The sequence below is a fragment of the Flavobacterium sp. N2270 genome, from assembly GCF_025947225.1.
Lineage (GTDB): Bacteria > Bacteroidota > Bacteroidia > Flavobacteriales > Flavobacteriaceae > Flavobacterium.
The window spans coordinates 1,614,799-1,730,141 of record NZ_CP110005.1 but is presented as its reverse complement, the minus strand read 5'-3'; the positions used below and the strand labels follow the sequence as shown (position 1 = coordinate 1,730,141).

The following is a 115,343-nucleotide window of genomic DNA, read 5'->3' as shown; positions in this document are numbered from 1 at the left end:
TTTCCATTCGTTGTTCATTTCTTGGTAATCGTTATTTCCGGCAAGGAAAACATAATTAATCGCATTCGTATTTAAACTAGAAATATTACAAGCAATAATAGCACCTTTTGAAGCTCCAATTACTGTTATATTTTTTGCTTCAACACCGCTTTTTATAAGTTCATCAATTTGTTTGGAAACTTTAATAGCATAAAGCTTATAATCTACATTACTATTTCTAATTTCAGCGTGAACAATTCCATTTTCAACTTTTAAAGCAGCAATAATACTATCTAATTCGTATTTGCCAAATTGTTCACTAACGGCATTTTTACCTTGCTGTTCAATAATTCTTCCATGTAAATAAAAGATGTGCTTTGTAGGCAATTGAGCATTACAACTACTGAAAGTAATTGCAACTAAAAAGAATATGTAAAGTTTTAATTTCATTCGACTAATTATGCTGTTCACTAAAAACGGAAAGTAACATATCTCCATCAACCATAAGGTTTGGAGAATTTTCCATCAATTTTAAAACACGCTTCATAGCATAAGGGTTTAATCCCATGTTAATACCAATTTCATTAATTTTAATTTGTTCTCTTTCGTGTAAAACACCATCACAATACATCAACAAAGCCAAACGATAAAACTGACAAATTCTATGAAATTCATCTTTAATCACTACTTTTTCGGTTTTCTTTTCATATAATTTCAAAAGTGTTTCTTTATCTATTTCAAGTTCATGAGCTACCATTTCAATAAAATCATATTCACGATCATGCAATTCTCCATCTACTAATGCAAAACCAATCATTTCTTGTAATAAGCCTATTTTTTCCTGATAACTGTCCATATAAATGCTATTCTTTTTTTGTAAAAATAATAATTCTGAATTTAATTGAATATCTTTGAAGCATATTTATTAGACAAATGACAAATAACGATATTTTTAAGAAATTAAGAGTTGCATTACAGCTTCGTGACGACCAAATTGTAGAAATTTTAGAATTGGTAGATTTTAGAGTTTCTAAAGGCGAATTGGGTAACATATTCAGAAAAGAAGATCACAAAGATTATATGGAATGTGGCGACCAATTGTTGCGCAATTTCTTAAACGGTTTAGTTATTCATTTAAGAGGAACAAAGGAAAATCCTAAAAACCCAACTGAAGTTATTAAAAGTCATAAACCAAAAGTTGCTACATCTGATTTTAAAGCTAAAAAGCCAGAATTCAAGTCAGATAAAAAAGCACCAACTTCTGGAGATAAAAAACCGTTTGAAAAAAAGAAAAACTTTAAAAATACACCTAAGAAAATTCAGGTGGTTGAAAAAGTAAAGTTTAAAAATGGTAAACCAAACCAAAAAGACAGCTAGGAATTAAAACACATAGTAACATAGCTTTGTTTTACTAAAAAAAGTGAAACGTCTTTATCAAAAAGCAAAAACCTATGTGTCTATATGGTTGAAAAAACATTCAAAAAGAGTTAATTATTAATACATTCAAATTTCGTATTTTTGATAAAATTTAAATAAATGCAATTTAAACATCCAGAAATTTTATACTTCCTTTTTCTGTTGGTGATTCCAATTTTAGTGCATTTATTTCAATTCCGCCGTTTTAAAAAAGAGTACTTTACGAATGTAAAACTGCTTAAAGAAATCCAAATCCAAACCCGTAAAAGTAAAAGCATCAAAAAATGGTTGCTCTTGGCTACGCGTTTGTTATTATTAGCGGCAATAATCTTTGCATTTGCACAACCTTTTTTCACCGCTAAAGATGCTGAAAATAAAGAAAATGAGTTGGTTGTTTTATTAGACAATTCGTTTTCTATGCAAGCAAAAGGAGCAAAAGGAGAACTTTTAAAACGAAGTATTCAAGAACTTTTAGAAAGCTTTCCAGAAAATCAAACCTTTTCGTTACTTACAAACACGGAAGTTTTTTGGGATACCGATATAAAATCCATACAAAAAGAACTGCAACAATTAGACTACGCTTCTACTTCATTTGAATTGGACGCATTAATCAATCAAGTGGAATTAAAAAAGCCAAACGTTTCTAAAGATTACATGATTATTTCAGATGGAATTTCAGTTACTTCTGAAAAAATCAACACGATTTCCGAAAATAATGAAATTTATTGGTTGCAACCAAAAGCAGAAAAATCAGTTAACATAAGTATTGAAAAGGCGACAATTACTGAAGTTTCCGATGCTTTTTACACTTTAGAAGTTGTATTGAAAGCTTTTGGAACTGTTGAAAATGAAACTCCACTTACTTTATATGATAACGATAAAGCAATTGCCAAAACACAAGTCACGTTTGAGAAAAGCGAACAAAAAATAAAATTGTCTATTCCTAAAAAGGAAATGGCCGGAAGAATTGTAATTCAAGACAACAGTTTGCAATTTGACAACGAATTTTTCTTTACCATTCAATCGCCCAAAAAGACAAATGTTGCGATTATTGGCGAAGCTTCTAAAAACAAATTCCTACATCGCATTTATACCAATGAAGATTTTGTAACGTATGAAACTACTTTAGAACTGTTGGATTTTAATCGTTTAGAAAACCAACAAACCATCGTTCTAAATGAAGTAAAAGAAATTTCACAAGCTTTACAAACCAACTTGGTTTCGTTTTATGAAAAAGGCGGAAACGTAATTGTGATTCCTTCTACTGAAAGTAATTTAGAAAGCTTGAATGGTTTATCGAAGAAAATTGGAAACGTAACTTTTTCAAATCCATCAAAAACAGAAAAACAAATCACGAAGATTAGTTTTAATCATCCTGTTTACAAGAATGTTTTCGAAAAGAATGTTACTAATTTTCAATATCCAAAGGTAAATTCAAACTTCATAGTTTCTAAAAATAGTTCACCTATATTACAATTTGAAGATGCTGAAATTTTTTTAACTTCGGTAACTAATAAATTAGGAACAGTTTACTTTTTTGCTTCAGCTATAAATAAAACCAATTCTAATTTTCAAAATTCGCCTTTAATCGTTCCTACGTTTTTCAATATGACAATAGGTAACGATACCAAAGATAAGTTGGCTTTTACCATAAGTGAAAATGAAACTAAAATTATTGAAGCTGATTTGGAAAAAGACGAAGTGGTTTCTTTTTCTAATGAAAGTAACAGTTTTATTCCATTGCAACAAATTTTAAGTAATAAAGTAAAGTTGACATTTGGCGATTATCCTGAACAAGCAGGAAATTATAATGTAAAACAAAAGGACAAATTGATTACCTCGATAAGTTTCAATTTTCCAAGAAATGAAAGCGATGTAACTTTGCAAAGCACACTAAATAATGATAATTTTGCCAAAATAAATTCTGTGGATGAAGTTTTGAATGATTTACACACAAAACGAACAGATACGGTTTTATGGAAATGGTTTATTATAGCAACACTACTACTTTTATTGATTGAACTACTAATCCAAAAATTTGTAAAATGACAAATATTGTTTTAAAAAACGCCACAATTATTGACCCAAAAAGTGCTTTTCACAAACAAACGGTCGATATTAAAATTCAAGATGGAAAAATCATTGAAATAGGTAAAAACCTAACTTCTGATGCTGATTTTATCGAAATTGTGGAAGATGATTTACATATATCTCAAGGTTGGATGGACAGCTCGGTTTCTTTTGGAGAACCAGGTTTTGAAGACAGAGAAACTATAGCAAACGGATTAAAAGTAGCGGCAAAAAGCGGATTTACTGCGGTAGCTTTACAACCAAATAGTTTTCCTGTAATTGACAACCAATCGCAAATACGATTTGTTATGGATAAAGCTAAAAACAACGCAACCGATTTGTATCCAATTGGAGCTCTGACAGTAGGAAGCGAAGGAAATGATTTGGCGGAATTATTTGACATGAAAAACGCAGGTGCAATTGCTTTTGGAGATTATAACAAAGCGATTCAAAATGCCAACATTCAAAAGATAGCCTTGCAATATGTACAAGATTTTGACGGATTGGTAATAAGTTACTGTTTAGATAATTCAATTAAAGGAAAAGGAATTGTACATGAAGGACCTGTTTCAACCAAATTAGGTTTAAAAGGAATTCCAACTTTAGCTGAAGAATTGCACATTGCCAGAAATTTATTTCTGTTAGAATATACTGGTGGAAAAATGCACATTGCTACCATTTCAACTATAAAATCGATTGAATTAATTAAAGAAGCGAAAGCCAAAGGATTACAGGTTACTTGTAGTGTAGCTGTGCATCAATTAATCTTAACAGATAATGAATTAGAAGGTTTTGATTCTCGTTATAAAGTAGCGCCACCTTTACGCGATGAAGCAACAAGAAAAGCTTTAATCAATGCTGTAATTGATGGAACGATAGATTGCATCACATCTGACCATAATCCGTTAGACATAGAACATAAAAAGTTAGAATTTGATTTAGCAAAAGATGGAACAGTTGGGCTTGAAAGTGCTTTTGGTGCTTTGCAAACCGTTCTTCCACTAGAAGTTATCATTGAAAAATTGACTTCAGTAAAATCGATATTTGGAATAGAAGAAAATACTATAAAAGTTGGTTCAACAGCTAATTTAAGTTTATTCAACATAAATGACAATTGGACTTTTACGAAAGAAAACATATTGTCAAAATCTAAAAATTCAGCATTTTTAGGTCAAACTATGAAAGGAAAAGCCTTAGGGATTTATAATAACAATACTTTAATTTTATAAGCATGCAAAATGATATTGAAAAAGGAAAAACGACTGCGATAGTTAGCTATTTTACAATTATTGGAAGTATTGTGGCCATTTTTATGAATCAAGAAGAAAAAAGAAGTGAATTTGCAAGTTTTCATATTCGACAAGCATTAGGCATTTTTTTAACTTTCTTTTTATTAGGTTATCCTATCGGATATTTTGATAGTTGGATGGTTTCTTCTGCATTTTGGGTATTTATTTTTATTCTTTGGATCTATGGCTTTTTAGGCGCTTTAAGTGGTGAAAAAAGAATGGTTCCTTTAGTTGGAGAATTTTACCAAAAAACATTTAAAAATTTATAAAAATAAAAAAATGAATCTTACTTACCTCGTTAGAGAACCAAAAATAAAACAAGAGAAAAATCCGTTATTACTATTATTACACGGCTATGGAAGTAACGAAGAAGATTTATTTTCTTTCGCAAGCGAATTACCAGATGAATATTATGTGGTTTCAGTAAGGGCTCCTTATGATTTACAACCTTACGGACATGCTTGGTATGCGATACATTTTGATGCAGATGAAAATAAATTTTCTGATGATGTACAAGCTATTGAGTCTAGAGAATTAATCATTCAATTTATTGATAAATTAATTGCTAAATACCCTATTGATGAAACACAAGTTAGTTTAATTGGCTTCAGTCAAGGTGCTATTTTAAGTTATGCCGCTGCTCTATCTTATCCTGAAAAAATTGCAAGAGTCGTTGCCTTAAGCGGCTATTTAAATGAAAAAATAATTACAGAAGATTTCAAATCTAAAGACCTTAGTAATTTAAAATTCTTCGTTTCTCACGGAACTGTAGATCAAGTAATACCAGTTGATTGGGCAAGAAAAGCAGAACCTTTTTTACAAAATTTAGGCTTAGAGGTTATGTATAAAGAATATCCTATTGGTCACGGTGTTGCTCCTCAGAATTTTTATGATTTTAAAAATTGGTTAGAAAATAATAATCTTTGAAAGAGATAATAAAAATATCCATAAAGTCTTCTTTATATAACCGAAAAAGAACATTAACTTTTCATCAAGATTATATTGAATTTGATGAGAATGATTTCAAATTTAATAAAGAAAATATATCTGGATTTAAATTTGGAGTGAAATGGATTAATGGATACTCTTTTACATTCGGAAGAATTTATTGTATTGACATAATAAATAATGAAGGAATTGTTATAAAAATCAGATTAAAGTCTATTTATAAAATAAATATAAAGTTATTAACTGAAAAATACTTTAAAATCATAAGTCTTTTAGAAGAATATTACTTTGATGATATCTCTAGAAAACATCTTGAAAATTTTTCAAATGAAATTCCATTTAAAATAAACGACATTGAATTCACTAAAGAAGGTATCAGTTTTAATAATAAATTTATTTTTTGGGAAGATTTACTAACAAAAAATTATACAAATTATTATTCACTAAGTTCAAAATCTAATTCTTCTGTATATGTTTTAACAGATTACATGAATGATTGGAATGGAGCCGTTCTTTATTCTGTCACAAGAATGATTTTAAAAAGTAAGGAATTATTATAAATAAAAAAAATCTCCATTTTTCAATGGAGATTTTCAAACTAAACAAACTAAACACCAATTATGACTTTGGCAAAACAACAGTATCCACTACATGGATAACTCCGTTTTTCTGGTTAACATCGGTAATTGTTATCATAGAACTAGTACCGTTTTCATCTGTTATATATAAATTTTTTCCTTTCATCCAAGCAGTAAGAGTTCCACCACTTACAGTTGTCATCATTGCTTTTCCTTTTCCCTTTTTAATAGCCATTAAAATATCACTTTTATTCATTTTTCCCGCAACTACATGATAGGTTAAAATGGTTTGCAGTGTTTTTAAATTTTCTGGTTTTAATAAAGTTTCAACTGTTCCTGCTGGTAATTTATCAAACGCGGCATTTGTTGGGGCAAAAACGGTAAATGGACCTTCAGACATTAACACATCAACTAAACCTGCAGTTTTTACAGCTGCTACAAGAGTAGTATGATCTTTAGAATTTACTGCATTTTCAACTATGTTTTTACTTGGATACATAGGTGCTCCTCCTACTTCAACAGTTTTTTCCATTTTTTGAGCCATAGCGGTAATTCCAAAAAATAAAGAAAAAGCTAAAAGAGCAACATTAATTTTGTTAATTGATTTCATAAATTTATTTTTAAGTTATATAGTCATTTACGAGAGAACTTTTCTTTTGGTTTTAAAAAAGGAATAAAAAATTTATATCAAGTAATATATTAAGGTCTTTCAATTTATATTTATTACTTTTGAGGTTCAAAAAATAATTATATTATGGCAAATATCACATTAGGAGGAAATCCAATACATACATCAGGAGAATTACCAAAAGTTGGTTCTAAATCACCTGATTTTTCTTTAATTCAAAACGATTTATCAACGGCTACTTTGTCAGATTTCTCTGGAAGTAAAGTGGTTTTAAATATTTTTCCAAGTATTGATACTGGAACTTGTGCTGCATCTGTTAGAAATTTCAACCAAAAAGCAGGTGAATTAGAAAATACTAAAGTATTATGTATTTCACGTGATTTACCTTTTGCTCAAAAACGTTTTTGTGGTGCTGAAGGATTAGAAAACGTAGTTAACTTATCTGATTTTAATACAGGAAAATTTGGAAAAGATTTTGGCTTAGAAATTACTGACGGACCTTTAGCTGGTTTACATTCTAGAGTAGTAATTGTTTTAGATGAAAATGGAATGGTAAAACATGCTGAGCAAGTTAATGAAATTGCAGACGAACCAAATTATGAAGCTGCTTTAAAAGCATTATAATAATATGAAATTTGAAAAAGATGAACGCTTTTTATCTGGAAGGATGAAAAGTTTTAAATATGCTATTCTTGGAGCTTATAAATTAGCAAACACTGAACATAGTGTCATTTCACAAATATCAATCGGTGTTCTTATAACAATTGCAGGTTTTTACTTTGGAATAACAAAAACTGAGTGGTTGTTTCAAACTTTAGCCATTGGTTTAGTTTTAAGCATTGAAGGATTAAACACTGCAGTAGAAAAAATAGCCGATTTTATTCATCCTGATTATCATGAAAGAATAGGTTTTATAAAAGACATTGCTGCTGGAGCTGTTTTCTTTGCTGCTATGACGGCAATAATTATTGCTGCTATAATTTATATTCCTTATTTATCATAAAATCCCTATTTTTGTAAATTAGTGTTTATTTCATGACCAAAAAAAGTAAAAAAGAAACTCAAAATAGCGATACTTCAAATAAAGAAAATCGTCTGCCAAAAAAGCTTTCACGACAACAAAAATTCACTATTGGAATTTTATTGTCACTTATTGCTTTGGCTTTACTTTTGTCATTTATATCGTTCTTTTTAACTGGACATAATGATCAGAGTCAAGTTCTTGAAGTTTTCAATAGAGAACGAAAGGTTGATAATTGGTTAGGGAAAATTGGAGCCTATTTATCGGATTTATTCATTTACAAAGGTTTTGGTGTAGCCTCATTTATATTTGTTAGAGTTTTATTTTTAGCTGGTGTATATTTAATTTTAGATCTTTCTTTATCTAAATTAAAGAAAACGCTTTTTTGGGATTTATATTTAATCATCATAATTTCAATTAGTTTTGGTTTTTTCTGGAGTTATTTACCCGAATTAGCAGGAACGATAGGCTTTGAAATGAATTTATTCATTCAAGATTATATAGGAAAAGCAGGAACAGCTTTATTGCTTATTTTTGGATTAGTACTCTTTTTAGTTTTTAAAATTAGAATCTCCCCAGACAAAATTAAAGAAGCATTTGAACGACCAAGTAAAGAATTAAAAGACGAAATTGATCAAAAAGACTTATTACAAGATGTAAGTTTTGAAGATAACTCTACTCCTTCTCCTGATATTGTTGCATCTACAGATATTACTACTGGCGATGACGATTTCATTATTAGAGAAGATGAAGAAGCTATTTCAAAAATTGAAATGAAACCAACGTCTTCATTTGAAATCAATAAAGAAGATTTAAAGCCAACAATATCTAACGCTTCTGAATTAAGTCTAGAGCCAAAATTAAAAGAGAAAATAGAAGAGGAAACTCAGCAAGAGATTGAACCTACTGATGATTTTGTGATTGAAAAAACTGAAGAAGAAGAATCCGTTACAGAAAATATTGCTGCACGATTAGTTCAAGATTTTGGAGAATTTGACCCAACTTTAGAACTTTCAAATTACAAATTCCCACCTATTGAATTATTAAAAGACTATTCAAATGGCGGAATTACAATTAATCAAGAAGAATTAGAAGACAATAAAAACCGAATTGTAAGTACATTAAAAAACTACAGTATTGGTATCACCCAAATCAAAGCAACTGTTGGTCCAACAGTTACTTTATATGAGATTGTACCTGATGCTGGAATTCGTATATCAAAAATTAAAAACCTTGAAGACGATATTGCATTATCACTTGCAGCATTAGGAATTCGTATTATTGCCCCAATTCCAGGGAAAGGAACGATTGGTATTGAAGTACCCAATAGTAATCCTACTATGGTTTCTATGAAAAGTGTTATTTCTTCACCAAAATTCCAACAAGCAGAAATGGAGTTACCTATTGCTATAGGGAAAACCATTTCAAACGAAACATTTGTAGTTGATTTAGCGAAAATGCCTCACCTTTTAATGGCTGGAGCAACCGGACAAGGTAAATCGGTTGGGTTAAATGCTATCTTAGCTTCACTTTTATACAAAAAACATCCAGCTGAAGTCAAATTTGTTTTAGTTGATCCAAAGAAAGTAGAATTAACACTTTTTAATAAAATTGAACGTCATTATTTGGCTAAACTACCCGATAATGAAGAAGCAATTATCACCGATAACACAAAGGTAATCAACACTTTAAATTCATTATGTATTGAAATGGATAACCGTTACTCTTTATTAAAAGATGCAATGGTTCGTAACATTAAAGAATACAATGAAAAGTTTAAAACACGAAAATTAAATCCAGAAAATGGACACCGTTTCTTACCCTATATTGTTTTAGTCGTTGATGAATTCGCCGATTTAATTATGACTGCAGGCAAAGAAGTAGAAACTCCTATTGCTCGTTTAGCTCAATTGGCTCGTGCAATTGGTATTCACTTAATTATTGCAACACAAAGACCATCTGTAAATGTAATTACAGGTATGATTAAAGCCAATTTTCCAGCCAGAATAGCATTTAGAGTAATGTCAAAAATAGATTCAAGAACTATTTTAGATGCTGGTGGAGCCGATCAATTAATTGGTCGTGGAGATATGCTGTATACTAATGGAAATGATATGGTTCGTGTACAATGTGCATTTATCGATACACCAGAAGTAGAAAAGGTTTGTGACTTTATTGGAGGACAAAAAGCTTATCCGGATGCTTATCTTTTACCAGAGTATGTTGGTGAGGAAAGTGGCACGACTCTTGATATTAATATTTCCGAAAGGGATACACTGTTTAGAGAAGCTGCAGAAGTTATAGTAACAGCTCAACAAGGTAGTGCTTCTTTAATACAAAGAAAACTAAAATTAGGTTACAACAGAGCGGGTCGAATTATTGATCAATTAGAAGCTGCCGGAATTGTAGGTGGTTTTGAAGGAAGTAAAGCTCGTTCTGTATTAATTCCTGATTTAGTTGCTCTTGAACAATTTTTAAATAACGAACAAAATAATAGTTAATCAAAATGAACAAATTTTTTAAAATATTCTTTCTTTTAATAGCGACTTTCTCATTACAAGCTCAAAATTCAGCTAAAGCTAAAAACTTGTTAGATGACGTTTCAGCAAAAATAAAAACATATAACAATATTGTAATCGATTTTAAGTATTCTTTGAATAACCCAAAAGAAAACATTAATCAAGAAAGTAAAGGAAATGTTGCCCTTAAAGGAAATTTATATAATTTAAACTTTATGGGAGTTACTAAAATATTTGATGGCAAGAAAGTTTACACTATAGTTCCTGAAGATGAAGAAATCACCATTTCTAAGTTTGATGATAGCGATGAAAATGCAGTAACACCATCTAAAATGTTAACATTCTTTCAATCTGGATACAAATATTCATGGGATATTTTACAAAATGTAAAAGGCAGAAAAATACAGTATGTAAAATTAATTCCTATAAGTTCTAAAGATCAGCGTAAAGAAATTCTTATTGGTATAGATGTACAAACAAAAAACATTTATAACCTTATTGAATTAGGTAAAAACGGTACTAAAACGACATTAACTGTTAATTCTTTTAAAACAAACCAACCTTTATCAAAAAATCATTTTACCTTTACACAATCAAAGTATCCTAATTACTACATCAACAGATTAGACTAAAAGGTGAAAATTTTAGATAAGTACATTTTAAAATCTTACATGATTACATTTACCACGGTATTTGTAATCCTTTTTTTTATCTTCATTTTACAAGGTATATGGCTTTTTATTGCTGATTTAGCTGGAAAAGATTTAGATTTTTTCACAATAATAAAATTCCTTTCTTTCTACGCTCCTACTATTGTTCCACTAGTATTACCACTTTCGGTATTATTAGCAGGAATTATGACTTTTGGAAGTTTTTCAGAAAACTATGAATTTGCCGCAATGAAATCGGCAGGAATTTCATTAAACAGAGCAATGAGAATGCTTTCATTAGCAATTGTATTGCTAAGTTTAGTTACTTTTGTCTTTGCAAATAATGTTATACCAAATGCTCAATATCGTTTTCTAAACCTAAGAAAAACAATTATTCAACAAAAACCTGCAATGGCAATTGCTGAAGGACAGTTTAATACTATAGGAAATATAAGTATAAAAGTTGATAAAAAATCAGGAGATAATGGAGAGTTACTTGATGGGGTAATAATGCATATTAAAAATACCAACTATGGGTTTGGTGCAAATACTGTAATTAAATCTAAAAAAGGAATTTTAGGAAGTACAGAAGATTCTAACTTACTACAACTTACATTACTAGATGGTAATTATTACGAAAACATACAGCCAAGCGATATTAATGATCGAAAAAAACAACCTTTTGCAAAAAGTAGTTTTAAAAAATACGTTATAAATATTGATTTATCTAAACTAAATAAGGTTGATGACAATCAAGAAATAACATCTGAAAAGATGTTAAACATTGGAGAGTTAAAATATTCTGTAGATTCACTTCAAAATCAATACAATAAAGAAATAGTTTCGTTTTCAGAAAATATTGTTACACGTAATGATAATATTTTTAACTCTAAAAAAAATCAAAATATTGCTGTAGTTGATAATAAATCTACAAAAGATATATTAAAAATATTATCATTAGAACAAGCAAAAAAAGTCTTAGAATTAGCCAAAAATAATACTATTAGCACAGAGTTTAGTATTAGTAATGGTAAAACGGATTTAGAATATAAAAAGAAAAATATTAATTCTCATTGGATTGTTATTCATGAAAAGTTCATAATGGCGTATTCATGTCTTTTAATGTTTTTTATTGGAGCACCACTTGGAGCAATCATCAGAAAAGGCGGATTAGGATTACCAATGGTATTAGCAATTGTAATTTTTATTTTATATCACTTTTTAAATCTATTCGGCAGAAAACTTGCTGAAGAAGACGCTTTACCGGTTATGTTAGGAGTTTGGCTTTCGTCAATTATTTTAACACCATTAGCAATTTTATTTACTTATAGAGCTACAAATGATATTGGAATAATGATTAATTTTGATTGGATTACAGATCCTTTCAAAAAAATAATTTCAAAGTTTAATAAACAAAACAACAAATTATAATGTCTAACAAGATAAAACTTAACACTATTGAAGAAGCCATAGAAGACATTCGACAAGGCAAAGTTATAATAGTAGTTGATGATGAAGATAGAGAAAATGAAGGCGATTTTTTAGCAGCTGCCGAAATGGTAACGCCAGAAATGATAAATTTCATGGCAACTCATGGTCGTGGACTTATATGTACTCCATTAACCGAATCTCGCTGTAAAGAATTAGATTTACATGCAATGGTGAGAAATAATACTGATCATATGGAAACTGCCTTTACTGTTTCTGTAGATTTAAGAGGAAACGGAGTTACAACCGGAATTTCTGCTGCAGATAGAGCAAAAACAGTTTTATCATTGGTAAACCCAGACACAAAACCTTTTGATTTAGCTCGTCCAGGTCATATTTTTCCACTTATTGCAAAACAAGGTGGTGTTTTAAGAAGAACAGGTCATACAGAAGCTGCAATTGATTTTGCTCGCTTAGCTGGTTTTAAATCAGCCGGAGTTATCGTTGAAATCATGAACGAAGATGGAACCATGGCTCGTTTACCTGAACTTGTTGAAGTTGCTAAAAAATTCGATTTAAAATTGGTCTCAATTGAAGATTTAGTTGCTTATAGAATGTTGCATGATAGTTTAATTCAAAAGAAGGAAGATTTTGAAATTGAAACACGTTTTGGAACTTTCCGCTTAAGAGCCTATTTACAAACTACAAATAAACAAGTACATTTAGCACTTACGAAAGGAACTTGGAACAGTGGAGATGCGGTTTTAACAAGAATTAACTCAACACAAGTAAACAATGATATATTAGGAACATTAACTAACGATGCTGATAAAAAGCTAGATGGAATGTTCAAAAAAATCAATGAAGAAGGTCAAGGCGCCGTTATATTCATTAATCAAGAAGTAAAATCATTAGAATTACTTTCTAGATTAACAGAATTAAAAGAGCTTCAAGAAAAAGGAATTGTAAAAGCGCCAAGTATTAAAATGGACAATAAAGATTTTGGCATTGGCGCCCAAATTTTACACGATATAGATATTTCAAAAATCAAATTACTTTCTAATCAAACAGAACACACAAAACGTGTTGGAATGATAGGTTACGGACTTGAAATAGTTGATTATGTAAATTACTAAATCAATTAAAAAACCACAATTTTACAGCTAAAGACGATACAGTAATTATTAAAAATAGTTTAATTACTTTATCGTCTTTTTTTACTGACCACCTACTCGCCACCCAAGCACCAGAAGCATTACCAATAGTCAATATAAAGGCTAAAGGATAATTTATTTTATTTTCGTAAGCAAAAACCAACACTGCTCCTACTGTATACATACAGACTACAAATACTTTTGTAACATTAGACTTTAAAAGAGTCAATCCGTTAACATAAGGAAGAATTAACAACATTAAAAAACCAATTCCGGCATTTATAAAACCACCATAAATTCCTAAGAAAAAGAAAATAACAATTGAAACTCCTAATGTTTTACCAGTAATTTTTTCAGTTAGGGTTGCCAAGTTAACTTTTGGCTTAACTATAATTATTAACAACACCATAAGCATAATTAATGCTAGTATTTTGTTGAATAGCTCACCATTTATATCAATGGCAAGTTTTGCGCCTATAAACGAACCTAAGAATGCTGATATTCCAAGATATAAACTAAATGGGTACATTGATTCTCCTTTGCTCTTAAACCCCTTTATAGCGGCAAATGTTTGAACTAAAATTGCAATTCTATTTGTACCATTTGCAACAGAAGCAGGTAATCCTAAAAAAATCAAAGTTGGCAAGGTCAATAAAGTTCCACCTCCAGCAACAGTATTTAAAAAACCAGCAATAAAACCGATCGGAATAAGTAATAGATATTCTAAAGGAAAGTCCATTTATTTAAAATAATTATATGACTGCAAAGATATTTAAATCTAGAAAAGAAAAAATATTTTAATAAGACAAAACCATATATTAACTGAAAGTCAAAACGTTATGAAAACAAATAAAAAAAAGTATAATTTTTTTATCATTTTTATTTTGTAAGTAAAAAAATCATCCTATATTTGCACTCGCAATACGGAAGTAAAGCGATAATTACTGGAGAAATGGCAGAGCGGTCGAATGCGGCAGTCTTGAAAACTGTTGACTGTAACAGGTCCGGGGGTTCGAATCCCTCTTTCTCCGCTGAAAAAATCCTAAACGGTATCAAAACCCTGTAAATCTTATGATTTACAGGGTTTTTGCTTTTGCAGACATACCAAATTATTCATTCAATCTTATTTAAATCGAGATAAAATCGAGACCCTAGAAAATTCAAAAATTAGGGTCTCGCTAAATTACCTCAACAACTGCAAACATTAGGTTCAAAGACATGTTCAATAACTCGTTCAGTCAGTAAACATCTTGTTTGATTTAAAGAAGAAATTTAAATTGAATAATAATTAATTGGTCACCACAATGAAAACAAAAATCACACTTCACTTTTATGCTAAAAGCACAAAAGCCAATTCAAACGGACTACTTCCAATTTATGTAAGACTAACAGTCGATGGTAAACGTTTAGAGTTTAGCACCAAAAAGTTTGTAGAAAAATCAAAATGGTCAAGCGAATTAGCTAAAATGAAAGGTACAACAGAAGAAGCTCGTTCAATCAATAGCTACCTTGATTTAATGAAATCTAAAGTATTAGATGCTCAAATGGAACTACTCCATCGTAATGAAACATTATCAATTGAAAACTTTAAAAATAAGTTGCTCGGAACCGAAGAACGTCAAAGAATGTTAGTTCCTATATTCCAAGACCATAACAACAAAATAAAAGAATTGGTAGGTAAAGAATATGCACCAGGAACATTAGAACGTTACAACACTTCTTTAAAACACACTATTGAGTTCATGCAATGGAAATATAATATTTCAGATATTGATATTACCAAGATTGATCACGCTTTTATAACCGATTATGAATTCTGGTTAAGAAGTGTTAGAAATTGTGCGAATAACACAGCTGTTAAATACATCAAGAACTTCAATAAAATTATCAAGATATGTTTGGCCAATGACTGGCTTGACAAGAACCCATTTGCAAACTATAAATCAAAAGTTAAAGAAGTTGAAAGAGTTTATTTATCTGAAGAGGAAGTTCAAGCTATAATTGAAAAAGAATTTAAAACAGAAAGACTTTCACTAGTTCGCGATATATTTCTTTTTAGCTGTTTTACTGGTCTTGCTTACATAGATGTCAAAAACTTAACAAAGTCGCATATAAGCTTCGGTATTGATGGTGAGAAATGGATATTTACACACAGACAGAAAACAGAAAGTGCTTCTAAAATTCCAATCTTACCAGTTACACAGATGATAATTGATAAATATGAAAACCATCCTCAAAGTAATAATCAAGAAAAATTACTTCCTATCCTATCCAATCAAAAAATGAATTCCTATTTAAAAGAAATTGCTGCTGTTTGTGAAATAGAAAAAGAATTAACCTTTCACATTGCCCGACATACATTTGCGACAACTGTAACGCTTACAAATGGAGTGCCAATTGAAAGTGTAAGTAAAATGCTTGGACATAAAAATTTAAGAACTACCCAACATTATGCAAAGGTTTTAGATAGAAAAGTAAGCGATGATATGAAAATTTTAAAAGATAAATTCACTGTTCTAAATAATAGCCAATTAAATAAAAATGTAATTTCTAGTTGAATATTAATCAAATATAAATAAATGATTTATGTTAAATAAATCTTAAATAAGGTTTAATAAATATATTTTCAATAAATTTGTTAACCAAATAGTTAAATCAGATAGTTAAACATTATGAATAATAAAGAATCAGAAAATACTGAAACTGAAATATTAAATGCAGCAAAGGAAGTTTTCCTACAGAAAGGAATGGCTGGAGCAAGAATGCAAGAAATTGCGGATAAAGCCAATATAAATAAGGCATTATTACATTATTATTATAGAAGCAAACAACTTTTATTCGAGGCAGTTTTTAAAAGTGCTTTTAAATTGTTAGCTCCTCAATTAAATAAAGTGTTGAATGACGACACCGATTTAATTGAAAAAATAAGAAAATTTACAGAGAATTATGTCGCATTTGTAATCAAACATCCTTATTTGCCAAATTTTGTAATACAAGAGTTAAGTAAAAATCCTGATTTTATACAAAAGCTTCGTGCAGAAAAAAACTTCCCTACAATTGATAAATTTAAAATTCAGGTTAATGAAGCGATAGATAAAGGCATTATTAAACCAATTGAAGCAGAACAATTGTTTATTAATATTATATCCTTAAATATTTTTCCATTTATAGGTGAACCTCTATTAATGGCACTTGTGAATATGGACAAAGAAAGCTACAAGAAATTATTAAAAAAACGTAAAACGGAAGTATCGGAGTTTATTATTAATTCAATAAAAATTTAAATTATGAAAAATAATTTAGTAACAATATTGCTTCTAATTTTAACTATTAGTTCTTATGCACAACAAAAACTAACGATTGAAGAATGTTATGCTTTGGCAGAAAAAAATTATCCCATTGCTAAACAAACAAATTTTTTACAACAAAAAACAACGTTTGAAATAGATGCTCTAAATAAAGCAAAATTACCTAAAATAGACATAAACGCACAGGCAACTTATCAATCAGATGTAATTGGATTACCTACTTCTTTACCTGGTGTAGAACCAATAAATAAAGACCAATATAGAGCCACTTTAGATGTAAATCAATTACTTTATAATGGAGGAATGATTAATGCAAACACCAAATTAAAAGAAGCTCAAATGCTTACACAGCAACAACTAGTTGCTGTTAATTTGTATCAACTTAAATCTCGTATCAATTATTCATACATGATGATTTTGTTATGGCAAGACCAAAGAGAATTATTATTAGCCAAACAAAGCACTATCCATTCAAAAATAAAAGAAGTAAAATCAGGTGTAAAAAATGGTGCTATGTTGCCTTCATCTGAACAAGTTTTAGAAGCTGAATTGTTAAAATTAGAACAGGCATTAACTGAAAATACATTTCAACGAATAAAAGAACTTCAAAATTTAGCCGGTTTAACTTCAATAACTATTAAAGAAAACTCTGTTTTAGAAAGACCTAGTTCTGCTTTAGAAAAAAACGGAATTCGACCTGAAATGAAATTTTTTGAATTGCAACAAGCTCAAATAGATGCTTCAAAAAATGTAGTTTCAAAATCAATTTTACCAAAATTAAACGCTTTTGGACAAGCAGGTTATGGAAATCCAGGTTTGAACATGCTTAATAATTCATTTGACGATTTTTATGTTGTAGGTTTAAAATTGAATTGGAATGTATTTGATTGGAATAAATCAAAATCGGAGAAACAAGCTTTAGATATTGCAAAAGAAATTGTTACAACTGAAAAAGAAACTTTTGAAACCAATAATCAAATGCAATTAAACGAATTACAATCTGAAATTTCTAAACTAGAAACCATTATTAAAACAGATTCTCAAATTATTCTGTTACGGGATAAAGTTGTTCAATCTTCCGATTCTCAAATGCGAAATGGTGTGATTACAACATCTGAATATGTTTCAGAATTAAATCAACTTTTTGATGCTAAAACCAATCAAAAAGTACATCAAACACAATTAGAATTGGCTAAAATAAATTATCAAACTATTAAAGGAACCCATTAAGATGAAAAAAAGTATTTTATATATTACAGTATTAGCGATATTTTCTTGTAACAAAGACAAAAATGAAGCAGATGCTTTTGGAAACTTTGAAGCTACAGAAATAACTATTTCATCTGAAGCAAACGGAAAAATCGAATTTCTAAAACTTGAAGAAGGAGATCTTTTACAAGAAAACGCTTTAGTTGGACAAATAGATACCACTCAATTGTATTTGAATAAACAACAATTATTGGCTTCAAAAAATACGATTTATTCTAAATCAACTAATGTTTTATCACAACGAAATGTGTTAAACGAACAATTAAAAACGACTTTAATTGAGCAAAAAAGAATTCAAAATATGTTTGCTGAAAGTGCTGCAACAAAACGTCAAGTAGATGAAGTAAACGGAAAAGTAAGTGTTTTAAAGCAACAAATGCAAAGTGTTGAAACCCAAAATGCACCAATTATTAACGAAGTTAAATCGATTGAAATTCAGATTGAAAAGATAAACGACCAATTAAAAAAATCAAAAATCTTCAATCCAATTTCTGGTACTGTTTTGGCCAAATATGCCGAACCAAACGAAATCACAGCTTTTGGTAAACCATTATATAAAATGGCAAATTTAAATGAAATGACACTGCGAGTTTATTTTAGTGAAACCCAATTAGCATCCATAAAAGTCGGGCAAGATGTAAACGTAACTATTGATGATAAAGATGGAACAAAACCCTATAAAGGAAAAATTTCATGGATTTCATCATCAGCAGAATTCACACCAAAAATCATTCAAACAAAAGAGGAAAGAGTCAATTTGGTGTATGCTGTAAAAATTATCGTAAAAAATGATGGTGCATTGAAAATTGGAATGCCAGCAGAAGTTAAATTTTAATAAAATTTAAAATAAATACTAACTTAAAACTAAAAATCATGAATGGTAAAAACAACATCGCAATTGGTTTTCTTACAATGGGCTTTTTTATGGCTTATGGATTTCTTTTAATTTATTTAAGAGATTTTGCTCCGGGTAAGGAAGAATGGGTAAATACATATAGTATTGGTAAACATTTTGAAACTAGATTAGCTCATGTACATGGCAATTTATTCGCATTTTTAAATATTGTAATTGGATATTTATTGCTTCATTTTCAAAACGAATTAAAAAATGTGAAAGCAATTTCTTGGTTGGCTTTAATAGGTTTACTTATGCCAATTGGAATATTATCTGAAGTATATTTAGGTTTTCCACCAATTTTTGTGCTATTAGGAGCTATTGCAATGACAGCATCAGTTGTATGGCTTGGTGTTTCTTTTTTAAAAATGAAACCTTCAATAAAATAAAATTAACTTATTAAAATAAAAAATAATGGAAAAATTTAATGCAATTGGTTTAGACCAAAAAAAAGTAGAAAACTTGGCGAAAAAGCTAAATATATTACTATCTAACTATTCAATCTTCTATCAAAATACAAGAGGATTTCATTGGAACATTCAAGGAGAGAAATTTTTTGAATTACATTTAAAATTTGAAGAACTTTATAATGATTTATTACTAAAAATCGATGAAATAGCCGAACGTATATTAACATTGGGCTATACTCCAGAACACAGTTATAATGAATACACTAAAACTTCCACTATAATTGAAAGCAATAAAGTTTCAGATGGTCATACAGCTGTAGCACAAATTCTTGAAAGCTTGAAAATAGTTATTGTAATGCAAAGAGCAATTCTTGAATTAGCAAGCGATGCAAACGATGAAGGTACAAATGCTTTAATGAGTGATTATATCCGTTTTCAAGAGAAACAAATTTGGATGTATTCATCGTTTTTAAACAAGTAAAAAAATGGAAAAGCACTATTATAATGTTGATGTAAATTGGAGCAGTGATCGTAAAGGAAATTTATGTTCTCCCGAAATAAATCAATTTAATGCAGTAAAAAAATGTATTGAAGTGGCTACTCCACCTGAATTTCAAAAAGGAATACCAGGTATTTGGACTCCAGAACACTTGTTTACTGCCGCAGTAAGCAGTTGTTTAATGACTACTTTTTTAGCAATTGCAGAAAACTCTAAACTTGAATTTAAAAATTTCAGTTGCAAGTCTAAAGGTGTTTTAGAACAAATAGAAGGTAAATTTCTAATAAGTGAAATAATCCTAGAACCAACAATTATTATTAATGATGAAAAAAATCGTGAAAGAGCTGAAAGAGTTATTCAAAAATCGGAAACTGCATGTTTAATTTCAAATTCAATAATTTCTAAAATTACTATGAATTCAATAATAAAAACAGAGTGATTATGAAAAAGTTAATTTCATATGGTATAGCATTTTTATTAGCTGCATTTGGACTTTTGACTTTGTTCTTGAGTGCTTCGGTTATTTTTGATTTATTTGGAATAAGAGCCAAAGAAGGTAATTACGTTTTATTCATTGTTTGGGCAAATTTCATTAGCAGTATAATTTATTTAATTGCTAGTTATGGTATATTAAAAAGTAAAAAGTGGGCAACTACTATTTTAGGAGTATCGGCACTAATTCTCATAAACGCATTCATAGTTTTTATTATTTATATATACGCTGATGGTATTCATGAAACTAAAACAATTGGTGCAATGATTTTTAGAATCATTATAACCCTATTTTTTATAGCATTAGCCTATTTTACAATTAACAAAAGTAAACAAATTAAAAAATTATGAACAAATTAAAAATTACATCAATCCTATTATCAACGTTCTTTCTTTTTTCTTGCAACGACAAAGCAAAAAATGAATCTGCTGAAACAAGTCAAGCTACTAAAACAGAAGTTCACGAACATTCAAATGACGAAACCATTCAACTAAATGATGGACAAAAATGGAAAGTAGATGTTGATATGATAGCTCATATTCGTACTATGGAAAATGACGTGACTTCATTTGACAAAGAAACACCTGAAAACTATCAATTATTAGCTGATAATTTGAAAAAAAATCTTGATTTATTAACATCAAATTGCACTATGAAAGGTCAAGCTCATGATGAATTACATAAATGGTTACTTCCTTATATCGAATTAGTTGATGATTTTTCAAAAGATAAATCAAATGAAAACCTGGCTAAAATTCAAGAATCATTTACAACCTTTAATCAATATTTCCAATGATATTAAAAAATCTTCACACCGAAAATACAGCAGTTCAAACACAGTTGTTGTTTGAATCAAATGATAAAAAAGTTGTTTCATTACAAATTGCTAAAGGCGAAACCTTAAAAGAACACGTTTCAAAAATACCTGCATTATTAGTTTGTATTTCTGGAAATGCCGTTTTTACTGATGAAAAAGGAACTGTAATTAATCTTAATTCCGGAGTTTATGTAATGATAGAAGTAAATATTAAACATGAAGTAAAAGCAATAGAAGAAAGTAATTTTCTGTTAATTAAATAGCTAATTACTAGTAACTAGTAACTAATCACTTTTAAAATAATGAGTATTTCTGTCCAAAACATATCAAAATCCTACAAATCAATCCAAGCCATTGATGACGTTTCCTTTGAAGTAAATGAAGGAGAATTATTTGGCCTTATTGGACCAGATGGAGCAGGAAAAACTACTATTTTCAGAATATTAACAACGCTTTTAATTGCCAATAAAGGTAACGCAAAAGTTTTAGAATATGATGTAGTTAAAGATTACAAAGCCATTCGAAATTCTGTGGGTTATATGCCAGGAAAGTTTTCACTGTACCAAGATTTAACAGTAGAAGAAAACCTAACCTTTTTTGCCACTATTTTCGGAACAACCATTGAAGAAAATTACGATTTAATCGAAGATATTTACGTTCAAATAGAACCGTTTAAAAAACGAAGAGCAGGAGCATTGTCTGGAGGAATGAAACAAAAACTAGCATTGTGTTGTGCTTTAATTCACGCACCAAAAGTTTTGTTTTTAGACGAACCCACAACTGGAGTTGATCCCGTTTCTCGTAAGGAATTTTGGCAAATGCTAAAACGATTACAGCAAAAAGGAATCACGATTTTAGTTTCAACACCTTACATGGACGAAGCTTCATTGTGTGATAGAATTGCTTTAATACAAAAAGGAAAAATCTTGAAAATCGATTCACCAAGCAACATCATTTCAAAATACGACAAAGTAATTTATGATATTCAATCTAAAAACACACACGGATTAATTCACGATTTAAAAAATTACCCAAGTCATTTTAGTGTTTATGCTTTTGGAGAATTTATTCATTATATAGATACAAATCAAAACTTTAATCCAAACGATTTACAGGATTATTTACAACAAAAAAATCACACTCAAATTATCATAAAACCTGCTCAAACGACAATTGAAGATGTGTTTATGGATTTATAATTATGAACGAAGAAAAAATCATACAAGTCGAAAACCTAACCAAAAAATTTGGAGATTTCACTGCTGTCAAAGGAATTACTTTTGATGTGTATAAAGGAGAAATTTTCGGTTTTCTTGGAGCAAACGGAGCAGGAAAAACTACCGCAATGAAAATGCTCATCGGAATTTCTAATCCAACTTCAGGAAAAGCAAATGTTGCTGGTTTTGATGTATTGTCACAATCAGAAATGGTTAAGAAAAGTATTGGTTATATGAGCCAGAAATTTTCAATGTACGATGACTTAACAATTAAAGAGAACATTACTTTTTTTGGAGGAATTTACGGTTTATCTAGAAAACAAATCAAACAAAAAATTACACAATTAGTTGAAGAGTTAGAACTTCAAGAGGTTATAAATAATTTAGTGGGTTCATTACCATTAGGTTGGAAACAGAAATTATCTTTTTCTGTTGCCTTGTTGCATGAACCTAAAATTGTTTTTCTAGACGAACCAACAGGTGGCGTTGATCCAATAACAAGAAGACAATTTTGGGAAATGATATATACACAAGCTTACAAAGGAACAACCATTTTTGTAACCACACATTACATGGATGAAGCCGAATATTGCGACCGTGTTTCCATTATGGTTGATGGTGCTATTGAAGCATTAGACTCTCCAAAAAAACTAAAAGAACAATTCCAAGTAGATTCAATGAATGATGTGTTTTTAAAATTAGCACGTAATATTGAGTAAGCTAATTACTATTAACTAGTTACTAATTACTATTATAAATGAAAAGATTCATCGGTTTTGTAAAAAAAGAATTCTATCACATTTTTCGTGATAAACGCTCCTTGTTTATTTTATTTGGAATGCCTATTGCTCAAATTTTATTGTTTGGTTTTGCAATTACAAATGAAATTAATAATGTAGAAATTGCAATTTTTGACCAATCAAATGATGTAGAAACACAAAAAATTATTAACAAAATAAAATCGTCTCCTTATTTTAATGTCGAAAATCAAATAAATAATGAAAGTGATATTGAAAAAGAATTTAAAAAAGGAAAAATTAAAGCGGTTTTAATTTTTGAACGTGATTTTAGTAAAAATTTGCAAACAAAAAATGTTGCAGTAGTACAAGCTATAACCGATGCTACAGAACCAAACGTAGCAAACACAATAGCAAATTATACATCTGCGATTATTCAAAATTATCAGTCACAAAAAAAACAACCTAAAACAAATTTAGTAAAAGTTGAAGTACAATCGAGAATGTTTTATAATCCAGAACTTAAAAGTGTTTTCAATTTTGTTCCCGGTGTTATGACTGTTATTTTAATGTTAGTGTCTGCAATGATGACTTCTATTTCTATTACACGAGAAAAAGAAATCGGTACAATGGAAATCCTTTTGGTTTCTCCAATAAAACCTTTTCAGGTAATTATTGGCAAAGTATTTCCTTATATTTTTCTATCAATCATTAATGCTATAATCATACTATTATTGGGCTTTTTTGTTTTCAAAATGCCAATAAATGGTAGCTTACTACTTTTATCTTTTGAAAGCATTTTATTCATTATATCTGCTCTTTCTTTAGGGATTTTAATTTCCACTATTTCAGATTCGCAACAAACGGCAATGATGCTATCCTTGATGGGGCTAATGCTACCTGTTATAATACTTTCTGGTTTTATTTTTCCAATAAATAGTATGCCTTTGCCAATGCAAATCATCAGTAATATTATTCCTGCTAAATGGTTCATTATTATTGTAAAAGCCATAATGCTTAAAGGTGTTGGTATTCAATATATTTGGAAAGAAACACTCATATTAATTGGAATGACAATACTATTTATAACAATAAGTATTAAAAAATATAAAATCAGATTAGAATAAAATTATTTTTTTAAATACACTTAATATTTTCTAAATGAAAACAATATTATTCATCATACAAAAAGAGTTCAAGCAGATTTTTAGAGATAAAAGTATGCTTCAGCTAATATTTATTTTACCTATTTTACAATTATTAATTTTGTCGAATGCTGCCACATTTGATGTTAAAAATATTGCTATCACTTTTGTTGATAATAATCAAAGTCGAGAATCTAGAGAGTTAATAAGTGCATTTGACGCTTCTACCTATTTTAATGTTACAGAATCTTATTTTTCAGAGAATAAAGCTATTGAAGAAATGCAAAAAGGTAAAACAGATATTATTGTAAACATTCCTGTAAACTTTAATCGAAATCTACAAAAAGATAAAAAAGGAAGTATTTCTGTTAACATTAATGCTATTGATGCTGCAACTGCTGGTGTAGAAAATGTGTATGTAACACAGATCGTTAGTGCTTATAATAAGAATATTCAAATACAATCTAAATATATTTCAGAAAACAAAGAAGTAGAACAAAATATAATGGTTATACCTTCTTTTTGGTATAACAATACCTTAAACTACAAAACCTTTATGGTTCCAGGCATATTAGTTTTGTTGGTAACCATGCTAACATTGTTTCTTTCGTCTATGAATATTGTTAGAGAAAAAGAGTTGGGTACATTAGAGCAAATAAACGTTACACCAATAAAAAAACATCAATTTATTATCGGAAAATTATTTCCGTTTTGGGTACTTGGATTAGTCATTTTGACTGTAGGTTTAATAATATCTAAAGTTGTTTTTAATGTTCCAATGCTAGGTAATATTTTATTAGTTTATGGCTTCACATCTATTTATTTACTTTTAATATTAGGGTTTGGTCTTTTTATATCTAATCACACAGAAACCCAACAACAAGCTATGTTTATTGCATGGTTTTTTATGGTAATCTTTATTTTAATGAGTGGTTTGTTTACGCCTATTGAAAGTATGCCAAAATGGGCTCAAAACTTTACTTTGTTAAACCCTATTCGTTATTATGTTGAGTTTATTAGAATGGTACTTTTAAAAGGTTCTGGTTTTGTTGAAGTACTAAATAATTTATTAATAATATTTGGATTTGCAGTAGTTGTAAATGGTTTGGCTGTTTGGAGTTATAAAAAAACAAATTAAAAATTTTAAGTGACTCTATTTGATAGTTTTAAAGTATAGAACCAAACCAAGATGATTTATTTGTATAAGGAAATATAACATAGATAATTTTTAAAATAATTTGCTAAATGCAGTAAAAAATAAAACATTATGAAAATTAAATTCATTGGAGGTGCAGGAACTGTAACGGGTTCAAAAACACTAATCGAAAGTAACGGAGTAACAATTCTTATAGATTGCGGTCTTTTTCAAGGCATAAAACCCTTACGTGAACTCAACTGGGAACCATTACCAGTTTTACCATCAACAATTGATTTTGTTCTACTTACACACGGTCATTTAGACCATTGCGGTTGGTTGCCTAGATTAGTTGATCAAGGTTTTAAAGGTAAGATTTACTGCACGAGTCCAACCAAAGACATCGCAAAACTTATTTTATTGGATAGTGCAAAAATTCAGGAAGAAGAAGCTAACAAAGCTAATGAAGGGCATTATTCAAAACACCAAATTGCAAAACCACTTTATACAGTAGAACAAGCCAAACAAGTTTTTCCTCTTTTTAGAGTAGTAAAAGTGAATGAAGTTGTCAATCTTGATGCTGAAATTGAGGCAGTTTTTACAAATGCAGGACATATCATTGGAGCTTGTACAATAGATTTAATGATTGAAAATAAAAAATTAGTTTTTTCTGGAGATATTGGTCGTGATGACGATGTACTTATGTATGCACCAACAAAACCGAAAAATGCCGATTATATTTTTCTTGAAAGCACTTATGGTAATAGAATTCATCCAGACACTGATACAAAATTTGAGCTAGAAACTTACATTAACAATACAGTCAACAAAGGCGGCACAATCATTATTCCAAGTTTTGCTGTCGAACGAGCTCAAACGGTAATGTATTTGCTTTGGCAACTTAAAAGTGAAGGTAAAATTCCAAATATTCCCTACATCATTGATACACCAATGGGAATAAGAATATTAGACGTTTTTGAAAATAACACAAAATGGCACAAACTCTCTCCAAACGAATGTGTTGAAATGTGTAAAATGTTTACCATGATTATCGATTATAAAGACACAATTGAAGCTATTTATGATAAACAACCTAAAGTAGTCATTGCTGCTAGCGGAATGGTTACAGGTGGTCGAGTATTAAGCTATTTAGAAAAATATATAGGTTTGCCTGAAACAACTGTTATTATCGTTGGATATCAAGCTGAAGGAACTCGTGGACGAAAATTATTAGAAGGTGCAAAAGACATCAAAATTCATGGAAAATATTATGAAGTAAAAGCAAATATTCTTGAAATTGAAGGATTATCAGCTCACGGCGACCAGCAAGATTTAATCAACTGGCTTTCAATATTAGAAAATAAACCTAAAAAAGTATTCTTGGTTCACGGTGAAAATATTCCAGCAGATGAACTACGTATTAAAATAAACGAGAAATATGGTTTTGATTGCGTTGTAGCTTTAATGGGACAAGAGATTGATTTATAATCTCTGATAACTAAAATAATGTAACATGAAAAAGCATAAAAATAAATTAATTACAAATGAATCTTTATTTATTCGAGGGCCGCTATCTCGATTTAAAGAACTCATGTTTACTTTTAAGGTTCAATTTAATTTTATAAAATCTTTTAGAAAGTTACATTTTATTGGCCCTTGTGTAACCGTTTTTGGATCTGCTAGATTTACACCCGATTCAGAACATTACCAAAATGCAGAAAAAATTGGTGCTGAAATTTCTAAACTAGGATTTACTGTTTTGACTGGTGGTGGTCCAGGAATAATGGAAGCGGCAAATAAAGGAGCTTTTGAAAATGGCGGATATTCTGTAGGTTGCAATATTGTATTGCCACGAGAACAAAAACCTAACCCATACTTACATAAATGGATAGATATTCCATATTTTTTTGTTCGTAAAGTTGTTTTAATAAAATATTCATACGCTTTTATTGTAATGCCGGGTGGTGTTGGAACTTTAGATGAATTATTTGAAGCACTTACATTAATTCAAACCAAAGTAATTAAAAACTTTCCAATAATTATTTTTGATTCAGAATATCATAAAGAACTTTGTCATCATATTAAAATTATGGTTGAAAATGAAAGCATTAGTCCAGAAGATATGAAGCTACTTTACGTTACGGATTCAATACCTGATTTAGTAACACATCTAGAAACTCATGCAATTGAAAAATTTGGATTAATCAAACAACAAATTAAACCAAAATGGTGGTTTTTTGAAAATACATCTAAAAAATGAAAAAACTAATAACAACATTATTTTTAGTTCTTTTATCCAATTATTCTCAAGGTCAAGAGTCCTATTCTTTAACGGTTAAAGTTTCAGATTTAAGAAACTCTAATGGAGATGTTCTTTTTTTATTATACAATAAAGAGGGTTCAATACCTGATGAGAAAATTAAAAACTATTATAAAAAAGAAGTTGGTACAATTTCTATGAATTCATCAACTATAACATTTAATAATATTCCTAAAGGGAAATATGCAGTATTTATACTTCATGACGAAAATAAAAATGGCAAAATTGACAAAAAATTCATTCTACCTATAGAAGGAATAGGTTTTTCGAATTATCAAAATATCAACTTAACAAATAGACCTAATTTTTCCAAAGCTAGTTTTAAAATAGATGAAAACTTAACAAAAAGTATTAAAATTATTTATAAGTAACGAAGTCAAACTATTTCAAAATGATATAACCTTTATCAGTCTAATTATGAATATTATAAATAAAATTATGAGAAATAGTATAGTATTAGTTTTTGTTATTTTAGTCTCAAATATTACATATGCACAAACTAAAGCAGATTCAATAACTTCACTTGATTTAGATAAAATAGCACAAGTAAATCAAGGAGAAAGTTATGTTACTTTTCCTTTTGATGTTGGAAATTTAGAACCTTTAATGTTTGAGGCAAATGTTAGCCCTAATTTTAAGATTAGAGAACGTAAAGATTCTAGATTAATGGCAGTGCTTACTTCTCAAATTATTATACGAATGTATGACGAATACTCTTATCCAGTAAGAACACCTAGTTACATACCTCAAATTGCGTTCTATTTTTTAACAGGACATAAAGATGCAGCCAATAAATTAACTTTATTTGGTAAAATTGCTCATCATTCTAATGGTCAAGATGGTAATTTTTATACAGATGATGGAAAAGTCAATTTACAATCAGGAAATTTTGCAACAAACTATTTAGAATTAGGGTTTTTACAATCATCATATAGTCAAAACTTGAAAGCTTTCAAATTTATAAAAAGTTCTGTTGAAATTCACCCAAAGAGTTGGATGTTAGAGGAACTTCATGGTCAATATAGCGGATTGCGATGGCACAATACTTTTTTAGCTTATAAACTTCCTATGAAAACAAACCTTGTAAAAAGTAGTGAACAAAGAGCAAACTTTTCTGTAAAAGCAGAAACAACTTTGATGCTAGATAATATTAACAATTGGGATACTTTTAATTCAAAAAGAATTAATGCCAGTTTAATTGTTTATTATCATCCCAAATTTTTAGAAGACATTGGATTTTTTGTTCAATTCTATCAAGGTATGGATTATTATAATATTTATTTCCAACATCAAATCAGCTCAATTAGATTTGGTATTATGACCGAAACTTTACGTTTTTAAAACAATATTTATGAAAGAAAAACCAATATTTATAAAGAAGAGTAATAAAGAAGTTGAACCTTTTTTAACTCATAAACTAGAACAATCACTTCAACATAGTGGTGCAACTAAAGAAGAAATTGAAAACATTATATCTAAAATAGAACCAGATATTTATGACGGAATTTCTACAAATGAAATATATAAAAAAGCGTATGCTTATTTAAAAAAATCAAACCGAACATCAGCTTCACGATATAGTCTAAAACGGGCTATTTTTGAATTAGGCCCAACGGGTTATCCGTTTGAAAGATTAGTTGGAGCTTTATTACGTGAAAAAGGATATGAAACAAAAGTCAGTGTTATTTTAAATGGCGAATGCGTAACACATGAAATAGATGTATTGGCAGAAAAAGAAGGAAACGTTTATGCAATTGAATGTAAATTTCATTCTGATGCTAAAGTGGTTAGTAATGTCAAAATTCCATTATACATAAATTCAAGGTTTTTAGACATACAAAAACAATGGAATACTAATTCTAACAATTCAACGCACCTCAAACAAGGTTGGTTGGTTACAAATACAAGGTTTACACTAGATGCAATAAACTATGCAAAATGTGTTGGATTAACTTTATTAAGCTGGGATTACCCAAAAGCCAATGGTATAAAAGCCAATATTGATACTTATGGATTATATCCAGTAACAGTATTAACAACATTAACCATAAAAGAAAAACACCAACTAATTGATAAAGATATTGTATTGGTTAAAGAATTATTTAAAGCTTCTTATATGTTGAAAAAAATTGGAATATCTGAAATTAGAATTAAACGGGTTTTAGACGAAATTACGCACTTATGTAAAATTTAATATCTATGGAAAACACTAATAAAGAAAGTAAAAGTAGTTTGCGTCAAGAAAAATTGGCGAAATTTGACACTCGTGGAGTGCAAACACTTTTTAAAACGCTATCAAGAAATCACTACATGTTATTAAAGATGATTGATAATAAAGCAAGAATTATTTTAACAGTAAATTCTATCATTACTTCTTTACTATTTGGTATTCATTTTATTACAACAGAATCTAAAACAATAAACATAAATATTGGTACTAAAATATTGGTAATAAGCAGTATGTTGTCTATGATTTTTGCATTAATAAGCATGTTGCCACATAGGTATTTAGGTAAAGTTTTTCAAAACAGCGGTTATAAAGGAACGTTATATGCCGCTAATTTTTCAAAACAGTCGCTATCTGAATTTAAGAAAGAAATTGAACGCATCATGGATAGCGGAAATTCCGTTTACGATGAAATGATTTATGATATTTACTTTTTAGGATTGGTAATTACTAAAAAACAACAATTATTATATGTTTCAGTTATAGTTCTATTGATAGGTGTATTAGCAACACTTACTTATGCTATTTTTAGTATTTAAATTAGATAAAAAAAAAGCAATTAATCGATATATATGAAAGCTTACTTTACATTTTTATCAATAATTATCCTTTCATCACTTTTATTATATAGTTGTGCATCACTGAATCCTAAACTAAAAGACCAAATTGTATTAGAAGTAAACAAACAGCAACCTACTTTTAAAATCTATTTAATTGGTGATGTTGGAGAACCTGATAATGGAAATGCTCCGGATGCACTTAATGCCTTGGAAAAAGAAATTAAAAAGGCGAACACTTCAGATTTATTGCTATTCTTGGGAGATAATGTTTACCCAAAAGGTATTCCCAAAATAGATAGCCCAGAAAAAAAGGATGCTGTATTTGCATTATCATTACAAATCAACGTAGCAAAAAAATTTCCTGGTCGTGTAATCTTTATTCCAGGAAATCACGATTGGTATAGTGGTTTTTCAGGATTATACCAACAAGAATTATTAGTTGAAGAAGCATTAGGCACTAACACTTTTTTACCTGAAAATGGTTGTGCAATTAAAAAAGTAAACATTAATGATGAAACCATTTTATTAGTTGTTGATTCACAATGGTATATTACTAATTGGGACAAACACCCAACCATAAACGATAATTGCGAAATAAAAACACGTACAGATTTTTTTGACGAATTTAGAAGCGAAATAAAAAAAGCAAGAGGAAAAACAGTAGTAGTTGCCATTCATCATCCTATGTTTACCAATGGATCTCATGGTGGACAATATAGTTTAAAAAACCATCTTAATCCATTCCCAATTTTAGGGTCTCTTAAAAACCTTTTTAGAAATACCACTGGTGTTTCTAATGCAGACTTATCAAACAAGTTTTACAACGAATTAAAACAAAATTTAGTAACGGCATCACAACAAAACGATAATGTAATTTTTGTTTCTGGACATGATCATAATTTACAATATCTTGTTGAAGACAATATTCCGCAAATCATTAGTGGTTCAGGTTCTAAAAATACGGCTACACGGTTAGTAAAAGGAGGTAAATTTGCATACCCTAAAAGTGGATTTGCTGTTTTGAATTTTTTTAAAGATGGTTCTTCAGAAGTTAATTTTATTGCAGCAGAAAACAATCAAATAGTTTTTAATGAACAAGTTTTTCCTTCTGATTTTGAAAAATCTACAATAAAATATCCTAAAATAATTCAAGATTCAGTCAAAGCGTCTATTTATACAAATAAAGAAACCTCTAAAAATGCCTTTTTTAAATTTTTATGGGGAGAAAGATATAGAAAATACTATAGTATTCCTGTAAATGCTAAAGTAGCTTATTTAGACACTCTTATGGGTGGTTTAACTCCTATACGTAAAGGTGGTGGCACACAATCCAAAACGCTTCATTTACAAACAAAAGAGGGAAAAAGATTTGTAATGAGAGCTTTAAAAAAGAATGCCACTCAATATATTCAAGCTTCAGCTTTTAAAGACCAATATGTTGAAGGTTATTTTGAGAACACAGCTTCAGAATCACTGGTGAAAGATGTGTTTACTGGCTCATATCCTTACGCACCTTTTGTTGTGGCATCGTTGTCTAGTAGTTTGAATATTCCATATTTGAATTCGCACCTATATTATATTCCCAAACAAGATAATTTGGAAAAATACAATCAAGAATATGGTAATGAACTATACGTGTTTGAAGAATATGCATCTGAAGGAAATACTCAATTGACTAATGGAAATTTTACGGGAAACATTATAAACACCAAAGATGTTATTGAAAAAATTCATGAAGACGATACAAAAGTTATAGACGAACAAGCATACATTAAAGCTCGATTGTTTGATATGTTAATTGGTGATTGGGATAGACATTACGACCAATGGCTTTGGATAGAATATCAAGAAAATAACAAAACAATATATAGACCATTGCCAAGAGATAGAGATCAAGCTTTTTCTAAAATGTCTGATGGTTTTATGTTAGGTACTTCAATTCACCTAATTCCTGCTTCCAAATTATTACGAAAATATGCAGCTGATTTAAAAGATGTAAAAGGATTTAATATAGAACCTTATCCTTTAGATATCGCATTTATATCACAATCCAATAAGGATATTTGGGATAAACAAGTTGCAGAAATACAAAATGATTTAACCAATGAAGTAATAGACAAAGCTTTTAATACTGTTCCAAAAGAAGTACAAGATGAATCTATTGAAACCATTAAACATCTATTAAAAGGCAGAAAAACCAATTTACAAACCATAGCCGATTCATATTATAAGCTAATAAATAAATATGCCGTTATTGTCGCAACCAATAAAAAAGATTCTATAAAAATAAATGGATTAGAAAATGGAAATGTAGAAGTTTCAATGTATCAATGGAAAGAAAATTCAAATATAGATTATTTTCATAATAGAACTTACAACCCAAAACTTACAAAGGAAATATGGATTTATGGGTTAGATGATGATGACATTTTTAATATAACAGATGAAATAAAAAAAATAAAAATTAGAATTATTGGTGGTCAAAATGAAGATGAATACATTGTTGAAAACGGTAAAAATATAGTAATATATGATTACAAATCCAAGCCAAATACACTAAAAGAAATACATAATGCTACGATTAAACTACAAGATAAATATAGCACCAATGTTTACGATTATAAGAAACTTAAAAATAATTTCAATCAAATAATTCCGACCATTGGTACAAATCCAGATGATGGCATTAAAATTGGAATCAATAACACCTATACAACTTATGGTTTCGAAAGAAATCCATTTACTAGCCAGCATAAAATCAACACGGCTTTTTATTTTGCTACTAATGGCTATGAAATTAAATATCAAGGTGAATTTGCTAATATTATTGGCAATTTAAACTTAAAAATTAATTCAATTTTTCAAAGTCCTAACTACACCTTAAACTTTTTTGGTTTTGGTAATGAAACTGAAAATTTAGAAAATGCTTTTGGACTTGACTACAATCGAGTAAGAGTTCGCGAATTTCAACTTAATCCTTCATTGGTTTATAGAGCTTATGGTGGTAGTCAATTTAGTTTTGGTTTAGGATATGAGTCAATTGAAGTAGAAAATACTCAAAACAGATATGTAGAAAACAGTTCTCAATTGCCAAGCTATATTTTTAAGACTAATCAATTTGGAAGCATAAATACCAAATTTGAATTTGAAAATTATGATAATAAGGCATACCCTACTATAGGTTTTAAATCAAGTGTTGATATTGGTTATAAAATGAATTTGGACCAAAGCAACAGAGGTTATACTTATCTAATTCCCGAATTAAGTATTACTCATAAATTAGTATCATCAGGAAAACTTGTATTGGCTAGTAGAATAAAAAGTCAAGTTAATTTAGGTAATAATTTCGAATTTTATCAAGCACCTTCTATTGGTGGCACTAATGGGTTAAGAGGGTTTAGAAATCAACGATTTACGGGTAACAGTTATGTTTTCCAAAATACTGACTTAAGATATAGTTTTGATAAAATAAAAACCAAATTAATACCAATCCGTTTTGGTTTATTTGGTGGGTTTGATTATGGAAGAGTTTGGTTTGATAATGAAGATTCAAACAAATGGAATAACTCTTATGGTGGTGGTTTTTTCATGTCTGGAGTTGATGTTATAACAACAAACCTTGGAGTATATAATTCAATTGATGGAATACGTATAGCTTTTAGTCTAGGTTTTGGTTTTTAGATAATTAATAATAAATCAATTATGAAAAATTTTTTTTTAATCAAGTGGATTATTAGAAGAATTGATGCTTTCTGGAGTAATATTTTCTATTAGATTCTACTGTAAATTTAAACATAAAACTACTTATCCTAAATTGAATATAAAAACAACCAAATTATTATCCGATCTCAACGAGCAACTAAATTTTATCGAATTAGAAATTGATAATCAGATAACTCGTTGCGAAAGTTCCATTGAAATTATTTTAAAAGTATTGATTAATTTGAAAAACTTAATTTCAAAATTCAAATTCAAATCTGAAACTGAAGAAATCCAATTTTTTAAAGAAATAAAGCCTCAATTCTCTTCTAAACTTATATACAACAATATGATTTATAAGATTGAAATGAAAAGACCAAATGGTGGAAGTAGAATATTAAAAAAATATTATAACAATGAGCTTTTAAAGCTAAAAGCTTTCTTTGACAACGAACTTGAATTTTATCAATATTACCGTTCAGGAAGTACTTATTTAGATTATAAATACTTTTTAAGAGGTAAATTCGATATTAAAATGGCATTAGATAGTTATTACTTTGAAACCGATAAAACTTTTTCAACCTCTCATGACTTCAAAGTAGCTAGAATATTAGCTAACGATTTAATCCAATTGTATTTAGAAAATCAAATTATTATGATTGACAATAAAGACTCTTGTGAAAAATCACAACGCAAACCGAACATAAAAATGACTTGGACAAGCTCAAAAGTTTCATTAATTGAATTAATGTATGCTTTACATACGAAAGGTGTTTTCAATAATGGTGCCGCTGATTTAAAAGATATTGCTGAATATTTTGAACATGTTTTTGAAATTGATTTAGGGCAATACCGTCGTGCATTCCTTGAAATTAGAGCAAGAAAGAATGAAAACACAAAATTCATTACAACATTAAATGAAGCATTATTGAAAAGAATGGAAAGTTCAGATGAGGTTATTTAAATAAAAATCGTTCACAACATGAACCCCGTTGTGAAATAAAACCATTCAAACTTCACAAATTTGTACCATAACAATCTAAAATATCAGTTATGGCAATCGAAGTTATTACACGCGAAGACTTAAACGAATTCCGTAGTCTTCTCCTAAATGATTTAAAAGAAATCATTCATTCAAAACCCCAACAGCAAAAACAGTGGCTCAAATCTAAAGAAGTCAGAAAGCTGTTAAATATTTCTCCAGGAACTTTACAAAATTTAAGAATTAACGGCACACTAACCTATACCAAAGTTGGCGGTATCATGTATTACGACAATGCAGACATCGAAAAACTACTGAACGGAAATAAAGTACATGCAGTTCCAACTCTTTTTAAGTAAAAATGTATTTGTCAACCTGAACTTGTTTCAGGTTCTAATAATACTAGTCACTTATCACTAATTACTAGTCACTTATCACTAACAAAATGAATTACATCAAACACCTAACCGGTTTCTTCATTCGCATTGCATCTCAAGAAACCATTTATCCAACACACATAAGTCTATACATTGCCTTATTCCAAAGTTGGAATATCAATCGTTTTAAAAACCCAATAACTATTTCTAGAGAAGAAATGATGAAAACCAGTAGAATAGCTTCAAAAGCTACTTATCATAAGTGTATTAAAGAATTGCAAAGTATGGGCTTTATAGAATATTTACCATCATACAATCCGTATTCCGGTTCAGAAGTAATATTACATGATCTATCAGATAGAAAAAGTGTTTTTAAAAACCAAACCAGTTCAATTATTGACCAAACCCAACCAATAAATGACCTAGCCAATAGCAATGGTGCTGAACAAGTTGATGAACCCAATATATATAATAATACAAAAACATCTAAAAACAATGAAAACATATCTATAGACAACAATTTTAAAATTTTTAATCAAGATGATTTTATTTTAAGTATAAATAATAAAAAAGAAAAAAGTTCCGCAAAAAAAGAAAAAGCCGAAAAGCCAAGTTTAGAACAAGTCAAAGAATATTTCAAACAACAAGAGTATTCAGAATTTGAAGCAGAACGATTTTACAATTATTACACAAGTAATGGTTGGTTAATTGGTGGTAAAACTAAAATGATAGATTGGCATGCAGCAGCTCGAAATTGGATGTTGAATACAGCAAAATTCACAGTTAATCTTCCACAAAATCTACAAACAAAAGAACAACCAAGAGCCAAACACTTACAAGTTACTGAGGATAAAAACTATGCAGAACCACTTTAACCTGAACTTGTTTCAGGTTCTCTTCAACTGTCATCCTGAACTTGTTTCAGGATCTGTTCTTATTACAAACAATCTGTAAACTGTTAACCGTTAACTATCAACTATGAGTTCAAAATACAACTACCCAGAAATCTTAACATGGCTAGAACAAAAAGCCAAACAAGATTATGGAGAAAAATTTCAATTCTTGGAACAAGACATAGCTAACATTACAAAACTAATCGCTTACTTCTTAAACGATGAGGAAACTACCAATCAATTAGGCATAGATTTAACAAAAGGAATTCTACTTTCTGGACCAGTGGGTTGTGGTAAAACTACATTAATGACACTAATGAAATATGTTGCTCCAAAAGAGAATAAATTCTACCTAAAAACCTGTCGAGATATAAGTTTTGAATTCATAAAAGAAGGCTATGAAATAATTCACCGATACAGTCGTGGAAGCTATTCTCAATCAGAATATAAAAACTATTGTTTTGACGATTTAGGAGTAGAAAGTAATCTAAAATACTATGGAAATGAATGTAATGTGATGGCAGAAATAATCTTATCAAGATATGATCTATTCATCTCCAGAAAAGTAAAAACCCATATAACAACAAACCTATCAGCTTCAGAAATAGAAACCATGTATGGCAATCGAGTTCGCTCAAGATTTAGAGCCATGCTAAACCTCATCGCATTCGACAAAACAACACAAGACAAACGCTAACCGTCATTGCGAGGAACGAAGCAAACTCTTGTCACACTTAGCTTGTCGAAGTACCTTACCGTCATCCCGAGCGCAGTCGAGGGACAATAAATAATAACTGCAAACCATCAACTTAAAATTAACTAAATCATGAGAAAAATAAACATCTTCTGGAACTGGTTCCAAGACAACAACCAAACCATAAAAAACCTAATCAACGAAACACAACACAATCAAAACCAAATATGCTATTGGTTAAACAAGCAATTAGGGTATTATTGTAAAGAATTAGATTTTATTATTGTATTACCAAAAAAGGTAAATCAAAAATCAGAACTCATCATTACAGCAAACGGTAATCCGGAATACTTCGACCAAGTAATCCAACTAATCAACAATGCTCCTGTTTTAAGAAACTGGAGATTTATAGTATTTATTCAACTCACCGAAAAAATAGATAAAATCATAGAAAGATTAGACGATCATTATGTTATCCAAGAATTAACAATCAAAACTAATCAAGTAAAGTTTCTTCCACTCGACTATGATGTAAACTCTAAAGAATTAGACATTATCATTTACTTAAAAAACTACTACATTCGTTGCAATACTAAAACATTTAAACAAATTATATATATTATACTTAAAGACTTATTAGGAGAAAAATCAATTTGCGAAAAAATCAATTTTGTTCAACTTGCTAAAATGCCAAATCAAATAGAAGAACTCATTGAATTATATGAATTTCAGTATTATTTAGATAATATTAATACTTCTGAATTGTAATTAAATTCAATATATTTGCATATAATGCAAACTTTATGAGTAAAAAAGCAATTAATCGATTGAAAGTAGTATTAGCTGAAAAGAACTTGACTAGTAAATGGCTTGCTGAACAATTAGGAAAAAATGAGGCGACTATTTCAAGGTGGTGTACTAATGATGTACAACCTACATTAAATACACTCTCTAAAATTTCTGAATTACTTGAAATAAGTATTTCAGAATTAATAAATGATAAATAACCTATGGAAAGTACTTCTAAATTAATAGAATTAAAAAAGAAATTAACAGAAGAAATATCAAAAGATGTTTCTGATAATAGTGTTATTATATCTTTATCAAATGAAATTGCCAAATTAGATGATTCTAATGTAAGATTTTCTGTTGATGCAGGAATAATAAATAGATTAGGTAAAGAACTTGTTGGACGTCAAGAAACAGCAGTTTCTGAATTAGTAAAGAATGCCTACGATGCTGATGCCAAAAATGTTAAATTAATTTATATAAACGCTTGGAATAAAGGTGGAACTTTAGAGATTATTGATGATGGTACCGGTATGAATAAAGAAGAGTTAGTCAATGGTTTTATGCGACTATCATCTTCTGAAAAAATTCATAATCCAATTTCAAATAAGTATCAAAGAATAAGAGCTGGAAGAAAAGGAATTGGAAGATTTGCTACTCAACGTTTAGGAGATAAATTAACTATAATTACTCAAAAATCAGACTTAGATTATGCCTTAAAAATATCAATAGACTGGAAAAAATTTGCCTCTGATATAGACCTTTCTACTATTTCAAATTCAATTGAGCTTATTGCAAAAGAGAAAGAAGAAGGTACAAATTTAATTATTGAAAATTTAAGAGAAGGTTGGAGTGATGCTACAATAAAAAAAGTTTATAGGTATACTTCAGATTTATTACAACCCTTTCCTCTTTCTAAAGAGAGAAAAGAAAAGGATAAAATTAAAATAGATCCTGGTTTTAATAGTTCATATTACAGAGAATATATATCAGAAGATAATTTAATTATTGACGAAGAAGAAGCTTTCTTAAAGCATGCATTAGCGGAAATTGAAGGTTATGTATTAGAAGATGGTCAAGGATGTTGGTCATTAGAAAGTGAAAAACTAAATTTTCCCCAAGAAGTTTTTTTAATTGGAAAAGAAAAAGATTCACCAGAATCAAAATTTAATTTTATAAAAGGAGTTCATTTTAAATGTTACTACTTTTTATATGACAGTTCATTAATACCTACTCAAACGATGACGTTTATTCGAGAAGTTGCAAATGAACGTGGTGGTGTTAGAATGTATAGAAACGGTTTTAGAGTTCCTCCTTATGGTGAAAAATTAAATGATTGGCTAGGGTTAGACGAATCAACAGCAAAAAGAGTAATTCTATCATCTCATAGAAATATTAATTTTTTTGGTTTTGTTGAGATCACTGATGAGTCAGGACTTTTATTTGATGAAACTTCAAGTAGAGAAGGCCTTTTTGAAAATGAGGCATTTCAAGAATTAGTTAATTTCACTCAAAGATGTTTAATCAGTGCGGTAATTAAAATTGCAGATTTAAGAGGACGAAAATCTACAACAAGTCAAAAAAATTGGGAAAAAACAGAAAATCCATCTAAAAAAGTTGACACAGCTATTGAAAAGATAAAAGAAATTTTTGAAGAAGAAGAAACTGATGAGAATGAACACTTAGATTCAAAAAAACATAGTGATAAAAAAGAAAAATTTAATAAAGCTTTTGAAGAGTTTAAGCAAGCTCGAGAAGAAGAAGAAATTGAAAAACAAAAGTTAATTGAAGAGATTAACATGTTACGAATATTAGCTGCATTAGGTTTAGTCATCGGTGAATTTGTTCATGAAGTAAAAAGATTTTTACCTGGTTTTGATACAGATACAAGATTTCTAAAAAAAGTTGTTAAAGACTATGCTGAAGCTCTCAATCGTGTTGAAAGATTGGAAACAAATATTAAATCTTTCACTGCATATACATCATATTTTGATAGAGCAATTTCAAGAAATGTTTTTAGAGAATTAGAGCCTATCGAATTAAGGAATGCTGTTAATGATTTTATGGATGTTATTAAAAAAGATATTGAGAGGTCTGGTATTATACTTCGCAAGCCAGTATTTAATGATTTTGATTTATACACTATACCTATGCATCCTTCAGAATGGTCTTCAATTCTATTTAATTTTTATACAAATTCAAAAAAAGCGATTAAACGTAAAGGTGTTAAAGGGGAGTTATTTATAAAATGTGGTAGAGATAATAATAATGTTTACTTAGAATTTTCAGATAATGGAGATGGTATAAATAAAAAAGATGAGGATAAAATTTTTAATGCTTTTTTCACTACTTCAAGTGCATCTAGTCATCAAGATTCTGAAGTAGATTCTTTAACAGGAACTGGTCTCGGACTTAAAATTTTAAAAGACATTATTGAGAGCTACAACGGTACTATTTATGTAGCAGAAACAGAAAATAATTTTAGTACAACAATTAGAGTAGAAATCCCTGAAAATATTAATAATGAGCAAATTTAAATACTTATATATAGATGATGAAAATGACGAGTCCGTAACCGCTATTAGAGATGGTTTTGTAGATGAAGGTATTATCGATATTGATGTTGAACAACCAATGAATTTTAAGGAGCAGATAAAAGATTTGTCAACAAAATTAAAAGATTATGATGGTTTAATTTTAGATTTCAGATTAAATCAAAATATGCAATTGGATGTTGCATATAATGCTCCATCTATTGCACAAGAGCTTAGGATGGCTGTATCAGAACCTGAAATGAATTTAAAGTCGTTACCTATAATTCTATGCTCTACAGATGAAAGAATGCGAGCTACTTATGATGCTGATAAAACAAGTCATGATTTGTTTGATTATAAGTTTTTAAAAGGAGACGAACCGGATTGGGAAAGATTTTCAAAAAAATTAAATTCTTTGGCAAACGGCTACAAATGGCTTAATGAAAAGTCCAGAACAATAGAAGATATTTTACAAAGAGAAGATATCTACAATTTTGACCCAAGAATTACAGATAAATTTAAAGATCCAGAGAATAAAGTTATTGCATATGATTATGCTCATTTTGTAATAAAGGAAATATTTAATCATCCTGGAGCATTAATTAAAGAGCGTCTATTAGCATCAAGACTTGGTGTTAATATTGACGCTTCAGGAGATGACTGGAATGCTTTAAAACAACATTTATCACCTTTTAGATTTTCAGGATTATTTAATGATGGTTGGGAAAGATGGTGGATGGATAAAATCAATTCCTTTTTTAAGGAGGTAAGTAAAGGAAAAAGATTAACAAACCTCAATGCTATTCAAAGGGTGGAAATTTTAAAAGAGGCATTTTCTCTTAAAAATTTAAAAGAAGCTGAACCTATTGAATGTTGTGTAAGTTCAAATTTTTGGACTATTTGTGAAGAAACAAAACTACCTTTAGATCCAATTGAAGGTTTTAAAGTTTTTCAAAGTGATGATTTAAAACCATGGCAAGAACCGAAGTATTTATCTTTCTACGCAATAGCAATTGAAGGAATTAAAAAGAAAGGTTTAAAACCACATTTTAGTGAAAATGAAAAGATACAATTAATGAAAGATAGCTTTAAATGAAAATTGAACAATTTAGACAATCTAGAGCGGACGACTTAATCACTGCAGCTAAAATTATTGAAAGCGTTTTTTCAGGAAGTATTTTAACAACTCCAATTTATATAGCCGCTGAAGAATTAAGAAAAAGAGCTCCTTTTTTAAAAGATGGTACGACCAATGATGATTTATGGGGTTATGAGATTTGTGATTTAATAATCCCAGTTGACACAACTAAACACATGCGTCCAAAGGGTATAAATCATAAAAAAGTAGAGCTAATATTAAATATGAAATTAGTGGCTAATTATAAAAATTGGAATGATTTAAATGACCCTTTAATAGATTTGAATTTTAATGCAGTAATTCGTGGTATTGGGGATCAACCTCATTACTTCTGTTTTCATATTGACAAACACGATCCTTCAAAAGTAGCAACTGAACCACATCCTACATATCATCTTCAAATCGCAAGCAACCCACTAGATGAGGATGAATTTCAATATGGAAATACTTTATTCCTTGATACTCCTAGAATAGTACACCACCCAGTAGATTTAATTTTAGGTATAGGTTTATTAACTTCAAATTTTTTTCCATTTGCTTTTGATAATATTATGGATGATGGTTATTTTTCATCAATATATAAAGTATATCAAAATAAAATATTAAAACCATATTATCATACTATTGCTAGTAATTGGACATACGATATTGCAAATATTTGTTGGTCAAAACAACATTTATGTCCAACAATTATTTAAAAATGAATAAAGAAATATTTAATTACTTACAAAATAATTATACTACCGATACTATACTAGTCGATAGGTTGATTGTTTCTTCATTTTTAAGATTTAATAAAATAGAAATTTACAATAACGTATTTATTAAAAAATATATAATTACAGAAAATGATATAGTTGAAAACAAAGCTTTAGATAAATTTATTGAAATTATAAAAGTTAAAATAAAAAAGTTTGATTTAGAAACTTTAATTGAACTATTTGAATTTGTTATTTCTCCAGATGATAAAATTATTACTGGTGCAATATATACTCCAAAAAAAATAAGAGAGTATATTATCAAGCAAACTCTTTTTGATAAAAACATCGATGAAAATTTTAAAATAGCAGATATATCATGTGGATGCGGGAGCTTTTTATATGAAGCTGCTTTATTTATTAATAAAAATACAAACAGGAGTTTTTTTGAAATTATTAGGGATAATATATTTGGACTAGACATACAGAAATATTCAACAGATCGAACAAAAATTGTATTGACATTACTTGCTATTTTTAATGGTGAGGACAATGTTTTACTTAATTATAATATTTATACAGGTGATGCTCTAGAATTTAAATGGACTAATAACATTAATGATTTTAACGGATTTAAATGTATTGTCGGTAATCCTCCGTATGTGTGTTCAAGAAATATTCCTGCCAATACAAAAGTTCATCTTTCTAAATGGGAAGTATGTTCAACAGGACATCCTGATTTATATATTCCATTTTTTCAAATTGGTATTGAAAATTTATCAATAGATGGTATCCTTGGTTATATAACAATGAATACTTTTTTCAAAAGTGTAAATGGTAGAGCATTAAGAGAATATTTTCAGAAGAAGAAACTAACATTTAAAATAATTGATTTTGGAACAAAACAAATTTTTAAAAGTAAATCTACTTACACATGTATTTGTTTAATTGAAAATAATCAAAGTGAATTTTTAAATTATATAAAGACCAATAGTTTAAAAATTAGCTATAAATATAATTCATTAATTTATGATGATTTAGAATTCAAAAATGGTTGGAATTTAGAAGAAACTACTTTAATTAATAAGATAGAAAAAACAGGTAAACCATTAGGAGAATTATTTAAAACAAGAAATGGGATAGCAACATTAAAGAATAATATCTATATTTTTAATCCAGTCAATGAAGATAAAGAGTTTTATTATCTAAAATTTAATGGTGAAGTTTTTCCAATTGAAAAGGGTATATGTAAAAACATTATTAATCCTAACAAGTTTACAAAAATTGATAACGTAAAAGAAATTAATAGAAAATTAATATTTCCATATCTGCATATCAATCGTAAAGTTCAATTAATTGATGAAGACATCTTTAAAAAGAAATTTCCTTTTTCATATAATTATTTAAAATCAAAAGAAGACTTACTAGCTCAGAGAGATAAAGGAGAAGGAAACTATGAAAACTGGTATGCATATGGAAGAAATCAATCATTAGAAAAATTAAAATTCAAACTATTTTTTCCTCACATAACTCCTGATATACCAAATTATGTAATTAACACAGATGAAAATTTATTATTTCATAATGGATTAGCAGTTGTCACAGAAAATGAAAATGATTTATTCTTTTTACAAAAACTTATGAGTTCTAAAATATTTTGGTTTTATATAAAAAACACAAGTAAACCCTATGGCTCTGATTATTATTCTTTGAGTAGAAATTATATTAAGAATTTTGGAGTTTATGATTTTTCAGATGAAGAAAAAACATATATTATTAATGAACAAAACAAAAGTAAATTAGATAGTTTTTTTGAGGAGAGATATGACATTCAATTTTAATTAAAAAGACATGTTAAGCCCAACCGAAATAAAATCAATAGCAGCTGCTGGAGAAGGCTATAATGCCGAATTCAAAGTTAGTATTCCAAGTAATGTAAAAGGAATTACCGAAGAAGTATGTGCTTTTGCTAATGCTTCAGGTGGTGTTGTGTTAATTGGTGTTGATGATGCAAATAACATTAAAGGAATAACTATTGATAATGGTAAGCGTTCAGCTTTGCAAAATTCTATAAATGAAATCTCTCCATCACTAAAATGTGAATTCTACATTGTTGACGTAGAGGGTTTAAATGTAGCAGTTATCGAAGTGCCATCTGGTCAAAACAAACCTTATGTTCTATCAGGTGCAATTTACGTTCGTCAAGGTCCAAATTCACAGAAATTAACAACACCTGAAGAGATGAGAGACTTTTTTCAACAAACAGGTAAAATTTATTTTGATGATGCTTCTTGTATAAATGCTAGTATAGAAAAAGACATATCAGAAGAAAACATCAAAACATTTAGATTCGAAGCAGGTTTAGTCAATACAACTTCAGACGAACAATTATTTACAAACTTAAAACTAATTGCAAACGATGGCCATTTAAAAAATGGTACTATTTTATTTTTTGGAAACAATCCCGAACAGTTTTTTGAAAAAGCAGTTATTCGTTGTGTAGTTTTTGATGGTATTGATAAAAGATATATTGTTGATGATAAAGTAATGTCCGGAACATTATATCAACAATACTTGCAAAGTATGATTTGGTTAAAATCAAAATTGGATGTCAGATATGAAATAGAAAGCGAAGGTGGTAATCCAAGAAAAGAATTATGGGAAATTCCAGAAATAGCTTTTAAAGAAATAATTATAAATTCATTAGCACACCGAGATTATTACGATAAAGGAGCTAGAATAACAATCGAAGTTTTCGATGATCGTGTAGAAATATCAAATCCTGGTGGTTTAATAAGTGCTGTTCCAAGAAATGAATTTGGTAAAAGAAGTGCTAGTAGAAATCCACTAATTTTTGGCTTATTCGAAAGAATGCGTTTAGTAGAACAAATAGGTTCAGGTATTACTCGTATTCGTGATGTAATGAATGATGAAGGATTAACTCCTCCTGAATTTAGTATTGATGGAATGTTTACGGTTACATTAAGAAGACCTTTCGACTTCGAAAAGTGGGTAGAAAAGTGGGTAGAAAACCTAACGGAAAATAGAGTTGATATTCTAAAAAATATTCATAAAAACAGTAAAATCACCATTCGTGAGCTATCAGATAATATTGGGTTAAGCCTTTCTGCTATTGACAAAAACTTGCTTTTCTTAAAAGATTTAGGCATACTAGAAAGAATGAAAGGTGCTAAAGGTGGATACTGGGTTATTCATTTTAAATTACCATAAGTGGGTAGAAAAGGTGGGTAGAAAAGGTTAAAATAAATGAATTAAAATCTCTTTCCAATTGCCACTCCTTTGCCAACGCTCCTAAAAAAATTACTGTCATGGTTTTTGTCCCAACGCACATCAAGCACTTTGTCTGTTGGCTAAAACGTTTTGTTTAAAAAGAAAAATCCAATAAGCCATCAGTCAAAGAGCTTGCCCAACGCTCAAAACAAAAACACGTACGCTTCGCAACTCATGCCAGTAATTTTTTCTCCCAAGCTTAGTTACATAATGTGGCATTATAGTGCATAAACAAATATCCTGCATCTAATGAAACCAAAGGATGCACTATAATAACATTATGTAAAAAAGCCGCACACCCACCGCTCGTGTGGTTTGTTCCAGGACAACATTTTTTGCAGCTCCCATCGCATCACCCAGCTACAAAAAACACCGTCCTTCACAAACCACTTTCAATAATCCGTTGCATATTTTTAGTAGTTAGATAATTTTTATATCGCATGACTAGTAGTATTGTTTTATAAACTAACCGCAGACATAGGTAGTATTTTCATTGTTTTTGTGCGTGCTACATTTCCAAAACAACCCAATTCATAATTCATAACTCTACTTTGCTAATTATTTTCTGGCACCCACAAATACAAAAAGAGTCAGCAAGAGTATGATTTTTCATTTGCCAGAAACCACGAACTCCATTGCTTTCACGTTGGACAGATGCCATAACGATACTAGGTACATTTAAAGTTATTGAAGCATATGTTCTCAATCGCATATCAGGCATCTATCCAACATAAAAGCAATCACAACAACCCCATAAGCAAATAAAAAATCACACACTTGCCTACGCTACTGCCTCATCGCACTAGGTATGATAATGCATTGTTTTTTGAAGATGCTTCCCATTTCCATAAGATACTTTTCTGCTAACTGAACACTGCTACTGCCAACTGACCTAAAGGCATCCTCAAAAATCAAATCCACAAAAGAGTATTAAATTTTAAAACAGGATAAAAGTATTCATATTAATTTGCCTATGGTTATTTATCCTGTTTTATAATTCAATACCCTTTAAACAACTTCCCACATTCCAAAACACAACCTCGGTAGATAGAACGTATCCAAAACAACATCCGATTTCAAAACAATAATTGATTGGAAATTCAAAAAAAATAAATAAAAAAAAGGAAGCAAAGATAAGTTCCAGGTATTCAAAAAAGCAAGTTCAAGCCTTTCAGGTTTCGGATAAAATCTCCACCTTATCAGGTAGTATTTTATCCGAAAAACTTGCTTTTTTGAAACCTTCCACTTGAAAATACGGCTTTCTTTTTTTTCTTTTTTTCTTTTGAAAAATTTATGTGTGCGGAGCATAGCGAGGCAAACCTGCATTTCATAAGAAACACCGTAGAAAATTGAAAATCTAATCAATTTTTAAAAGCCGATGTTATGCTAAAATTTGTCATTAAAACCTACACTAAAGGAACGATTTACAAAAATCCACACCTATTCATTTTAAACAAAGGATTAAACAGTGGAAAGCCTTCAAATGAGCCATTCACAAATAGTTTTGTTATCATTTTCGAGAATAAAGAAGATTTTGACAACATCAATTTAACAGCTTATGCACTTTGGAAAACAAAATTCTGGCATCAGTTTCTTTGTGGTTCTGTAATTCCTTTTTTACGCTTACACGATGTTAGAAAAGAATTTCCAAACAAAGTAAATCAAGAGATAAAAGACCACGAAGAACACCTTAAAAACGTTCAAACTTTAAAGCTTTTAGAACAATCTGAAAAACGTTTCCATGAAAATCTAAATCTTATCAACGATATGCGTAAAGTCATTTTATATCGATATTGTAATAGATAAAAAAAGCCAGGTCTTTCGACTTGGCTTTCATTTTGTTTAACCCAAAGGTCACCACAACAAGAGTTAAACTTATTTTTTGTGCTTCTTTTGTAGGCTTTTAAGCAGTAACGAAATTGTAAAACTGACAATTGCTCCAACAGTAGCTAATATAATAGTTTTTGCAATATCATCAGAATTTATATTGGGTACTATACTTAAAAATGTGCCTCCAGCAGTTCCCATTAAAGTATGGTTATTCGCTGTCATCAGTTGTAGTAAGCTGACTAGTTGCTGTCAAAACTCCTCCAGCAACTGCCATATAACCTCCAATAGTTGTAACTAATACTGGCAAGGCAATTGGAGCAGCTAAAATCGTTCCACCAACAGCTGCCAAAACCAAACCAACATTTCGAAGCACTTTAAAAAACTTTGGAGTAGGAGCTGTAGCTCTATTTACAATTTTTTTCATAATTTATATTTTTTCATTCCCATGAAAATGGGAATCTATTCAACAATCAATTCAACACTTTCTTTATTGTCCAAAGCTTGATAAACTAACGTTTTTAGCTTTTCAAATGCTTTTCGTGACATTAGTCCTAATCCTGGACCAGAAAGTTTTGTCACCGGAGCAATACAACCATTCAATTCTCTTAATGCATTATTAGCAGGATGAAATAAAATAAAACTTCTATTTTCTACATCTAAAACTTCTAAATGCCATTTGAATTTTTGACTATATCGCTTTCTAATAAAATATTTCCCTACCGGAATGCAGGAAACTCTCTTTTCATTATTCTTCCAAGGTAATTCAATCGTATAACAAATAAATTTACCTTCACATTCGAGTTTTCCGTTTGTTCCGTAAGGGAAATAAGTTCTAGTTAAATGAATAACCATTACACACCACCATCAACTTTAGCAAGTGATAACGGATTAAAAGCACCATTTTTCAAAGGATACATTTGTCCATTAATTTCTTGATAAAATTCAACTCCAACAGCCAAAAACAATGGTTTTGTACTTGCAGGAGTAACAGCATTCACTTGGTTTATTGCAGCAGTAGCTGTATTATCCCAAGGTAAAATCGCAGTTTCAGAACTAGAAACTACAAAAGTTTCCGTTTCAAAATCAACTTCTGCACCTCCAGAAATAATTTTAAAGTGAGTAGTTCCACTAGGAGCTGCAATCATATTCGCAGGAATAAATGATGCCAAATCCACTTTAATTTCTCCAGCTGCTCGATCAATAGTTGCTACATAAGGAGCAAATAAAGAAGTTCCAAGCTTACCACGAATATTGAATTCAAAACCAAATAACAATTCAGCTTCTCCATCAATAACATTTCTCAAACCTCTCTCACTCACTAAATCCGCTTGAATAACTTTCACCATTCTTTGAGTAAGTCTACTCACCATTCTACCATCAGCAGAATTTAAAAGTAACGGTCTAAGAGCCGTTCTTAAAAGCTTACCAGCTTTTCCAGCTCTTCCAAACTCCGAACCATTCTCACGCGTTCTTTGAAACGCAGGATCGCTAGCAATTCTACTAGCATCAATTCCACCTTTCTCACGAGCTAAATGTCCGTCTTGGGTTTTGTAAAAAGTAATATCTCCGATAGTACCTTTTAATTTAATTATGCCTTTCTGTCTAGCCATAACATTAAAAATTTCATTAATAAATCAGTTAAAAACTCATTCAATCATCATCACGTTGCAACACTTTTAGATTGATTTTAAAACAAAATTTAAACTATAAACAACACCGTCAAAACAATGTGTCACTACATGACACATTTGTCCATAATTGACATAAAATACACTGAGACAAGTTCAACTATCGTTTCTGAACCAGTTCAAATATTACTTAATTTTACACTGTTTAAATTAATTAACCGACTAGTTTTAAGTAATTCAAAGCCTAGTCAAAGGCATAGATAGTGTATGAAATTTGAAAATAAGAGGATTTGTATCTACCCAAAGGACATACAACTCATTACAGGCAAAAGTTATAGACAGAGTGCTAGAATGTTGCAAAAAATGCGAAACGACCTAAATAAGCTTGAAAATGAGTTTGTATCAGTTGAAGAGTTCTGCCAATATACAAGCTTAAAGATTGAACAAGTTCAACCTTTAATTATTGGATGAGGTTCTTAAAGAAAGTATTAATTATTAAACTTCTAAATACTACTAATTAAGTTCAATAACTAGTTCATTTATTGTACAATTTGTAAAGGTTTTATTGTGATTAATCCTTTAGTTTTCATACATTTGTACTATAAGATTTCGAAAAATTTGCACGTCATTTGTAGATGCAAAAGCGAGACCCTAGGATTTTTAAAATTATTAAAGCTAATAATATCAATCGGTTAGAAATGGAATACAAATCCCTCTTTCTCCGCGAGCTGAAAAGCAAATGGTAACAAAACCCACTAAATTCAACAATTTAGTGGGTTTTTTCTTTTTGGGTTATATCAAATTATTCATTAAATCTCAAAGTTTAGGTGTCTTTCGAGGTGTCACTAAAATATAAAAAATTAAGTGACTCCTCTCAATGAAAAACACTGCTACTACAAGCAGTTCAACAACATATTCAAAAATTGAACATCTTGTTTGTATTTATTAAAAATAATAAATTTAATAATAACTTTAAGGTCACCACCAATGAACACATCCGTATCAATTCTCTTTTACATTAAAAGAGCAAAAGTCAACAGTTTAGGAGTTTGCCCAATCTATGCAAGAGTTACTATCAATGCAAAACGTTTTGAGTTTAGTACCAATAAGTATATCAGTCCAGAAAAATGGTCATCAGAAGGTACTAAAGTTAAGGGTTCAAATGAAGAAGCTAGAACAATCAATAGTCATCTTGATTATTTAAAAAATCAAGTGTTAGAAGCTGAAAAAAGACTATTTAAAAAAGATATTCCTGTTAGTACTGAAAATCTTAAAAATGAATTGTTTGGATTAGCTGAGACTAAACGAATGTTAGTTCCTATTTTCCAAGACCACAACAACAAAATCAAAGAATTAGTTGGTAAAGAATATGCACCTGGAACATTAGAGCGTTACACCACTTCTTTGAAACATACCATTGAGTTCATGCAATGGAAATATAATATTTCTGATATTGATATAACCAAGATTGATCACGCTTTTATAACCGATTATGAATTCTGGTTAAGAAGTGTTAGAAATTGTGCGAATAACACAGCTGTAAAATACATCAAGAACTTCAATAAAATTATCAAAATATGTTTGGCCAATGATTGGATTGATAAAAATCCATTTGCAAATTATAAATCAAAAGTTAAAGAAGTCGAACGAGTATATTTAACCGAAGATGAAGTTCAAGCTATAATTGAAAAGGAATTTAAAACAGAAAGACTTTCATTAGTTCGCGATATATTCCTTTTTAGCTGCTTTACTGGTTTGGCTTACATAGATGTCAAAAACTTAACAAAATCGCATATAAGCTTTGGAATTGATGGTGAGAGATGGATATTTACACATAGACAAAAAACAGAAAGTGCTTCTAAAATTCCAATCTTACCAGTTACACAAATGATTATTGATAAATACCAGAATCATCCACAAAGTAACAATCAAGAAAAATTACTTCCTATTTTATCTAATCAAAAAATGAATGCCTATTTAAAAGAAATAGCAACTGTTTGTGAGATTGAAAAAGAATTAACTTTTCACATTGCCCGTCATACTTTTGCGACAACTGTAACGCTTACAAATGGTGTACCAATTGAAAGCGTAAGTAAAATGCTTGGACATAAAAATTTGAGAACAACACAACATTACGCAAAAGTGTTGGATAGAAAAGTAAGTGAGGATATGAAAACTTTGAAAGATAAATTTAGTTCTAGTTTTAAGTTGAATAGTAAAGAAGCATAAAAAAAAGTAAAAATTAAAAATTAATTTTACTACTTTTACAGCTGTGAAATTTTTAAACTACATATTATCACTGTATTTAGTAGTACTTTCATGTTTGCCTTGTGCAGATGTGGAAGCAACTAGTTTTACGCACACTTCTAGTAAAATAGACACAAACCACGAAAATCATTCACACGATAAGGAAAATGACGCTTGTTCTCCTTTTTGTGTTTGTAATTGTTGCGGACAAAGTGTTTTATCTTATGTTCCTGCAATAGTTTTTAATTTTCATACTCCAACAGTAGAAATTCAAACGCTAAACTCCATTTACAAATCTAATTTGTATTCCAATTTCTTTGGGAGTATTTGGCAACCACCTCAAATAGTATAATGAAGCCCGAGTAGTTTCGGGTTAGAAACTTGTGTTTTTACCACAAATTATGGCAAATTTTTAATTTGCTAATTTCTAATTCATTATAATATTTTCAATGTTAGACAAAATCATACAATTCAGTATAAAGAACAAATTCATTATACTACTATTTACACTTGTGTTAATAGCTTGGGGAAGCTATTCAATAAAACAATTACCACTTGACGCATTACCAGATGTTACTAATAATCAAGTGCAAATTATTACAAATGCACCTACTTTAGCCAGTCAAGAAATTGAGCAACTCATTACTTATCCATTAGAGCAATCTTTAAAAACAATTCCAAAAGTTATAGAACTGCGAAGTATTTCTCGTTTTGGACTTTCTGTTGTTACTGTTGTTTTTAAAGATGATGTAGATATTTATTGGGCAAGAAATCAAATTTTTCAACGAATAAGTCAAGCCAAAGAAAATATCCCAGCTTATGCAGGTTCTCCAGAAATGGCTCCCATTTCAACTGGTTTAGGAGAAATATTTCAATACGATGTATATGCTAAAAAAGGATATGAAGATAAATACGATGCAATCAAATTAAGAACTATCCAAGATTGGATTATCATTCCACAATTACAAGGGATTGAAGGTGTTGCAGAAGTTGCTACTTGGGGTGGTAAATTAAAACAGTTTGAAATAGCTGTTAAACCAAATACTTTAAAGAGTTTAGATGTAACCATAACTGAAATTTTTGAAGCTTTAGAAAAAAACAACCAAAATACTGGGGGTGCATATATAGAAAAAGATCAAATGACCTACTTTATTCGTGGTGTAGGTATGGCAACCGGAAGTAAGGATTTAGAAAATGTTGTTGTAAAAAACAGAAACGGTGCACCTGTTTTAATTCGTGATGTAGCTTCAGTTAATGAAGGATATGCTATGCGATATGGAGCAGCTACAAAAGATGGTAAAGGTGAAATTGTTTGTGGAATGGCATTAATGCTAAAAGGAGAAAATTCTAAAGCAGTTGTAGAACGAGTGAAAGAAAAAATGGCTCAAATCAACAAAACACTTCCTGAAGGAGTCGTTGCAGAAGCTTTTATCGACCGTGGGAAATTAGTAGATAGTGCCATTGGAACAGTTACTAAAAATTTATTAGAAGGTGCATTAATCGTAATTTTTGTATTGATTTTATTTTTAGGAAATCTTCGTGCAGGACTAATCGTAGCTTCGGTAATTCCGTTGTCAATGCTATTTGCAGTTATTTTGATGAATCATTTTGGTGTTAGTGGAAACTTAATGAGTTTAGGTGCTATCGATTTTGGAATTATTGTCGATGGTGCAGTAATTATTGTGGAAGCCACAATGCATCATTTACAAAAACTCAAGAGACAAAAGAACTTAACCCAATTAGAAATGGATAGCGAAGTATATAAATCTGCTTCCAAAATTCGTAATAGTGCAGCATTTGGAGAAATAATAATTTTAATTGTGTATTTGCCAATATTAGCATTAGTTGGAACCGAAGGTAAAATGTTCAAGCCAATGGCAATGACGGTAGGATTTGCAGTAATTGGAGCTTTCGTACTTTCTTTAACTTATGTACCTATGATGAGTGCAATGTTCTTATCTAAAAACACCGAGCATAAAGAAAACTTTAGCGATAAAATGATGGCATGGTTTGAAAAAATATACACTCCATTTTTAGACAAAGCATTACAAATCAAAAAAGTAGTTTTAGGAATTGCTGTCGGATTATTTGTAATGGCATTAGTAGTTTTCCAAAATATGGGAGGTGAATTTATACCTACAATCGAAGAAGGAGATTTAGCTATTAATGCAACGATAATGACAGGAAGTTCATTAACGCAGATGATTGAAACAACTACTAAATACGAAAAAATTCTAAAAGCAAAATTTCCAGAAATTAAAACTATTGTTACAAAAATTGGTAGTGGTGAAATACCAACAGATCCAATGCCTATTGAAAGTGGTGATTTAATTATTGTTTTAAAAGATAAATCAGAATGGACTTCTGCTGATAATTGGGAAGATTTAGCCAATCTAATGAAAGAAGAAATGGAAGTTATTCCTGGTGCTAATATTGAAGTTTCCCAACCCATACAAATGCGTTTTAACGAATTAATGACGGGTAGTAGAAGTGATATTGCTATAAAGATTTTTGGGGATGATTTGGAAATATTAGATGTAAAAGCTAAAGAATTAATTTCAAAAGTCAATAAAATTGAAGGTGTGGGTGATTTAAAAGCCGATAAAGTAACAGGTTTACCACAAATTACAATAAAATATGATTATGATAAAATAGCTTTATATGGACTAAATATAACAGACGTAAATAAGATAGTCAGAGCCTCTTTTGCAGGTGAAAGTGCAGGGAAAATTTACGAAGAAAGCAAACGTTTTGATGTTGTAGTTAGAATGAATGCCGAAAACCGTACTGATATTTCAGATGTTTCTAACCTATTTATACCATTACCAAGCGGCCAACAAGTTCCACTGTATCAAGTAGCTTCTGTGGAATACGAACAAGGCCCTGTTCAAGTATCTCGTGAAAATGGAAAACGTAGAATAACTGTGGGTTTAAATGTTCGTGGTCGTGATGTAAAAAGTGTAGTCGAAGAAATTCAACAAAAATTAGAAAACAATTATAAACTTCCAGCAGGATATTACATCACTTATGGTGGTCAATTTGAAAATTTAGTAGAAGCTAACAAACGACTTTCTGTAGCCTTACCAATTGCATTAGCATTAATCATGGTATTGTTATTCTTCACATTCCATAGCATGAAACAAGCCTTATTAATTTTTACAGCTATTCCATTATCAGCAATTGGTGGTGTTTTTGCTCTATGGATGAGAGGAATGCCATTTAGCATATCAGCTGGTATTGGTTTTATTGCTTTATTCGGTATTGCAGTGCTTAATGGAATAGTACTAATCTCCTATTTCAACCAATTAAAATCAGAAGGAATAACAGACCCATTACAAAGAGTTTTAATCGGAACAAAAACCAGACTTAGACCAGTATTAATGACAGCTGCTGTTGCTTCTTTAGGGTTTTTACCAATGGCTTTATCAACAAGTGGTGGTGCGGAAGTGCAAAAACCATTAGCAACCGTTGTTATCGGTGGCTTATTTTCTGCAACCTTACTAACCTTAATCGTTCTACCTATTCTTTATTTATTAGTTGAGAAAGGTTTTAAAAAAAGAAAAAAAATGTCAAATTCAATCATGACCCTAATCGTATTATTTATTAGTACGTTTTCATTTGCTCAAAACAGCAAACCCATAACTTTAGAACAAGCTATTACAATGGCTAAAACCAATAATATGGATTTAAAAATTGCCGATAAGGAAATTGAAAAACAAACAGTTCTTAAGAAAACAGCTTTTCAAGCAGATCCTTTGCAAATTGAATACATGGGTGGACAATACAATAGTGTAGATTATGATAATAATGTAAGTATTCAGCAATATTTTCCAATTGGTGGAAATACAAAAGCAAACAGACAGCTTCAGGAAGAATTAGCAAAATTGGCTGAAAAACGAAAGGCTTTATCTGAATATGAAATTGAAAAAGCGGTAACTATTGCTTACTATCAATATTTATATGGTATTTCAATCCAAAAGCTAAATGACGAATTGTATGATGTGTATTCAAAATTTCTTAAAAATGCAGAACTTCGATTTAAAACTGGTGAGAGCGGAAACATAGAAGTAATTAGTGCAAAAGCTAAAGTAAAGGAAATAGAAACCTTAAAAGAACAAATGCTTCTTGATTTAGTAATCTACCAAAAACAGTTACAGTATTTTATACAGACAAATGAAGATATACTTCCAGAGAGTACAACTCCTTTAAAATATATACATGCAGCTGCTTTAAATGAAAATAAGGTAGAAACATTAGTAAGTGATTATTATACCCAACAAGCAACGGTTTTTGAAAAAGAATCAAATGCTTTTAAGAAATCTAGAGCACCAAAATTAGGCTTGGGTTACTTTGGTCAAACATTAAACAAAGAATCTTATTTTCAAGGATTTACTGTTGGTTTGCAAATTCCTTTGTTTAGCGGTGCAAATACAGCTCGTGCTAAAGCTTCTGAAATAAGTATGTCGCAATCGCAATTAGAATTTGATAAAACAAAATTAACTTTAAAACTGCAAAAAGAACAATTAGTAAACCAATTTTCTAAACAAGAAAAAGCAATTCAATATTTTGAAAAAGAAGGGTTAAAATATGCAGAACAGATAATCACTACTGCTCAAAAAAGTTATGCCAATGGCGATATGAGTTACTGGTCTTACATCAGTTTCTTAAATCAAGCCATTGATATTAAAAAGCAAAATATCGAAGCAGTAAACGCTTACAATCAAAGTGCTATTCAAATGCAATTTCCATCTTTCAATAACAATTAATACTCACGATAATGATCAATATATCTTTAAAACCAAATTATAAAATAGGTTCAATTTTTAAAATATTTCTTCTTTCTTCTTTCCTCTTGATTCTAAACTCATGTGGAGAAAAGAAAACAGAAGAAGAACATGAAGAAGAAAAATCGGAAACAGAAGTAGCATTAACAACAGCTCAATTCGAAACCGTAGGCATTGAAATGGGTAGTATTGAAATGAAAAACCTCAATACAATCATCAAAGCCAATGGTTACACAACTGTTCCACCTCAAAACCGAGCAGATGTTTCAACCTTAATTGGTGGAGTTGTAAAAGACATCTTTGTATTAGAAGGTACTTATGTAACAAAAGGAAAAACTTTGGCTACACTTCAAAACCTTGAAGTTGCTGAAATGCAAGAAGATTACAATTCTGCTGTAGCAAATATTGAATATTTACAATTAGAATACAATCGTCAAAAAACTTTGAGTGAAGAAGATGTAAATCCTCGCAAAGTATTCCAAGAAGTAAAAGCTAAATTGGCAACTGAAAGAGCAAGAGCACAAGCAGCCAAAAACAAATTACAAGCATTAAATGTAAGTCTATCAGGAAACTCTTCTATCATTCCTATCATTGCTCCTATAAGTGGTTATGTGGGTAAAATAGATATTACAAAAGGAGCTTTTGCAGACACAGGAATTACTCTTTTTGAAGTAATTGACAACAAACAAATGCACCTCGATTTGAACGTTTTTGAAAAAGACATGAGTAAAATTTCTATTGGTCAAGAAGTTGATTTCGTACTAACCAATCAATCGAATAAAGTCATTAAAGGAAAAATATTTGGTATTAACAAATCCTTTTCAAACGAAAGTAAATCGGTTGCAGTACATGCCAAGATCAATGAAAGTGATACAAAAGATTTAATTTCTGGAATGTATGTTGCAGCTAATATTAATATTACGAATCAAACGGTACAAGCATTGCCTAAAGACGCAATTGTAAGAAACGGAGATAAATATTATATTTATATGCAAGAAGAACATACAGAAGAAACTCCAAAAGCAAAAAAAGAAGCACACGTTCATAAAGAAGGAGAAGCACATAATCATGACGAAGAAGCTACCGAAAAAGAACACGACGAAGTACACTTTAAAGCAATTGAAGTAGTTCCTGGAACAACCGATTTAGGATATACTGAAGTTAAATTAGTAGATGAAATTCCAGCAAATGCAAAAATTGTAGTCAAAGGAGCATTCTATTTATTAGCAGCTTCAAAAGGTGGTGGAGAACACGTTCATTAATAATTTATAACAAAAAATAAAGATGAAAGTAAATACTAATATGCCTTCAAAATTGAAACCTTTTTATAATGCTGAACTAGAATTAGCAAAGAATAATTTTAAGGAAAACAATTTACAAAAGTCTTGGTTTCATTTAGAAAGAGCACACATAATCGGACAAAAATATCCGTATGAACATACATTTGTTCATTGGAAAATGTTACAATTTGGAATTAAAATAAAAAACACTAAAGAAATAGTGGGTCAAATACCAAGATTACTAGTAGGTGGTGTAAAATCATTTGTGGGTCACATTCCTGTCGGAAATACTGGTGGTGCAAATGTTCCACCATTAAGAGCAATGGAAATTCCTGAAGACATTCAAAAAATACTAAACGTAAACACATAGATTATTATGACAGATAAAAAATCACAAAAAATAGTAGACGATGCAGAATGCTGTAGAATTGAAGAAAAAATCAATAAAGCAGAAGAGGAACATGCAGAAGATGATGGACATGATCATGACCATGCTTCTAAAGAAAAATCTACCTTCCAATTATTTTTACCAGCAATAATAAGTTTCGGCTTATTATTGTTGGCCATTGGTTTTGATAATTATTTTACCCAATCTTGGTTTACAGGTTGGGTTAGAATAGTTTGGTATGTTGCAGCCTATATACCAGTCGGACTCCCAGTTATAAAAGAAGCCATACAAAGTATTCGTAAAAGTGATGTATTCTCTGAATTTTTACTAATGTCTATTGCTACTATAGGGGCTTTTGCTATTGGTGAATATCCTGAAGGTGTAGCGGTAATGCTATTTTATGCCATTGGAGAAATTTTTCAATCATTGGCAGTACAAAGAGCCAAAAGAAATATAAAATCATTATTAGATCAAAGACCTGACGAAGTTACTATTATAGAGAATAATGTAGCTAAAACCATTAAAGCATCAACGGCTAAAATCGGAGATATAATCCAACTTAAAGCTGGAGAAAAATTAGGTTTAGATGGAGAATTAGTATCAGATAAAGCTTCCTTCAATACAGCAGCTCTTACGGGAGAAAGTAAACCAGATTCAAAACTAAAAGGAGAAACAGTTTTAGCAGGAATGATTAATTTGAATTCGGTTTCTCAAGTTAAAGTAACAACAGCTTATACAGATAGTAAATTATCAAAAATTCTGGAAATGGTGCAAGAAGCAACATCTAAAAAAGCTCCAACCGAATTATTCATTAGAAAATTTGCTAAAATCTACACACCTATTGTGGTGTTTTTAGCCATTGGAATATGTTTAGTGCCAATGCTTTTTGTAGAAAATTATGTTTTTAACGATTGGTTGTATAGAGCTTTAATTTTCTTGGTAATTTCATGTCCTTGTGCATTAGTTATTAGTATTCCATTAGGATATTTTGGTGGAATTGGAGCAGCTTCTAAAAACGGAATCCTTTTCAAAGGAAGTAATTTTTTAGACGTAATGGCTTCTATTCAAAACGTAGTGATGGACAAAACAGGAACCATGACAGAAGGTGTTTTTAAAGTACAAGAAGTAGTTTTTAAATCGGAATTTGACCAAAAAGAAATACTTCAATTAGTAAACGCTATTGAAAGCCAAAGTACACATCCAGTAGCTACAGCTATTCATGATTTTGTTGGAGAAATAGATAGTAAAATCAGTCTTAAGGAAGTTAAAGAAATAGCTGGACACGGTTTAAAAGCTAGTGCAAATGGTAAAGAACTTTTAGTGGGAAACTTTAAATTAATGGATAAGTTTTCTATTAAATATGATATTGATCCATCAAGTATTGTGTATACACTGATTGCAGTGGCGTATGATAATAAATTTGTCGGTTACTTAACCATTGCAGATAGTATAAAAGAAGATGCACAGCGAACTATCGATAAACTAAAAGTATTAGGAATCAAAACTACTATGTTAAGTGGAGATAAAAATAACGTGGTACAATTTGTGGCTCAAAAATTAGGAATTACAAATGCGTTTGGTGATTTATTACCAGAAGATAAAGTAAATAAAGTCAAAGAAATTATAGCTAAAAACCAAACAGTAGCTTTTGTAGGTGATGGTGTTAATGATGCACCAGTAGTCGCTTTAAGCAATGTGGGTATAGCAATGGGAGGTTTAGGTAGTGATGCAACAATTGAAACGGCTGATGTAGTAATTCAAGACGATAAACCTTCAAAAATTCCAATAGCAATAAACATTGGAAAACAAACCAAGAAAATTGTTTGGCAAAATATCACTTTAGCTTTTACAGTAAAAGCGATAGTTCTAATTCTAGGTGCTGGTGGTTTAGCAACTATGTGGGAAGCCGTTTTTGCAGATGTTGGAGTTGCTTTATTAGCAATATTAAACGCTGTTAGAATACAAAGAATGAAGTTTTGATTGTATTATTAACATTTTCTTTATAAAAATTAATTTATTTTGATTAACTTTGATGCGTTATTATAACAATAAATGAAAAAGTCATACATTATAACAATATTGCTTTTAGGTATATTTTTTATTCCTAACAGCTCTTTTGCATGTGGTAGTGACAATCAACAATCTTGTGAAAAAGAAGTTTCTACTTCTAATACAAAAGAAAAAAGCTGTTGTGACAACAGCATGGATGATGAAGGATGTAATGGAAGTTGCGGACACTCAAACTGTACTACTGTCTCTTCTGTTGGTTTTAGTTTATTTATTTATAATGAAATAGAATTTACAAATAATAATTTTGATTTTTCTACAAGTAAATCAAAATTTTACCATTCTGAAAATTTACTTTCAGATGGCTTTCCTTCTATATGGCTTATACCTAAAATAAGCTAAATTTAAAATTTGACAGCCATACTTATGTCAAATTTATAGCATTTGCTATTTTTTTATAACAGACTTTTGAATCTTAAATTATCATGTTTAACATGCTTATTTAATTTATTATAGCTGCTATTCAATTTAAATTTATTTCAAAAAATCATTCAAAAAAAAATTCTTTTTGAATACTAAAATCATATAAAATGAAAAAATCATTAGTAAAAATAATGATAGCAATCACAGTATTGTTATCTACCACTATAAATGCACAAACAAAAAACACAAAAACAGAGGAAATTAAAGTTTCAGGGAATTGTGGAATGTGTAAAAAAACGATAGAAAAAGCAGGAAACATCAAAGATATTGCTACAGTAGTATGGAACAAAGAAACTAAAATAGCAACAGTAACTTATGATGAATCTAAAACAAATAAAGAAGAAATAGCAAAGCGTATAGCTTTAGTTGGATATGATTCAGAGCTTGTTAAAGCAAAAGATGAAGATTACGACAACCTTCCGGGATGTTGTCAGTATGACCGCGAGTAATTGTACTTTAATAAATTGTAATTAACCTATTCCTCTAAAGTATTTTCTACTTTAGAGGAATATTCAACAAATATTCATCAAAAACCTTGATAAATATTTTTTGTTGGTTGTAAATATTATATTCAGATGTTAAATAAAATAATAAAATATTTCCTAGAAAATAGATTAGTAACTGTACTTATTCTAATGGTGCTAATTTTATGGGGTATTGCTACAGCTCCGTTTAACTGGAAAATACCTTTCCTTCCTTCTGATTCAGTTGCGGTTGATGCTATTCCAGATATTGGTGAAAATCAACAAATTGTTTTTACACAATGGCAAGGTAGATCACCACAGGATATTGAAGACCAAATCTCTTATCCTTTGACTACTTATTTATTAGGTATTCCAGGTGTAAAATCCATTAGAAGTAATTCTATTTTTGGTTTTTCAAGTATTTATATAATCTTCGATGATGATATTGAATTCTACTGGTCTAGATCCAGAATACTTGAAAAATTAAATTCATTACCTAATAGTTTATTACCTGAAAATGTAAAACCATCACTTGGACCAGATGCAACAGCATTAGGGCAAGTGTATTGGTACACAGTTGAAGGAAGAGATAAAGATGGAAATCCAACAGGTGGATGGGATTTACAAGAAATTAGAACAGCACAAGATTTCTATATTAAGTACGGTTTAAATGCTGTGCAAGGAGTTTCAGAAGTAGCATCTATCGGAGGTTTTGTAAAAGAGTACCAAATAGACGTTAATCCTGATGCATTAAAAGCTTACAATATTAGTTTGATGCAAGTAATGACTGCGGTACAAAAATCAAATAAAGATGTTGGTGCAAAAACTATTGAAATTAACCAGGCCGAATATTTAGTTAGAGGTCTTGGTTATGTGAAAAAAGTAGAAGACATTGAATTGGCTGTTGTTGCAGTTAAAGATAATGTTCCAATAAGAATAAAAGATATAGGTGTAGTTGCATTAGGACCCTCAACTAGAAGAGGAATTTTAGATAAAGGTGGTGCTGAAGTGGTTGGTGGTGTTGTCATTGCACGATATGGCTCTAATCCATTAGAAGTAATTAATGGTGTAAAATCTAAAATCAGTGAAATTGCATCTGGTTTACCTAAAAAAACATTAGCTAATGGTGTTGTAAGTCAATTAACAATTGTTCCTTTTTATGATCGAACAGATTTAATTCATGAAACAATAGGAACGTTAGAAACAGCACTTTCTCATGAAGTTCTAATTAGTATTATTGTTGTTTTGCTTTTAGTTTTTAATTTAAGAGCCTCTTTAATAATTTCCAGTTTATTACCCGTTGGTGTTTTAATGACTTTTATTGTCATGCGTTATGCTGGTGTAGATGCAAATGTTGTTGCATTATCCGGTATTGCTATTGCTATTGGAGTAATGGTAGATGTTGGAGTCGTCTTTGTCGAAAATATTATTAGACATCTCGAAATGCCACATAATGAAGGGGCAAAAGGGGCAAAACTTATGCAAGTAATTTATGAAGCAACTACTGAAGTTGTTTCTGCTATTACAACTGCTTTAGCAACTACGGTGGTTAGTTTTATTCCTGTTTTTGCAATGGAATCTGCCGAGGGTAAATTGTTTAGACCATTAGCATTTACTAAAACCTTTGCTCTATTAGGAGCTTTTGTACTTGGAATTGTAGTGCTTCCCTCTTTAGCTAATTATTTATTTGGGATAGATTATGATAAAAAAAGGGTAAAACGTTTCTGGTCATATGTATTTATTTCAGGAGGTATTTTATTAAGTATTTATTTCAAAATTTGGATTCCATTGGGATTAACTTTTATGGGTATGTATGACTTGTTCAATCACAGAATTCCTCAAAAATTCCAAACCTATACAAAACATTTTAATTTAGCAATAGTATTATTTATTGTTTCTTTTTTCCTTACGGAAGAATGGATGCCATTAGGCCCGCAAATAAGTATTATAGGTAATTATCTATTTGTAATTGTTTTGTTAGGAATAATAATAGGTGCACTCCTATATATTGTAAGTTCCTACGAAAAAGTACTGCGTTGGTGTTTAGAAAATAAGGGCAAATTCATGTTATTACCAATGATAACATTACTATTCGGTTTGTTGGTATGGATAGGTTTTGAAAGTACGTTTGGTTTTGTAGCTAAAGGATTTGATAAATTAGGTTGGAATATTAGAGAAACTAAAGCATGGTCAGTTCCATCTCATACTTTTCCAGGCATTGGTTCCGAGTTTATGCCAACGCTTAACGAAGGTAGTTATTTATTAATGCCTACATCAATGCCTCATGCAGGTGTAGAACAAAACAGAAAAGTAGTGGGTCAATTAGATATGATTTTGAATCATATTCCCGAAGTCGATATGGCTGTTGGTAAATTAGGACGTGTAGAAAGTGCTTTAGACCCTGCTCCTATTTCTATGTATGAAAATATTATCAATTATAAACCAGAATTCATTTTAGATCCTGATGGGCATCGAATGCGATTTAAGACAGACAATAAAGGACGTTTTATTACAAAATCTGGTGATAGTCTTTCACATGATGAGGCTTTAAAACAGGCTATTTCGATTAAAAACCTTATTCCAGATGATGATGGTACTTTCTATAGAAATTGGCGAGATATAATTCAATCACCAGATGATATTTGGAATGAAATTGTAAAAGCATCAAAGATACCTGGTGTTACATCAGCTCCTAAATTACAACCTATAGAAACACGTTTGGTAATGCTCCAAACCGGTATGAGAGCACCTATGGGAATAAAAGTTTTTGGTCCCGATTTAAAAACAATTGAAGAATTCGGTTTAGAATTGGAAGCCATTATTAAAGAAGTGCCTTCCGTAAAACGTGAAGCAGTTTTTGCGGATAGAATTGTTGGAAAACCTTATTTACATTTGAACATTGACAGAGAAAAAATTGCACGTTTTGGTCTAAATGTAGAAGATATCCAACAAACAATAGAAACAGCAATTGGTGGAATGAAAATTTCTTCAACGGTTGAAGGTCGGGAACGTTACCCTATTCGAGTTCGTTATCCTAGAGAATTGAGAGATAGCCCCGAAGCTCTGAGTAAAATATTAGTTGCAACTCCAACTGGAGCACAAATTCCATTAGGGCAATTGGTACAGTTTGAATACAAAAAAGGACCTCAAGCGATTAAAAGTGAAGATACTTTTTTGGTTGGATTTGTACTTTTCGATAAAAATGATGGATATGCAGAAGTCGATGTAGTGAATGATGCACAAAAAGCTATTCAAACTAAAATTGATTCGGGAGAATTAATAGTACCACAAGGAGTTAATTATAAGTTTTCAGGAAGTTATGAAAATCAAATTAGAGCTATGAAAAGGCTTTCTATTGTAATTCCAATTTGTTTGGTTGTTATCTTTTTATTACTCTATTTTCAATTCAAAACGGTTATTGCATCGTCCATCCATTTCTCTGGAGTTTTTGTTGCTTTTGCAGGTGGATTTATCATGTTATGGCTTTATGGACAAGATTGGTTTATGAATTTTACAATTGCAGATGTAAACATGCGAGATTTATTCCAAATGCATTCCATTAATTTAAGTGTTGCAGTTTGGGTAGGTTTTATTGCTTTGTTTGGAATAGCAACAGATGATGGTGTGATAATGGGAACTTATATTCATCAAGTCTTTGAAGAAAAAAATCCACAAACGGTAAATGAAGTTAGAGAAGCAGTTGTTGAAGCAGGTAAAATGAGAGTTCGTCCTGCAGTAATGACAGCTGCAACAACAATTATTGCTTTACTTCCTGTTTTAACCTCAACAGGAAAAGGTTCAGATATTATGATTCCAATGGCTATTCCAACTTTTGGCGGTATGACCATTCAAATTATGACCATGTTTGTAGTACCTGTATTACAAGCGTTTTGGAGAGAAACAGTAATTAAAAATAAAGAAAAAAGAAATGCGTAAAATACTAATCATATTCATTCTATTTTTTGCATATAATGTTGAAGGTCAATCTATAAACGACTATTATATTATTGCTGCAGAAAATAATCCAGAATTAAAAGCAAAGTATAAGGAGTTTGAAGCAGCCATGCAAAAAATACCACAAGTAAGTTCTTTACCAGATCCAAATCTTTCCATGGGTTATTTTATTTCACCCGTAGAAACAAGACTTGGCCCTCAAAATATGCGATTTTCACTAACGCAAATGTTTCCTTGGTTTGGCACTTTAAAAGCCCAAAAAAATGCTACAACCTTAATGGCTGAAAGTAAATATCAAGCCTTTTTAAATGCTAAAAATTTACTGTATTCTCAAGTTGCTACTGCTTATTATCCATTGTATGAGTTGATAAAACTAAAAGAAATTGAACAAGAAAACATCAAAATTCTTGAATCATATAAAAATATTGCCAATGCAAAATTTGAAAACGGTAAAGGAAGTTTAGTAGATGTCTTACGTGTAGATATAATGATTAAAGATGCACAAACTAATTTAGAAATTTTAACTAAAAAAGAATCTGCATTAACATCTTGGTTGAATAGTATTCTAAATAGAAAGTACGATGAAAAAATTGTAGTGGCTCAAGAAATAGAAGTAATTGAATTACCAATAGAATACCGCAAAGATTCTATAACCACTAACCCAATTCTACAAGAGCTTGAATTAAAAAAACAAGCTTCAGAAGTAGCTTCAGAAGTAGCTAGAAAACAAGGTTTACCTAAATTAGGTCTTGGTTTAGATTATGTTTTGGTAGGGAAAGGAATGAATAACTTTCCTGATTCTGGTAAAGATATTATCATGCCAATGGTTTCGGTAAGTTTACCAATTTTTAGAAAAAAATACAATGCTGCAACGAAAGAAGCAAAACTAATGCAAGAAAGTTATGCTTTTCAAAAAGAAGCGTATGAAAACAAATTAAACGGCACGTACTATAAACTTGTTTTTGAATTAGAAAAGGAAAGAGATTTATTAAAATTATATGAAGGTCAAGTACTAACACTTTCTAAAAGTTTGAATCTACTATTCGCTTATTACAGTAATGCGAATAAAGATTTTGAAGAAGTATTACGCATGCAACAAGAGTTTTTAAAGTATCAAAAAATGCAGTTGTCGAGTACTAGTACTTTTTATATAAAATTAGCTGAATTGGATTATTTAACAGCAAAACAATTTTAATTATGAACTTAGATAAAAAAACAAAAATATTATTAGCTGTAACTTTATTAGTTGGGCTATTATTAGGTGCTCTATTCTTTGGTGAAAGCACGAAAGAAGAAGATAATAAAACAGAAGCCAAATCAAAAGCAGAAGTTTGGACGTGTTCCATGCATCCACAAATTAGACAACCAGAACCTGGTGATTGTCCTATATGTGGTATGGATTTAATTCCTTTAGAATCAGGTAATGATGATATTGATCCCGAAGCAATTAGTATGTCTGAATCAGCGATGATTATTGCAGGAATCTCTACTTACAGAGTAGGAAATACAGATGGCGTAAAAGAAATTTCATTGAATGGAAAAATTGAAGTGAATGAGAAAACAGTTTATAGTCAATCATCACATATTCCAGGTCGTATTGAAAAAATTCAAGTCTCTTTTGTAGGCGAATATGTTAAAAAAGGACAAGTGGTTGCTTATGTTTATTCTCCGGAATTAGCGAGTGCACAACAAGAACTTATTGAAGCCTATAGTGTAAAAGACCTTCAGCCTCAATTATTCGAATCGGTAAAAATGAAATTAAAAAACTGGAAAGTTTCAGATGCTACTATTAACAGTATTATTTCTTCAGGTAAAACACAAGATAAGTTTCCTGTTTATGCGGATGTTTCAGGCTATATCATTAAAAAAAATGTAGAACTAGGAGATTATCTGCAAAAAGGACAAACCCTCTATGATGTTGCAGATTTATCAACCGTTTGGGTACTTTTTGAAATTTACGAATCGGATATGAGTTGGGTTAAAAAAGGAGATAAAATAAATTATACAGTGGCATCTTTTCCAGGAGAAACATTTTCAGGAACTATTGCATTTATTGACCCATTTATAAACCCAATGACTCGAATTGCAAAAGCAAGAGTTGAAGTAGCTAATTCTGGATTAAAATTCAAACCTGAAATGTTTACTACAGGTACTTTAAAAACTAAAATTACAAGCAATAAATCAACATTAAGTGTTCCTAAATCGGCAGTGATGTGGACAGGAAAACGCTCTATTGTGTACATTAAAAATGAAACAGATAAAGGAATAACTTTCAAATTACGCGAAGTTACATTAGGACCACTTTTGGGGAATGATTATATAATTGAAAAAGGTTTAGAAGTTGGTGAAGAAATTGTTGCAAATGGTACTTTTAATGTGGATGCTGCTGCACAATTAGCAGGAAAACCAAGCATGATGAATTTGGAAGGTGGCAGAGTAAGCACAGGTCATAATCATGGAGATTCTTCTATGCCTATGAGTGAGGATAAAAAAGTAGTATTAAAAACAGAAAAAACAACGATTAGTGCTGAAGCAAAAAAGAGTTTACAACCATTATATAAAGATTATTTTGAATTTAAAGATGCCTTAACAAAAGATGATTTTAATACTGCTAAAAAAGCCCTATTAGAATTTGAAAAGTCTTTTGGTAAAATAAACATGAGCGTATTTAAAGGTGAATCTCATAAAGTATGGATGAATTATCAAACAGAGCTGAAAAAGCAAACACTTCATGCTACACATATAAAAAGCATTAAAGAATTAAGAATATCATTTGAACCAATATCAAACGTAATGATAGCAATGACAAAGGCTTTTAATCCTTTAAATGGAAGTTCTTATGTTCAGTTTTGTCCTATGGCTAATAGTGACAAAGGTTCAAATTGGTTAAGTAAAGAGAATAAAGTAGTTAACCCATATTTTGGAGCTTCCATGTTAAAATGTGGAGAAGTAAAAGAAACAATTAATAACAAATAAATTTTAAAATCATGAAAAAAGTAATTGGAATTTTAGCAATAGCTTTATTAAGCGTAACAGTTTCTTGTAAAGAGAAAAAAGAACATGAACACCATGATGATACTATGCATAACGAAGAAATGCAAATGGATTCACATGAAGGCCACGACCATTCTAAAATGGAAGAAACAGCTGCAATGTATTATTGCCCTATGAAATGTGAGGGTGATAAAACCTATGACAAAGCGGGAGAATGTCCAAAATGTGGAATGGATTTAGTGGTTGTAGAGAAAGAATAAGTCTATGATCAAGTTACACATCAAAAATATGGTATGTAAGCGATGTATTTTAGTAGTTAAGTCTGAGTTAGAAAAACTTGGGCTTAACTATCTATCCGTTGAGTTAGGTGAAGTAACCTTTCAAAACGAAATATCTCAAAATGATAAAATAGGTATATCTAAACATCTTGAAGCACTTGGGTTCGAAATTTTGAACGATACAAATAGCAAAATAATAGAAAAAATTAAAAGTAGTCTCATTGATTTAATTCAAAATAAAAACAACAACACAAAGGATAATCTTTCCAACTATCTGAAAGAAAAACTACATCAAGATTACAGTAAGTTAAGCAACTTATTTTCTCAAATTGAAGGAATTAGTATTGAAAAATATTTTATCAATTTAAAAATCGAAAAAGTAAAAGAATTACTATTTTATGATGAATTATCATTATCTGAAATAGCCTATTCATTAAATTACAGTAGTGTTTCGCACTTAAGTCATCAATTTAAAAAAGTTACAGGTTTTAGTCCCACCTATTTCAATAAATTAAAAGAAAATAAACGTAAAGAAATAGATCTATTATAAAATTGTACAAATCATATCCATAATTATACAAACTTAAGTGGCTTGAGTTTTCGAAATTTGTACTATTAAAATAACAAAATTATGAAATTGCTTGAAACAAGTAGTTTGTGTAAGCAAATACCATTAATCTAAAAAGCGATTCCTTAGGTTACCGGTATAAAATAAAAATCAAACATATGAAACATACATACCACATTGAAGGAATGACCTGCTCTGGTTGTGAAGCCAAAGTTAAAAAAGATTTATCTAATGTTGAAAATGTTACTGAAGTAGAAGTTTTTAAAGAAGATAAAAAAGCATCAATCATCATGTCAAAACATGTTGAAATAGAAGTTTTACAAAATGCTTTAGGAGGAAAAGAGAGTAAATATCAAATTTCTTTACCTATTAATAATTCTAAAGAAGTTGTTCAAGAAAGTTGTTGTTCTACTGGAGAAAAAGAACATAAACATCATGAAATAAAACACACCCATCAAGCTGGTAAATATTATTGTCCTATGCATTGTGAGGGTGATAAAGTGTATGATAAAGCTGGTGATTGCCCTGTTTGTGGAATGGATTTAGTAAAAGAGCCAGAGGTTATTCAAAGCACAAAATATACTTGTCCCATGCATCCTGAAATCATTCAAGATAAGCTAGGTAGTTGTCCTATTTGTGGAATGGATTTAGTACCAATGGAACCAACCGAATCGGAAGAAGATAAAACCTATCAAAAGTTATGGTACAAAATGAAAATTGCAACAATCTTTACCTTGCCTATTTTTATCATTACCATGTCTGATATGATTCCTAACAACCCATTGTACCAACTAATGGATTTACAATATTGGAATTGGATTCAATTGGTATTTACAATTCCTGTCGTTTTTTATGCTTGTTGGATGTTTTTTGAAAGAGCGTGGAAATCAATTGTAAATTGGAATTTAAACATGTTCACTTTAATAGGTATTGGAACAGGAGTTGCTTTTGTTTTCAGTAGTATTGGATTATTATTTCCAGCTATTTTTCCAGACCAATTCAAAACTTCCGAAGGCACCGTTCATTTGTATTTTGAAGCTACTGCAGTAGTTTTAACCTTAGTTTTATTAGGTCAACTTTTAGAGGCTAAAGCGCACAGTAGAACTAGTGGAGCTATTAAAGAACTACTAAAATTAGCACCAACAGAAGCTACTTTAGTCCTGGATGGCGAAGAAAAAGTAATTTCAATTCACGACATTAAAAAAGGAGATATACTTAGAGTAAAACCAGGTGAAAAAATTCCAGTTGATGGAATCATTACTGAAGGAAATAGTACCATTGATGAATCAATGATTACGGGAGAACCTATACCCGTTGATAAAAAAATTGAGGATAAAGTAAGTTCTGGAACAATCAACGGTACAAAATCATTTTTGATGATTGCCGAAAAAGTAGGTTCAGAAACTTTATTATCTCAAATTGTGCAAATGGTTTCAGATGCAAGTCGTTCGAGAGCTCCAATTCAAAATTTAGTAGATAAAATTTCAAAATATTTTGTACCAATTGTGGTACTCATAGCTGTTATTACATTTTTTGTTTGGTGGATTATCGGTCCAGAACCCAAGTTAGTGTATGGTTTTATAAATGCTATTGCAGTATTAATAATTGCATGTCCATGTGCTTTAGGTTTAGCAACACCAATGTCAGTAATGGTTGGTGTTGGTAAAGGTGCTAAATCAGGAGTATTAATTAAAAATGCTGAAGCCATTGAGAAAATGGATAAAATTGATGTTTTAATCACAGATAAAACAGGAACTTTAACCGAAGGAAAACCGTCTGTTGAAAAAATCGTAGTAAAAGATGTAGATGAAAACATAGTTTTAGGAAAAATTGCATCACTAAATCAAAATAGTGAACATCCATTAGCAACAGCAGTTGTAAATTTTGCTAGAGCTAAAAACACTCAGTTTTTTAAAGTAGAAAACTTTGATGCTGTAACAGGTAAAGGAGTTGTTGGGTTTATTGACAATATAAAAGTCAGCTTAGGGAATAAAAAACTAATAGAGCTAGAAGGAATTAAAGATTTTTCAAATATTGAACAAGAAGTTATTACAGAACAAAAGTTAGGAAAAACAGTTTCTTATATTGCTATTGATAAAAAAGTAGTAGGTTATATCACAATTACCGATGCAATTAAAAAATCGAGTTTAGAGGCTATTAACGAACTAAAGCGTCAGGGAATTCAAGTCATAATGTTAACAGGAGATAATGAAAATACGGCAAAAGCAGTAGCTTCTGAACTAAACTTAACCGATTTTAAAGCAAGCTGTTTGCCACAAGATAAATTAGAATACATCAAAGAGCTACAAGCCAAAGGTAAAATAGTAGCAATGGCAGGTGATGGTATAAACGATGCACCAGCATTAGCACAATCCGACATTGGAATAGCAATGGGAACAGGAACAGATGTGGCCATTGAAAGTGCTAAAATTACTTTAGTAAAAGGGGATTTAAAAGGAATAGTGAAAGCTAAAAATTTAAGTCACGCAGTAATGAAAAACATCAAGCAAAATCTGTTTTTTGCTTTTATCTATAATGTTTTAGGAGTTCCAATAGCAGCAGGTGTTTTATTTCCTGTTTTTGGGATATTACTTTCTCCAATGATTGCAGCTTTAGCTATGAGTTTTAGCTCTGTATCAGTAATTGCTAATGCATTACGATTAAGAACTATGAAAATTTAAAAGCACATGTTATCTATATAAATAACTAAAAAAACAACCATCTTTAACAATATTTTTAACACAATGAAGTTTTATACAAACTAACCCATATTGTATTAAAATGAATGAGTATTGTCTGAATTTTTTTAGTGAATTTGAAAAGGAGTATCAAAACATTAAAACTACAAATTCAGACAGTATTGTCATTGCACATAAAGTCACTGAATTAATCGAAAGGAGAAGTAAGGAACTATTCAAATGGCTAAAAAAACATAAATTTAGTTCTCCAGAAGAAGAAATATATTTTTTTAAAGATTTGAAACCTATATTTATATCCAAGCTTATCTATTACAAAACAGTTTTAAGTATAGAAACAAACTTACCAACATCAAAAAAGAATAAGATTAAATTTTATGAAGAAGCTTTAAATTTAATACAAGAAAACACCAATAAGAATAGAAAGTTCTATGAATACTATAGAGCAAGAGCTTCACATAAAGACAATATATATTTCTTGAGAAATTGTGATGCTAATATTTTAAAAAGAGATTGTTCTTTGATCAATTACGATGTAAAATTATGTACTACGCATGATTACAACATGGCTGTAATGATTGCCAACGATATATTAACCACTTATCTAGAAAATAAAATAGAACAATTAGAAAATAATTGCTCAACTGTTCACCCATCCGTACAACAAACAGTTAATTGGACTGGTACTAAAATTGATTTAGTCGAACTCATTTATGCCTTACACCATTCCAAAAAAATTAACAACGGCAGCACTGATATAAAGGAATTAGCTTTATTCTTTGGTAAAATTTTCAATCAAGATATTGAAGAAAATATTTATCGTTTTTACATTGACATCAAAAACAGAAAAACAGGTCGTCCCAAGTTCATCAATCAACTTGCAGAAGTTTTAGAAAAGCATATATTAGAAGATGAAAATGAAAATAAGTAACTTCTTTCTTAAATAAATTTATTTCAAAAACACACAACTTGTGTTGAGGTTGTGAATCAGCTTACAAATCCATGATTTTGACTTACTATACTAAATTGAATTTTATGCTTTAGATTTATTCAATTCAATAAAGTTAGAAAACAAAGCACTTTGTAGTCTTTTAATAAAAAATCGTACACAACTTGTGTTTAGGTTGTGAAATAAAATCAATCAAACTTCACAAATTTGTATTACCGATTAATATTCAAAATTGCCTTAAAGAAATTGAGGCTATTTTTCTTTATTCAATAAAGAAAAATCAAGCATAACCATTGTTACGTTTTATTTTTATTTTGAAGAAGAAAGGAAAAAAGACCGATTTATTAAGGTCATTTTGGGTGTTAATCGGTAAAGTATAACAATTTAAAACATCAGTTATGGCAGTACAAGTTATCACAATCGAAGACTTAAACGAATTTCGTAATCTTCTTCTAAATGATTTAAAAGAAATCATTCAATCCAAACCGCAACAAACAAAACAGTGGCTCAAATCCAAAGAAGTCAGAAAACTGTTAAACATTTCTCCAGGTACTTTACAAAACCTTCGCATCAACGGAACACTAACGTATACTAAAGTTGGTGGCATCATGTATTACGACAATTCAGACATCGAAAAACTCCTAAACGGAAATAAAGTAAATGCAGCTCCAACCCTATTCAAGTAAACCGTCATTGCGAGGCACGAAGCAATCTTTTCTACTCACTCTTCACTAATTACTAATCACTAGTAAAATGAACTACATCAAACACCTAACCGGCTTTTTCGAAAAAGTAGCAATAGACAAATCACTCAACCCAACACACGTGAGTTTATACATCGCTTTATTCCAATTCTGGAATTGCAATCGCTTTAAAAATCCAATCAGTATTTCTCGTGATGAGGTAATGCGTATCAGTAAAATCAGTTCAAAAGCAACCTATCATAAATGCCTTAAAAATTTACACAGCTTAGGTTATATCAATTACGAACCATCCTATAATCCATTCAAAGGAAGTCATGTGTATTTATTCAATTTTTCAGACGACTTAAAACCCATTCAAAAAAACGAAAGAAAACCAAAAAATGAACCACTTATTGAACCTGTTTCTGAACAAGCTCTAAACAAGTCTTGTACTAGTGATGAAACAAGTAGTGAACAAGCACTAGTACCTTCTATAAACTATATAAACAATACAAACAATTTAAACAATGAAAACGTTTCAAACTTGAACGAGCAAGCAAAAAATTTTCAAGAAAGTAATAATGATTTTGTCATTTCGACGATAGGAAACCCGAGTGATAACGAACTGGCGAAGCAAATCACATCCCAAGAAAAAAAGTTGCGCAAAAAAAAGAAAGGTTTCATTCAACCAAACTTGCATGAAATCAAATCCTACTTCCAAGAAAACAGCTTTCCAGAATTAGAAGCACAAAAGTTTTTCAATTACTTCTCAAGCAACGGATGGTTAGTAGGCGGAAAAACACCAATGGTCGATTGGCAAGCAGCGGCACAAAATTGGATATTAAACAGCATTAATTTTAATCACAACACCACAAATTCACCACCTAATCGAGCAAAACACCTCAACACAGGAACTGATAAAGACTATTCAGAACCACTTTAACCGGAATTGTCATCCTGAACTTGTTTCAGGATCTATTCTTTGCGAAACTTTACGAAAACTTTGTACTCTTTGCGGTTAAACTTCCCCAATCTTGTCCTCCTGACGAAGGAAGGAACCCACATAAAAGAAAACTATGATAAACTATCCAGAGCAAAGCGACTTTTTTTAAATGATAATTCTATGTTTCGAGCCTGTGCTGAGCCTGTCGAAGTATGGTTAAAAATTAAAAAAATCAGTGTTAATCCGTCAAATCTGTGTCATCCGTGTTCCAAAAACTTCGCTTTAGCGAATAAATTAAAAGGCAAATGAATGAAAATATAAAAACCCACTACAATTACCCAGAAATAATTAATAAGCTCGAAGCAAAAGGCGTAGAACTATACGGCAATCATTTCAAAATACAAGAAACAGATTACCCTATCGTTTTCAAGCTAATCGCTTATTTCCTTAAAGATGAACCAACATGCTTTCAGTACGGAATAAACCTCAACAAAGGAATATTACTTTCCGGACCAATAGGCTGCGGAAAAACATCACTAATGAACCTAATGAAATACCTAGCACAAACAGAAAATAAATTTTCAGTAAAACCATGCAGAGACATCAGCTTCGAATTCATCCAAGATGGCTACCAAATAATCCACAAATACAGCAATGGTAAACTATATCAATCAGAACCAAGAACCTATTGCTTTGACGATTTAGGAACAGAAAACAATTTAAAATACTTCGGAAACGAGTGCAACGTATTGGCAGAAATTCTATTAAGCAGATATGATCTATTCATCTCCAAAAAACTAAAAACCCACATCACCACAAACCTCTCAGCCACAGAAATAGAAACCCACTACGGCAACCGAGTTCGATCCAGGCTTAGGGAGATGGTAAACCTAATAGCATACGATAAATCAACACTAGACAAAAGATAAGCACATTATACCGTCAGTTCGAGTGTTTTTTGTGCAATGAAATGGAAAAAAAAATGTATCGAGAACCTTTCAAATAACTGAATAACCAAATGAACCATATAACCAACTTCTGGAACCACTTCCAACAAAACAACTTCGTTTTCCTATTTCTAAACGAAATCTCAAAAGACGAACTAAAAACCCATTTCGACAAACTAATCAAAATACTTCATCAATACAACAAAGACCTAGACCTCATCATTAAGAACAAGACTAATGCAGCAGAGTTAATCATCACAGCAAATGGAAATCCATACCTATTCAAAGAAGTAGAATTACTCGTTCATCATGCACCAGTTATAGAGCGTTGGAAAATAACCGCATTCCTCCAACCAGAAACCAATCTAATCAAATACGAAAACGGCACCGACAAACCACTAGAATATTACGGCATCACTTTACGAATAAGTGAAATGTATTTCATCCCACTTGAAAACCCAAACAAACCAACCGATTTAGGAATAAAAGTGCTACTCAAAAACTACATCGTCCACAAAGATAACCTTAGACTTCGTGAAGCCGTTTACGTTCATATTGAGCATCTAATCGGAGAAAAAGCTTTCGCTAATGATATTGCGTTTATTGAAATTGGACAATTAGAAGGATATTATGAAAATCAAATTGAGTTATACAATTTAAAATCCTATATCGACATTGAAATAAACAATTAACTTTTGACAATACATTTTATTTACTGCCAAAGCTTAACAAATATTCTATTTGCAAGGATTTCGAATTTTCCTAGTAACCATAAATGAAATAAAATGTATTTTACTCATAAACAAACTGATAACTTGGTTAATAAATCAAATTGTATCAATTCAAACCATTAGGAATTATTTTATAATTTGCTAATTCTTAAATTTATTAAACAATGATTAAAGTCTATTTAGATTGGAATATTATGTCAGGAATGAAAAACAATCATTTTCCTGAGCTAAATAGCATAATAACAAATAAAGAAAAATTTCTGTTACTATACTCTACTTCCCACATTGGTGATATTTTTGCAAGTATAAAAAATCATAGTGAAGAAGAGCAAAGAATAATTAGAGAGGATTTAGATTATATTACTTTTTTAACTGATGATTTGTGTTTAGTAAATAATTCTAAAGAAGTTACATTAAGCAAATATGAACCAGGTGAATTACTTGATGACAGAATTAGAGAAGCACCAATGTTTCAAAATTTCAGCATTGATAGTTTGTTTAGTTCCGTTGAAGAAAATGATCCAATGTTTGGATTAGTAAATTCTATGAAAAATATGATTTCTTCAATACCATTAAACCTTGCATTTAAAGAAGCTTTTGAAAACCCTGAAAGTGCAGCAATGCTGAACAAAATGTTTCCAGGATTAAAAGAAGACCAAACAATGAATGGTTTCTTTAAAAGTTTTGGTCAAATGTTTCACAATATGAATGAAACAGAAGACTACAAAGATTTAAGAAATATGGTTCAACAAATTGGAGTAAACAGCGGTCACTTCAACGAAAATAAAAATCCTTTTGATATTATTGAAAATGCTTACAAGAAATTTGGAATAGAACATTTTGATGTTAATCAATATTTTGATAAAACTAAAAATGCTCCAGAATGGTTTAACGACATTACCAATGAATATGTTATGTTAGATATGCATGGTTTCAAAGCTGACAAAGTAAAGGTAACTGACAAGGAAAAAAATACTTTTAAGAATACAACCGAAGATGCTTCTCATTCAGCATTTGCATCAAGATGCGAATTTTACATTACTAATGATGATAAAAATTATCACAAAGCAAAAGCAGTATTTCAAAAATTAGGTATTTATACTATTGTTTTAAAACCGAGTGAATTCATTCAATACTATAACTTATTTCTTAATGTAAAAAGTTTTGATGACCACTTTATAAGTATAAATGAAGAATTGAAAAGAATAGAAAATTTTCAAGAACAAAAATATGAAAGTGGAGAAAGTTTTGGCTGGGTAAATTATACTGATCAGTATTTTTTTAATTTCTTCAATAAAATTCTAATCCCAAATTCAGAAGTCAATGATGCTTTATTTATATTAGGTAAAGAAAATCCGTCAAGGAGTTATATTATTAGTCACCGGGAAATTGAAGCAATGTTAAAATTGTTTGCCGATAAATTAGGTTCCGATATAAATGGGAAATCATATTTTGAACTAGGTGAAATAAATAGTAATGAAAATTGGCCAGGGAGAACTTGGGAAACCAATATTGGTCAGATTACAATTAAAAGATTAAATGGATGGTTTCAAATGTATTTTTACCCAATTGAGAAAAATTAAATCGAAATTTCAAAATGGAGCACACAATAAAACTATTCTTAAAATTAGGTAGCGAGAAAAACATTTTTGATTTATTCGAAAATGGAACAATCTATATGAATACAATTGAATATTTTCGCAAAGTTGAAGATGAAGAGTTGAGAGGCGATAGATACGAAGGAGTTTCAAGAGTAATTAATTCTTTGCCGGGCACTTTCAAAATACCAGGAATTGACAGAGAATTTAATTATGTTAAAGTTCATTTAAGAGAAAGTCATAAAGAAGTATTAGGTAATATTTATTCGTTATATGCAATATCTTCAAAAGGATTTCCAAATCCATTAGATTTTGAGTTTGATAAAAGAAATTTGCGTTTTGGGACACATGGAGTAATGATTAAAGATTTACCTCTTTTTTTTAATAAAATAGAAAATGAACTCAAAAAGAACAATTTAAAATTCAGTCATGGTTTTGTAGATTACTATGATAAAGAAGAAGTTTCTAGAGAAATAACATTATTTGAAAAACCTCTTGAATTTGAATACCAAAAAGAATTCCGTTTTTACATAGAAAATGACGAAATTAAACCAATAAAAATTCAAATAGGTAGCATGAAAAATTATGCTGAAATATTCAAAATTGAAGACATCTTAGAATTGAAGTTAGAAATAAAAAAATAGTTTTTAGGTAACAAATAGTATTCTTACATTTGAAAAAATAAACTAAATAGTATATTAAATAATCATAAAATACACTTAAAAGTGTATTTTTGTTTGCAAACTAATAATAAAGTGAATATATTTGCTCTAGAAATATGGGATGATGAAGCTGCTAAATGCACTTTTTACACCGTAAAATATGATGAAGCCGAGACAAATGAAACGGATTTATTCTTTGAAAAATATGATGCAATAGCAGAATATAAAGAAGCAAATCAAGAATTGTTGTCTTTTGTATTGCTATCAATTGGTAATGATCACGGAGCAATAGATGAATTATTCAATAGAGATGAAAACGAAGTTAAGGGATTACCTGTCCAAGGTAAAAGAACAATCGAAAATATTACTTACCACTTTCCGGAATTTCCATTAAGATTATACGCCTTAAAAATCACAAACAACATAGTTATACTTTTCAATGGAGGTATCAAAGATGGTCCAACAAATCAAAAAAGTTCATTGCATTTAGAATGGAGAGCAGCATGTGAATTCGCAAAACGAATTAATGAAGCTTTACAAGATGGAACAATTATTGTTAATGAAAAAAATAGAAAACTTACTAATTATGATGGTTCAGATGAAATCATCCTCTAAAAATCCAAAACAATGAGAAGCAAAGTAGCACAAAGAATTTTAGCAGAAACACCGGAAGAAACAAAAATCTTCGCAAGATTGTATGCTGATATCGTGGTTCGAGTAAATCAATTGTTAAAAGCAAAAGGATTTAGCCAAAAAGATTTAGCAGATAAACTTGAAAAAAGACCTTCTGAAGTTAATAAATGGTTGGTAGGAGAACATAATTTTACATTACGTTCTTTAGCTAAACTTGAAGCAGAACTTGGGGAGTCAATTATTAATGTTCCACAAAGAAAACCAATGGGAACATCTGGATATGTAACCGTTTACAGAAATAATGCTATAAATACTGATGTAGCATATACTAATTCGTGGAAAAAATCTAAATCTAACAATAAAACAGCATTAGCCAATGTCAGCTAATTTATTACAACCTGAAAAAATTGAAATTGTTGATTTTAAAATCATTAAAGGGCAAATTCATAGCCCATTTGATTTTGAAGAAGAAAAAGTTCAAGGACACAATTTCAATGTAAATTTTGAATTAGGTTTTAATATTCCTGATAAATTAATAAAAGCTGATTTTTCAGTAAATGTTGAAACTAAAAGTGAAAAAGAAAATGAAGGTGATGAAGAAGCTATAGGCTCATTTAGTTTTGTTTATGTTTATTATATAGATAATATTGAAGAATTAACAAAGCTAGAAGAAGACAATACAGTAACAATAAGTCCTGCATTAGGAAATGCTTTAGCTGCAATTACATATTCAACTTCAAGAGGAATATTAATGACTCGTTTTCAAGGTACAGCTTTAAGTAATTTTATATTACCTATTATTAATCCAAATAAGTTAATAGAATAATATTTTGTTTTTCAAAGAGTATATTTTGTCCCATTTATAGTAAATATTTGGGGCATTTTTTTTTAACCAAATAATTCGAAAATGTAAAATTTCGAAAAGTGGGTAGAAAAGTGGGTAGAAATCCTAACGGAAAGTAGAGTTGATATTCTAAAAATTATTCATAAAAACAGTAAAATCACCATTCGTGAGCTATCAGAGAACATTGGCTTAAGCCTTTCTGCTATTGACAAAAACTTACTTTTCTTAAAAGATTTAGGCATACTAAAAAGAATGAAAGGTGCTAATGGTGGATACTGGGTTATTCATTTTAAATTACCATAAGTGGGTAGAAAAGGTAAAATAAATAAATTAAAATCTCTTTCCAATTGCCACTCCTTCCCAACGCTCCTAAAAAAATTACTGTCATGGTTTTTGTCCCAACTCATATCAAGCACTTTGTCTGTTGGCTAAAACGTTTTGTTTAAAAAGAAAAATCCAATAAGCCATCAGTCAAAGAGCTTGCCCAACGCTCAAAACAAAAACACGTACGCTACGCAACTCATGCCAATAATTTTTTCTCCCAAGCTTAGTTACATAATGTGGCATTATAGTGCATAAACAAAATCCCAATTCCAAAAGAAGTTACCGGATGCACTATAATAACATTATGTAAAAAAGCCGCACAGCCAACGCTCGAGGCAGTGGCTCCAGGACAACATTTTTTGCAGCTCCCATCGCATCACCCAGCTACAAAAAACACCGTCCTTCGCCACTGCCTTAAACACGTATCATTTCCATTTGAAAATCCTCAAACTTAATTGTTCTTTGAAACTATTCGGTCACTGTTTTTATATACTTTGTGTTTAAATCGGTTAGTAGTTGCATTGTTTTTGTGCGTGCTACAATTCCATAATAACCCAATTCATAATTCATAATTCTCCATTCATAATTACTCTCTGGCACCCACAAAATCAAAAAGAGCCAGCAAGAATATGATTTTTCATTTGCCAGAAAACACAAACTCCATTGCTTTCACGTTGGCCAGATGCCTTAACTCTTTCCACAAGAGCTATTCACTAATCACTCACAAAAAGGCATCTATCCAACATAAAAGCAATCACAACAATCCCATAAGCAAATAAAAAATCACACACTTGCCTGCGCTACTGCCTCATCGCACTAGGTAAGTATTTGCATTGTTTTTTGAAGATGCTTCCCATTTCCATAAGGATATTTTCTGCTAACCGAACACTGCTACTGCCGACTGAACTAAAGGCATCCTCAAAAATCAAATCCACAAAAGAGTATTAAATTTTAAAACAGGATAAAAGCATTATCTATAATTTGTCTATGGTTATTTATCCTGTTTTAAAATTCATTACCCTTTAAACAACTTCCACATTCCAAAACACAACCTCGTTAGATAGAACGTTACCAAAAAAACACCCGATTACATAAGAACGATTATAGGTAATTTCAAAAAAAAATAAATAAAAAAAAGGAAGCAAAGATAAGTTCCAGGTTTACAAAAAAGCAAGTTCAAGCCCTGCGGGTTTTTGAAAAAATCTCCACCTTTTCAGGTAGTATTTTTTCAAAAAAACTTGCTTTTTTGAAACCTTCCACTTGAAATGACGGCTTTCTTTTTTTTCTTTTTTTCTTTTGAAATGAATATTCTTCGCTTCCAATTATAAAATAAAATTTGGCGAAAAAAATTTATGGGTGGAGCATAGCGAGGCACACCTGCATTTCATAAGAAACACCGCAGAAAATTGAAAATCTAACCAATTTTTTAAAAGCCGATGTTATGCTAAAATTTGTCATTAAAACGTACACTAAAGGAACGATTTACAAAAATCCACACCTATTCATTTTAAACAAAGGATTAAACAGTGGAAAGCCTTCAAATGAGCCATTCACAAATAGTTTTGTTGTCATTTTCGAGAATAAAGAAGATTTTGACAATATCAATTTAACTGCTTATGCACTTTGGAAAACAAAATTCTGGCATCAGTTTCTTTGTGGTTCTGTAATTCCTTTTTTACGCTTACATGATGTTAGAAAAGAATTTCCAAACAAAGTTAACCAAGAAATTAAAGACCACGAAGAACACCTTAAAAACGTGCAAACTTTAAAGCTTTTAGAACAATCTGAAAAACGATTCAATGAAAATCTAAATCTTATTAATGATATGCGTAGAGTGATTTTACACCGCTATTGCAATAGATAATATTTTTTTAACTTTTAAATTTATAATTATGAGCATCTTTTTGTTATTTCAGACAGACACGTGGAAATCAAAAGCTTCAAGAGTATTTTTTGGTGCTTTTGACAGTAGAACCAAAGCATTAGATTATGCAAAATATAATGAGTTATATTGGTGCAATTCTGAGGTTGTAGTAGTTGAGGTAGTACTCAATCAATTTGGGGAGTTCTAAAAACAAAAAAATGCCTAATCCATTTGGAAAAGGCATTTTTACAATTTAACCCAAAGGTCACCACAACAAGGGCTAAACTTATTTTTTGTGCTTCTTTTGTAGGCTTTTAAGTAGTAACGAAATCGTAAAGCTGACAATTGCTCCAACAGTAGCTAATATAATAGTTTTTGCTATATCATCAGAATTTATATTTGGTACTATACTTAAAAATGTGCCTCCAGCAGTTCCCATTAAAGTACTACTATTATTTGCTTCCATCTTTGTCATCCTGAGCTTGTCGAAGGACGCTGTCATCAGTTGTAGTAAGCTGACTAGTTGCTGTCAAAACTCCTCCAGCAACTGCCATATAACCTCCAATAGTTGTAACTAATACTGGTAAGCCAATTGGAGCAGCTAAAATCGTTCCACCAACAGCAGCCAAAACCAAACCAACATTTCGAAGCACTTTAAAAAACTTTGGAGTAGGAGCTGTAGCTCTATTTACAATTTTTTTCATAATTTATATTTTTTCATTCCCATAAAAATGGAAATCTATTCAACAATCAATTCTACACTTTCTTTTCTGTCTAAAGCTTTATAAACTAAAATTTTAAGTTTCTCAAATGCTTTTCTCGACATAAGTCCCAAACCTGGTCCAGAAAGTTTCGTCACAGGAGCAATACAACCATTCAATTCTTTCAAAGCATTATTAGCAGGATGAAATAAAATAAAACTTCTATTTGCTACATCAATAACTTCTAAATGCCATTTGAATTTCGGACTATATCGCTTTCTAATAAAATATTTCCCTTCCGGAATGCAGGAAACTCTCTTTTCATTATTCTTCCAAGGTAATTCAATTGTATAACAGATGAATTCGCCATCGCATTTGAGCTTTCCGTTTGTTCCGTCAGGGAAATAAGTTCTAGTTAAAAATAAAATCATACTTCTAAATTCTGATTTCTAAATTCTAACTTCAGACTACACACCACCATCAACTTTAGCAAGTGACAACGGATTAAAAGCACCATTTTTCAAAGGATACATTTGTCCATTAATTTCTTGATAAAATTCAACTCCAACAGCCAAAAATAATGGTTTTGTACTTGCAGGAGTAACAGCATTCACTTGGTTTATTGCAGCAGTAGCTGTATTATCCCAAGGCAAAATCGCAGTTTCAGAACTAGAAACTACAAAAGTTTCCGTTTCAAAATCAACTTCTGCACCTCCAGAAATGATTTTAAAATGTGTAGTTCCACTTGGTGCTGCAATCATGTTCGCAGGAATAAATGATGCCAAATCCACTTTAATTTCTCCAGCTGCTCGATCAATAGTTGCTACATAAGGAGCAAATAAAGAAGTTCCAAGCTTACCACGAATATTGAATTCAAATCCAAATAACAATTCAGCTTCTCCATCAATAACATTTCTCAAACCTCTTTCGCTCACTAAATCCGCTTGAATAACTTTCACCATTCGTTGCGTCAAACGACTCACCATTCTACCATCAGCAGAGTTCAATAGTAATGGTCTAAAAGCTGTTCTTAAAAGCTTTCCTGCTTTTCCAGCTCTTCCAAACTCCGAACCATTCTCACGCGTTCTTTGAAACGCAGGATCGCTAGCAATTCTACTAGCATCAATTCCACCCTTCTCACGAGCCAAATGTCCGTCTTGGGTTTTATAAAAAGTAATATCTCCGATAGTACCTTTTAATTTAATTATGCCTTTCTGTCTAGCCATAACTTAAAAATTTAATTAAACAATCATTTAAAATCTCCTTCATTCTATCAACAGGTTGCAACCACTTTCCGAATGATTTAAACAAAGTTTACATAACATTTAGCTAAAGAAAAAGACGTGAGTGTACCATATGTCCAAAAAAGACACAAGTGTCTTAAATAAACATAAAAACACAATAAATACGTTTAATAAAAAAGGATTAAATTGCAGGAGAATTTCTGCAAGTCAGAAGTAAGTCAAAGCCTAATCAAAGGTATAGATAAAGTATGAAAATTGAAAAACAGAGAGTTTGTATCTACCCGAAGGACATACAACGCATAACTGGGAAAAGTTATCGTCAAAGTGCTAGATTGATGCAAAAGGTAAAAAAAGACCTTAACAAGCTCGAAAATGAGTTTCTTACAATTGAAGAATTTTGTTCATATGCTGGCATAAAATATGAACAAGTAACTCACTTGATTTTTGGTTAATATTCTTGAAAATATTTCAACATTATTAACTTAAAAATAGGGTCATTATATGCTTAAATAACTAGTTCAAATTTTAGTCTTGATGCTTTAATATTCAAACAATTATCCTTATATTTGACTACTTTGAATTTAGATTAATTGTTTCCCAATTTTGAGGAGTCAGTCAAGGAGTCACTTAAATAATATACTTTGCGAAGTATTGATTTTATTGGTTATTTTTATTAGTAACAAGACCCTCTTTCTCCGCAGAGCAAGGCTCAAAAAACTAAAACCCTTTAAATACTAGTATTTAAAGGGTTTTTATTTATATTCTTTTTCATAACTAAAAAAGCCTTAAGTCATTCTGATAGCTTTTTTGCTCTATTGTAGTAATCTTATTTTCTTAAATCTATAAAACGTATTGGTTTTCTACTCATTGGTGTAAATACAATTTTATTTATTACATCCAAAGAGACCACTTCTACATTAGGTGCAACTCTTAGTTTTGCTCTAAAATGATCTTTTATACTATCTAAAAATTCTTTTGAAGTGTTTGTTGTTGCAACTTTAAGCACAATCTCATCTGTACCAAAAGAGTTTGTAGTAATTTCTATTACATGCTGTTGAATTTCATCAAAAGAAGCCAACAAATCATGCATAACTGGTGGATACAATGTTGTTCCTTTGTATTTAATCATTTGTTGTTTTCTACCTAAAACAGGTCCAACTCGTGGTGTATTTCTACCGCAAGCACAAGTTTCTGTATGTATTTTAACGATGTCACCAGTTTTAAAACGAAGCAAAGGGATTGCTTCTACACCTAATGTGGTAATTGTTAATTCGCCACTTCCCCCATCTATAACTGGTAAATCATTATCATCTAAAATTTCCGTAATAATTAACTCTGGATGTTGATGTCCGCCATGAAAAAACTCACATTCGGTAAAAGCCGTACTCATTTCAGTAGAAGCGTAAGTTGAATGCAAATTAATATTCCATTTATTAGTAACTTTCTCAGCTAATAAACTTGACGAAAAATCTTGATTTCGTAATGTTTCGCCAATACAAATTACGCCTTTTACACTTGAAGCGTTATAATCTATACCTTTTTGCTCAGCATATTCAATAAGTTTTAACAGAAACGACGGAACTGCAATTAAGTATTTTGGTTTGTATTTTAAAATAGAATCCCATTGTAATTCTGGAATTCCCGCTCCTACTCTAATTACTCCAGCGCCTAATTTTCGTAAGCCTAAAAAATAAGCTAAACCCGCCATAAAACGCCTATCCAAAGTAGTCATTAATTGCACAACATCTCCTTTTTGAATACCAGCACAAGCAAAAGAAATGGCTTCATTATAAGCCAATCTGTCTAAATCTTTATCGGTTAAACCAAAAGTAACAGGATCTCCTAATGTTCCAGAAGTAGTAGCATAATCAACAATTTCGTGCATTGGAACACAGAAAAAATCATCGTTATACTTTTGTAAAGCATCTTTTGAAGTTGTTGGTATTTTTTGTAAATCTGAAATTGTTTTAATTTCAGAAACATCAATATTTTCTTTACTAAATAAGTTTTTATAGTAAGGTGATTTTTGACTTAAATAAACCAATGTTTCTTGCAATTTCTCATTTTGAAAACGCGCGATTTCTTCTGAACTTAATTTTTCTATTGCAGGAATCATATTAGTTTAATTTTCTTTTAATACTCTTTAATTTTTTTTCGATTACTACTTTACTTGGCAAAGTTGTAACTTCTTTAGTCAATGCCTTTTCAAATTGTATTTCAGCCGCTTTTAACCAACCTTTATCATAGTAATAGTTACCTATTTTGTAATAAACAATCCATAAATTTGGATTAGCATTTTGATAAATCTTAACCTTTTCTGGACTAATTTCTTGGTTGTTTTCTAAAGAAATATCTATTTCTCTATCCAAAACCCTGTATTTTTCATAACTTTTAAATGCTTTTGAATTGATAAAATTATCTTCAGGAATATTGAATTCTTGAGTTCCAACAGTTTCAAATTTCACTTCTTTGGTATCAAAAATTTTATTTAAATCATAAGCTACAAACTCACCCAATTGATATGGATTTGATGAAACCCAAACCATTCTTTGTTCGGGTTTAAAAATTATTCCATGATGTGCCAATAACTGATTTAATGCTTTTTCATTTCCGTAACCTAAATCAATATTCTCAAGCCCTTCTTTATTTCTAAGAATATCGGCCACTTTTAAAGGGTTCATTTTTTCTTCTTCAGATAAAAGTTCGTTCATTCTATCAAAACGATACTTAGAATGGCTTTCTACAATATGATTGCTATTTCTTTTATCGTCTTTATAACTTGCGCTTTGAAAATGATTAGAACAAACCAACTGATTGTTATTTTCTACTTCAAAAACACCAAAATTATCCGGAGAAACTTCAATTAAAATGGCTTTTTTATCTTTTGCGCTTGAAACCATAATCGATTCGGCAACAAAAACTTCTCGACTTTTGGCAATTGCAATAGCTTCCTCAATTGTGGAAGCATATTGTAAAATTTCGCGTGCTAAAATAGAAATTGGTGTTTTAGCAACTAATGGAATTTCGGACTTTCCTGCATTAATTGTAATAGAAAGACCTTCTTTATTCATCCCCGAAACCACACCAATCATTCCTCCCCAAGTAACCATCATGAATGGATGTCCTTTTTTGGGAGTTATAAACGCAATAATTTTATCTTCAGCAAATTCATCGCCAGCATAAAAATCAAAATTTCTACCTACTACTAAAGAACCATCCTCTGATTTATCGCCCCAAACAGCTAAAGAAGAACATCCTACCAAGGCTAAATCTTGTAAAGCATGTCCAATATCATGAGCTCCATGCAAATAAAGACTTCTAAGGTATTTTGGCGCTATTTTCTCATAATCATCAGAAGCATACTGAGAAACTCCGTAAATCTCAGTTTTAAACTCTTCAGGAACATGTAAATATAATTTTCTATTGTACCATTTTAAAAATTGCCTTAGTAAGCTTAATTTAAATTTTGAAGGAACGATACTTTCTATTTTTGAGAAAAAAACTTTTTCTTGTTTATGAATTAAAGGTTGTGTTAAACTTCCAATAGTAAGTCCTCTTTCTAAAGCATCACCAGAAACATGTAGTTCCCACAATTGTTGTTTATTTTTTATTAAATAGTTTTTACCCGAAGAAAACAAAGAATCATTATGCTTGATAACTTCTGGTATTTGATTATTATAGCCTGTTAAAATAGGTTTATGCTGAATTGATTTTGAAATTCCGCAAGAATTTAAAACGAAGAACGATACAAATGCAACAATTATTTGAATACTTTTATTCATTAACCTTTCCTAATTCAGAATTGATTTTATTTATTAAATAATCTTTCCCTACGATTTCAGAACAAGTAACCACTGCTCCTATTGTAACTCCTAAAACGCCGTGCATATTTATACTTTGGCCTGTTAAAAACAAATTTTCAATTTTTGTTTTTGGCGAAATAAACGTTTTCATAGGATTGTTTGAATCTTTTACATAACCGTATAAATTTCCGTTATGACCGCCTATATAATCTCTATAAGATAAAGGTGTTGAAGAATGCACCGATTTAATGCAACTTCTAATATTAGGAAATTTACGTTCTAAAACAGTTAAAAAATCTTCTGCTTTTTTGGCTTTAAAAGTTTCATAGGCTTGACCTCTTTCTGCCTTATTTGCAACTGTATTAATGGTGTTTTCCCAATTATTTAAATCATCAAAACGCATATAAGTAATTGCAGTTAAACTTTCTGCCCACACTTGATCTTCGCTAGAAACATTCATAGAGGCCATATAAGCTTCTGGCCAACTATTTTCAGTGTATTCATTAGCATCCCAAACTCTATTACTATCGCTAAAATGATAATAATTATGATTTAGATATTTAAACGTTTCTGGTTTAAAAACTAAATATAAACTAAATGCAGCAGGTAAAACTTCTAAACTTTGAATTCTACTATAATATGATTTTCTAAACTTATCTTCGCCAATCATTTTAAGAGTGGTTTTTGGCTCTATATTCGATATAAAAATATCACCAAAATACTCTTCTCCATTTTTAGTTTTAGCCGAAGTTAATTTCCCTTCTTCATAACCAAAGCCAACAATTTCTTTGTGTTTATAAACCTCTCCTCCATATTTTCGAAGTTGTTTAATCAATTGTTTTGTAATTTGACTTCCGCCATTAATACAACGATAAGAGCTTTGAATATAAGAGTTAACAGACAATGCATGAACGTATAAAGGTGTTTTATCTGCAATTCCTGCATATAAAAAATTTGTTCCTGCTAAAACTGCCTTCAATTTTTCATTTGATGTTAATTCATCTAAATAGGCTTTTGCATTTATTGATAAAACTTCATTAGAATAACCCGCTCCTTCTCTTAAATTATATAGTGGAAAAGAATCGCAAGTGTATTGAATTTTTTCGCAATAAGATCTTATAACTTCCTCTTCTTCAGGAAAAAAAGAACTTAGTTGTTGAATGAAGTTTTCATAACCTTGTGCATGTGGATATTCATTTGTATCATCATCAAAAGAAATTACATCAAATGCATTTTCATCCATTTTCTTTAACTTCAATTCATCCATGATACCAATATAGGTGAAATAGTCATTAAGGTTTTGACCTTTAGAAAGTCCGCCAATGTAATGAATTCCGGTATCGAAAATGGTTTTATCTCTTACGAAAGTTTGTAAGTTACCTCCGTATTGATTGTTTTTTTCTAAAACACAAACACTTTTTCCTTCTTTAGCAAGAATAATAGCCGAAACCAATCCTCCTAACCCACTTCCTACAATAACTATGTCGTATTTTTTTTTCACTTTTTATTTCTTTAAAACTAAAATAGCTTCTTCTCTACTTTCCACATTAAAACCATAAGTTAAAAGCTCATTCTCCAACTCAAAACTATTCATTAGAAAAATTGTATTTGCCTTTTTTAAATGTGCTAAACTTTCATTCGAAAATTTTGACGTACTTATTAAAACCGTATCAAAAGTTTCAGTTACATCTTCTATTTTTTGAAGATACTTAATTTTACGATTTCTAACAATATAATTTGTATTTGCTATACCACGTTTTTCTTCATCTTCAATAAACGAATAAATTTTTCTTGTAGGTTGCCCTAAACATAACAAAACATCAATTTGTCCGTAATCATTAGCTATATGAAGAATTTTAGCTTCTTTACTTATTAATTGATTTAACCTAAAATAAGTAGCTTTGTTAGTATTAAAATCGGTTTTTACTTTGTTTACAATTTCTTGTTCTTTGTATAAAAAACTTAAAAACAATTTCTTTTTAAAATAAGATTCATCTTCTAACTGATCTCTAAGCAGTGAAAATTCATTTTTATAAAATGCACTTATTTTTTTAGTTCTTGTACTATAATCGGTTCCAAAAGTGGTATTGGAAGGTGTAATTCTTTCTCCAATTACTACCGTTAAAGTTTCATCGTAAATAATATGATCTCCTTTTGGCAATAACTCTGAATTACCATGAATATAAATGGGTAAAATATCAATATTAAATTGTTCGGCCATATAAAATGCGCCTTTATGAAATCTTTTAATTGCATTAGACTCAGATCGAGTTCCTTCTGGGAAAACAATAATTGAATATCCTTCTTCCACTTTTTCACGAAGGTGTTCTACTCCTCCATCAATTCCTTGAGAAACAGGATAAAACCCTGCCAACTTTACTCCACGACCAAAAAAAGGCGAATTATAAACCCAATCATTAACCACAAAAATAATTTTTGGACTTAACATTCCAATGGCAAGAATATCTAAAAATGAAGTGTGATTAGCTATTAGAATAGCGGGTTTTTCAAATTTTTCATTATTTTTATTAACAACTCCTATGCTTGCAAAAGGATTGGTATAAAAAACAGATTTCATAAATTTAGACATCGTTCGTCTAAACCACATCATTTTAGTTTTCTTATTGATTGGAATAAAAGAAATTACAAACTGACCTACAAATGATAATATAAAACCGCCTAATCCATAATAAATAAAGGACAAAGTAGAATGAATAAACATACGAAGTGAAACTGGAGATTTTCCTTTTGTTGGTCTATTAGAAATACAAATTTTAAATAAAATAGGATAAAATATAAACGTTATAATTAGAGCGGAAAAAACTCCAATTAAAGAAACAGATGATATTGATTTTAAAGCTGGATGTTCGGCAAAAATTAATGCTCCAATAGCTAAAACGGTAGTAATAACAGCTAATAAAATAGATGTTCTATAAGTTGCTAACTCACTTTTACCTGTTGTATATTCTTTTTGAAGTGCACTGGTCATAAAAATACTAAAATCGACTCCGTGTCCAAATATTAAAGTACACACAATTGTACTAAAAATATTAAGTTGTATTCCAAAAACGCCCATAATACCAGTAGTCACTAACCCAGTTATGATAATAGGAATAACGCTTATTAGTACTAATTCTATTCTTCTAAAAAATAAAAACAAGATTAAAATAACAGCAATCAATGAATAATTAACCAAGCTGGTAAAATCTTCTTTTAATTTTCCTAAAAATGTTTCATTCATATGTTGCCTATCAATTGCAACTACATTTTTTTCTTTAGACATAGAAGCTACAAAATGATCACGTTGTTCATTAGAAACCTTCACAACTGATGAAATGGTATAAAAGTTGTTTTTATGAGAAACAAATTCGTCTAAGAAAAAGGCTTTTACATTTGCATAGTCTTGAAAACTTATAGGTTCAAACTGCTTACTTAATAAACTATAAAAATCTTGATGTGTTGTAGGTTTAAAACCAATTGCAGCACCGCTCGAAATTAAATTAGATTCAACTTCTTCTTTTCTTGATTTTGTCCAGAAAGAATTCCATTTATTAATTTTTTCAATTTGCGCTTCTTTAGATAAAATAATTCCTCCTATAGAACTGAAATTTAAAACTTCACCCTTTGATTTATATTGGTTTAAATCATTAAAAAGAGTATTATTGTTTTTTAAAACTTCATCAATACTGTTTCCGTATGTTGCTAAATATATAGATTTTGAAGTTAAATTTGTTGCTCCTTCAAGCTTAGCTTCAACTGCTTTAATATCTTTTGGAATAAAATTTAAATCGGAAAGATTGTTGTTAAACTTAACTTTTGAAAAAGTAAAGAAGCTAATTGCAATTATAATTAAACTAACTGCTATTAAAACTTTGTTATGATGAAATGAAAATGAAGCCGTTTTGTCTAACAAATTACTCTTAGCAACGTGCTCATTGTTTTTTGGTTTGTATAAATGTGGAATAATTAATAAGGAGAAAAAAGCTGAAACCATTACGCAAATTGCAGCAAAAACACCCAAATCTTTTAAAGCTTCAGAATTTACAAACAACAAACATAAAAAGGCAATTGCAGTTGTAGAACTGCTCATTATTAAAGGTTTTGTGATGTCTTTATAAAGTATTTCTACGTTACTGTTGTATTTATAATGTGTGAGAATATGCAAGGAATAATCGATAGTAATCCCTATCAAAACTGCTCCAACACTTAATGATATTGCAGAAATAGTGTTTTTCAAAAAGTATAAACTTGCCAATGCAAATAACACTCCGAAAATGGTAGGAATAAAAATAATAATTGGAATAACTATCTTTCTATAAAACAAAATTAAAATCAGCATTAATACCGTCATAGATATTACAATGGTAGTCATAATATCCTTTTTAATTTGCTTTGCATTGGCAACAGCAATTAATGACGACCCAAAATAATCTATAGTTGATTTTCCTTTATATTCCTTATTTAGAGTTTCTTTAATTTTATTTAATTCGGCTACAAAAACTGTGTTTTTTTCGGTTTCACTTCCTGATAACTTTGGATTTATAAACAATAAAATTTTAGACTCATCTTTTGTAATTACAAAGCCATCATGCAATTTAAAATCGTCACCAATATTTAATTGTTGTAGTTTTTTTAAAGCGATGAAAGAAATTCCTAATGGATCTTTTAGAATAAAGTCTTTGGCAATAATTCCTGTTGGAGAAATTAATGTTCTATAATTATTTTGAACCTGGACTGCAATACTGTCTTTATTAACTTTATTTTCAAGAAATTCATAATCTTTATCTTCTAAAAACAAAGGCAAATTATTGTAAACGAAATCAAATGTTTCTTGAATATTCTCTTCGTCTACTTTTCCTTGAATAGTATTTATATATTGATTGCAAGAAACAATACTGTCTAAGAAAGTAGTAGCTAAATCAGATAAATCGTCAATTGTTCCTTCTTTATCTTTTTCAATAATTACCGTTATTTTATCAGAAAATTTAAGTTGTTGTAAAACCTTTGCAGTAACATCAGATTTATCACTTTTAGGAATAATACGCGTAATGTCTTCTTCAAAATTAATTTTTGAAGCAAAAAAACCACAAAAAAATAGAAATACTACTCCAATTAACAGAGAGCTTATCTTATTTTTTTGAATTAAATGATGTAAACCGATAAAAAAAGTGTGCATTATATTGAACTGATTTACTTAGCTGATTTTCTAAACAACGAAAGTAATAAATAACTAGCAAAACCGAAAAGAATTGAAGCAACAGTTGCTAAAAATAAACTTCCAACAACATATTGAAGTAAATTGTCTTTTATAGTATTGAATACAGTTTCATTTTTTATAATAATTGCTTTTTTATCCTCTATAAAAATAGAACCTACTTTCATAGAACCATAAATTACAAAAGGAATCATAGGAGGAATACTAATATTTGAAAAAGTAAATGCTAAAGCTTTATTCAATTTTAAAAAAACAGCTAAAAAAATCACTAAAACTGTCTGAAAGCCCCAAAAAGGAGCAATTCCTATAAAAGTTCCTAAAGCAATTGAAGTTGCTTTAATAGAATTAGAATCGTTGCTAGAAAGTATGTCTTCTTTTATAAAATCTTTAAAGCTTTTTTTTTTGAAACTCATAATAAAGTTTCTTGGCTTAATATAAAAAAGAGTGATAATTACTAAAATTGTGTTTAAAATACTAATTCTCGTAAAGTCTTGAAAAGGTCTAAAATGCGTTACACGTTCATTTGGATCGTATAAAATTTTAATGGGAATATTTTTAACAGAAACACCTTTCCATGCAGTTCTAACAATTACTTCTATTTCAAATTCAAATTTATTGGTAAAAAAATTATTTGGAATGTTATTCAATGGATACAATCGATAACCAGATTGTGTATCGTCTAATTTAATTCCGGTTTCGAACCAAAACCAAAAATTAGAAAATTTATTACCAAAACTACTCTTTTTTGGTACATTTTCTTCCGTCATATTTCGGCTTCCTATTAATAAAACAGGGCTGTTTTCTTGTTCTAACGCATCTAAAAAAACAGGAATGTCGTCTGGGAAATGTTGACCATCAGAATCAATTGTAATGGCATAATCGTAGTTAAGTTCTTTTGCTTTTTTAAAACCATGGCGTAAAGCATTTCCTTTACCCTTATTTTTTTGAATTTGTAAAACAGTAATTTGGGAATAGTTATTTAAAATAGAAACAGTATCATCAGTAGAACCATCATTAACGACAATAATATTTGTAGTTTGTTCTAAAACGCCATTAATAACTCTTTCTAATGTCTTGCAATTATTATAAGTAGGAATAATTATACAAACATTTAATGAAGAAATTCTATCAGATATTGTTCCTGTAAAATTCATAAATGTTTCTTATTAAATTATTTTATTTCGTTCTTCTTCTGTAAAGATTTTGGATTGTTTTACGTAAATTTTTATATAATCTTTCAAATCTTTTGTTTGAGTATCAAAATTAGAAATTATTATTTTCTTATCTTCAGAAATGTTAGATTTATATTTTAGTAATTTAGGTGTATTTTCTTGAATACTTAGTCTTATAAGTCTAATTTCAACATTATTAGGGTCATTTTTAACTGCTTTTTCAACCATACCCACACCCTCAATAAACATTTCTTTTTTTTCTGCCTTTTTTGTAACAAACTTAGACTTTAATGTGGTTGCAGCACCTTTATATGCTAAAAAAACGTTTTTGTCTGTCTTATTGCTTATAACTAAATTATAAAATTTTTCTGCATTATTTTTAGAATCAGAGGCATTAATATACTGTTCTCTTATTTCAGGTAGTCCCTGATTAAAGAAAAGAAACAAAGTAATAAACAAAGAAGTAAGTAATTTCAAAATTATGCTTTTATATAAGTATTAGTTAGTTTTAAAGCTACAGTTTCGTCAAAATAAGTAGTGTTTTTTACTTTTAAGTCTGTAGAAATATCTCCAACAAATTCTAATTCAAGACGCAATGTAGCGTTTATTTCTGGGTTAATAATTGCCATGAATTTTACGTTTGACGAACTGGTCATAACTAAAGAACTCCCAACAATTTCTTGCGCAAGTTCTTTAATTATTTGCATCATACAAACCCCAGGAGTTACAGGATTTCCAGGAAAATGTCCTTTAAAAACATCATGATCTTTATTCAATTCAATTATAGAATTGTATTTCGTTTCAGAAATTTTTTCAATTTGCACTACTTTGTAAAAATCCTTTAGTAACATATATTTTTATTTAATATCGAAAGTATAAGTTGCTCCAAAAGAGAATACAACATTAGTTTGAGAGTCATTATAATCTAGAACAGGAACAATTCCTTTTTTAACTCTAGCTTCAATACCAAAATTAGAATTGAAATTATATCCCAAACCAAGTAAAAATGCTAAATCAACATCACTATTATAATCTATTCTTCTATCCTTCTCAACTAAAAAATCAATTGTTGGGCCAACATGAAAATTAAATTTATCATTAAATGTAAATTTATTTACTACTGCAAAAGATAAATATGTAGCATCAAAAGTAGTAGAATTAGACGATCCTCTATATTCATATTTAGATCCTTGTCTAGAATAGGTGATTTCTGGCTGTAAAGTGTAATATTTCGTAAGTTTCAATTCTCCAAAACCACCAATATAAAAATCTGATTTTGATTTGAAATCTTCATCGCTATCATCAGTTTGTGTAAAATGTGAAAGATTTAAACCTGCTCTTAAACCTGGTTTAAACGATACCTGAGCATTAACTTGTGTTAATCCTAAAAAGCATAATAGTGTTGCAATAGCTACTTTTTTCATAATTCTAATTTTCAAATTTATTTAGTGAAATTGTTAATTTTATATTTTGGTGCAATATTAGAATATTTTCAGCGATTTTTCCTTCTTTCGAATCAAAATTTAGCCTTAGTTTTTCTTTCCTTTTTGATGTTTGAATGATTTTAATAAATTGATCATCTGTTTTAGATTGATAAATGTAATTAAAACGTTTACCCGCATTTGATTTGTAAATATAATATTCCTCATTTTCAAACATTTCATCAACTACAAAAGACTGCTTTAAAAGCAGCTTAAAATCTTTTTCAAGCGTATTTAAAATTAGTTTTCTATCTAAATCTTCTACTACATAATTTACTTTAAAGCTATTATTAGAAATTTCAAAATCTAATAATTTATTACCAAAATCGGTAGTAAAAACAACTCTGTGAATAGAATCATTTATCTTTTTGGTTACAAAAATACCGCTTAAATCATTTCCGTAAACTTCAATATGTGTTTTATATACATAATCTAAATTCTCATTTGAGAAATAAGGGTTTAAAATAACTTTACTATTACTTATTTCTAATTTTTCTCCAGAAACTTGATACGTTTTACAAGAAAAAAGGAAAAAAGAAATACTAATTAGTAAAAGCCGAATCGTCCACTTTTGCATTGATTACTTTATTTTTAAAAACAATTTTAGTATAATCGTTTGATGGTTCAATTAATTTTACTTGAGCAACTGTAGATTCATTCTTAGGAAAATACAATTCAACTTCTTTAATGTATTTTTTAATCGTTGCCGTTTTGGGAACGAGCTTCGTAATATTAAATTCTTTTGATTTAAAGTAAGTGATAGTAAATTCTTTATCGTCAAACATATTTCCACTAACGCTTCCTACAATTAGACTGTTTATTTTTTCAAACATTTTTCCATCAACCGTACTTTTTTTACCTTGATCATTGATGTAAACTTTGTTGTTTTTAAAAACAATACTGTATTCATATGGTTTTGTGTATTGCCAATTCAATAAGTTAGGCGCTTTAAAAGTCATTTTACCAGAAGTTTCAATGTCTTTTGATAAAAAATCTAAATGTTTATATTGAATAAAATCTGTTTTTATTGTTTTTATTGTTTTTGTTTCTTTTTCAATCGTGCTTTTAAATTTTGTAATTTCTGCAGCTGTCATTTTTGATTCTTGCGCAAAAAAAAGTGTTGTAAACAATAAGAAAACAAGACTACTAATTTGTTTCATTTGCATAAGGCGATTCATTTATTAAATAATCTATTGGTACTATTTTATATTCTTCTTGCAAAAATAACAATAACCGTTCCAAAACACTCACTGTTTTTAAAGAAGTATCATGAAATAAGATTATTCCACCAGGTTTAATCTTATTTTTAACTCTTTTAAGAATCTCATCTTCAGATTTTATCACAGTATCCAAAGAACGAATATTCCAGCCAATGGCTTTATACCTTGTGGCTTTTATTGCACGAGAAATTTTAGGATTAGTTACTCCAAATGGCGGTCTAAAATACAAGGTGTTTTTACCTGTTATATCTAATATTATTTTTCTTGTTTTTTCCAACTCTTCAATAACTTTCTTAGTAGAAAATGTTCCAAAAAAATTAGAATGTGAATACGAATGATTTCCTACAAGATGACCTTCGTTAACAATTCGTTTTAAAATTTCTGGATCTTTTTCAATTTGATTTCCAATGCAAAAAAAAGTAGCTTTAACATTATATTTAGCTAAAACATCCAAAACTTTATGGGTCATTAAATGTGGACCATCATCAAAAGAAATTGATATTATTTTTTCGTTAACAACTGAATTATTACAATATGTTTTAATGAAATATTGAGATCGAATATCAAAAACACCCCAAGTTGTTATAGTTAACCAAACTAAAAATAAAAGAATAAAAAAAATGCTATTCACATTAAAAAAGAAACTTAAAGTGAATAGAAAAATAAAAACAACACTACATAAAATAGCTATGTTTTTGTGTTTTAGCATTTTTTAAGCAATATTAAACTATGATCTCTTCCTTGATATTGATTGTATAATAAAATGGTTTCTAATTTTGATGACTCAACCAAATTCATTTTTAAAACAGAAGGGATTTCTTGATTTTTTATAATTTTTGCAGCACACCAAAGTCCGAATCCTGAAGCTGTATTATATTCTCCACTTAAGTGTTTATAAAAAACTTGTGCAGTATTTTTAAATAACGAATTAGAAACATCATAATAAAAATCATATTCCACATCGCCATTATTTCCAAAAACAACAGCATCGATTTCATTTACTTGGCAATTGTTCTCTTTTAAGAAATCTGAAATAAAATCTTCAACTTCATTAACTGCTAAACTATTTTGAATTTTAATAGCTTCAATAGTAGCATAACTAGATTCCTTTTTAGAATTTTCTAAAGTAAAAAAAGTAGCTCCTTCGCTAAAAACAACTCCTTTTGAAGTTGGGTTTAAAACACTATAAGGTGCATCTTCTTCTTTTTTAATAACATTCGTTAATTTAAATAAATCTAAAGTATGCTGAGCTGTTTCATCAATTCCACCAACAAGAATCGTATTTTCTTCTTCAGTTTCTACTTGAATTTTAGCATCTAACAAAGCCGTTTCCAATGATATTGCTCCGTTTACATAAGTAAAATTATAACCTTTACATTGCAAACCAAGTGCTATTTGTGCACCAACAGTATTATGAGTGGATTGAATAAAAGAAGTAGGCGTTAAAAATTGTTCTTTATTGTCTAAAATTCCTTTTAAAAACTTTTCCGAATCTTCTACACAACCCATTCCAGTTCCTGTAATAATTGCATCTGGAATAACTACATTTGCTTCAGCTAACGCTTTTGTAGAAGCTGCAATTCCCATTTTGACTCCTTTTGCCATTCTTCTGCTAGCAGCTGGAGGAATAAATTCTTTATATGAAGGTTGGTTTGCATACAAAACATTTTCTGTACTGTTTACAACTGCATCTCCTAAAAAATCGGTTTCAAATGTATTTTGTGCCGAAATATTTCCTAATCCGTTTATATAACACTTCTTCATTAGTTCTTTGAAAATATTACAGTTGAACAATTACCTCCAAATCCGAAAGAATTCGATAAAACATGGTTTATTTCTTTTTCTTTCAATGTTGTTTGCGGTGTTATATTGAATTCTTCCATTTGATTTTTGAAATTCAAATTTGGGAAAACCACATTATTTTGCAAAGCCAAAACACTATAAACAGCTTCAATTGCAGCAGCAGCAGCCAAAGTATGACCTGTATAAGGTTTTGTTGAACTAAATTCGGGAACATTATCTTCAAAAACACGCACAATTGCTCTTCCTTCCGATAAATCGTTGTTTGGAGTTGCTGTTCCGTGAGCATTAATATAATCGATATCAGTTGTTGCTAAACCCGACATTTTTAATGCTTTATGCATTGCTAAATAAGCACCTTCTCCGTTTTCAGATGAAGCAGTTTGGTGAAAAGCATCGTTTGCATTTCCGTAACCCGAAACATAAGCCAACACTTTCTTATTTTGTTTTTTTGCTACTTCTTCCGATTCTAATACTAAAAAAGCAGCAGCTTCACCTAAGTTTAATCCTTTTCGTTCGTTGTCAAAAGGAGTATTATAAGTGTCTGACAAAATCATTAGTGTTTTAAATCCGTTGATGGTAAATTTTGCCAAAGCATCTGTTCCTCCCACAATAACCCTGTCTAATTGACCTGATTGAATTAATCGAGAGCCAATCATTATAGCATTTGCAGCCGATGAACACGCAGTACTTACCGTTGTTACAATTCCTTTTAAACCAATATGTTCGGCCATTTTATGGGTTGCATCACCAGCATCGTGTGCTTGAATATATTTCTGGCAAGTTTCATCTTCAAAATATTCGTAATAGAATTTTTCAGTCATGTCCATTCCACCAACACTTGTTGCTGAAATTAGACCTGTTTTAAATTCGTTAATATCTTTAATTTGAGCATTTTCAACCGCTTTCTCTACTGCATAAGCTCCAAGCATAGCTGTTCGAGAATAATTATTGTTTTTTGGCAAATTTAATAATTGCTCTAACTCTTGATTGGTCATTTTAATTTCCCCTACTTTAATAACATCTTTATGGATTGTTTCTATATTTTCGATAGTAGAAATTCCTGTTTTTTGATGAATTAAAGCATCGTAATTTTCTTCTACTGTTTTACCAATAGAAGAAATAATTCCCATTCCGGTTATTGCAATTCTTTTAGCCATAAATTATTTAGTTCTGTTTGCCGTAATGTAAGCAGCCATAGTTTCGATAGATTCGAAAATAGTTTTTCCTTCTTTAGGATCTGTTAATTTAATACCGTAATCTTTATCTAAAAGAACAATTAATTCTAAAGCATCAATTGAATCTAAACCTAAACCATCACCAAACAATGGATCATTATCATTAATTTCATCAACTGAAATATCTTCTAAATTTAATACTTCAACTATTTTCCCTTTTAATTCTGCTTTTAATGCTTCCATCTTATTTGTTATAAATTGTATTAATCATTTTTATATTGTGTTCTAAAGTTCCACTATTTTGGACCAAATATACAACAGCTTTGTAATTTTCTTCAAAAAATTCAACCCAACCGCATAAAACTTTATTTGTTTTGTTTGAATTTAATAAATGTGTTGCATAATTATACATAAATTCAGCATTAAACGTATCAAAAACAAAAAAGGCATTTTCTGATTTTAAATGGTGTTTAATACTTATTTCTCCCACGCAAATATTGGGTAAAGTATATACAAATACGGCAGGACTTGGAAAATATTCTTCCTTATTTGCTATAGAACTTTGGTATTTAACATCTGTATCTAAACTGGCTGATTTATTTGCAAAAACAACCGCAATATCATTATCTTCTTCGTTTAAATCTATTTCTTTCAAAATTAAATCGGCGGCTAAAAAAGACAATTTACTTAAATTATCCATTTTAAAAAATTTTGGATAATTACTATTAAAGTTTTTATAAGCAGCTTTAATAAAGTCAGGAAATTGTTCATTAGTTGAACTAAATTTCTCTACTCCATTTAAGAATACTTTGTTATTTTCAATAACGCAATGCTGAGCTATTTTATAATTTTGTTCCAAATTAGTTTGCTTTTTCAAATAATACTGCTGTATTACAACCTCCAAAACCGGAAGCTGTTTTTAAGAAATATTTAATTTCATATTGTTTTGCTTCTTCAATAATATTTATGGGTTGTGTAACGCCACAATTTACATATCCTTTTGAAACAATCAACCTATTATTATTTGCACTTTCAATTGACAAAACCGTTTCTAAAAGTCCGGATGTACCAAGTGTATGTCCGTAATATCCTTTTAAACTATTAACCGGTACATTTTGTAATTCTAAACGATTAAAAGCAATTGCTTCCATTTCGTCGTTATACATTGTTGCCGTTCCGTGTGCAGAAATATAGTCTATTTTATTGGCTTCTAAATTTGCTTCTTTTAATGCACTATTTATACTTCTAAATAAACCTTCACCTGTTCTTGATGGTCCAGAAATATGATTTGCATCGTTAATAGCACCATCTCCAACAATTTTAAAGCTTCCTTTCTTTACTTTACTTTCATCTGAAGTAATATAAACTGCCGCAGTTGCTTCGCCTAAAGTTACACCAGTTCGCTCTTTATCATAAGGTTTACAAGGCTCATTACTCATTGCTTGAAAAGAGTTGAAACCTGATAAAACAAATTCTGAAATTGCATCGCCAGCCACTACATAAGCATCATCATACAAACCTATTTGAATCATTCTTTTTGCAACAGCAATGGCTAAAACTCCAGAAACACAAGCATTTGAAACTATTATTGGTTTGGTTTTAAAACCAAAAAAAGAACTGATTTTATCTGCTAATGTTCCTAACTGTGCATCTTCAATTGTGTTTTCTGTAGTTGCTAAAGCTTCAATATTTCCTTTAGTAGTCGATAAAATAAACGCTGTTTTGGAAGTGATTTCTTGCTTGTTTACCATTGGTTCCAAAGCCAAAATAAACATTTTTTCTAATTTTGTATAATCTGTACTTTTAGAAATTTTACTAAAAGCTGCATCAATAATATCATTAGGAATAATACTTGCATAAAAAGCATCTTGCATTAAATTACTTTCATGTAATTGAATACCCGATTTCCCTTCTAATACCGCATTATAATTAGAAAAAGCATCTAAACCTAAAGGCGTAATACAGTTTGTATGCGTTATGTAAGCTTCTTTATGCATATCTTATTTTAGTAATCCAACTTTACGCTTCCATTCTTCATAAAATGGCGGATTATTAAGTGACAAAACTCCGTTACCATCAACAAAAACTTGAACTGTTTCTCCAGTACAAGCCACTTCATTATTACTATCGTAAATTGTATATTTAAATATCATTTTTGCTGCAGGCGTATCTACAATAGTGGTTTCAATACGTGCAACATCGCCATAACGCAAAGATAATTTATGTTCGCAAATAGACTTTACAATAGGAGTTGTATAACCATATTTATGCACGTCTAAATAAGAAATTCCGTGATCTCTTCCAAAAGCTTCTCTTCCATCTTCAAAATAAGTAATATAATAGCCGTGCCAAACAATTCCTAAAGGATCTGTTTCGTTAAAACGTACTCGAATATCTTTTGATACTGTTAAATGACTGGCTTCGTTATACTGCTCTTTTCTTTTTATCATAAACTATGGCAATTGTAATTGTAATTGTAAAAAACAAAAGTAAATAAAATAATTCGGGAAGTATATCTATAATACTTCCATTACGTAGTAATACGTCGTAAAATGCGTTTAATCCCCAATTCATTGGAGAAATATTTGAAACAAACTGCATTACTTTTGGCATTGCAAAAACAGGAACCCAAACACCACCAATTGCAGCTAATATTACTACAGAAGTTGCACCAAATGGAGCCGATTGTTCTTGTGTTTTTGCTATTGTACCTAATAAAATTCCTAATCCTATTGCTGCTAAACCTGAAAAAATAGCTACAACCGTCATTAAAAACATTTTTCCACTTACGTCTAAAATAGGTAAGTCTAAATAAGGAAATAAATAAATTCCAACAGCTATCATTAAGAAAAACTGTATGATACAAATTAACAAATAGGTCGCCGTTTTACCCGCTAAAAGAACTGCATAAGGAACCGGATTTGTAATTAAACGAATCATTGTACCTTGGCTTTTTTCTTTTACTATATTAATTGAAAGTGGAACAATTATAAAGAAAATAGCAAACAAAGTCCAAGCAGGAACATTGTGCTGTACCGAATTTGGTTTAATCTCTTCATTATTCACTCTGGGAACAATTTCTTTAAAAGTGATGAAGTTTTCTTGCGAAAAAATAGGTTCATCTCCTTCACCAAGTTGTTCTTGAAAAGTTTCATAAATTGATTTTGTTTCAATTTTAGAAATCATTTTATCAATACCATTTTTAACTCCGTTTTTAAACGATAATTGAGCCGCAGGATCAAAATATAGTTTAATTTCTTTTGGATTTAAATGTTGTTGTGGCACAATTGTATCTTCGGTTAATCCGAAATTTGCCGTAATTTTATCTACATTTTGATTTACTTTTAATTGTAAATCAGAACTCAGATTTTCTGGTATTATAATTGCTAATTGGTATTTTCCTTTAAAAACTGCATTTTTTGCAATTTCTTCTGTAATATTTGTATTATCAATTTGTGTAATGATATCAAATGAGCCACTTTGCGCTAAATTATCTTTTACACTATTTGAAATTACATCGTTATCGTTATCAATTAATAAAATTGGAATTTTACTATCTGAAACGGTTTTAAATGTACTGTCTTGTATTAAAGTTATAGTTACAATAAGAACCAATGGCATTACAAATAAGATAACCAAACCTCCAAAATCTCTTTTTAACAAAAGGACTTCTTTATAGACCGACATTAGGAATTTATATAGCATCGCGAAGTTCTTTACCTGTTAATGAAATAAAAACATCTTCTAAATTAGTCGCATTTTGAGTTGAAGCAATTAATTCTTTAGCTGTTCCTTCGGCATAAATTTTACCTCTATCAATAATGGCTATTTTAGTACAAAAGTCTTGCGCTTCCGTTAAATGATGTGAAGTATAAATTATCGTTGTTCCGTTTTCGTTTAAATGTTTTAAGTAATCGATAATTACGTTTTTAGACTGCACATCAACTCCAACTGTTGGTTCATCTAAAAACAAAATAGTTGGATTATGTAGAATTCCGGCAATTAAATTTACCCTACGTTTCATTCCGCCAGAAAAAGTTTCAATTTGTTTATTGGCAAATTTAAGTAAGCCTAAATGTTCTAGAGCTTCATTAACTTTATTATGTAAATTTTTACCTTTTAATCCGTACATACTTCCAAAATACAACAAGTTTTCTTTTGCTGTTAATGTTGGATACAAAGCATATTCTTGCGGAACAACACCAATTATTTTTTTAATATCATTTGCATTTTTATGGTACGAAAGATTATTGATTGTAAAACTTCCTGAAGTTGGTTTAATTAAACCGCATAACATAGAAATTAGAGTAGTTTTTCCTGCACCATTTGGACCTAATAATCCGTAGATTTCTTTTCTCTCAACAACCAAACTTAAATCGTTTACCGAAAAATCATCTGCTTCTTTATACTTTTTATAAAGTTTTTGAATTTGAATTATTGGTTCGTTCATTTTTTAAATTGCTTTTTTAAGGTTTTTAAAAAACGTTTCTTCTTTAGCAGCAATAACTAAAAGTTCATCTGCCAAAGCATTATATACATCTGTTTGATTGCTTCTGTTTTTATAAACACGAGCTGCATTTACTGCAAAATCTCTCCACATATCACCAATAATTGTCATTTCTGCAGAAAGTTCTTTAAGTTTATCATTTTTTAGAATAACTGCAGCTTCTTGTAAAAAAGCAGCATAAATAAATCGAAAACCTCCACCGCCAGTTCCAATTTCTTCTTGCATTCGAACCATTTGTGCTAAATAATGATTTGCCACTTTTACACCTTTTTTAGCTGGCCATTTTCTCATATCTTTTGCTACCCATTCCATTGCGTTTATCCCTACAATTGGAACAGGAGCTAACATGTCGTTACACGTATTTTTTATTCCTTTTTTGATTGCATTTTCCCAATTTATATGGGCTGGTATATCAATTGGAAAATACATTTGTCCTTTAGGAGCTAATGCTCCTTTAGCGAAACGTACTTTTTCCAATTCTTTTTCTGTTAAAGTAGTAACCGTTTCCATGACGGGGTCACTGATTAAGAAAGTATTATTTTCTTTTCCGTAAACTACTAAATTATGAGCATTAAAATGAAAACGATATTCGTCAGGAAAATAAGTCAGATTGTAAACACCAACTTGTAAGCCTGATGGAATATTATTATTTAGATTTTCTTCTAATGCTTTTTGTGCTTGATTATTGTTTGAAAACTTTACTCTTTTAACTTTAATACCTAATCTTTTTGCTGCTTTATTAAAAATAGAACCGGGCATTGGTCGGTAACTAATTGCTGGCGCATGATTAACTTTTAAAAAAGGTAAATAGAAATAAAACAAACCAGAACCAATACCAAAAACCATAGGTTCACTAATATTTATGCCATGGAATTTCAAAAGATTTGAAGCAACTCCATTTTCACAATGAGCAGATTGATGATGTGTAAAATTAGTTTGCATTATTCTCCTTTAAAGTTTTTTAATTCATCGATTGAAATTTCGAAAGCATCAGCATATTTTTGAAGTAATTTATCGCTCATTTTTTCAAACACACTAGGTTTTGTATGCCTTTTTACGCGCCATTGCCACATTCCTACATAATCAGATAATGTAACCCAATCCATTTTATGTACTTCCATAAAATATACTATTGGACTTACAATTCCTGCTTTAACATTTTGATTAGCTAATTCAACTCGTTCTTTAATCTCTTGAATGGAATTTTCTAAAGCAATTGTTTTAGGTTCCCAACCAGTACTTAAAGCTGTTGTGTATTCCCCATTTTCATTTACCGCATAACAAAGTTCTTTCAAATTTGTTTTTGAAAGATTACTTTTATCTTGAGGGACTTCATTTTCTTTCATTCTTATTTTTTTTCTTGGATAAATAAATTTATTTCAGCTTCAAAAACAAGTACTCCCTTATTGTACGTTAAACAACTCATGGTACAAATACTATAACCGTCGGCATCAAATCGAGAAGCTAAAACCGCTTTTGTTTTAATTGCATCTCCTAACTTAGGTAAACTATAAACTTTAGCTTTTTTGATACCGCTAATAAAACCAATTACTTCTACTCCTTCTTTAACATCTTGGTTGTCATCTAAAAAAAAAGATTGCCCAACAATTGCAGAGCAAGTTTGAGCAGCATTTTCTACTAAACCAACTTCGGCGAAAACATCATTTTCAACAAAAAGGTTGTCATTTTTAATTTCAAAAACTGTTTTTACATTTGTATCTGTTAACTCATAAATAAAATCTACCATTAACATAGGTTTTCTATGCGGTAAAAAGTTCTTGATATCAATAATGTTTTCGTACTTTTCCATACTTAAGAAGCTAATACCGTTTTCATTTGACTTGTTCCAATAACCTCATTGTTTACTCTTGAAATTATGTCTACCAAAGTAACTCCCATAAACTCTTGTAAAACAGTTACTGATGTTTCTACTTGTTCATTAAGCTTAGGCAGTCTATTAATTTGTATAGTTTTAATAGAACCAATATAACCTGTTGGAGCTGGTTCATTTTTTAAAAAATATTGGTATCCAGTATAAAGTGCAACTGATTGTGCCATATGCTCTACTAAACCTGATTCTTGAAAAACTTCATTTGAAGTAAAAATATTTTTGTTTGAAACAGTTAAACCTGCAACAATTTTATTTTCTTCGAATAAAAGCAATTTATCCACCATAACAAATGGAGCTTTTTGTGGAATTAAATTTTCTACAAAAGTTGTATCTAAAATAGGTAATTCTATATTTTTCATATTAACAAACAGTTAAATAAGCATATGAGTAAGAGAATCTTCCACTTTCTGGAACAGAAAGTAAAACTTTATCTCCTTTTTTAAGTTTATTAGTATTCATTAACTCTTCTAACATTAAATAAATTGAAGCTGAACCTACGTTTCCAACATATTTCAAGTTCATGAACCATTTATCCATTGGTACTTCAACACCTTCATTTTTTAAAGCTTCATATAAACCTTTCACAAAGTAATGAGATGAAACATGAGGTAAGAAATATGTAATTTCTTCTGCTTTTATATTGTTCTTAGTAAGTGCATTTTTCATGCTTTCTGCACCTTTAACTAATATATGTTCATCTAAAAGTTTCACATCTTGTTTTATTGAAAAAACAGATTGCGAAAGCCATTCATTTGAACTATAATCACTCCAAGGTTTAATACTTCCATCCTCTAATTTGTCTCCACCTGCATACATACATGTTTCTAACTCATGTGCGTATGAATAAGCTTCCATCCATTCTATTCGTAATGATTTTTCTCCTCTAGGTTTATTCTCTAACAAAAATGCTGCTGCACCATCTGATAACATCCATCTTAAAAAATCTTTTTTAAATGCAATTATAGGTTGCTCTTCTAATTTTTTAAGGTTTACGATTTCATTTTCATATTTATTAGCTTGCATCCAAGTTGAAACTCTTTCAGAACCAGAACAAACTGCATTATTGGTATTTCCTGCTTTTATAGATAAATATCCAAATTTTAAAGCATTCATACCTGCATTACAAACCCCTGAAGAAGAGTTTAATTCAACAGATTGATTTTTCATTAATCCATGAACCATTGCTGCATGAGAAGGCAACAAGTGATCTGGAGTTGAAGTACCACATGAAAGTAATTCTACATTTTTTGATGTAAATTCAGCATCAAAAAGAGTATTTATAGCATTATTTGCTAAATCTGCATTAGTATGCGTAGGATTTCCTTTACTGTCTATCGCATAATATCTTGAAGTAATTCCGTTATTTCTAAGAATAATTCTCCTGGCTTTTGAGGCAGAATCATTAATTAGCCCTAAAAGAGTTTCCATTTCATCATTTGAAATAGCGTTATTAGGTAAAAATTTCCCTGATCTGGTTATGTAAACTTCAAACATTTTTATAAATACTTTTAAACTCCTTTAAAGTAAGCAGTTTGTTTTTTAATTTTATTCATCTTAAATGGATACAACAAAAGATGCAATATATAGACAATTGGCGAAATTAACCAAATTGCTACTAATAAATAAATATTAAATGCTTTTAATAGTAGATTTCTTGACTTTTTACGATTAATAATAAAATTAGCCCAAATTTTAAACATTTTATTTGCTTTGGTGTCCATTTCTACTAAAAACGGATGAATCATTACTGCATTTTCTTTCACTAAATCGTTTTGTAGACCTTCAAAGTGGCTATTTTTAAGATGTTTTTTTATAATTGCACCAAATTTTGAAGCCTCTTGAATATCTTTATCAGAAACACCTGGTTTAGGAAAAATTCCTAAATATTTCTTTTTTACACCTGTGAACATCCACTGAACTATTGTAATAACACTTATGTGATTAATACTTCTATCTACCAATGCAATATTACCCACCAATTTTGAATTTGTTGATTTAAGTAATTCTTTCATTTTTTCTTGAGCCATTACCCACATATTTCTACAGCCAATAATAGTTATTACCGGAACATTGTTTAAAATATTTTTAGCAAAAGAGCTTTTTAAAAATGAATTAATAGGAATTGAAGGCGACAAATACCATACTTGATAACCTAACAAAACTAAATCATACTTCTTTGAAAGAATATCTTGAGAAGGAGGAACTATAGCGGCTTCTTTTTGTAAAAAGGACTCAGGAAAAGCATCAAAAAAGGCAGTTTTTGACCACGGAAAAGGAAATTCATTTTCCATTTTAATTTGGTAATACGTTATCGAAACTTCATCTTCTTGCTGAAAAGGCTTTGTAATACTTTTAACAATATCTTCTAATTGCCCAGATTGTGTGTAATAAACCACTAAAATATTTTTCATGTTAACTAAATATTTAAAACCTTTAAACTTCTTTGAACGTTCTTATTTTATCAGCTCTTTTTTGATGAATAAAATTACTCCATGTTGATTCGTCTTCAGCATCAAATATGGTGATTTTTTGTGAATCGTCATTAATTAAAAGATCATCAGAATGGCAATTTAAAATTTTAGCCGCAGTTTCAATTCCAGAATAGCTAGCACCAGTAACACCGTGAGATAATGTACTAGCTCCACACAAATATAAATTTTCAATTTCTGTTTTGCTTTTGTAAGCAAATGGACCTACTTGATTTAATGTTTTTTCAGTTCCATAAACATTTCCTCTTGTAGATTGTATATAAAATTCGTTTGTTTTTGGTGTGCCTAATTCTGCTTGAACAATATGTTCTTTTGCTGTAGGAATAACTTTTTCAACGGTATTTAAAAACTTTTGAATAATTCGTTCTTTAAAAACTAAATATTCATCAGATTGATAATTCTCAGAACCTTTAAATTGCTCAAAACTAGAATAATCAACATAAGTCACAACTTCAAAATTATGATATCTTCCGTTAAAACTAACAGGATCTTTTAGTGTTGTACAACTCATAAATAGTGCAGGAAATTCATCTCCTTCTAGAATATTTCCTTTCGTTAAAGTTTCAAAATGATTATCGATATTTTCATCTTTAAACTTCCAAATATTACCCGAATCTATTCCGTATTTAGTCACATCTAAATCTAAGGTTAGAAATAAAATTAACGAAGTAACCGAATACTTTGTCTTATGTAATTTTTTAGCTAATTTTTTACTGATATTTTCTTGACCTATTAATTTTAAATAGGTTGTTGATGGATCAGCATTTGAAATGATATTTTTTGCAAAAAATTGTTCCCCATTTTCTAATTCAACTCCAACAGCTTTTTTATTTTCTACTATTATTTTAGAAACTGACTGATTGGTTTTAATTATTCCGTTATAGCTTTTTATTTTGTTTGTTAAAGCTTTAACTATACCGCCGCCGCCACCCATAGGATAAAAGCCACCTTCAAAATAATGGAACATAACTGAACAATGAACCAAAAAACTAGCTTTATTAGGTGGTAAACCGTGATCACCACATTGTGCATTTAAAATTGCCTTTAACTTAGGATTTTTAATATGCCAATCAATTACTCTTTTTAGTGTAAAAAGTCCGAATTTACCAAAATGTTTTGTTCGAAATGGAACTGTAATATTTTGCCAAAAACCTTTTAGTTTAGGTATTAATTGAAGTTCGGTATTTACTTTTTGTATTAAGTTTAAATACTCAATTATATTTTTCTTTTCTTCAGGAAATTGTTCAATTAAGTTTGATTTTAGGTTTTCAATTCCTGCAGGGAAATCATATTTTTCAGCACCTATATAACAATGATCGTAGCCTTTAGTATTCATTCTAAAGAAAATTAAATCATTTGCAACACCAAGACTTTTATATAAATTTTCGGTAGAACTACCTTCGTCTAATAAACCAATATAATGCACACCAGGACTAAAACGCTGTCCATTTAGAGTAAAACTATGACACCAACCACCAGGTACACTATGTTGCTCTAAAACCAAAACTTTTTGCCCTGCACGAGCTAAACAAAGCGCTGTTACTAAACCACCTGCACCAGAACCAATAATTATTGAATCAAATTCTTTCATATTTTATTTATAGCTAAAAACCTGAAGAATCGAAATTCCAGCTTATTAAAATTATTAATTAAGTTTATCCCAAAAATCGAAATAATTAAACCATTGAATTGGGTATTTTTCTAAGATATATTCAACACTTTCAAGATACGCGTTTAATAATCCTTGCGCGTCTCTATGTTTTGCATTTGATTCTTTAGTATATAAATGATAATGTAAATTATCTTCTTTCATAACGTAAACAAAAACAACAGGAACTTGCAAACGAGAAGCAATTAAAAAAGGTCCGGCTGGAAAGTTAGCTTCTTCACCTAATAAATTACCTTTTAAACATTTTACCCCTTCAAAATATCTGTCGCCTGTAAAACAAATAAGTTCGTTATTAGACAAAGCATTGTTTATGTCATATATGTGAGACAAATCGTCTTTGACAATTATAAATTTAATTGTAGATCTTTTTTCAGATATGCTTTCTAAATAATTCTTAATAACAGAATGTTCTTGATCTGTAGTAACAAGGCTAATTTGGCAATCTAAATCAATTTCTGCAAAAAAATGTTCTGCAATTTCAAAATTACCAACATGAGCGCTTATTAAAACACCCCCTTTTTTTTCAGCTAATAATTTTTTTAAAATATCTATTCCATCAAATTCGTAAGTGAACTTATTTCTTAAACCTGCATTAATTGCTGTTTTGTCTATAATTGTTTGACCAAAAGTGAAGTAACTTTTAAAGACATGAATTTTAGATTTAAAATAAGAATATTTTAATCTTTTATTAAAGTAATAAAAAATAGCTTGGTTACTCTTTTTAAGGAATAAAAAATAATAGGAGGCTACAAAGTAAAGCACAAAATAAGCGGCTTTAATTCCTAACTTCCTAATACAAAAAACAAATATTTTATAGCCTAGTAGTGTTCCTTTAGACTTTCCGTCCCACTTACTCATAGGATTAAACCTTAGCTTTTATTTTATTTTCAATTAAATCGTAAAAATCTTGAAAAGATACAACGCCTACAAAATCTGCTTCACCTAATTTTACACCAAAATTAGCTTCAATTGTAACTACTAAGTCTACATAATCTAAACTATCTAAGCCTAAAGTATCTTTTAAATTAGCTTCAGAAGTAATTAAATCTCCATCAACCTCAAATTCATCAACTAAAAATCCATTAGTAATCTCTATAATTTCTGCTTTACTCATTTTTATTTTTTAAATTTTTTAACAATTAATGCTGAATTTGTCCCACCAAACCCAAATGAATTTGACAAAAATATATCAATTTTTTTATTTAATGTAGAAGAAACAATATTTATTTTCTTTGAATCTTCATCTGGATTTTCAAAATTTATATTTGGCGCTACAAATGAATTTTCCATCATTATAGTAGAGTAGATTAGCTCGCTTGCTCCTGCCATCCAACATTCGTGACCTGTCATAGATTTTGTAGAACTTACTGGAGTGTTACATTCACCAAAAATTTCAAAAATTGCTTTTGCTTCGTTTGCATCTCCAACTGGTGTTGATGTTGCATGAGCATTGATATAATCAATATCTGATGGTTGTAAATCAGCTTGCTCTAACGCTCTTTTCATTGCTGTTGCCGGTCCTTCCATATTTGGAGTAGAAATATGACCTCCGTTTGAAGAAAAACCATATCCCATAACTTCTGCAATAATTGGCGCTCCTCTTTTAACTGCAGATTCGTAACTTTCTAAAATTAATGTTGCGCCACCACCACTGGGTATTAAACCATTTCTTGAGACATCAAATGGTCTTGAAGCTTTTGACGGATTTTCTTCATCTGGCGAAAAAACACCTAAACCATCAAAACTAGCCATTGCGTATTTATTAATTTCTTGAGCTCCACCGCAAATAATCATTTCTTGAAGTCCGCTTTTTATTAAATGATAACCTAAACCAACTGAATGCGAACCACTTGCACATGCAGCACTTATAGTTAAGTTAATTCCTCTTAATCTAAATATAGTAGAAAGATTCATTGTAACCGTAGAGTTCATGGATTTAAAAATAGCTCCAGAACCTATTAATGTAGTATCTTTTTTTTCTCTAATAATATCTGTAGCTTCGATAATTGCCATTGAAACACTATCGTTACCGTACAAGATACCTACTTCATTATCATCAAAATAGCTATCTTCAATTTTAGCATTTTTTAATGCTTCAATTGTAGCCATGTAAGCGTATTCGGTTTCCTCACCTATACTTATTCTTTGTCTTCTACTTAATAAATTTTTTAAATCTGGTCTTGGAACCATACCAGATAAAGCAGAACGAAAACCAAATTCTTTACGCTCTTCATCATATTTAATTCCTGATTTACCTTCATATAAAGATTGCTTCACTTCTTCTAAAGAAGTTCCTATACAAGAATAAATTCCCATTCCAGTTATTACAACTCTTCTACTCATCAAATAATAATTTATGAATAAATACCACCATTTATATTAATAATTTCACCTGTGATATAACCTGATTTTTTTGAAACTAAAAAACTCACTAAATCAGCAACTTCATCTGCTTCACCAAAACGATTTGCAGGTACCATTTTAATTAACTCTTTTTCATCTAAATTACTCGTCATATCTGTACGAATAAAACCTGGAGCAACTGCATTTACAGTAATATTTCGTTTTGCAACTTCTTGCGCAAGCGCTTTTGTTGCTGCAACAACAGCTCCTTTTGCAGCAGAATAATTGGTTTGACCTGGTGTTCCTTTTACTCCAGAAACAGAAACCATATTTACTATTCTACCGTATTTATTACGCAACATTTTTTGGATGAAAAAATTAGTTACGTTGAAAAATCCATTCAAACTTGTGTTGATTACTTTTGACCAATCTTCTGGTGTCATCCACATGAAAAGTCCGTCTTTAGTAATTCCTGCATTATTCACAATTACCTCAACAATAGCTTCAGGGTTAGCTTCTTGCCATTTTGTTAAAACAGATGAAACCTCTTCAAAATTTGTTACATCAAATTGAATAATTTCTCCTGTTGCTCCTTTTTCTTGTATTGCTTTTAAAGTTTCATTTGCAGCATCTGCATTTGATTGGTAATTTATCAAAATATGATAATTACTATCTTCTGCTAATTTTTGGCAAATTGCGCTACCAATTCCTCTAGAACCACCTGTTACTAATGCACACTTCATATATTTTATTTTTGAAATAATTCTGCGTTTTCAAACCACTGATTTCCTAATACTGAACCATCAGTTTTTAAATAACCCCAACTTTTATCTTTTTTGACTCTAGCAATTCCTGCTACGAATCCTTTTTCTTCTTTTCTAAAAATACCAAAACCACCAGCTGTTATTTGATAATTTGTTGGAATTACTAATTTTCCATTTACATCAATAAATCCCCATTCTTTATTTTTAACTGGTGCTAAACCGTCAGCACTAAAAACCTCAGCATCTTCATATACATAATCTATTATGACGATGCCTTTTTTATTAACAAATCCCCATTTTTTACCAACTGCAACTGGTGCTAAATCTTTATAAAAACTTTTTGCTTTATCAAATTTGGCTTCAATAACCCAATTCCCTTTTGTGTCGATAAAACCTATTTTTTTATCTTTTCTAGCATAAGTAACCTCTTGGCCGTTAAAATCCCAAATTTTATCTACTCCTGCAACTGGCACAAAACCAGTTGAATGAATTACACCAAAATCATCACCTTTTCTTCCCCAAGTCATATTGTTTGAATACTCTCCTATTTCTTGATATTCTAATGGTACAATTACTTTTCCATCTTTATTTATAATTCCCCATTTATCGTTATCTCTAACTCTTGCAAAATTTCCATCAAAAGATTTAATAACATCATATTTAGGTTGTAAAACTGTTTCCCCTTTAATATTAATAAGCCCAATTTTATCACCTTGTTTTATAAAGGCAATTCCATCTTCAAAATCGTAAAGTTTATCTGACGAAGGCATTTTTAAAGTTTCTCCTTTTTTGTTGATATAAATCCATTGCTTGTCTTTTTCTACCACACAAACTCCATTATCAAAATATTTAACATTTGAAAATTGTGGTTTAATAACAAAAGTTCCTTTATTATCAATAAAACCCCATTGACCATTTTCTTCTACTGCAGCTAAACCGTCAGAGAAGTTTTTTGCTACTTTAAATTTAGGCTGAATTACAAAATCTCCAGATTTTGATATGTATCCAAATTTTCCATCTTTTCTAATTAAAGCAATTTCTTGTGCAAGAATAGTTTGGGAAATTAAAATCAATAATAAAAATATCTTTTTCATTTTCAAAAGGAATTAAATTATTTTACTTCATTAAATAATCTTTAACTTGCTGTACAAAAGGGTACATTACTTGATCTTCTTTAAAAGTTGGTATTATTTTTCTTACTTCGTTATACATTTCTTTTGTAACAGACGAAATTTCATTTTTAAATTCTAAAGCATCAATAGCTTGTACAATTGTTATTAACTCAATTGCTAAAACTTCAAAAGCATTTTCAATTACTTTACTTGTAATTACAGCTGCATTTGTTCCCATACTTACAATATCTTGGTTATCATTATTGTTAGGAATACTATGAACATACATAGAGTTTGAAAGCATTTGGTTTTCGGCAGTAGTTGAAGTTGCGGTAAACTGTACTCCTTGCATTCCAAAATTAAAGCCTAGTGTACCTAAGTTTACAAATGGAGGCAAAATTTCATTAATTTTTGAATTTAACAGATAATTCAATTGGCGCTCAGACAACATTGAAAGCTTTGTTACCACAAGCTTTAATTTATCCATTTCTAGTGAAATATAATCTCCGTGAAAATTACCGCCATGGTAAACATGTTTATTTTTAACATCAACTATTGGATTATCATTAGCCGAGTTAATTTCGTTTTCTAATACTTTTGCCACTTCATTTACAGTATCTAAAACTGGTCCTAAAATTTGAGGAACACATCTAAGTGAATAATACTCTTGTACTTTCTCTTTAAACACTTCTTCTTTATTTTCTCCTGAATAAAGATGCTCTTCTCTTTTCCTAACTAGTTTACTGTCTTTTAAATTTGTACGCATTCTATTTGCAATTTCTTGCTGTCCAAAATGACGTTTTGTATTATTTAATTCAGAAGATAAATGATCATCATAAGCTTGAACAATTTCGTTAATTGCACAAGAACATTTAATTGACCAATCCAATAATTTTTCAGCATTATTAACATTTACAATTCCTATTCCTGTCATTACAGAAGTTCCATTCATTAAAGCTAAACCTTCTCTAATTTCCACTTGAATAGGTTCTAGTTTTTCAATTTCAAAAACATCTTTAGTTTGTCTTCTTTCACCTTTGTAAAAAACTTCTCCTTCACCAATTAATGTTAATGCTAAATGAGCTAACTGAACTAAATCTCCACTTGCTCCTACTCCACCATGTTCAAAAATAAGAGGTGTAATATCTCTATTTATAAATTCTTTCAT

The 115,343-nt window shown here is 29.9% G+C and carries 115 protein-coding genes, 1 tRNA gene and 1 pseudogene (2 of these 117 only partly in view); 73 read left to right on the top strand and 44 right to left on the bottom strand.

All coding sequences use genetic code 11. The features are described 5' to 3' along the window. On the bottom strand, positions 1 to 429 hold the 5' portion of the coding sequence (locus OLM55_RS08080) for an alpha/beta hydrolase (RefSeq protein ID WP_264558399.1). The gene continues 213 nt to the left of window position 1, outside the view; only the first 429 of its 642 coding nucleotides appear in the window; the start codon lies at positions 427 to 429; its stop codon lies beyond the left edge, outside the window. Positions 430 to 433: 4 nt separating this feature from the next. Further along, the gene (locus tag OLM55_RS08075; protein ID WP_264558398.1) at positions 434 to 835 is read right to left on the bottom strand and encodes a TerB family tellurite resistance protein; all 402 of its coding nucleotides are present in this window, start codon (positions 833 to 835) and stop codon (positions 434 to 436) included. A gap of 77 nt (positions 836 to 912) precedes the next feature. Between OLM55_RS08075 and OLM55_RS08070 the strand changes: the two genes are divergently transcribed. From OLM55_RS08070 to OLM55_RS08045, 6 genes are all read left to right on the top strand, one after another. Further along, positions 913 to 1,356, top strand: coding sequence for a DUF1456 family protein (locus OLM55_RS08070; protein ID WP_264558397.1), 444 nt, complete (start codon positions 913 to 915; stop codon positions 1,354 to 1,356). A gap of 159 nt (positions 1,357 to 1,515) precedes the next feature. After that, complete coding sequence (locus tag OLM55_RS08065) at positions 1,516 to 3,444, top strand: vWA domain-containing protein (protein WP_264558396.1); 1,929 nt, start codon at positions 1,516 to 1,518, stop codon at positions 3,442 to 3,444. Then, positions 3,441 to 4,694 (top strand): dihydroorotase, encoded by a 1,254-nt coding sequence (locus OLM55_RS08060; RefSeq protein ID WP_264558395.1) that lies wholly within the window; start codon positions 3,441 to 3,443, stop codon positions 4,692 to 4,694. The genes OLM55_RS08065 and OLM55_RS08060 overlap by 4 nt, the downstream gene beginning before the upstream one ends. Positions 4,695 to 4,696: 2 nt before the next feature. After that, a complete protein-coding gene (locus OLM55_RS08055) occupies positions 4,697 to 5,023 on the top strand; it encodes a DUF4870 domain-containing protein (RefSeq protein WP_264558394.1) in 327 nt (108 codons plus the stop codon). Between the two features lie 10 nt (positions 5,024 to 5,033). Then, a complete protein-coding gene (locus tag OLM55_RS08050; protein WP_264558393.1) occupies positions 5,034 to 5,681 on the top strand; it encodes an alpha/beta hydrolase in 648 nt (215 codons plus the stop codon). Continuing rightward, positions 5,678 to 6,262: a hypothetical protein gene (locus OLM55_RS08045; RefSeq protein WP_264558392.1), complete on the top strand. Its 585-nt coding sequence runs from the start codon at positions 5,678 to 5,680 to the stop codon at positions 6,260 to 6,262. The genes OLM55_RS08050 and OLM55_RS08045 overlap by 4 nt, the downstream gene beginning before the upstream one ends. 58 nt (positions 6,263 to 6,320) lie before the next feature. Here the strand turns inward: OLM55_RS08045 and OLM55_RS08040 are convergent, their stop codons facing one another. Then, complete coding sequence (locus tag OLM55_RS08040) at positions 6,321 to 6,890, bottom strand: fasciclin domain-containing protein (RefSeq protein ID WP_264558391.1); 570 nt, start codon at positions 6,888 to 6,890, stop codon at positions 6,321 to 6,323. Between the two features lie 144 nt (positions 6,891 to 7,034). On the opposite strand from OLM55_RS08040, the gene tpx reads away from it, so the two are divergent. From tpx to ribB, 6 genes are read left to right on the top strand one after another with little or no spacing between them, the layout of a single operon-like run. Next, positions 7,035 to 7,532 (top strand): thiol peroxidase, encoded by a 498-nt coding sequence (gene tpx, locus OLM55_RS08035; RefSeq protein ID WP_264558390.1) that lies wholly within the window; start codon positions 7,035 to 7,037, stop codon positions 7,530 to 7,532. A gap of 4 nt (positions 7,533 to 7,536) precedes the next feature. Next, positions 7,537 to 7,911 (top strand): diacylglycerol kinase family protein, encoded by a 375-nt coding sequence (locus OLM55_RS08030; protein ID WP_264558389.1) that lies wholly within the window; start codon positions 7,537 to 7,539, stop codon positions 7,909 to 7,911. Positions 7,912 to 7,943: 32 nt separating this feature from the next. Then, positions 7,944 to 10,430, top strand: a complete 2,487-nt coding sequence (locus tag OLM55_RS08025; RefSeq protein ID WP_264558388.1) for an FtsK/SpoIIIE family DNA translocase — start codon at positions 7,944 to 7,946, stop codon at positions 10,428 to 10,430. Between the two features lie 5 nt (positions 10,431 to 10,435). Next, on the top strand, positions 10,436 to 11,080 hold the full coding sequence (locus OLM55_RS08020) for a LolA family protein (protein ID WP_264558387.1): 645 nt from the start codon (positions 10,436 to 10,438) through the stop codon (positions 11,078 to 11,080). Between the two features lie 39 nt (positions 11,081 to 11,119). Next, the gene (locus OLM55_RS08015; RefSeq protein ID WP_413614308.1) at positions 11,120 to 12,529 is read left to right on the top strand and encodes an LptF/LptG family permease; all 1,410 of its coding nucleotides are present in this window, start codon (positions 11,120 to 11,122) and stop codon (positions 12,527 to 12,529) included. After that, positions 12,529 to 13,662 carry a 3,4-dihydroxy-2-butanone-4-phosphate synthase gene (ribB, locus tag OLM55_RS08010; protein WP_413614307.1) on the top strand — a complete coding sequence of 378 codons (1,134 nt, stop codon included), beginning with the start codon at positions 12,529 to 12,531 and terminating at the stop codon, positions 13,660 to 13,662. The genes OLM55_RS08015 and ribB overlap by 1 nt, the downstream gene beginning before the upstream one ends. 1 nt (position 13,663) lies before the next feature. Here the strand turns inward: ribB and OLM55_RS08005 are convergent, their stop codons facing one another. Beyond that, positions 13,664 to 14,419: a sulfite exporter TauE/SafE family protein gene (locus OLM55_RS08005; protein ID WP_264558385.1), complete on the bottom strand. Its 756-nt coding sequence runs from the start codon at positions 14,417 to 14,419 to the stop codon at positions 13,664 to 13,666. A gap of 207 nt (positions 14,420 to 14,626) precedes the next feature. Here OLM55_RS08005 and OLM55_RS08000 point away from each other — a divergent pair. The 34 genes from OLM55_RS08000 (at position 14,627) to OLM55_RS07835 (ending at position 47,613) form a co-directional block, all read left to right on the top strand. Next, positions 14,627 to 14,711 (top strand) — tRNA-Ser (locus OLM55_RS08000). Positions 14,712 to 14,984: 273 nt separating this feature from the next. Then, the gene (locus tag OLM55_RS07995) at positions 14,985 to 16,238 is read left to right on the top strand and encodes a site-specific integrase (protein WP_264558384.1); all 1,254 of its coding nucleotides are present in this window, start codon (positions 14,985 to 14,987) and stop codon (positions 16,236 to 16,238) included. 114 nt (positions 16,239 to 16,352) lie between these two features. Next, complete coding sequence (locus tag OLM55_RS07990) at positions 16,353 to 16,964, top strand: TetR/AcrR family transcriptional regulator (protein ID WP_264558383.1); 612 nt, start codon at positions 16,353 to 16,355, stop codon at positions 16,962 to 16,964. 3 nt (positions 16,965 to 16,967) lie between these two features. After that, entirely contained in the window at positions 16,968 to 18,218 is a 1,251-nt protein-coding gene (locus OLM55_RS07985; RefSeq protein ID WP_264558382.1) for a TolC family protein, read from the top strand. 1 nt (position 18,219) lies between these two features. Beyond that, complete coding sequence (locus tag OLM55_RS07980) at positions 18,220 to 19,092, top strand: HlyD family secretion protein (RefSeq protein ID WP_264558381.1); 873 nt, start codon at positions 18,220 to 18,222, stop codon at positions 19,090 to 19,092. A gap of 38 nt (positions 19,093 to 19,130) precedes the next feature. Beyond that, positions 19,131 to 19,541 carry a hypothetical protein gene (locus OLM55_RS07975; protein WP_264558380.1) on the top strand — a complete coding sequence of 137 codons (411 nt, stop codon included), beginning with the start codon at positions 19,131 to 19,133 and terminating at the stop codon, positions 19,539 to 19,541. A 25-nt stretch (positions 19,542 to 19,566) separates the two neighbouring features. Further along, the gene (locus OLM55_RS07970) at positions 19,567 to 20,043 is read left to right on the top strand and encodes a Dps family protein (RefSeq protein WP_264558379.1); all 477 of its coding nucleotides are present in this window, start codon (positions 19,567 to 19,569) and stop codon (positions 20,041 to 20,043) included. Between the two features lie 4 nt (positions 20,044 to 20,047). After that, positions 20,048 to 20,500 (top strand): OsmC family protein, encoded by a 453-nt coding sequence (locus OLM55_RS07965; protein ID WP_264558378.1) that lies wholly within the window; start codon positions 20,048 to 20,050, stop codon positions 20,498 to 20,500. Positions 20,501 to 20,502: 2 nt separating this feature from the next. Next, positions 20,503 to 20,904, top strand: coding sequence for a hypothetical protein (locus OLM55_RS07960; RefSeq protein WP_264558377.1), 402 nt, complete (start codon positions 20,503 to 20,505; stop codon positions 20,902 to 20,904). Then, positions 20,901 to 21,350 carry a hypothetical protein gene (locus tag OLM55_RS07955; RefSeq protein WP_264558376.1) on the top strand — a complete coding sequence of 150 codons (450 nt, stop codon included), beginning with the start codon at positions 20,901 to 20,903 and terminating at the stop codon, positions 21,348 to 21,350. The genes OLM55_RS07960 and OLM55_RS07955 overlap by 4 nt, the downstream gene beginning before the upstream one ends. Further along, positions 21,347 to 21,634: a hypothetical protein gene (locus tag OLM55_RS07950; RefSeq protein ID WP_250593408.1), complete on the top strand. Its 288-nt coding sequence runs from the start codon at positions 21,347 to 21,349 to the stop codon at positions 21,632 to 21,634. The genes OLM55_RS07955 and OLM55_RS07950 overlap by 4 nt, the downstream gene beginning before the upstream one ends. A gap of 39 nt (positions 21,635 to 21,673) precedes the next feature. After that, on the top strand, positions 21,674 to 22,570 hold the full coding sequence (locus OLM55_RS07945) for an ABC transporter ATP-binding protein (protein ID WP_264558375.1): 897 nt from the start codon (positions 21,674 to 21,676) through the stop codon (positions 22,568 to 22,570). 2 nt (positions 22,571 to 22,572) lie between these two features. Continuing rightward, complete coding sequence (locus tag OLM55_RS07940) at positions 22,573 to 23,307, top strand: ABC transporter ATP-binding protein (protein WP_250593406.1); 735 nt, start codon at positions 22,573 to 22,575, stop codon at positions 23,305 to 23,307. Between the two features lie 38 nt (positions 23,308 to 23,345). Then, on the top strand, positions 23,346 to 24,452 hold the full coding sequence (locus OLM55_RS07935; protein ID WP_264558374.1) for an ABC transporter permease: 1,107 nt from the start codon (positions 23,346 to 23,348) through the stop codon (positions 24,450 to 24,452). A gap of 34 nt (positions 24,453 to 24,486) precedes the next feature. Then, complete coding sequence (locus OLM55_RS07930) at positions 24,487 to 25,608, top strand: ABC transporter permease (protein WP_264558373.1); 1,122 nt, start codon at positions 24,487 to 24,489, stop codon at positions 25,606 to 25,608. 129 nt (positions 25,609 to 25,737) lie between these two features. Then, positions 25,738 to 27,093 carry an MBL fold metallo-hydrolase RNA specificity domain-containing protein gene (locus tag OLM55_RS07925; RefSeq protein WP_264558372.1) on the top strand — a complete coding sequence of 452 codons (1,356 nt, stop codon included), beginning with the start codon at positions 25,738 to 25,740 and terminating at the stop codon, positions 27,091 to 27,093. A 25-nt stretch (positions 27,094 to 27,118) separates the two neighbouring features. After that, on the top strand, positions 27,119 to 27,865 hold the full coding sequence (locus OLM55_RS07920) for a TIGR00730 family Rossman fold protein (RefSeq protein ID WP_264558371.1): 747 nt from the start codon (positions 27,119 to 27,121) through the stop codon (positions 27,863 to 27,865). After that, positions 27,862 to 28,296 (top strand): DUF2141 domain-containing protein, encoded by a 435-nt coding sequence (locus OLM55_RS07915; RefSeq protein WP_264558370.1) that lies wholly within the window; start codon positions 27,862 to 27,864, stop codon positions 28,294 to 28,296. Before OLM55_RS07920 ends, OLM55_RS07915 begins: the two co-directional genes overlap by 4 nt. Positions 28,297 to 28,363: 67 nt before the next feature. Beyond that, positions 28,364 to 29,266, top strand: coding sequence for a hypothetical protein (locus OLM55_RS07910; protein ID WP_264558369.1), 903 nt, complete (start codon positions 28,364 to 28,366; stop codon positions 29,264 to 29,266). A 10-nt stretch (positions 29,267 to 29,276) separates the two neighbouring features. After that, positions 29,277 to 30,119: a restriction endonuclease gene (locus OLM55_RS07905; RefSeq protein WP_264558368.1), complete on the top strand. Its 843-nt coding sequence runs from the start codon at positions 29,277 to 29,279 to the stop codon at positions 30,117 to 30,119. Positions 30,120 to 30,124: 5 nt separating this feature from the next. After that, the gene (locus tag OLM55_RS07900) at positions 30,125 to 30,691 is read left to right on the top strand and encodes a Pycsar system effector family protein (RefSeq protein ID WP_264558367.1); all 567 of its coding nucleotides are present in this window, start codon (positions 30,125 to 30,127) and stop codon (positions 30,689 to 30,691) included. A 33-nt stretch (positions 30,692 to 30,724) separates the two neighbouring features. Next, a complete protein-coding gene (locus tag OLM55_RS07895) occupies positions 30,725 to 34,393 on the top strand; it encodes a metallophosphoesterase (protein WP_264558366.1) in 3,669 nt (1,222 codons plus the stop codon). 262 nt (positions 34,394 to 34,655) lie between these two features. Continuing rightward, positions 34,656 to 35,375 (top strand): RteC domain-containing protein, encoded by a 720-nt coding sequence (locus OLM55_RS07890; protein ID WP_319800090.1) that lies wholly within the window; start codon positions 34,656 to 34,658, stop codon positions 35,373 to 35,375. 89 nt (positions 35,376 to 35,464) lie between these two features. Next, entirely contained in the window at positions 35,465 to 35,752 is a 288-nt protein-coding gene (locus OLM55_RS07885) for a helix-turn-helix domain-containing protein (protein WP_264558364.1), read from the top strand. 86 nt (positions 35,753 to 35,838) lie between these two features. Continuing rightward, complete coding sequence (locus tag OLM55_RS07880) at positions 35,839 to 36,645, top strand: transcriptional regulator (RefSeq protein WP_264558363.1); 807 nt, start codon at positions 35,839 to 35,841, stop codon at positions 36,643 to 36,645. 103 nt (positions 36,646 to 36,748) lie between these two features. Continuing rightward, entirely contained in the window at positions 36,749 to 37,360 is a 612-nt protein-coding gene (locus OLM55_RS07875) for an ATP-binding protein (RefSeq protein ID WP_264558362.1), read from the top strand. A gap of 129 nt (positions 37,361 to 37,489) precedes the next feature. Beyond that, positions 37,490 to 38,125: a hypothetical protein gene (locus OLM55_RS07870; protein WP_264558361.1), complete on the top strand. Its 636-nt coding sequence runs from the start codon at positions 37,490 to 37,492 to the stop codon at positions 38,123 to 38,125. 35 nt (positions 38,126 to 38,160) lie between these two features. Then, the gene (locus OLM55_RS07865; RefSeq protein ID WP_264558360.1) at positions 38,161 to 38,364 is read left to right on the top strand and encodes a helix-turn-helix transcriptional regulator; all 204 of its coding nucleotides are present in this window, start codon (positions 38,161 to 38,163) and stop codon (positions 38,362 to 38,364) included. Positions 38,365 to 38,367: 3 nt separating this feature from the next. Continuing rightward, positions 38,368 to 40,683 (top strand): sensor histidine kinase, encoded by a 2,316-nt coding sequence (locus OLM55_RS07860; RefSeq protein WP_264558359.1) that lies wholly within the window; start codon positions 38,368 to 38,370, stop codon positions 40,681 to 40,683. Next, a complete protein-coding gene (locus tag OLM55_RS07855) occupies positions 40,670 to 41,776 on the top strand; it encodes a hypothetical protein (protein ID WP_264558358.1) in 1,107 nt (368 codons plus the stop codon). The genes OLM55_RS07860 and OLM55_RS07855 overlap by 14 nt, the downstream gene beginning before the upstream one ends. Continuing rightward, positions 41,773 to 42,516, top strand: coding sequence for a hypothetical protein (locus tag OLM55_RS07850; protein ID WP_264558357.1), 744 nt, complete (start codon positions 41,773 to 41,775; stop codon positions 42,514 to 42,516). The genes OLM55_RS07855 and OLM55_RS07850 overlap by 4 nt, the downstream gene beginning before the upstream one ends. A 2-nt stretch (positions 42,517 to 42,518) precedes the next feature. Further along, positions 42,519 to 44,357, top strand: coding sequence for an Eco57I restriction-modification methylase domain-containing protein (locus OLM55_RS07845; RefSeq protein ID WP_264558356.1), 1,839 nt, complete (start codon positions 42,519 to 42,521; stop codon positions 44,355 to 44,357). 10 nt (positions 44,358 to 44,367) lie between these two features. Continuing rightward, positions 44,368 to 45,747: an ATP-binding protein gene (locus tag OLM55_RS07840; RefSeq protein ID WP_264558355.1), complete on the top strand. Its 1,380-nt coding sequence runs from the start codon at positions 44,368 to 44,370 to the stop codon at positions 45,745 to 45,747. 1,443 nt (positions 45,748 to 47,190) lie between these two features. Further along, positions 47,191 to 47,613, top strand: a complete 423-nt coding sequence (locus tag OLM55_RS07835) for a DUF6943 family protein (protein WP_264558354.1) — start codon at positions 47,191 to 47,193, stop codon at positions 47,611 to 47,613. A 69-nt stretch (positions 47,614 to 47,682) separates the two neighbouring features. On the opposite strand, the gene OLM55_RS07830 is transcribed toward OLM55_RS07835, so the two are convergent. From OLM55_RS07830 to OLM55_RS07815, 4 genes are read right to left on the bottom strand one after another with little or no spacing between them, the layout of a single operon-like run. Next, the gene (locus OLM55_RS07830) at positions 47,683 to 47,859 is read right to left on the bottom strand and encodes a hypothetical protein (RefSeq protein WP_264558353.1); all 177 of its coding nucleotides are present in this window, start codon (positions 47,857 to 47,859) and stop codon (positions 47,683 to 47,685) included. After that, positions 47,846 to 48,061 (bottom strand): hypothetical protein, encoded by a 216-nt coding sequence (locus OLM55_RS07825; RefSeq protein WP_264558352.1) that lies wholly within the window; start codon positions 48,059 to 48,061, stop codon positions 47,846 to 47,848. The genes OLM55_RS07830 and OLM55_RS07825 overlap by 14 nt, the downstream gene beginning before the upstream one ends. 35 nt (positions 48,062 to 48,096) lie before the next feature. Further along, positions 48,097 to 48,489, bottom strand: a complete 393-nt coding sequence (locus OLM55_RS07820; protein ID WP_264558351.1) for a DUF5675 family protein — start codon at positions 48,487 to 48,489, stop codon at positions 48,097 to 48,099. Next, complete coding sequence (locus OLM55_RS07815; protein ID WP_264558350.1) at positions 48,489 to 49,247, bottom strand: hypothetical protein; 759 nt, start codon at positions 49,245 to 49,247, stop codon at positions 48,489 to 48,491. Before OLM55_RS07815 ends, OLM55_RS07820 begins: the two co-directional genes overlap by 1 nt. A gap of 1,005 nt (positions 49,248 to 50,252) precedes the next feature. On the opposite strand from OLM55_RS07815, the gene OLM55_RS07810 reads away from it, so the two are divergent. The 27 genes and pseudogenes from OLM55_RS07810 (at position 50,253) to OLM55_RS07685 (ending at position 81,794) form a co-directional block, all read left to right on the top strand. Beyond that, a complete protein-coding gene (locus tag OLM55_RS07810) occupies positions 50,253 to 51,494 on the top strand; it encodes a site-specific integrase (protein ID WP_264558349.1) in 1,242 nt (413 codons plus the stop codon). A gap of 43 nt (positions 51,495 to 51,537) precedes the next feature. Next, complete coding sequence (locus OLM55_RS07805; RefSeq protein ID WP_264558348.1) at positions 51,538 to 51,864, top strand: DUF6660 family protein; 327 nt, start codon at positions 51,538 to 51,540, stop codon at positions 51,862 to 51,864. Between the two features lie 97 nt (positions 51,865 to 51,961). Then, entirely contained in the window at positions 51,962 to 56,278 is a 4,317-nt protein-coding gene (locus OLM55_RS07800) for a CusA/CzcA family heavy metal efflux RND transporter (RefSeq protein ID WP_264558347.1), read from the top strand. 11 nt (positions 56,279 to 56,289) lie between these two features. After that, positions 56,290 to 57,558: an efflux RND transporter periplasmic adaptor subunit gene (locus OLM55_RS07795; protein WP_264558346.1), complete on the top strand. Its 1,269-nt coding sequence runs from the start codon at positions 56,290 to 56,292 to the stop codon at positions 57,556 to 57,558. 22 nt (positions 57,559 to 57,580) lie between these two features. Then, a complete protein-coding gene (locus OLM55_RS07790) occupies positions 57,581 to 57,946 on the top strand; it encodes a DUF3703 domain-containing protein (protein WP_264558345.1) in 366 nt (121 codons plus the stop codon). Between the two features lie 6 nt (positions 57,947 to 57,952). Further along, the gene (locus tag OLM55_RS07785; protein WP_264558344.1) at positions 57,953 to 59,944 is read left to right on the top strand and encodes a heavy metal translocating P-type ATPase; all 1,992 of its coding nucleotides are present in this window, start codon (positions 57,953 to 57,955) and stop codon (positions 59,942 to 59,944) included. A 72-nt stretch (positions 59,945 to 60,016) separates the two neighbouring features. Further along, positions 60,017 to 60,373: a hypothetical protein gene (locus OLM55_RS07780; protein ID WP_264558343.1), complete on the top strand. Its 357-nt coding sequence runs from the start codon at positions 60,017 to 60,019 to the stop codon at positions 60,371 to 60,373. A gap of 212 nt (positions 60,374 to 60,585) precedes the next feature. Next, complete coding sequence (locus tag OLM55_RS07775; protein WP_264558342.1) at positions 60,586 to 60,903, top strand: heavy-metal-associated domain-containing protein; 318 nt, start codon at positions 60,586 to 60,588, stop codon at positions 60,901 to 60,903. A 126-nt stretch (positions 60,904 to 61,029) separates the two neighbouring features. After that, positions 61,030 to 64,854, top strand: coding sequence for an efflux RND transporter permease subunit (locus tag OLM55_RS07770; protein WP_264558341.1), 3,825 nt, complete (start codon positions 61,030 to 61,032; stop codon positions 64,852 to 64,854). Further along, a complete protein-coding gene (locus tag OLM55_RS07765) occupies positions 64,847 to 66,067 on the top strand; it encodes a TolC family protein (RefSeq protein WP_264558340.1) in 1,221 nt (406 codons plus the stop codon). The genes OLM55_RS07770 and OLM55_RS07765 overlap by 8 nt, the downstream gene beginning before the upstream one ends. Before the next feature lie 2 nt (positions 66,068 to 66,069). Further along, a complete protein-coding gene (locus OLM55_RS07760; protein ID WP_264558339.1) occupies positions 66,070 to 67,848 on the top strand; it encodes an efflux RND transporter periplasmic adaptor subunit in 1,779 nt (592 codons plus the stop codon). Positions 67,849 to 68,027: 179 nt separating this feature from the next. After that, positions 68,028 to 68,108 (top strand): annotated as a pseudogene (locus tag OLM55_RS07755) (heavy metal-binding domain-containing protein); the annotation flags it as partial. Positions 68,109 to 68,130: 22 nt separating this feature from the next. Beyond that, positions 68,131 to 68,694, top strand: coding sequence for a helix-turn-helix domain-containing protein (locus OLM55_RS07750; RefSeq protein WP_264558338.1), 564 nt, complete (start codon positions 68,131 to 68,133; stop codon positions 68,692 to 68,694). Between the two features lie 176 nt (positions 68,695 to 68,870). Beyond that, positions 68,871 to 71,393, top strand: a complete 2,523-nt coding sequence (locus OLM55_RS07745; RefSeq protein ID WP_264558337.1) for a heavy metal translocating P-type ATPase — start codon at positions 68,871 to 68,873, stop codon at positions 71,391 to 71,393. Positions 71,394 to 71,493: 100 nt separating this feature from the next. Beyond that, positions 71,494 to 72,339 (top strand): RteC domain-containing protein, encoded by an 846-nt coding sequence (locus OLM55_RS07740; RefSeq protein WP_109569974.1) that lies wholly within the window; start codon positions 71,494 to 71,496, stop codon positions 72,337 to 72,339. 416 nt (positions 72,340 to 72,755) lie between these two features. Beyond that, positions 72,756 to 73,043 (top strand): helix-turn-helix domain-containing protein, encoded by a 288-nt coding sequence (locus OLM55_RS07735; RefSeq protein WP_072780883.1) that lies wholly within the window; start codon positions 72,756 to 72,758, stop codon positions 73,041 to 73,043. Positions 73,044 to 73,110: 67 nt separating this feature from the next. Next, complete coding sequence (locus OLM55_RS07730; RefSeq protein ID WP_264558336.1) at positions 73,111 to 73,983, top strand: transcriptional regulator; 873 nt, start codon at positions 73,111 to 73,113, stop codon at positions 73,981 to 73,983. A 305-nt stretch (positions 73,984 to 74,288) separates the two neighbouring features. Next, positions 74,289 to 74,912 carry an ATPase gene (locus OLM55_RS07725; RefSeq protein ID WP_264558335.1) on the top strand — a complete coding sequence of 208 codons (624 nt, stop codon included), beginning with the start codon at positions 74,289 to 74,291 and terminating at the stop codon, positions 74,910 to 74,912. Positions 74,913 to 75,001: 89 nt separating this feature from the next. Continuing rightward, positions 75,002 to 75,622, top strand: a complete 621-nt coding sequence (locus tag OLM55_RS07720; protein WP_072780877.1) for a hypothetical protein — start codon at positions 75,002 to 75,004, stop codon at positions 75,620 to 75,622. Between the two features lie 203 nt (positions 75,623 to 75,825). After that, the gene (locus OLM55_RS07715; protein ID WP_109569972.1) at positions 75,826 to 77,244 is read left to right on the top strand and encodes a hypothetical protein; all 1,419 of its coding nucleotides are present in this window, start codon (positions 75,826 to 75,828) and stop codon (positions 77,242 to 77,244) included. 14 nt (positions 77,245 to 77,258) lie between these two features. After that, a complete protein-coding gene (locus OLM55_RS07710) occupies positions 77,259 to 77,903 on the top strand; it encodes a hypothetical protein (RefSeq protein WP_152378316.1) in 645 nt (214 codons plus the stop codon). Positions 77,904 to 78,014: 111 nt separating this feature from the next. Continuing rightward, the gene (locus OLM55_RS07705) at positions 78,015 to 78,536 is read left to right on the top strand and encodes a hypothetical protein (protein ID WP_072780855.1); all 522 of its coding nucleotides are present in this window, start codon (positions 78,015 to 78,017) and stop codon (positions 78,534 to 78,536) included. A 12-nt stretch (positions 78,537 to 78,548) separates the two neighbouring features. Beyond that, positions 78,549 to 78,941: a helix-turn-helix domain-containing protein gene (locus tag OLM55_RS07700; protein WP_072780852.1), complete on the top strand. Its 393-nt coding sequence runs from the start codon at positions 78,549 to 78,551 to the stop codon at positions 78,939 to 78,941. Beyond that, complete coding sequence (locus OLM55_RS07695; RefSeq protein ID WP_072780850.1) at positions 78,931 to 79,380, top strand: hypothetical protein; 450 nt, start codon at positions 78,931 to 78,933, stop codon at positions 79,378 to 79,380. Before OLM55_RS07700 ends, OLM55_RS07695 begins: the two co-directional genes overlap by 11 nt. A 120-nt stretch (positions 79,381 to 79,500) precedes the next feature. After that, positions 79,501 to 79,701, top strand: coding sequence for a winged helix-turn-helix domain-containing protein (locus OLM55_RS13275; RefSeq protein ID WP_084656870.1), 201 nt, complete (start codon positions 79,501 to 79,503; stop codon positions 79,699 to 79,701). Positions 79,702 to 81,163: 1,462 nt separating this feature from the next. Then, positions 81,164 to 81,586, top strand: a complete 423-nt coding sequence (locus OLM55_RS07690; RefSeq protein WP_264558334.1) for a DUF6943 family protein — start codon at positions 81,164 to 81,166, stop codon at positions 81,584 to 81,586. 28 nt (positions 81,587 to 81,614) lie between these two features. Then, complete coding sequence (locus OLM55_RS07685) at positions 81,615 to 81,794, top strand: hypothetical protein (protein ID WP_264558333.1); 180 nt, start codon at positions 81,615 to 81,617, stop codon at positions 81,792 to 81,794. A 78-nt stretch (positions 81,795 to 81,872) separates the two neighbouring features. Here OLM55_RS07685 and OLM55_RS07680 read toward each other — a convergent pair whose 3' ends face one another. The 36 genes from OLM55_RS07680 to OLM55_RS07505 form a co-directional block, all read right to left on the bottom strand. After that, on the bottom strand, positions 81,873 to 82,052 hold the full coding sequence (locus tag OLM55_RS07680; RefSeq protein ID WP_264560611.1) for a hypothetical protein: 180 nt from the start codon (positions 82,050 to 82,052) through the stop codon (positions 81,873 to 81,875). Continuing rightward, the gene (locus OLM55_RS07675) at positions 82,039 to 82,290 is read right to left on the bottom strand and encodes a hypothetical protein (RefSeq protein WP_264558332.1); all 252 of its coding nucleotides are present in this window, start codon (positions 82,288 to 82,290) and stop codon (positions 82,039 to 82,041) included. The genes OLM55_RS07680 and OLM55_RS07675 overlap by 14 nt, the downstream gene beginning before the upstream one ends. 35 nt (positions 82,291 to 82,325) lie before the next feature. Next, entirely contained in the window at positions 82,326 to 82,718 is a 393-nt protein-coding gene (locus tag OLM55_RS07670; RefSeq protein WP_264558331.1) for a DUF5675 family protein, read from the bottom strand. 36 nt (positions 82,719 to 82,754) lie between these two features. Then, positions 82,755 to 83,513, bottom strand: coding sequence for a hypothetical protein (locus OLM55_RS07665; RefSeq protein WP_264558330.1), 759 nt, complete (start codon positions 83,511 to 83,513; stop codon positions 82,755 to 82,757). 844 nt (positions 83,514 to 84,357) lie between these two features. After that, positions 84,358 to 85,647 carry a phenylacetate--CoA ligase family protein gene (locus OLM55_RS07660; RefSeq protein ID WP_264558329.1) on the bottom strand — a complete coding sequence of 430 codons (1,290 nt, stop codon included), beginning with the start codon at positions 85,645 to 85,647 and terminating at the stop codon, positions 84,358 to 84,360. Position 85,648: 1 nt separating this feature from the next. Beyond that, positions 85,649 to 87,313: a C45 family autoproteolytic acyltransferase/hydolase gene (locus OLM55_RS07655; protein ID WP_264558328.1), complete on the bottom strand. Its 1,665-nt coding sequence runs from the start codon at positions 87,311 to 87,313 to the stop codon at positions 85,649 to 85,651. After that, positions 87,306 to 88,835, bottom strand: a complete 1,530-nt coding sequence (locus OLM55_RS07650) for a phytoene desaturase family protein (RefSeq protein ID WP_264558327.1) — start codon at positions 88,833 to 88,835, stop codon at positions 87,306 to 87,308. Before OLM55_RS07650 ends, OLM55_RS07655 begins: the two co-directional genes overlap by 8 nt. 3 nt (positions 88,836 to 88,838) lie before the next feature. Further along, positions 88,839 to 92,510: a 1-acyl-sn-glycerol-3-phosphate acyltransferase gene (locus OLM55_RS07645; protein ID WP_264558326.1), complete on the bottom strand. Its 3,672-nt coding sequence runs from the start codon at positions 92,508 to 92,510 to the stop codon at positions 88,839 to 88,841. A 14-nt stretch (positions 92,511 to 92,524) separates the two neighbouring features. Beyond that, positions 92,525 to 93,703 carry a DUF2062 domain-containing protein gene (locus OLM55_RS07640; RefSeq protein WP_264558325.1) on the bottom strand — a complete coding sequence of 393 codons (1,179 nt, stop codon included), beginning with the start codon at positions 93,701 to 93,703 and terminating at the stop codon, positions 92,525 to 92,527. Between the two features lie 12 nt (positions 93,704 to 93,715). Beyond that, positions 93,716 to 94,198: a hypothetical protein gene (locus tag OLM55_RS07635; protein ID WP_264558324.1), complete on the bottom strand. Its 483-nt coding sequence runs from the start codon at positions 94,196 to 94,198 to the stop codon at positions 93,716 to 93,718. A gap of 2 nt (positions 94,199 to 94,200) precedes the next feature. Further along, positions 94,201 to 94,572 (bottom strand): 3-hydroxyacyl-ACP dehydratase, encoded by a 372-nt coding sequence (locus OLM55_RS07630; RefSeq protein ID WP_264558323.1) that lies wholly within the window; start codon positions 94,570 to 94,572, stop codon positions 94,201 to 94,203. A 6-nt stretch (positions 94,573 to 94,578) separates the two neighbouring features. Beyond that, positions 94,579 to 95,145, bottom strand: coding sequence for a porin family protein (locus OLM55_RS07625; RefSeq protein WP_264558322.1), 567 nt, complete (start codon positions 95,143 to 95,145; stop codon positions 94,579 to 94,581). Positions 95,146 to 95,149: 4 nt separating this feature from the next. Next, positions 95,150 to 95,779, bottom strand: coding sequence for a hypothetical protein (locus tag OLM55_RS07620; RefSeq protein WP_264558321.1), 630 nt, complete (start codon positions 95,777 to 95,779; stop codon positions 95,150 to 95,152). Next, positions 95,745 to 96,362: an outer membrane lipoprotein carrier protein LolA gene (locus OLM55_RS07615; protein WP_264560610.1), complete on the bottom strand. Its 618-nt coding sequence runs from the start codon at positions 96,360 to 96,362 to the stop codon at positions 95,745 to 95,747. The genes OLM55_RS07620 and OLM55_RS07615 overlap by 35 nt, the downstream gene beginning before the upstream one ends. Next, complete coding sequence (locus OLM55_RS07610) at positions 96,349 to 97,131, bottom strand: polysaccharide deacetylase family protein (protein WP_264558320.1); 783 nt, start codon at positions 97,129 to 97,131, stop codon at positions 96,349 to 96,351. Before OLM55_RS07610 ends, OLM55_RS07615 begins: the two co-directional genes overlap by 14 nt. Then, positions 97,125 to 98,186 carry a beta-ketoacyl synthase chain length factor gene (locus tag OLM55_RS07605; RefSeq protein WP_264558319.1) on the bottom strand — a complete coding sequence of 354 codons (1,062 nt, stop codon included), beginning with the start codon at positions 98,184 to 98,186 and terminating at the stop codon, positions 97,125 to 97,127. Before OLM55_RS07605 ends, OLM55_RS07610 begins: the two co-directional genes overlap by 7 nt. After that, positions 98,186 to 99,382: a beta-ketoacyl-[acyl-carrier-protein] synthase family protein gene (locus tag OLM55_RS07600; protein WP_264558318.1), complete on the bottom strand. Its 1,197-nt coding sequence runs from the start codon at positions 99,380 to 99,382 to the stop codon at positions 98,186 to 98,188. Before OLM55_RS07600 ends, OLM55_RS07605 begins: the two co-directional genes overlap by 1 nt. A 3-nt stretch (positions 99,383 to 99,385) precedes the next feature. Next, a complete protein-coding gene (locus tag OLM55_RS07595) occupies positions 99,386 to 99,643 on the bottom strand; it encodes a phosphopantetheine-binding protein (protein ID WP_264558317.1) in 258 nt (85 codons plus the stop codon). 1 nt (position 99,644) lies between these two features. Continuing rightward, the gene (locus OLM55_RS07590) at positions 99,645 to 100,259 is read right to left on the bottom strand and encodes a 3-oxoacyl-ACP synthase (protein WP_264558316.1); all 615 of its coding nucleotides are present in this window, start codon (positions 100,257 to 100,259) and stop codon (positions 99,645 to 99,647) included. Between the two features lies 1 nt (position 100,260). After that, the gene (locus tag OLM55_RS07585; RefSeq protein ID WP_264558315.1) at positions 100,261 to 101,397 is read right to left on the bottom strand and encodes a beta-ketoacyl synthase N-terminal-like domain-containing protein; all 1,137 of its coding nucleotides are present in this window, start codon (positions 101,395 to 101,397) and stop codon (positions 100,261 to 100,263) included. A 3-nt stretch (positions 101,398 to 101,400) separates the two neighbouring features. Beyond that, on the bottom strand, positions 101,401 to 101,850 hold the full coding sequence (locus OLM55_RS07580; RefSeq protein ID WP_264558314.1) for an acyl-CoA thioesterase: 450 nt from the start codon (positions 101,848 to 101,850) through the stop codon (positions 101,401 to 101,403). Continuing rightward, the gene (locus tag OLM55_RS07575) at positions 101,825 to 103,105 is read right to left on the bottom strand and encodes an ABC transporter permease (RefSeq protein WP_264558313.1); all 1,281 of its coding nucleotides are present in this window, start codon (positions 103,103 to 103,105) and stop codon (positions 101,825 to 101,827) included. Before OLM55_RS07575 ends, OLM55_RS07580 begins: the two co-directional genes overlap by 26 nt. Then, positions 103,095 to 103,850, bottom strand: a complete 756-nt coding sequence (locus OLM55_RS07570; RefSeq protein ID WP_264558312.1) for an ABC transporter ATP-binding protein — start codon at positions 103,848 to 103,850, stop codon at positions 103,095 to 103,097. The genes OLM55_RS07575 and OLM55_RS07570 overlap by 11 nt, the downstream gene beginning before the upstream one ends. Before the next feature lie 3 nt (positions 103,851 to 103,853). After that, the gene (locus OLM55_RS07565) at positions 103,854 to 104,849 is read right to left on the bottom strand and encodes a BtrH N-terminal domain-containing protein (RefSeq protein ID WP_264558311.1); all 996 of its coding nucleotides are present in this window, start codon (positions 104,847 to 104,849) and stop codon (positions 103,854 to 103,856) included. After that, the gene (locus OLM55_RS07560; protein ID WP_264558310.1) at positions 104,849 to 105,253 is read right to left on the bottom strand and encodes a hypothetical protein; all 405 of its coding nucleotides are present in this window, start codon (positions 105,251 to 105,253) and stop codon (positions 104,849 to 104,851) included. Before OLM55_RS07560 ends, OLM55_RS07565 begins: the two co-directional genes overlap by 1 nt. Before the next feature lie 2 nt (positions 105,254 to 105,255). Beyond that, positions 105,256 to 105,717: an ABC transporter permease gene (locus OLM55_RS07555; protein WP_264558309.1), complete on the bottom strand. Its 462-nt coding sequence runs from the start codon at positions 105,715 to 105,717 to the stop codon at positions 105,256 to 105,258. A 2-nt stretch (positions 105,718 to 105,719) separates the two neighbouring features. Then, positions 105,720 to 106,157 carry a hypothetical protein gene (locus OLM55_RS07550; protein ID WP_264558308.1) on the bottom strand — a complete coding sequence of 146 codons (438 nt, stop codon included), beginning with the start codon at positions 106,155 to 106,157 and terminating at the stop codon, positions 105,720 to 105,722. A gap of 1 nt (position 106,158) precedes the next feature. Next, complete coding sequence (locus OLM55_RS07545; protein WP_264558307.1) at positions 106,159 to 107,292, bottom strand: beta-ketoacyl-ACP synthase III; 1,134 nt, start codon at positions 107,290 to 107,292, stop codon at positions 106,159 to 106,161. A gap of 14 nt (positions 107,293 to 107,306) precedes the next feature. Then, positions 107,307 to 108,209 (bottom strand): dialkylrecorsinol condensing enzyme DarA, encoded by a 903-nt coding sequence (locus tag OLM55_RS07540; protein ID WP_264558306.1) that lies wholly within the window; start codon positions 108,207 to 108,209, stop codon positions 107,307 to 107,309. 22 nt (positions 108,210 to 108,231) lie between these two features. Beyond that, the gene (locus tag OLM55_RS07535; RefSeq protein WP_264558305.1) at positions 108,232 to 109,878 is read right to left on the bottom strand and encodes a phytoene desaturase family protein; all 1,647 of its coding nucleotides are present in this window, start codon (positions 109,876 to 109,878) and stop codon (positions 108,232 to 108,234) included. 54 nt (positions 109,879 to 109,932) lie between these two features. Continuing rightward, positions 109,933 to 110,814, bottom strand: coding sequence for a lipid A biosynthesis acyltransferase (locus OLM55_RS07530; RefSeq protein WP_264558304.1), 882 nt, complete (start codon positions 110,812 to 110,814; stop codon positions 109,933 to 109,935). 4 nt (positions 110,815 to 110,818) lie between these two features. After that, entirely contained in the window at positions 110,819 to 111,070 is a 252-nt protein-coding gene (locus OLM55_RS07525; RefSeq protein ID WP_264558303.1) for a phosphopantetheine-binding protein, read from the bottom strand. A 2-nt stretch (positions 111,071 to 111,072) separates the two neighbouring features. After that, positions 111,073 to 112,299, bottom strand: a complete 1,227-nt coding sequence (locus OLM55_RS07520) for a beta-ketoacyl-[acyl-carrier-protein] synthase family protein (RefSeq protein WP_264558302.1) — start codon at positions 112,297 to 112,299, stop codon at positions 111,073 to 111,075. Positions 112,300 to 112,310: 11 nt separating this feature from the next. Beyond that, positions 112,311 to 113,042: a 3-oxoacyl-ACP reductase FabG gene (fabG, locus tag OLM55_RS07515; RefSeq protein ID WP_264558301.1), complete on the bottom strand. Its 732-nt coding sequence runs from the start codon at positions 113,040 to 113,042 to the stop codon at positions 112,311 to 112,313. A 5-nt stretch (positions 113,043 to 113,047) separates the two neighbouring features. Then, positions 113,048 to 114,157 (bottom strand): WG repeat-containing protein, encoded by a 1,110-nt coding sequence (locus OLM55_RS07510; RefSeq protein ID WP_264558300.1) that lies wholly within the window; start codon positions 114,155 to 114,157, stop codon positions 113,048 to 113,050. Between the two features lie 22 nt (positions 114,158 to 114,179). Further along, positions 114,180 to 115,343, bottom strand: partial view of an HAL/PAL/TAL family ammonia-lyase gene (locus OLM55_RS07505; protein WP_264558299.1) — the 3' portion only. The gene runs 354 nt beyond the window's last position; the window shows 1,164 of its 1,518 coding nt (coding positions 355–1,518); its start codon lies beyond the right edge, outside the window; the stop codon is at positions 114,180 to 114,182.

What these genes read in the sequence shown, in the direction of transcription:
- OLM55_RS08075 (WP_264558398.1), bottom strand. Translation starts at nt 835, where the DNA reads ATGGACAGTTATCAGGAAAAAATAGGCTTATTACAAGAAATGATTGGT.
- OLM55_RS08070 (WP_264558397.1), top strand. Translation starts at nt 913, where the DNA reads ATGACAAATAACGATATTTTTAAGAAATTAAGAGTTGCATTACAGCTT.
- OLM55_RS08065 (WP_264558396.1), top strand. Translation starts at nt 1,516, where the DNA reads ATGCAATTTAAACATCCAGAAATTTTATACTTCCTTTTTCTGTTGGTG.
- OLM55_RS08060 (WP_264558395.1), top strand. Translation starts at nt 3,441, where the DNA reads ATGACAAATATTGTTTTAAAAAACGCCACAATTATTGACCCAAAAAGT.
- OLM55_RS08055 (WP_264558394.1), top strand. Translation starts at nt 4,697, where the DNA reads ATGCAAAATGATATTGAAAAAGGAAAAACGACTGCGATAGTTAGCTAT.
- OLM55_RS08050 (WP_264558393.1), top strand. Translation starts at nt 5,034, where the DNA reads ATGAATCTTACTTACCTCGTTAGAGAACCAAAAATAAAACAAGAGAAA.
- OLM55_RS08040 (WP_264558391.1), bottom strand. Translation starts at nt 6,890, where the DNA reads ATGAAATCAATTAACAAAATTAATGTTGCTCTTTTAGCTTTTTCTTTA.
- tpx (WP_264558390.1), top strand. Translation starts at nt 7,035, where the DNA reads ATGGCAAATATCACATTAGGAGGAAATCCAATACATACATCAGGAGAA.
- OLM55_RS08030 (WP_264558389.1), top strand. Translation starts at nt 7,537, where the DNA reads ATGAAATTTGAAAAAGATGAACGCTTTTTATCTGGAAGGATGAAAAGT.
- OLM55_RS08025 (WP_264558388.1), top strand. Translation starts at nt 7,944, where the DNA reads ATGACCAAAAAAAGTAAAAAAGAAACTCAAAATAGCGATACTTCAAAT.
- OLM55_RS08020 (WP_264558387.1), top strand. Translation starts at nt 10,436, where the DNA reads ATGAACAAATTTTTTAAAATATTCTTTCTTTTAATAGCGACTTTCTCA.
- OLM55_RS08015 (WP_413614308.1), top strand. Translation starts at nt 11,120, where the DNA reads ATGATTACATTTACCACGGTATTTGTAATCCTTTTTTTTATCTTCATT.
- ribB (WP_413614307.1), top strand. Translation starts at nt 12,529, where the DNA reads ATGTCTAACAAGATAAAACTTAACACTATTGAAGAAGCCATAGAAGAC.
- OLM55_RS08005 (WP_264558385.1), bottom strand. Translation starts at nt 14,419, where the DNA reads ATGGACTTTCCTTTAGAATATCTATTACTTATTCCGATCGGTTTTATT.
- OLM55_RS07995 (WP_264558384.1), top strand. Translation starts at nt 14,985, where the DNA reads ATGAAAACAAAAATCACACTTCACTTTTATGCTAAAAGCACAAAAGCC.
- OLM55_RS07990 (WP_264558383.1), top strand. Translation starts at nt 16,353, where the DNA reads ATGAATAATAAAGAATCAGAAAATACTGAAACTGAAATATTAAATGCA.
- OLM55_RS07985 (WP_264558382.1), top strand. Translation starts at nt 16,968, where the DNA reads ATGAAAAATAATTTAGTAACAATATTGCTTCTAATTTTAACTATTAGT.
- OLM55_RS07980 (WP_264558381.1), top strand. Translation starts at nt 18,220, where the DNA reads ATGAAAAAAAGTATTTTATATATTACAGTATTAGCGATATTTTCTTGT.
- OLM55_RS07975 (WP_264558380.1), top strand. Translation starts at nt 19,131, where the DNA reads ATGAATGGTAAAAACAACATCGCAATTGGTTTTCTTACAATGGGCTTT.
- OLM55_RS07970 (WP_264558379.1), top strand. Translation starts at nt 19,567, where the DNA reads ATGGAAAAATTTAATGCAATTGGTTTAGACCAAAAAAAAGTAGAAAAC.
- OLM55_RS07965 (WP_264558378.1), top strand. Translation starts at nt 20,048, where the DNA reads ATGGAAAAGCACTATTATAATGTTGATGTAAATTGGAGCAGTGATCGT.
- OLM55_RS07960 (WP_264558377.1), top strand. Translation starts at nt 20,503, where the DNA reads ATGAAAAAGTTAATTTCATATGGTATAGCATTTTTATTAGCTGCATTT.
- OLM55_RS07955 (WP_264558376.1), top strand. Translation starts at nt 20,901, where the DNA reads ATGAACAAATTAAAAATTACATCAATCCTATTATCAACGTTCTTTCTT.
- OLM55_RS07950 (WP_250593408.1), top strand. Translation starts at nt 21,347, where the DNA reads ATGATATTAAAAAATCTTCACACCGAAAATACAGCAGTTCAAACACAG.
- OLM55_RS07945 (WP_264558375.1), top strand. Translation starts at nt 21,674, where the DNA reads ATGAGTATTTCTGTCCAAAACATATCAAAATCCTACAAATCAATCCAA.
- OLM55_RS07940 (WP_250593406.1), top strand. Translation starts at nt 22,573, where the DNA reads ATGAACGAAGAAAAAATCATACAAGTCGAAAACCTAACCAAAAAATTT.
- OLM55_RS07935 (WP_264558374.1), top strand. Translation starts at nt 23,346, where the DNA reads ATGAAAAGATTCATCGGTTTTGTAAAAAAAGAATTCTATCACATTTTT.
- OLM55_RS07930 (WP_264558373.1), top strand. Translation starts at nt 24,487, where the DNA reads ATGAAAACAATATTATTCATCATACAAAAAGAGTTCAAGCAGATTTTT.
- OLM55_RS07925 (WP_264558372.1), top strand. Translation starts at nt 25,738, where the DNA reads ATGAAAATTAAATTCATTGGAGGTGCAGGAACTGTAACGGGTTCAAAA.
- OLM55_RS07920 (WP_264558371.1), top strand. Translation starts at nt 27,119, where the DNA reads ATGAAAAAGCATAAAAATAAATTAATTACAAATGAATCTTTATTTATT.
- OLM55_RS07915 (WP_264558370.1), top strand. Translation starts at nt 27,862, where the DNA reads ATGAAAAAACTAATAACAACATTATTTTTAGTTCTTTTATCCAATTAT.
- OLM55_RS07910 (WP_264558369.1), top strand. Translation starts at nt 28,364, where the DNA reads ATGAGAAATAGTATAGTATTAGTTTTTGTTATTTTAGTCTCAAATATT.
- OLM55_RS07905 (WP_264558368.1), top strand. Translation starts at nt 29,277, where the DNA reads ATGAAAGAAAAACCAATATTTATAAAGAAGAGTAATAAAGAAGTTGAA.
- OLM55_RS07900 (WP_264558367.1), top strand. Translation starts at nt 30,125, where the DNA reads ATGGAAAACACTAATAAAGAAAGTAAAAGTAGTTTGCGTCAAGAAAAA.
- OLM55_RS07895 (WP_264558366.1), top strand. Translation starts at nt 30,725, where the DNA reads ATGAAAGCTTACTTTACATTTTTATCAATAATTATCCTTTCATCACTT.
- OLM55_RS07885 (WP_264558364.1), top strand. Translation starts at nt 35,465, where the DNA reads ATGGCAATCGAAGTTATTACACGCGAAGACTTAAACGAATTCCGTAGT.
- OLM55_RS07880 (WP_264558363.1), top strand. Translation starts at nt 35,839, where the DNA reads ATGAATTACATCAAACACCTAACCGGTTTCTTCATTCGCATTGCATCT.
- OLM55_RS07875 (WP_264558362.1), top strand. Translation starts at nt 36,749, where the DNA reads ATGAGTTCAAAATACAACTACCCAGAAATCTTAACATGGCTAGAACAA.
- OLM55_RS07870 (WP_264558361.1), top strand. Translation starts at nt 37,490, where the DNA reads ATGAGAAAAATAAACATCTTCTGGAACTGGTTCCAAGACAACAACCAA.
- OLM55_RS07865 (WP_264558360.1), top strand. Translation starts at nt 38,161, where the DNA reads ATGAGTAAAAAAGCAATTAATCGATTGAAAGTAGTATTAGCTGAAAAG.
- OLM55_RS07860 (WP_264558359.1), top strand. Translation starts at nt 38,368, where the DNA reads ATGGAAAGTACTTCTAAATTAATAGAATTAAAAAAGAAATTAACAGAA.
- OLM55_RS07855 (WP_264558358.1), top strand. Translation starts at nt 40,670, where the DNA reads ATGAGCAAATTTAAATACTTATATATAGATGATGAAAATGACGAGTCC.
- OLM55_RS07850 (WP_264558357.1), top strand. Translation starts at nt 41,773, where the DNA reads ATGAAAATTGAACAATTTAGACAATCTAGAGCGGACGACTTAATCACT.
- OLM55_RS07845 (WP_264558356.1), top strand. Translation starts at nt 42,519, where the DNA reads ATGAATAAAGAAATATTTAATTACTTACAAAATAATTATACTACCGAT.
- OLM55_RS07840 (WP_264558355.1), top strand. Translation starts at nt 44,368, where the DNA reads ATGTTAAGCCCAACCGAAATAAAATCAATAGCAGCTGCTGGAGAAGGC.
- OLM55_RS07835 (WP_264558354.1), top strand. Translation starts at nt 47,191, where the DNA reads ATGCTAAAATTTGTCATTAAAACCTACACTAAAGGAACGATTTACAAA.
- OLM55_RS07830 (WP_264558353.1), bottom strand. Translation starts at nt 47,859, where the DNA reads ATGACAGCGAATAACCATACTTTAATGGGAACTGCTGGAGGCACATTT.
- OLM55_RS07825 (WP_264558352.1), bottom strand. Translation starts at nt 48,061, where the DNA reads ATGAAAAAAATTGTAAATAGAGCTACAGCTCCTACTCCAAAGTTTTTT.
- OLM55_RS07820 (WP_264558351.1), bottom strand. Translation starts at nt 48,489, where the DNA reads ATGGTTATTCATTTAACTAGAACTTATTTCCCTTACGGAACAAACGGA.
- OLM55_RS07815 (WP_264558350.1), bottom strand. Translation starts at nt 49,247, where the DNA reads ATGGCTAGACAGAAAGGCATAATTAAATTAAAAGGTACTATCGGAGAT.
- OLM55_RS07810 (WP_264558349.1), top strand. Translation starts at nt 50,253, where the DNA reads ATGAACACATCCGTATCAATTCTCTTTTACATTAAAAGAGCAAAAGTC.
- OLM55_RS07800 (WP_264558347.1), top strand. Translation starts at nt 51,962, where the DNA reads ATGTTAGACAAAATCATACAATTCAGTATAAAGAACAAATTCATTATA.
- OLM55_RS07795 (WP_264558346.1), top strand. Translation starts at nt 56,290, where the DNA reads ATGATCAATATATCTTTAAAACCAAATTATAAAATAGGTTCAATTTTT.
- OLM55_RS07790 (WP_264558345.1), top strand. Translation starts at nt 57,581, where the DNA reads ATGAAAGTAAATACTAATATGCCTTCAAAATTGAAACCTTTTTATAAT.
- OLM55_RS07785 (WP_264558344.1), top strand. Translation starts at nt 57,953, where the DNA reads ATGACAGATAAAAAATCACAAAAAATAGTAGACGATGCAGAATGCTGT.
- OLM55_RS07780 (WP_264558343.1), top strand. Translation starts at nt 60,017, where the DNA reads ATGAAAAAGTCATACATTATAACAATATTGCTTTTAGGTATATTTTTT.
- OLM55_RS07775 (WP_264558342.1), top strand. Translation starts at nt 60,586, where the DNA reads ATGATAGCAATCACAGTATTGTTATCTACCACTATAAATGCACAAACA.
- OLM55_RS07770 (WP_264558341.1), top strand. Translation starts at nt 61,030, where the DNA reads ATGTTAAATAAAATAATAAAATATTTCCTAGAAAATAGATTAGTAACT.
- OLM55_RS07765 (WP_264558340.1), top strand. Translation starts at nt 64,847, where the DNA reads ATGCGTAAAATACTAATCATATTCATTCTATTTTTTGCATATAATGTT.
- OLM55_RS07760 (WP_264558339.1), top strand. Translation starts at nt 66,070, where the DNA reads ATGAACTTAGATAAAAAAACAAAAATATTATTAGCTGTAACTTTATTA.
- OLM55_RS07750 (WP_264558338.1), top strand. Translation starts at nt 68,131, where the DNA reads ATGATCAAGTTACACATCAAAAATATGGTATGTAAGCGATGTATTTTA.
- OLM55_RS07745 (WP_264558337.1), top strand. Translation starts at nt 68,871, where the DNA reads ATGAAACATACATACCACATTGAAGGAATGACCTGCTCTGGTTGTGAA.
- OLM55_RS07740 (WP_109569974.1), top strand. Translation starts at nt 71,494, where the DNA reads ATGAATGAGTATTGTCTGAATTTTTTTAGTGAATTTGAAAAGGAGTAT.
- OLM55_RS07735 (WP_072780883.1), top strand. Translation starts at nt 72,756, where the DNA reads ATGGCAGTACAAGTTATCACAATCGAAGACTTAAACGAATTTCGTAAT.
- OLM55_RS07730 (WP_264558336.1), top strand. Translation starts at nt 73,111, where the DNA reads ATGAACTACATCAAACACCTAACCGGCTTTTTCGAAAAAGTAGCAATA.
- OLM55_RS07725 (WP_264558335.1), top strand. Translation starts at nt 74,289, where the DNA reads ATGAATGAAAATATAAAAACCCACTACAATTACCCAGAAATAATTAAT.
- OLM55_RS07720 (WP_072780877.1), top strand. Translation starts at nt 75,002, where the DNA reads ATGAACCATATAACCAACTTCTGGAACCACTTCCAACAAAACAACTTC.
- OLM55_RS07715 (WP_109569972.1), top strand. Translation starts at nt 75,826, where the DNA reads ATGATTAAAGTCTATTTAGATTGGAATATTATGTCAGGAATGAAAAAC.
- OLM55_RS07710 (WP_152378316.1), top strand. Translation starts at nt 77,259, where the DNA reads ATGGAGCACACAATAAAACTATTCTTAAAATTAGGTAGCGAGAAAAAC.
- OLM55_RS07700 (WP_072780852.1), top strand. Translation starts at nt 78,549, where the DNA reads ATGAGAAGCAAAGTAGCACAAAGAATTTTAGCAGAAACACCGGAAGAA.
- OLM55_RS07695 (WP_072780850.1), top strand. Translation starts at nt 78,931, where the DNA reads ATGTCAGCTAATTTATTACAACCTGAAAAAATTGAAATTGTTGATTTT.
- OLM55_RS07690 (WP_264558334.1), top strand. Translation starts at nt 81,164, where the DNA reads ATGCTAAAATTTGTCATTAAAACGTACACTAAAGGAACGATTTACAAA.
- OLM55_RS07685 (WP_264558333.1), top strand. Translation starts at nt 81,615, where the DNA reads ATGAGCATCTTTTTGTTATTTCAGACAGACACGTGGAAATCAAAAGCT.
- OLM55_RS07680 (WP_264560611.1), bottom strand. Translation starts at nt 82,052, where the DNA reads ATGGAAGCAAATAATAGTAGTACTTTAATGGGAACTGCTGGAGGCACA.
- OLM55_RS07675 (WP_264558332.1), bottom strand. Translation starts at nt 82,290, where the DNA reads ATGAAAAAAATTGTAAATAGAGCTACAGCTCCTACTCCAAAGTTTTTT.
- OLM55_RS07670 (WP_264558331.1), bottom strand. Translation starts at nt 82,718, where the DNA reads ATGATTTTATTTTTAACTAGAACTTATTTCCCTGACGGAACAAACGGA.
- OLM55_RS07665 (WP_264558330.1), bottom strand. Translation starts at nt 83,513, where the DNA reads ATGGCTAGACAGAAAGGCATAATTAAATTAAAAGGTACTATCGGAGAT.
- OLM55_RS07660 (WP_264558329.1), bottom strand. Translation starts at nt 85,647, where the DNA reads ATGATTCCTGCAATAGAAAAATTAAGTTCAGAAGAAATCGCGCGTTTT.
- OLM55_RS07655 (WP_264558328.1), bottom strand. Translation starts at nt 87,313, where the DNA reads ATGAATAAAAGTATTCAAATAATTGTTGCATTTGTATCGTTCTTCGTT.
- OLM55_RS07645 (WP_264558326.1), bottom strand. Translation starts at nt 92,510, where the DNA reads ATGCACACTTTTTTTATCGGTTTACATCATTTAATTCAAAAAAATAAG.
- OLM55_RS07640 (WP_264558325.1), bottom strand. Translation starts at nt 93,703, where the DNA reads ATGAATTTTACAGGAACAATATCTGATAGAATTTCTTCATTAAATGTT.
- OLM55_RS07630 (WP_264558323.1), bottom strand. Translation starts at nt 94,572, where the DNA reads ATGTTACTAAAGGATTTTTACAAAGTAGTGCAAATTGAAAAAATTTCT.
- OLM55_RS07625 (WP_264558322.1), bottom strand. Translation starts at nt 95,145, where the DNA reads ATGAAAAAAGTAGCTATTGCAACACTATTATGCTTTTTAGGATTAACA.
- OLM55_RS07620 (WP_264558321.1), bottom strand. Translation starts at nt 95,779, where the DNA reads ATGCAAAAGTGGACGATTCGGCTTTTACTAATTAGTATTTCTTTTTTC.
- OLM55_RS07615 (WP_264560610.1), bottom strand. Translation starts at nt 96,362, where the DNA reads ATGAAACAAATTAGTAGTCTTGTTTTCTTATTGTTTACAACACTTTTT.
- OLM55_RS07610 (WP_264558320.1), bottom strand. Translation starts at nt 97,131, where the DNA reads ATGCTAAAACACAAAAACATAGCTATTTTATGTAGTGTTGTTTTTATT.
- OLM55_RS07605 (WP_264558319.1), bottom strand. Translation starts at nt 98,186, where the DNA reads ATGAAGAAGTGTTATATAAACGGATTAGGAAATATTTCGGCACAAAAT.
- OLM55_RS07600 (WP_264558318.1), bottom strand. Translation starts at nt 99,382, where the DNA reads ATGGCTAAAAGAATTGCAATAACCGGAATGGGAATTATTTCTTCTATT.
- OLM55_RS07595 (WP_264558317.1), bottom strand. Translation starts at nt 99,643, where the DNA reads ATGGAAGCATTAAAAGCAGAATTAAAAGGGAAAATAGTTGAAGTATTA.
- OLM55_RS07585 (WP_264558315.1), bottom strand. Translation starts at nt 101,397, where the DNA reads ATGCATAAAGAAGCTTACATAACGCATACAAACTGTATTACGCCTTTA.
- OLM55_RS07580 (WP_264558314.1), bottom strand. Translation starts at nt 101,850, where the DNA reads ATGATAAAAAGAAAAGAGCAGTATAACGAAGCCAGTCATTTAACAGTA.
- OLM55_RS07575 (WP_264558313.1), bottom strand. Translation starts at nt 103,105, where the DNA reads ATGCTATATAAATTCCTAATGTCGGTCTATAAAGAAGTCCTTTTGTTA.
- OLM55_RS07570 (WP_264558312.1), bottom strand. Translation starts at nt 103,850, where the DNA reads ATGAACGAACCAATAATTCAAATTCAAAAACTTTATAAAAAGTATAAA.
- OLM55_RS07565 (WP_264558311.1), bottom strand. Translation starts at nt 104,849, where the DNA reads ATGCAAACTAATTTTACACATCATCAATCTGCTCATTGTGAAAATGGA.
- OLM55_RS07560 (WP_264558310.1), bottom strand. Translation starts at nt 105,253, where the DNA reads ATGAAAGAAAATGAAGTCCCTCAAGATAAAAGTAATCTTTCAAAAACA.
- OLM55_RS07555 (WP_264558309.1), bottom strand. Translation starts at nt 105,717, where the DNA reads ATGGAAAAGTACGAAAACATTATTGATATCAAGAACTTTTTACCGCAT.
- OLM55_RS07550 (WP_264558308.1), bottom strand. Translation starts at nt 106,157, where the DNA reads ATGAAAAATATAGAATTACCTATTTTAGATACAACTTTTGTAGAAAAT.
- OLM55_RS07545 (WP_264558307.1), bottom strand. Translation starts at nt 107,292, where the DNA reads ATGTTTGAAGTTTACATAACCAGATCAGGGAAATTTTTACCTAATAAC.
- OLM55_RS07540 (WP_264558306.1), bottom strand. Translation starts at nt 108,209, where the DNA reads ATGAAAAATATTTTAGTGGTTTATTACACACAATCTGGGCAATTAGAA.
- OLM55_RS07535 (WP_264558305.1), bottom strand. Translation starts at nt 109,878, where the DNA reads ATGAAAGAATTTGATTCAATAATTATTGGTTCTGGTGCAGGTGGTTTA.
- OLM55_RS07530 (WP_264558304.1), bottom strand. Translation starts at nt 110,814, where the DNA reads ATGAGTAAGTGGGACGGAAAGTCTAAAGGAACACTACTAGGCTATAAA.
- OLM55_RS07525 (WP_264558303.1), bottom strand. Translation starts at nt 111,070, where the DNA reads ATGAGTAAAGCAGAAATTATAGAGATTACTAATGGATTTTTAGTTGAT.
- OLM55_RS07520 (WP_264558302.1), bottom strand. Translation starts at nt 112,299, where the DNA reads ATGAGTAGAAGAGTTGTAATAACTGGAATGGGAATTTATTCTTGTATA.
- fabG (WP_264558301.1), bottom strand. Translation starts at nt 113,042, where the DNA reads ATGAAGTGTGCATTAGTAACAGGTGGTTCTAGAGGAATTGGTAGCGCA.
- OLM55_RS07510 (WP_264558300.1), bottom strand. Translation starts at nt 114,157, where the DNA reads ATGAAAAAGATATTTTTATTATTGATTTTAATTTCCCAAACTATTCTT.